Source organism: Hydrogenophaga taeniospiralis (assembly GCF_020510445.1).
In the GTDB taxonomy this organism is placed as follows: domain Bacteria; phylum Pseudomonadota; class Gammaproteobacteria; order Burkholderiales; family Burkholderiaceae_C; genus Hydrogenophaga.
Map to the genome: position 1 here is coordinate 1,611,472 of NZ_JAHBAG010000001.1, position 113,461 is coordinate 1,724,932.

103 protein-coding genes and 1 other RNA gene (2 of these 104 running past the window's edge) are annotated in these 113,461 nt (G+C 67.3%); 67 read left to right on the top strand and 37 right to left on the bottom strand.

Annotated features, from left to right (window positions below):
- The 4 genes from KIH07_RS07810 to KIH07_RS07825 all read left to right on the top strand — a co-directional run.
- A protein-coding gene (locus KIH07_RS07810; protein WP_226491430.1) for an RBBP9/YdeN family alpha/beta hydrolase crosses the window boundary here: on the top strand, positions 1-299 show its 3' portion. Its footprint begins 265 nt before the window's first position; 299 of the gene's 564 nt are visible here — the last part of the coding sequence; its start codon lies off the left edge, out of view; the stop codon is at positions 297-299.
- Between the two features lie 139 nt (positions 300-438).
- Positions 439-1,323: a sulfate ABC transporter permease subunit CysT gene (cysT, locus tag KIH07_RS07815; protein ID WP_226491431.1), complete on the top strand. Its 885-nt coding sequence runs from the start codon at positions 439-441 to the stop codon at positions 1,321-1,323.
- On the top strand, positions 1,320-2,333 hold the full coding sequence (gene cysW / locus KIH07_RS07820; RefSeq protein ID WP_226491432.1) for a sulfate ABC transporter permease subunit CysW: 1,014 nt from the start codon (positions 1,320-1,322) through the stop codon (positions 2,331-2,333). The genes cysT and cysW overlap by 4 nt, the downstream gene beginning before the upstream one ends.
- Positions 2,330-3,421, top strand: a complete 1,092-nt coding sequence (locus KIH07_RS07825) for a sulfate/molybdate ABC transporter ATP-binding protein (protein ID WP_226491433.1) — start codon at positions 2,330-2,332, stop codon at positions 3,419-3,421. The genes cysW and KIH07_RS07825 overlap by 4 nt, the downstream gene beginning before the upstream one ends.
- 16 nt (positions 3,422-3,437) lie before the next feature.
- Here the strand turns inward: KIH07_RS07825 and KIH07_RS07830 are convergent, their stop codons facing one another.
- The 4 genes from KIH07_RS07830 to KIH07_RS07845 form a co-directional block, all read right to left on the bottom strand.
- Positions 3,438-3,923, bottom strand: coding sequence for a GNAT family N-acetyltransferase (locus KIH07_RS07830; protein WP_226491434.1), 486 nt, complete (start codon positions 3,921-3,923; stop codon positions 3,438-3,440).
- A gap of 412 nt (positions 3,924-4,335) precedes the next feature.
- Positions 4,336-7,068, bottom strand: coding sequence for a restriction endonuclease (locus KIH07_RS07835; protein ID WP_226491435.1), 2,733 nt, complete (start codon positions 7,066-7,068; stop codon positions 4,336-4,338).
- 519 nt (positions 7,069-7,587) lie between these two features.
- Positions 7,588-9,648, bottom strand: coding sequence for an elongation factor G (gene fusA / locus KIH07_RS07840; RefSeq protein ID WP_226491436.1), 2,061 nt, complete (start codon positions 9,646-9,648; stop codon positions 7,588-7,590).
- 434 nt (positions 9,649-10,082) lie between these two features.
- Entirely contained in the window at positions 10,083-10,991 is a 909-nt protein-coding gene (locus tag KIH07_RS07845) for a LysR family transcriptional regulator (RefSeq protein WP_226491437.1), read from the bottom strand.
- A 127-nt stretch (positions 10,992-11,118) separates the two neighbouring features.
- Between KIH07_RS07845 and KIH07_RS07850 the strand changes: the two genes are divergently transcribed.
- Entirely contained in the window at positions 11,119-11,871 is a 753-nt protein-coding gene (locus tag KIH07_RS07850) for an SDR family oxidoreductase (RefSeq protein ID WP_226491438.1), read from the top strand.
- Positions 11,872-11,904: 33 nt separating this feature from the next.
- Here the strand turns inward: KIH07_RS07850 and KIH07_RS07855 are convergent, their stop codons facing one another.
- Positions 11,905-12,789 carry a LysR substrate-binding domain-containing protein gene (locus tag KIH07_RS07855; RefSeq protein WP_226491439.1) on the bottom strand — a complete coding sequence of 295 codons (885 nt, stop codon included), beginning with the start codon at positions 12,787-12,789 and terminating at the stop codon, positions 11,905-11,907.
- 135 nt (positions 12,790-12,924) lie between these two features.
- On the opposite strand from KIH07_RS07855, the gene KIH07_RS07860 reads away from it, so the two are divergent.
- Genes KIH07_RS07860 through KIH07_RS07885 form a run of 6 tightly spaced genes read left to right on the top strand, consistent with a single transcriptional unit; the run spans position 12,925 to position 19,299 of the window.
- On the top strand, positions 12,925-14,199 hold the full coding sequence (locus KIH07_RS07860; protein ID WP_226491440.1) for a ribulose-bisphosphate carboxylase large subunit family protein: 1,275 nt from the start codon (positions 12,925-12,927) through the stop codon (positions 14,197-14,199).
- Positions 14,200-14,202: 3 nt separating this feature from the next.
- Positions 14,203-15,612: a four-carbon acid sugar kinase family protein gene (locus KIH07_RS07865; protein ID WP_226491441.1), complete on the top strand. Its 1,410-nt coding sequence runs from the start codon at positions 14,203-14,205 to the stop codon at positions 15,610-15,612.
- 42 nt (positions 15,613-15,654) lie between these two features.
- Entirely contained in the window at positions 15,655-16,428 is a 774-nt protein-coding gene (locus KIH07_RS07870; protein WP_226491442.1) for an SDR family NAD(P)-dependent oxidoreductase, read from the top strand.
- A 31-nt stretch (positions 16,429-16,459) separates the two neighbouring features.
- Complete coding sequence (locus KIH07_RS07875) at positions 16,460-17,470, top strand: TRAP transporter substrate-binding protein (protein WP_226491443.1); 1,011 nt, start codon at positions 16,460-16,462, stop codon at positions 17,468-17,470.
- Between the two features lie 15 nt (positions 17,471-17,485).
- On the top strand, positions 17,486-18,007 hold the full coding sequence (locus KIH07_RS07880; protein ID WP_226491444.1) for a TRAP transporter small permease: 522 nt from the start codon (positions 17,486-17,488) through the stop codon (positions 18,005-18,007).
- Positions 18,004-19,299 carry a TRAP transporter large permease gene (locus tag KIH07_RS07885; RefSeq protein ID WP_226491445.1) on the top strand — a complete coding sequence of 432 codons (1,296 nt, stop codon included), beginning with the start codon at positions 18,004-18,006 and terminating at the stop codon, positions 19,297-19,299. Before KIH07_RS07880 ends, KIH07_RS07885 begins: the two co-directional genes overlap by 4 nt.
- Before the next feature lie 59 nt (positions 19,300-19,358).
- Here KIH07_RS07885 and KIH07_RS07890 read toward each other — a convergent pair whose 3' ends face one another.
- The gene (locus tag KIH07_RS07890; RefSeq protein WP_226491446.1) at positions 19,359-20,147 is read right to left on the bottom strand and encodes an NIPSNAP family protein; all 789 of its coding nucleotides are present in this window, start codon (positions 20,145-20,147) and stop codon (positions 19,359-19,361) included.
- Positions 20,148-20,307: 160 nt separating this feature from the next.
- On the opposite strand from KIH07_RS07890, the gene KIH07_RS07895 reads away from it, so the two are divergent.
- The 5 genes from KIH07_RS07895 to KIH07_RS07915 all read left to right on the top strand — a co-directional run bounded on the left by KIH07_RS07895 (position 20,308) and on the right by KIH07_RS07915 (position 23,519).
- Positions 20,308-20,673, top strand: a complete 366-nt coding sequence (locus KIH07_RS07895) for a YciI family protein (RefSeq protein ID WP_068167416.1) — start codon at positions 20,308-20,310, stop codon at positions 20,671-20,673.
- Between the two features lie 152 nt (positions 20,674-20,825).
- Entirely contained in the window at positions 20,826-21,269 is a 444-nt protein-coding gene (locus KIH07_RS07900; RefSeq protein ID WP_226491447.1) for an SRPBCC family protein, read from the top strand.
- Positions 21,270-21,288: 19 nt separating this feature from the next.
- On the top strand, positions 21,289-21,711 hold the full coding sequence (locus tag KIH07_RS07905) for a YciI family protein (protein ID WP_226491448.1): 423 nt from the start codon (positions 21,289-21,291) through the stop codon (positions 21,709-21,711).
- Positions 21,712-21,765: 54 nt separating this feature from the next.
- Positions 21,766-22,176 (top strand): VOC family protein, encoded by a 411-nt coding sequence (locus tag KIH07_RS07910; protein WP_226491449.1) that lies wholly within the window; start codon positions 21,766-21,768, stop codon positions 22,174-22,176.
- A gap of 80 nt (positions 22,177-22,256) precedes the next feature.
- Entirely contained in the window at positions 22,257-23,519 is a 1,263-nt protein-coding gene (locus KIH07_RS07915; RefSeq protein ID WP_226491450.1) for an RNA polymerase sigma factor, read from the top strand.
- Positions 23,520-23,525: 6 nt separating this feature from the next.
- Here the strand turns inward: KIH07_RS07915 and KIH07_RS07920 are convergent, their stop codons facing one another.
- From KIH07_RS07920 to KIH07_RS07935, 4 genes are all read right to left on the bottom strand, one after another.
- Positions 23,526-25,577, bottom strand: a complete 2,052-nt coding sequence (locus tag KIH07_RS07920) for an ATP-binding protein (RefSeq protein ID WP_226491451.1) — start codon at positions 25,575-25,577, stop codon at positions 23,526-23,528.
- 41 nt (positions 25,578-25,618) lie between these two features.
- Positions 25,619-26,935, bottom strand: coding sequence for an ABC transporter substrate-binding protein (locus tag KIH07_RS07925; RefSeq protein WP_226491452.1), 1,317 nt, complete (start codon positions 26,933-26,935; stop codon positions 25,619-25,621).
- A complete protein-coding gene (locus KIH07_RS07930) occupies positions 26,936-28,873 on the bottom strand; it encodes a sensor histidine kinase (RefSeq protein ID WP_226491453.1) in 1,938 nt (645 codons plus the stop codon).
- A gap of 251 nt (positions 28,874-29,124) precedes the next feature.
- Positions 29,125-30,036, bottom strand: coding sequence for a Tim44 domain-containing protein (locus KIH07_RS07935; RefSeq protein ID WP_226491454.1), 912 nt, complete (start codon positions 30,034-30,036; stop codon positions 29,125-29,127).
- Positions 30,037-30,214: 178 nt separating this feature from the next.
- On the opposite strand from KIH07_RS07935, the gene KIH07_RS07940 reads away from it, so the two are divergent.
- The 3 genes from KIH07_RS07940 (at position 30,215) to KIH07_RS07950 (ending at position 32,243) form a co-directional block, all read left to right on the top strand.
- Entirely contained in the window at positions 30,215-30,652 is a 438-nt protein-coding gene (locus KIH07_RS07940) for a VOC family protein (RefSeq protein ID WP_226491455.1), read from the top strand.
- A 64-nt stretch (positions 30,653-30,716) separates the two neighbouring features.
- On the top strand, positions 30,717-31,007 hold the full coding sequence (locus KIH07_RS07945; RefSeq protein ID WP_226491456.1) for a hypothetical protein: 291 nt from the start codon (positions 30,717-30,719) through the stop codon (positions 31,005-31,007).
- Between the two features lie 189 nt (positions 31,008-31,196).
- Entirely contained in the window at positions 31,197-32,243 is a 1,047-nt protein-coding gene (locus tag KIH07_RS07950; protein ID WP_226491457.1) for an AI-2E family transporter, read from the top strand.
- Positions 32,244-32,334: 91 nt separating this feature from the next.
- Here KIH07_RS07950 and KIH07_RS07955 read toward each other — a convergent pair whose 3' ends face one another.
- Entirely contained in the window at positions 32,335-33,162 is an 828-nt protein-coding gene (locus KIH07_RS07955; protein ID WP_226491458.1) for an alpha/beta fold hydrolase, read from the bottom strand.
- A gap of 289 nt (positions 33,163-33,451) precedes the next feature.
- On the opposite strand from KIH07_RS07955, the gene KIH07_RS07960 reads away from it, so the two are divergent.
- Positions 33,452-34,759: a PQQ-dependent sugar dehydrogenase gene (locus KIH07_RS07960; RefSeq protein ID WP_413465718.1), complete on the top strand. Its 1,308-nt coding sequence runs from the start codon at positions 33,452-33,454 to the stop codon at positions 34,757-34,759.
- 22 nt (positions 34,760-34,781) lie between these two features.
- Here the strand turns inward: KIH07_RS07960 and KIH07_RS07965 are convergent, their stop codons facing one another.
- The gene (locus KIH07_RS07965) at positions 34,782-35,387 is read right to left on the bottom strand and encodes a hypothetical protein (protein ID WP_226491459.1); all 606 of its coding nucleotides are present in this window, start codon (positions 35,385-35,387) and stop codon (positions 34,782-34,784) included.
- 113 nt (positions 35,388-35,500) lie between these two features.
- Between KIH07_RS07965 and KIH07_RS07970 the strand changes: the two genes are divergently transcribed.
- The 7 genes from KIH07_RS07970 to KIH07_RS08000 all read left to right on the top strand — a co-directional run bounded on the left by KIH07_RS07970 (position 35,501) and on the right by KIH07_RS08000 (position 44,633).
- Positions 35,501-36,214 carry a TetR/AcrR family transcriptional regulator gene (locus KIH07_RS07970; protein ID WP_226491460.1) on the top strand — a complete coding sequence of 238 codons (714 nt, stop codon included), beginning with the start codon at positions 35,501-35,503 and terminating at the stop codon, positions 36,212-36,214.
- Positions 36,211-37,176 carry an SDR family oxidoreductase gene (locus tag KIH07_RS07975; protein ID WP_226491461.1) on the top strand — a complete coding sequence of 322 codons (966 nt, stop codon included), beginning with the start codon at positions 36,211-36,213 and terminating at the stop codon, positions 37,174-37,176. The genes KIH07_RS07970 and KIH07_RS07975 overlap by 4 nt, the downstream gene beginning before the upstream one ends.
- Before the next feature lie 118 nt (positions 37,177-37,294).
- The gene (locus KIH07_RS07980; protein WP_226491462.1) at positions 37,295-38,998 is read left to right on the top strand and encodes an acyl-CoA carboxylase subunit beta; all 1,704 of its coding nucleotides are present in this window, start codon (positions 37,295-37,297) and stop codon (positions 38,996-38,998) included.
- Positions 38,999-39,070: 72 nt separating this feature from the next.
- Complete coding sequence (locus KIH07_RS07985) at positions 39,071-40,243, top strand: acyl-CoA dehydrogenase family protein (protein WP_226491463.1); 1,173 nt, start codon at positions 39,071-39,073, stop codon at positions 40,241-40,243.
- A gap of 190 nt (positions 40,244-40,433) precedes the next feature.
- Complete coding sequence (locus tag KIH07_RS07990; RefSeq protein ID WP_226491464.1) at positions 40,434-41,318, top strand: enoyl-CoA hydratase/isomerase family protein; 885 nt, start codon at positions 40,434-40,436, stop codon at positions 41,316-41,318.
- A complete protein-coding gene (locus tag KIH07_RS07995; RefSeq protein ID WP_226491465.1) occupies positions 41,315-43,333 on the top strand; it encodes an acetyl/propionyl/methylcrotonyl-CoA carboxylase subunit alpha in 2,019 nt (672 codons plus the stop codon). The genes KIH07_RS07990 and KIH07_RS07995 overlap by 4 nt, the downstream gene beginning before the upstream one ends.
- Before the next feature lie 133 nt (positions 43,334-43,466).
- The gene (locus KIH07_RS08000) at positions 43,467-44,633 is read left to right on the top strand and encodes an acyl-CoA dehydrogenase family protein (RefSeq protein ID WP_226491466.1); all 1,167 of its coding nucleotides are present in this window, start codon (positions 43,467-43,469) and stop codon (positions 44,631-44,633) included.
- Between the two features lie 72 nt (positions 44,634-44,705).
- Here the strand turns inward: KIH07_RS08000 and KIH07_RS08005 are convergent, their stop codons facing one another.
- On the bottom strand, positions 44,706-45,074 hold the full coding sequence (locus KIH07_RS08005) for a DUF4148 domain-containing protein (protein WP_226491467.1): 369 nt from the start codon (positions 45,072-45,074) through the stop codon (positions 44,706-44,708).
- Positions 45,075-45,283: 209 nt separating this feature from the next.
- Between KIH07_RS08005 and KIH07_RS08010 the strand changes: the two genes are divergently transcribed.
- The 7 genes from KIH07_RS08010 (at position 45,284) to KIH07_RS08040 (ending at position 51,483) form a co-directional block, all read left to right on the top strand.
- Positions 45,284-45,970 carry a heavy metal response regulator transcription factor gene (locus KIH07_RS08010; RefSeq protein ID WP_226491468.1) on the top strand — a complete coding sequence of 229 codons (687 nt, stop codon included), beginning with the start codon at positions 45,284-45,286 and terminating at the stop codon, positions 45,968-45,970.
- The gene (locus KIH07_RS08015; RefSeq protein ID WP_226491469.1) at positions 45,967-47,376 is read left to right on the top strand and encodes a heavy metal sensor histidine kinase; all 1,410 of its coding nucleotides are present in this window, start codon (positions 45,967-45,969) and stop codon (positions 47,374-47,376) included. The genes KIH07_RS08010 and KIH07_RS08015 overlap by 4 nt, the downstream gene beginning before the upstream one ends.
- Positions 47,377-47,579: 203 nt before the next feature.
- Positions 47,580-48,062: a thioesterase family protein gene (locus tag KIH07_RS08020; RefSeq protein ID WP_226491470.1), complete on the top strand. Its 483-nt coding sequence runs from the start codon at positions 47,580-47,582 to the stop codon at positions 48,060-48,062.
- Positions 48,063-48,088: 26 nt separating this feature from the next.
- Positions 48,089-48,514, top strand: coding sequence for a signal peptide prediction (locus KIH07_RS08025; RefSeq protein WP_226491471.1), 426 nt, complete (start codon positions 48,089-48,091; stop codon positions 48,512-48,514).
- Between the two features lie 356 nt (positions 48,515-48,870).
- Entirely contained in the window at positions 48,871-49,944 is a 1,074-nt protein-coding gene (locus KIH07_RS08030; protein ID WP_226491472.1) for a hypothetical protein, read from the top strand.
- Positions 49,945-50,692: 748 nt separating this feature from the next.
- Positions 50,693-51,217 carry a hypothetical protein gene (locus KIH07_RS08035; protein ID WP_226491473.1) on the top strand — a complete coding sequence of 175 codons (525 nt, stop codon included), beginning with the start codon at positions 50,693-50,695 and terminating at the stop codon, positions 51,215-51,217.
- The gene (locus KIH07_RS08040; RefSeq protein ID WP_226491474.1) at positions 51,214-51,483 is read left to right on the top strand and encodes a hypothetical protein; all 270 of its coding nucleotides are present in this window, start codon (positions 51,214-51,216) and stop codon (positions 51,481-51,483) included. The genes KIH07_RS08035 and KIH07_RS08040 overlap by 4 nt, the downstream gene beginning before the upstream one ends.
- A gap of 23 nt (positions 51,484-51,506) precedes the next feature.
- On the opposite strand, the gene KIH07_RS08045 is transcribed toward KIH07_RS08040, so the two are convergent.
- Entirely contained in the window at positions 51,507-52,391 is an 885-nt protein-coding gene (locus KIH07_RS08045; protein WP_226491475.1) for a LysR family transcriptional regulator, read from the bottom strand.
- Positions 52,392-52,468: 77 nt separating this feature from the next.
- Here KIH07_RS08045 and KIH07_RS08050 point away from each other — a divergent pair, with 77 nt between their 5' ends.
- Positions 52,469-53,191 carry a glutathione S-transferase family protein gene (locus KIH07_RS08050; RefSeq protein ID WP_226491476.1) on the top strand — a complete coding sequence of 241 codons (723 nt, stop codon included), beginning with the start codon at positions 52,469-52,471 and terminating at the stop codon, positions 53,189-53,191.
- A 1-nt stretch (position 53,192) separates the two neighbouring features.
- Here the strand turns inward: KIH07_RS08050 and KIH07_RS08055 are convergent, their stop codons facing one another.
- The 7 genes from KIH07_RS08055 to KIH07_RS08085 form a co-directional block, all read right to left on the bottom strand.
- Entirely contained in the window at positions 53,193-53,594 is a 402-nt protein-coding gene (locus tag KIH07_RS08055; RefSeq protein ID WP_226491477.1) for a DUF2784 domain-containing protein, read from the bottom strand.
- A gap of 103 nt (positions 53,595-53,697) precedes the next feature.
- On the bottom strand, positions 53,698-54,870 hold the full coding sequence (locus KIH07_RS08060; protein WP_226491478.1) for an ABC transporter substrate-binding protein: 1,173 nt from the start codon (positions 54,868-54,870) through the stop codon (positions 53,698-53,700).
- Positions 54,871-54,941: 71 nt separating this feature from the next.
- Positions 54,942-56,798 carry an AMP-dependent synthetase/ligase gene (locus tag KIH07_RS08065; RefSeq protein WP_226491479.1) on the bottom strand — a complete coding sequence of 619 codons (1,857 nt, stop codon included), beginning with the start codon at positions 56,796-56,798 and terminating at the stop codon, positions 54,942-54,944.
- A gap of 2 nt (positions 56,799-56,800) precedes the next feature.
- Positions 56,801-57,589: an ABC transporter ATP-binding protein gene (locus tag KIH07_RS08070; RefSeq protein ID WP_226491480.1), complete on the bottom strand. Its 789-nt coding sequence runs from the start codon at positions 57,587-57,589 to the stop codon at positions 56,801-56,803.
- Between the two features lie 79 nt (positions 57,590-57,668).
- Positions 57,669-58,499: an ABC transporter ATP-binding protein gene (locus KIH07_RS08075; protein WP_226491481.1), complete on the bottom strand. Its 831-nt coding sequence runs from the start codon at positions 58,497-58,499 to the stop codon at positions 57,669-57,671.
- Positions 58,496-59,572, bottom strand: a complete 1,077-nt coding sequence (locus KIH07_RS08080) for a branched-chain amino acid ABC transporter permease (protein WP_226491482.1) — start codon at positions 59,570-59,572, stop codon at positions 58,496-58,498. The genes KIH07_RS08075 and KIH07_RS08080 overlap by 4 nt, the downstream gene beginning before the upstream one ends.
- A gap of 58 nt (positions 59,573-59,630) precedes the next feature.
- A complete protein-coding gene (locus KIH07_RS08085) occupies positions 59,631-60,506 on the bottom strand; it encodes a branched-chain amino acid ABC transporter permease (protein ID WP_226491483.1) in 876 nt (291 codons plus the stop codon).
- A gap of 238 nt (positions 60,507-60,744) precedes the next feature.
- Between KIH07_RS08085 and KIH07_RS08090 the strand changes: the two genes are divergently transcribed.
- The 3 genes from KIH07_RS08090 to KIH07_RS08100 are packed head-to-tail and all read left to right on the top strand — an operon-like array spanning position 60,745 to position 63,396.
- Positions 60,745-62,148 carry an acyclic terpene utilization AtuA family protein gene (locus KIH07_RS08090; RefSeq protein ID WP_226491484.1) on the top strand — a complete coding sequence of 468 codons (1,404 nt, stop codon included), beginning with the start codon at positions 60,745-60,747 and terminating at the stop codon, positions 62,146-62,148.
- On the top strand, positions 62,145-62,558 hold the full coding sequence (locus KIH07_RS08095; RefSeq protein WP_226491485.1) for a hypothetical protein: 414 nt from the start codon (positions 62,145-62,147) through the stop codon (positions 62,556-62,558). Before KIH07_RS08090 ends, KIH07_RS08095 begins: the two co-directional genes overlap by 4 nt.
- Positions 62,559-62,595: 37 nt before the next feature.
- Positions 62,596-63,396 carry a crotonase/enoyl-CoA hydratase family protein gene (locus tag KIH07_RS08100; RefSeq protein WP_226491486.1) on the top strand — a complete coding sequence of 267 codons (801 nt, stop codon included), beginning with the start codon at positions 62,596-62,598 and terminating at the stop codon, positions 63,394-63,396.
- A gap of 38 nt (positions 63,397-63,434) precedes the next feature.
- On the opposite strand, the gene KIH07_RS08105 is transcribed toward KIH07_RS08100, so the two are convergent.
- Both KIH07_RS08105 and KIH07_RS08110 read right to left on the bottom strand, forming a co-directional pair.
- A complete protein-coding gene (locus tag KIH07_RS08105) occupies positions 63,435-64,232 on the bottom strand; it encodes a MipA/OmpV family protein (protein WP_226491487.1) in 798 nt (265 codons plus the stop codon).
- Positions 64,233-64,276: 44 nt separating this feature from the next.
- A complete protein-coding gene (locus KIH07_RS08110) occupies positions 64,277-64,960 on the bottom strand; it encodes a TetR/AcrR family transcriptional regulator (RefSeq protein WP_226491488.1) in 684 nt (227 codons plus the stop codon).
- A gap of 88 nt (positions 64,961-65,048) precedes the next feature.
- Between KIH07_RS08110 and KIH07_RS08115 the strand changes: the two genes are divergently transcribed.
- The 4 genes from KIH07_RS08115 (at position 65,049) to KIH07_RS08130 (ending at position 71,630) form a co-directional block, all read left to right on the top strand.
- Entirely contained in the window at positions 65,049-66,599 is a 1,551-nt protein-coding gene (locus KIH07_RS08115) for an efflux transporter outer membrane subunit (protein ID WP_226491489.1), read from the top strand.
- Positions 66,600-66,639: 40 nt separating this feature from the next.
- Positions 66,640-67,713, top strand: a complete 1,074-nt coding sequence (locus tag KIH07_RS08120; RefSeq protein ID WP_226491490.1) for an efflux RND transporter periplasmic adaptor subunit — start codon at positions 66,640-66,642, stop codon at positions 67,711-67,713.
- The gene (locus KIH07_RS08125; protein WP_226491491.1) at positions 67,710-70,787 is read left to right on the top strand and encodes an efflux RND transporter permease subunit; all 3,078 of its coding nucleotides are present in this window, start codon (positions 67,710-67,712) and stop codon (positions 70,785-70,787) included. Before KIH07_RS08120 ends, KIH07_RS08125 begins: the two co-directional genes overlap by 4 nt.
- A gap of 105 nt (positions 70,788-70,892) precedes the next feature.
- A complete protein-coding gene (locus KIH07_RS08130) occupies positions 70,893-71,630 on the top strand; it encodes a type 1 glutamine amidotransferase (RefSeq protein WP_226491492.1) in 738 nt (245 codons plus the stop codon).
- A gap of 28 nt (positions 71,631-71,658) precedes the next feature.
- Here the strand turns inward: KIH07_RS08130 and KIH07_RS08135 are convergent, their stop codons facing one another.
- Complete coding sequence (locus KIH07_RS08135) at positions 71,659-73,113, bottom strand: ATP-binding protein (protein ID WP_226491493.1); 1,455 nt, start codon at positions 73,111-73,113, stop codon at positions 71,659-71,661.
- 118 nt (positions 73,114-73,231) lie between these two features.
- Positions 73,232-73,672, bottom strand: coding sequence for an acyl-CoA thioesterase (locus KIH07_RS08140; RefSeq protein ID WP_226491494.1), 441 nt, complete (start codon positions 73,670-73,672; stop codon positions 73,232-73,234).
- Between the two features lie 36 nt (positions 73,673-73,708).
- On the opposite strand from KIH07_RS08140, the gene KIH07_RS08145 reads away from it, so the two are divergent.
- Positions 73,709-75,571 carry an ABCB family ABC transporter ATP-binding protein/permease gene (locus KIH07_RS08145; RefSeq protein WP_226491495.1) on the top strand — a complete coding sequence of 621 codons (1,863 nt, stop codon included), beginning with the start codon at positions 73,709-73,711 and terminating at the stop codon, positions 75,569-75,571.
- A 111-nt stretch (positions 75,572-75,682) separates the two neighbouring features.
- Here KIH07_RS08145 and KIH07_RS08150 read toward each other — a convergent pair whose 3' ends face one another.
- On the bottom strand, positions 75,683-77,233 hold the full coding sequence (locus tag KIH07_RS08150) for an acetyl-CoA hydrolase/transferase family protein (RefSeq protein ID WP_226491496.1): 1,551 nt from the start codon (positions 77,231-77,233) through the stop codon (positions 75,683-75,685).
- Positions 77,234-77,338: 105 nt separating this feature from the next.
- Here KIH07_RS08150 and KIH07_RS08155 point away from each other — a divergent pair, with 105 nt between their 5' ends.
- From KIH07_RS08155 to htpX, 6 genes are all read left to right on the top strand, one after another.
- Positions 77,339-78,265 (top strand): LysR substrate-binding domain-containing protein, encoded by a 927-nt coding sequence (locus KIH07_RS08155; protein ID WP_226491497.1) that lies wholly within the window; start codon positions 77,339-77,341, stop codon positions 78,263-78,265.
- Positions 78,266-78,277: 12 nt separating this feature from the next.
- Positions 78,278-79,324: a dihydroorotase gene (pyrC, locus tag KIH07_RS08160; RefSeq protein WP_226491498.1), complete on the top strand. Its 1,047-nt coding sequence runs from the start codon at positions 78,278-78,280 to the stop codon at positions 79,322-79,324.
- The gene (locus KIH07_RS08165) at positions 79,321-80,091 is read left to right on the top strand and encodes an NYN domain-containing protein (RefSeq protein WP_413465719.1); all 771 of its coding nucleotides are present in this window, start codon (positions 79,321-79,323) and stop codon (positions 80,089-80,091) included. Before pyrC ends, KIH07_RS08165 begins: the two co-directional genes overlap by 4 nt.
- Positions 80,088-80,843 carry a DUF3025 domain-containing protein gene (locus tag KIH07_RS08170; RefSeq protein ID WP_226491499.1) on the top strand — a complete coding sequence of 252 codons (756 nt, stop codon included), beginning with the start codon at positions 80,088-80,090 and terminating at the stop codon, positions 80,841-80,843. Before KIH07_RS08165 ends, KIH07_RS08170 begins: the two co-directional genes overlap by 4 nt.
- A 72-nt stretch (positions 80,844-80,915) precedes the next feature.
- Positions 80,916-82,301, top strand: coding sequence for a glutamine synthetase family protein (locus KIH07_RS08175; protein WP_226491500.1), 1,386 nt, complete (start codon positions 80,916-80,918; stop codon positions 82,299-82,301).
- Positions 82,302-82,359: 58 nt separating this feature from the next.
- On the top strand, positions 82,360-83,229 hold the full coding sequence (gene htpX, locus KIH07_RS08180; protein WP_226491501.1) for a protease HtpX: 870 nt from the start codon (positions 82,360-82,362) through the stop codon (positions 83,227-83,229).
- Positions 83,230-83,301: 72 nt separating this feature from the next.
- Here htpX and KIH07_RS08185 read toward each other — a convergent pair whose 3' ends face one another.
- Together KIH07_RS08185 and KIH07_RS08190 are read right to left on the bottom strand one after the other, a co-directional pair.
- Positions 83,302-83,976: a glycine zipper 2TM domain-containing protein gene (locus KIH07_RS08185; protein WP_226491502.1), complete on the bottom strand. Its 675-nt coding sequence runs from the start codon at positions 83,974-83,976 to the stop codon at positions 83,302-83,304.
- 116 nt (positions 83,977-84,092) lie between these two features.
- Positions 84,093-85,925 (bottom strand): NAD(P)/FAD-dependent oxidoreductase, encoded by a 1,833-nt coding sequence (locus tag KIH07_RS08190; RefSeq protein WP_226491503.1) that lies wholly within the window; start codon positions 85,923-85,925, stop codon positions 84,093-84,095.
- A 114-nt stretch (positions 85,926-86,039) separates the two neighbouring features.
- On the opposite strand from KIH07_RS08190, the gene KIH07_RS08195 reads away from it, so the two are divergent.
- A complete protein-coding gene (locus tag KIH07_RS08195) occupies positions 86,040-87,425 on the top strand; it encodes an MATE family efflux transporter (RefSeq protein WP_226491504.1) in 1,386 nt (461 codons plus the stop codon).
- Between the two features lie 28 nt (positions 87,426-87,453).
- Positions 87,454-87,854: RNase P RNA component class A (gene rnpB / locus KIH07_RS08200), an RNA gene on the top strand.
- A gap of 13 nt (positions 87,855-87,867) precedes the next feature.
- Here the strand turns inward: rnpB and KIH07_RS08205 are convergent.
- From KIH07_RS08205 to KIH07_RS08240, 8 genes are all read right to left on the bottom strand, one after another.
- Positions 87,868-88,665 (bottom strand): metallophosphoesterase family protein, encoded by a 798-nt coding sequence (locus KIH07_RS08205; RefSeq protein ID WP_226491505.1) that lies wholly within the window; start codon positions 88,663-88,665, stop codon positions 87,868-87,870.
- Positions 88,666-88,683: 18 nt separating this feature from the next.
- Complete coding sequence (locus KIH07_RS08210) at positions 88,684-90,384, bottom strand: MBL fold metallo-hydrolase (RefSeq protein ID WP_226491506.1); 1,701 nt, start codon at positions 90,382-90,384, stop codon at positions 88,684-88,686.
- Positions 90,385-90,518: 134 nt separating this feature from the next.
- Positions 90,519-91,256, bottom strand: coding sequence for an aspartate/glutamate racemase family protein (locus KIH07_RS08215; protein WP_226491507.1), 738 nt, complete (start codon positions 91,254-91,256; stop codon positions 90,519-90,521).
- A 2-nt stretch (positions 91,257-91,258) separates the two neighbouring features.
- Complete coding sequence (locus tag KIH07_RS08220) at positions 91,259-91,978, bottom strand: GntR family transcriptional regulator (RefSeq protein WP_226491508.1); 720 nt, start codon at positions 91,976-91,978, stop codon at positions 91,259-91,261.
- 112 nt (positions 91,979-92,090) lie between these two features.
- Positions 92,091-92,963, bottom strand: coding sequence for an ABC transporter permease (locus KIH07_RS08225; protein ID WP_226491509.1), 873 nt, complete (start codon positions 92,961-92,963; stop codon positions 92,091-92,093).
- A 2-nt stretch (positions 92,964-92,965) separates the two neighbouring features.
- The gene (locus KIH07_RS08230) at positions 92,966-93,889 is read right to left on the bottom strand and encodes an ABC transporter permease (protein WP_226491510.1); all 924 of its coding nucleotides are present in this window, start codon (positions 93,887-93,889) and stop codon (positions 92,966-92,968) included.
- Between the two features lie 160 nt (positions 93,890-94,049).
- Complete coding sequence (locus KIH07_RS08235; protein WP_226491511.1) at positions 94,050-95,342, bottom strand: ABC transporter substrate-binding protein; 1,293 nt, start codon at positions 95,340-95,342, stop codon at positions 94,050-94,052.
- 54 nt (positions 95,343-95,396) lie between these two features.
- Entirely contained in the window at positions 95,397-96,407 is a 1,011-nt protein-coding gene (locus tag KIH07_RS08240) for an ABC transporter ATP-binding protein (protein WP_226491512.1), read from the bottom strand.
- Between the two features lie 204 nt (positions 96,408-96,611).
- Between KIH07_RS08240 and dapF the strand changes: the two genes are divergently transcribed.
- The 6 genes from dapF (at position 96,612) to KIH07_RS08270 (ending at position 102,394) form a co-directional block, all read left to right on the top strand.
- A complete protein-coding gene (dapF, locus tag KIH07_RS08245) occupies positions 96,612-97,487 on the top strand; it encodes a diaminopimelate epimerase (protein WP_226491513.1) in 876 nt (291 codons plus the stop codon).
- Positions 97,488-97,530: 43 nt separating this feature from the next.
- The gene (locus tag KIH07_RS08250; protein ID WP_226491514.1) at positions 97,531-98,217 is read left to right on the top strand and encodes a DUF484 family protein; all 687 of its coding nucleotides are present in this window, start codon (positions 97,531-97,533) and stop codon (positions 98,215-98,217) included.
- Positions 98,218-98,236: 19 nt separating this feature from the next.
- On the top strand, positions 98,237-99,277 hold the full coding sequence (locus tag KIH07_RS08255; RefSeq protein ID WP_226491515.1) for a tyrosine recombinase XerC: 1,041 nt from the start codon (positions 98,237-98,239) through the stop codon (positions 99,275-99,277).
- A gap of 123 nt (positions 99,278-99,400) precedes the next feature.
- Entirely contained in the window at positions 99,401-99,838 is a 438-nt protein-coding gene (locus KIH07_RS08260; protein WP_413465720.1) for a DsrE family protein, read from the top strand.
- Positions 99,839-100,071: 233 nt separating this feature from the next.
- Positions 100,072-101,256, top strand: coding sequence for a class I SAM-dependent rRNA methyltransferase (locus KIH07_RS08265; protein ID WP_226491516.1), 1,185 nt, complete (start codon positions 100,072-100,074; stop codon positions 101,254-101,256).
- A gap of 70 nt (positions 101,257-101,326) precedes the next feature.
- Positions 101,327-102,394: a CobW family GTP-binding protein gene (locus tag KIH07_RS08270; RefSeq protein WP_226491517.1), complete on the top strand. Its 1,068-nt coding sequence runs from the start codon at positions 101,327-101,329 to the stop codon at positions 102,392-102,394.
- Positions 102,395-102,580: 186 nt separating this feature from the next.
- On the opposite strand, the gene KIH07_RS25470 is transcribed toward KIH07_RS08270, so the two are convergent.
- Entirely contained in the window at positions 102,581-103,246 is a 666-nt protein-coding gene (locus tag KIH07_RS25470) for a hypothetical protein (protein ID WP_319004781.1), read from the bottom strand.
- Between KIH07_RS25470 and dksA the strand changes: the two genes are divergently transcribed.
- The 10 genes from dksA to KIH07_RS08320 form a co-directional block, all read left to right on the top strand.
- A complete protein-coding gene (dksA, locus tag KIH07_RS08275) occupies positions 103,239-103,877 on the top strand; it encodes an RNA polymerase-binding protein DksA (protein WP_319004782.1) in 639 nt (212 codons plus the stop codon). The genes KIH07_RS25470 and dksA overlap by 8 nt on opposite strands.
- Positions 103,878-103,928: 51 nt before the next feature.
- On the top strand, positions 103,929-105,812 hold the full coding sequence (locus KIH07_RS08280; protein ID WP_226491518.1) for an STAS domain-containing protein: 1,884 nt from the start codon (positions 103,929-103,931) through the stop codon (positions 105,810-105,812).
- 141 nt (positions 105,813-105,953) lie between these two features.
- The gene (gene hslV / locus KIH07_RS08285) at positions 105,954-106,502 is read left to right on the top strand and encodes an ATP-dependent protease subunit HslV (RefSeq protein WP_226491519.1); all 549 of its coding nucleotides are present in this window, start codon (positions 105,954-105,956) and stop codon (positions 106,500-106,502) included.
- Between the two features lie 8 nt (positions 106,503-106,510).
- Positions 106,511-107,845, top strand: coding sequence for an ATP-dependent protease ATPase subunit HslU (gene hslU, locus KIH07_RS08290; RefSeq protein WP_226491520.1), 1,335 nt, complete (start codon positions 106,511-106,513; stop codon positions 107,843-107,845).
- 333 nt (positions 107,846-108,178) lie between these two features.
- Positions 108,179-108,604 carry a division/cell wall cluster transcriptional repressor MraZ gene (mraZ, locus tag KIH07_RS08295; RefSeq protein ID WP_226494651.1) on the top strand — a complete coding sequence of 142 codons (426 nt, stop codon included), beginning with the start codon at positions 108,179-108,181 and terminating at the stop codon, positions 108,602-108,604.
- A gap of 8 nt (positions 108,605-108,612) precedes the next feature.
- Entirely contained in the window at positions 108,613-109,536 is a 924-nt protein-coding gene (rsmH, locus tag KIH07_RS08300; RefSeq protein ID WP_226491521.1) for a 16S rRNA (cytosine(1402)-N(4))-methyltransferase RsmH, read from the top strand.
- Positions 109,533-109,841 (top strand): cell division protein FtsL, encoded by a 309-nt coding sequence (ftsL, locus tag KIH07_RS08305; RefSeq protein ID WP_226491522.1) that lies wholly within the window; start codon positions 109,533-109,535, stop codon positions 109,839-109,841. The genes rsmH and ftsL overlap by 4 nt, the downstream gene beginning before the upstream one ends.
- Entirely contained in the window at positions 109,838-111,583 is a 1,746-nt protein-coding gene (locus KIH07_RS08310; protein WP_226491523.1) for a peptidoglycan D,D-transpeptidase FtsI family protein, read from the top strand. Before ftsL ends, KIH07_RS08310 begins: the two co-directional genes overlap by 4 nt.
- Positions 111,584-111,737: 154 nt before the next feature.
- A complete protein-coding gene (locus KIH07_RS08315; protein WP_226491524.1) occupies positions 111,738-113,273 on the top strand; it encodes a UDP-N-acetylmuramoyl-L-alanyl-D-glutamate--2,6-diaminopimelate ligase in 1,536 nt (511 codons plus the stop codon).
- Positions 113,270-113,461 carry the start of a UDP-N-acetylmuramoyl-tripeptide--D-alanyl-D-alanine ligase gene (locus KIH07_RS08320; RefSeq protein WP_226491525.1) on the top strand. It continues 1,248 nt past the right edge of the window, so only the first 192 of its 1,440 coding nucleotides appear in the window; its start codon is at positions 113,270-113,272; its stop codon lies beyond the right edge, outside the window. Before KIH07_RS08315 ends, KIH07_RS08320 begins: the two co-directional genes overlap by 4 nt.

Genomic DNA, 113,461 nt, shown 5'->3' on the forward strand with positions numbered 1-113,461 from the left:
CGCTGCTGGTGGCGCCGGCCGACCCCGAGCGGCGGGCCCAACTGACCGACTTTGCACCGGTGCCGTACCAGCGTCTGCCTTACCGCAGCATCCTGGTGGCCAGCAGCAACGACCCGTATTGCCCGGTGCGGCTGGCCGGCGCTTATGCCCGGGCCTGGGGCAGCGAGTTCGTGCGGCTGGAGAACGCGGGCCACATCAACGTCGCGTCCGGCTTCGGTGAATGGCCGCAGGGCCTGCAACTGCTGGCGCAGCTGGGCGTGGACGTGGACCCGGCCGAATGGTTGCGGCGCGCGGCATGACATGACACCCCACCCCCCGCGCCGCTTCGCGTCACCCCCCTCAAGGGGGGCGGCACTGGCGGCCCGGCAAAGCCGGTTCCGCGGTGCCCTTGGCTTGGGGCACGTCGCGCCGGGTTGGTTTCGCTTTATTGGATCTCCCATGACTTCTGCTGTGCTGCCCCCAGGGGCAGCTTCTTCTTCCGCTTCGCCGCGCCGCACGCCGGTGCGCGTGCTGCCCGGCTTCAACCTCACGCTGGGCTTCACGGTGTTTTACCTGTGCCTGATCGTGCTGATCCCGCTCTCGGCGCTGATCTTCAAGACCTTCACGCTGACCGGGCCGCAGTTCTGGGAGGCGGTCACCGGGCCGCGCGTGCTGGCCTCGTACCGGCTCACGTTCGGCGCGTCGTTCATCGCGGCGCTGGTCAACGTGGTGTTCGGCCTGCTGGTGGCCTGGGTGCTGGTGCGCTACAGCTTCCCCGGCAAGAAGATCGTGGACGCGCTGGTGGACCTGCCGTTCGCGCTGCCCACCGCCGTGGCCGGCATTTCGCTCACCGCGCTGCTGGCCGGCAACGGCTGGATCGGCTCGCTGCTGGAGCCGCACGGCATCCAGCTCGCCTTCAACCCCAACGGCATCGTGATCGCGCTGATCTTCATCGGCCTGCCGTTTGTGGTGCGCACCGTGCAGCCGGTGCTGGAAGACGCCGAGAAGGAGCTGGAAGAGGCCGCCACCTGCCTGGGCGCCACGCGCTGGCAGACCTTCAGCCGCGTGATCTTCCCGAGCATCGCGCCCGCGTTGCTGACCGGTTTTGCCATGGCCTTCGCCCGCGCCGTGGGTGAATACGGCTCGGTCATCTTCATCGCCGGCAACATGCCCATGGTGTCCGAGATCACGCCGCTGATCATCATCAGCAAGCTGGAGCAGTACGACTACGCCGGCGCCACCGCGGTGGCCACGGTGATGCTGGTGATCTCGTTTGTGCTCCTGCTCGTGATCAATGGATTACAGGGCTGGCAGCGCAAGCGCTCTGCGGGGAATTCGCAATGAACTCGCAGAACAACATCCGCACCTGCAAACGCGGCACCACCGAAGCGCCCTGGGTGCGCTACACGCTCACCGGCGTCGCGCTGGTCTTCATGTTCCTGTTTCTTGTGCTGCCGCTGGCGGCCGTGGCCACCGAGGCCCTGCGCAAGGGCTGGGGCGCCTACGCCGAAGCGCTCCGGGAGCCCGACGCCTGGTCCGCCATCCGCCTGACCTTCATCACCGCCCTGGTGGCCGTGCCGCTGAACCTGGTGTTCGGCGTGGCGGCGGCCTGGTGCATCGCGAAGTACGAGTTCAAGGGCAAGTCCTTCCTGACCACGCTGATCGACCTGCCGTTCTCGGTGTCGCCCGTGGTGGCCGGTTTGATCTACGTGCTGGTGTTCGGCGCGCAGGGCTGGTTCGGTCCCTGGCTGGCCGAGCACGACATCAAGATCGTGTTCGCCGTGCCCGGCATCATCCTGGCCACCATCTTCGTCACCTTCCCCTTCATCGCGCGCGAGCTGATCCCGCTGATGCAGGCGCAGGGCAACGACGAGGAGCAGGCGGCCCAGGTGCTCGGCGCCACCGGCTGGCAGACCTTCTGGTACGTGACTCTGCCCAACATCCGGTGGGGCCTGATCTACGGCGTGATCCTGTGCAACGCGCGGGCCATGGGCGAGTTCGGCGCGGTCTCGGTGGTGTCGGGCCACATCCGCGGCCAGACCAACACCATGCCGCTGCACGTGGAGATCCTCTACAACGAATACCAGTCGGTGGCCGCGTTCGCCGTGGCCTCTCTGCTGGCCTTGCTGGCGCTGGTCACGCTGGCCATCAAGTCGGTGGCCGAGTGGCGCATGGAGCGCTCCCTCTTGCTCCCTATCCCGCTGGGAGAGGGCTGGGGTGAGGGCTCTCCCCCTGGCCATTTCCCTTCACGCGAGCCCCTCACCCCCACCCTCTCCCCAGAGGGGCGAGGGGGTAAGAAGGCTCCATCCCTCTCCCCAAAGGGGCGAGGGAGTCAAACCCCGGCCATCTCATGAGCATTGAAATCCGCAACGTCAACAAGCACTTCGGCAGCTTCCAAGCCCTGCGCGACGTCAACCTCGACATCGCCTCGGGCGAGCTGCTCGCGCTGCTCGGCCCCTCGGGCTGCGGCAAGACCACGCTGCTGCGCATCATCGCCGGGTTGGAAACGCCCGACACCGGCAGCATCCTGTTTGCAGGCGAAGACACCACCGACGTGCACGTGCGCGAGCGCAACGTGGGCTTCGTGTTCCAGCACTACGCGTTGTTCCGCCACATGAGCGTGTTCGAGAACGTGGCCTTCGGCCTGCGCGTGAAGCCGCGCGGCGAGCGCCCGAGCGAGGCTCAGATCAAGGCGAAGGTGACCGACCTGCTCAAGCTGGTGCAGCTCGACTGGCTGGCCGACCGCTACCCCTCGCAGCTCTCGGGCGGCCAGCGCCAGCGCATCGCGCTCGCGCGCGCCCTCGCGGTCGAACCCCAGGTGCTGCTGCTCGACGAGCCCTTCGGCGCGCTCGATGCCAAGGTGCGCAAGGAACTGCGCCGCTGGTTGCGCCGCCTGCACGACGAACTGCACGTCACCAGCATCTTCGTCACCCACGACCAGGAAGAGGCGCTGGAGGTGGCCGACCGCGTGGTGCTGATGAACCGGGGCGTGGTGGAGCAGAGCGGTTCGCCGCAGGACGTGTGGGACCACCCGGCCAGCCCGTTCGTCTACGGCTTCCTGGGCGACGTGAATCTGTTCCATGGCCGTGCGCACGAGGGCCTGTTGCACCTGGACGGTGTGGCGATCGACACGCCCGAACACGCCGGGGCACAGAACGCGCAGGCCTTCGCCTACGTGCGCCCGCACGACCTGGACGTGCAGCGCCACACGCCGGGCGCCAGCGGCATCGTGGCCACGCTCAGCCGCGCCGTCGTGGTCGGCCCCATCGCGCGGCTGGAGCTGTTGCCGGTGGAGAGCAACCAGCCCGCCGGCCACGACCCGCTGATCGAGGCGCAGATTCCCGCGCAGCAGTTTCGCGAACTGGGCCTGCAGGAAGGCGAGACGCTGGTCGTGTCACCGCGCAAGGCGCGCGTGTTTTTGCAACCGCAGGTCGATCTTTGACGGGCCGTGCCCGGTTTTACAGGCGCTGAAACATCACCAGCGCGTCGGTGTAGCCGTGCACGGGGTGCAGAAACGCGCCGGGCAGGCGGCCCACGGTCTCGAAGCCCATGCCGGTCCACAGCTTCACGGCCCGGTGGTTGCTCGCGATCACGAAGTTGAACTGCATCGCCCGAAAACCCTGCGCCCGCGCCGTGTCCAGCGAGTGCGCGCACATGGCGCGCGCCACCCCTTGGCCCGTGGCATCGGACGCCGTCATGTAGCCGCAGTTCGCCACATGCGACCCGCCGCCCTGGCGGTTCGGGTGCAGCACATAGGTGCCCAGCACCCGCTGCCCGTCGGCGGCCACAAAACACTGGAAACCCGGCGCCAGCCAAGCGGCCAGCGCGGCGGCCCGGGTGGTGTCGCGCGGGAAGTCGTAGGTTTCCCCCGCGCGGATGATCGGCTCCATGATCTGCCAGAGGTTGTCGTCGTCGGCAGGGGTGGCTGGGCGGATCGTCAGCATGGGGAGCGGCTCCTGGTGGGGCGTTGAAGGAGGGGGCATTTTCTCTTGCAACCCTCACGCTTGCGCCGCCTCGGTTTTGGATTGAAACGATGGTTGGTGATATGGCCGCAGTTGTCAGTTGTGTCTGACAGATGGCGGCCTGTACAGGCCAACTTTCTGCGGCCTGAAAGGCAGATTCAGGCTGGCTGCTGCCGATCAGATCTTGGCGCCGAATGTCGGCTGCGCCCAAAGACCTGACGTTGAACGTCCCGCGGTACGGCTGTGCGCTAAGGGGCGTTGAAATTCTTAGTTAGGGGTCGATCACTTCATCGTGAAGTGATCATCAGCACTGAGGACGTGATCGACCGTCGCCGGGCCGATGTACTTGAACAAAATCCAGGCATGTCCTCCCCTTCGACTGCTGCCGGTGGTCCTACTCGTTGATCTTCTGAGGAACTCTGCTCGTAAAGACGCCTGCTTGTCGCGCCCACACGCGAAACAGGGTCCCTGCCTTCGCCGTCGTCGATGGCGCCCAAGGCAAGCCGTACGCGCCGCGCAGGGCTTCGCCGACTACTTCTGGCCGTACGTCGGATTGGGCCTCGATCAGCGAAAGAGCTGATTGGCCACCGGGTACTTGCCCTAGCAATCTCTTTAGGGTCGATGTATCCAGTGCGTCGGAGATCAAAAGGTCAATGCATGGCATCGCACTTGATAAGAGACTCCCATCTGCACCGATCAGGCCGAGGACATAGAGGTCGTTGTGGGCCTTCTGGGCAGCGGAACTATTCATAGGACGAGCCGCCCCGCGCACCTTTGCACGGAGGTACTCAATGGCCATTTCCGGGCCGCCTTGCGGGAAGGTCTTGCGCAGGCGCTCTCTCGTGCTTAGCAGTGTTGCCTTGCCAGTAGCTGCACTTGCCTCAAAGAGCATCTGACCACGCCAGTGAATCAACCCCGCATAGTCCAGCCATGAACTGAACGAGACGGCATATATACGCCACGTATGCGGAGTTGCCTCCACCGCAGGGAAAAGACTGGGCATCTCGGTTGCGAGCGTGTCGAGCGACACCCCATGCTCGTTGGCACTAGCAAGGAGATGCTGTAGTCGCGCGAAAACGGTGTGCCGTCGCAGCGATTTGGCTACTCGCTCACGAATCAGGTTCTCGCTGGGCGGCCCTGAGCGCAACTGTTCCGACAACAAGAGGCCACCTGACTTTGGAACCAGTACCCCAAGCTGACGGAGGTCACGTGCCGCGTTAAACACCACGTGCTGCGACGTAGCCAACTCCCGTGCCGCCTCAGCAGTGCCGACTTCGCCGCCCTTTTGCACCACAAACTGCAGCAGCTTTGACGTGGAGGCCGCGCGCTGGCGAAGAATGTAGGTGTCCTCGACAGCCACCTTGCCCGTCAACAAGAATTCACGAAAGGTATCCCAGTAAACGTCAATGCGCTCGCCAACGCGAACTACAAGGCGCTGGTCAACAAGTGATTGAATGACGGGGGGGTTAACGCGCTCGACGATCTCCGTCACCAGCACGGGAGCTTCGCGAGCAATGGCCCTAAGCGCTTCAACTTCAGGGGCATCAAGGACTGCCAGGTCCTGCTCGAAAAGGCCCTCAATATTGAGCGACTCGGCTAGCAATGTCTCCTCTGTCGTGCCAGCCTGCAACTGCTTGAGGATGTGGCTTGCGAGCTTCTTCAGCAGCCAGGGAAGGCCTTGAGAATACTCACGAAGCCGCTGCTTTAGATCGGCCGAAAGGCTAGCGCCGGCTGCTTTCGCGAGTCGTCCCAGAAGTGTTCCGACTTCTGCAGGACCGAACGGTTCAACATTGATCACGAGGGAGGCGCCGCGGATCTCATCCCTCAGGCGGTACGGGTAGTTCTCAGTCAAGCCGACGAGATCGGTTTTCCACGAGAACCCAAGCAGGATCGGTGCTGAAAGTTCCCGAACCGCGAGTGCTAGGTCGCGAAATTCCTGAGTTAGGCGAGGTTCGCGGAATACGTTTTCGAACTGGTCAAAGAAAATCAATAGCGGTGCGGCCGACGTCCACTTTGAAGACTGCAGTGTTTTCAGTGTGCTTTGAAGAGACGCGAAGGACGCGTCAGAAGGCAGCGTCAACTTGCCCTTTGCCTCAGCCTCAGTCATTGCCTTTCTGAGAGCAGCTGACACGTACTGCGGCACTACCGCCGTACGAGTGTCCATGACGGTGGCCGCGCCACCACCAGTTTCAACTTGATCTGCAATCCGTAACGCCAACGAGCTCTTGCCCCAGCCAGATTGGGCATTTAGGACGATCACACGCCCTTTGGCACCAGCCTCTTCAGAAATCTTCTTGACCATCGCAAGGAGATTCTCTCGACCTACAAAGAATGCGGGTGCTGCAGGGAACTGGTACTCGAAATCGGCAGCACTTCCGACGACTGATACCAGGGTAGGCACATCGGCCGAGGCTGCATGCCGGTCCAGAGCTAGGCCTGCGGCCATGTCCTGCACTGGGAGGCCGCTCGCGTACTCGTCAGCCGCTACAAGCGCAACTTCCGCCGCACTCATCCTGCCGGATGTTCGTTGAACTAGTACGCGTACAGGAAGGCGGGAGCCAGGATCCAGTTCTTTGGCTAGCGCAGCTATACCGTTGGCTGTGAGCAAGAGAGCATGGTCCGACAGCACCGCCCCGCTTGACGGTTCGATCTGCCGAATCCATCCCTTCTGTTTCACGAGGTCATAGATCTGCGTGGCGGTCACTAGCTTGAATCGCTTGTCCTTTGCTTCCAGCTTCCGCACGAACTCGTTTCCTTCGGCGGTAAGGCCGGGCACAGCAACGAACCATCCATGCATTGATGGTTCATCCAAACGTTCAGCGCCGAGCTTTCCATAGAAATTGCTAACGGCAGACAGCGGGAGAAATGAGCTGTATGCCTTGCACTCCGCGATGGCTGCTTCACGGGTAAGAGTAAGGCGTGCGGCAATGTCTACTTCATAGCCGCTCTGTCGGACGTTTACGGTACTCTTTGTCGGAGGCTCACATCCGAACGCTTCAAACACGCGGGCGATGAACCGCTCGAATAAGTGCCCACGGGCGTGGGCTTGGACACCAGCGTTGTCGCCCTCAGCGATGATGACTATTTGCGGCGCCGCGATGTCGAGCAATGGTTGAGCTTCGTTCATTTTGGGTAACTTGCCTCCTGCATTCACAGTATGGCTGATAGGAGGGGGATGGGAGCAAGCTGACCTCGACTTCAACGTGGCGCGGCCGTCGCCGCAGCGTGCCGATTTGGTCCCATGGTCTTCGCTACTGTCGTTCACGGTGGATGATCGATAAGGGTCGCTCTTCGGTGACGAGCCATACAGAGCGTACGACAGGTCAGGGCCTATGCAGCAGCACCGGAAAGTAGAAGCGCCGCAGGAAGGCGGTGGTAGCTGCGGCACGGGTGTCGTCTGCCCGCAGCGTCTAGTAGCAGTCATTCGCGCGATCTCTGATCTCGGAGGTCGAACGACCGGTACATGGCGGTACTCGTGAGTTGGCTGCACGACGGCCACCGACCGCACTCGCTGCGTATCGGACATTTGCCACAAGAATTTGGGTGATCGCAATCGCCGGGCGATGGAGCATTTTGATCTCACGGTTCGCCCCAGTCGATTGCTCGGCAACGCGCGTGCAAGCTGAGCATCGGCGCTGTGCTTTTCCTAGTCGTCTTCGCGCACCCGGTACCGCCCCATCAACGTCTGTTGGACGGCCGGCGGAACGGCCTCGTAGTGCGACAACGCGACGGTGTAGCGCCCCTGGCCGCTGGTCATCGCATTGAGCCGCGACTGGTAGTCGGCCAGCTCGGCCTCTGGCACCTGACCGCCGATGGCCACGGTGCCGGCCCCCAGGCCCGATGTGCCTGTGACCAGGCCGCGCCGCAACGACAGGTCGCTCGTGACGTCGCCCACGGAATGCTCGGGCACGGCGATCTCGATCTGGACAATCGGCTCGAGCACAACCGGCCGGGCCTCGCGAATCGCCGCCATGAAGGCCTTGCGGCCGGCGGTCGCGAAGGCGATGTCCTTGCTGTCCACGCTGTGGTGCTTGCCGTCGTACACGACGACGCGCACGTCGGCCACGGGGAAGCCGGCGATCGCGCCGTACGCCAAAACCTCGCGCACGCCTTTCTCGACCGCGGGGATGAACTGGCCCGGGATCGCACCGCCCCTGACTTCGTCGGCGAACTCGAAGCCCGCGCCTCGCGCGAGCGGCTCGATGCGCAGGAAGACTTCGGCGAACTGGCCGGCACCGCCGCTCTGCTTCTTGTGGCGGTAGTGGCCCTCGGCCGGCGCGGTCACGGTCTCGCGGTAGGCGATGCGCGGTGGCCGAGTCTGGACATCGAAGCGGTAAACCTCGCGCAGGCGTTCGAGCACGATGCGCAGGTGCAGCTCGCCGAGCCCGTAGAGGACCGTCTCGTTGGTCGCGGCCACATGCTCGATGCGCAGGCACGGGTCCTCGGCCGCGAGCTTGCCGAGGATTTCCCAGGCGCGCTGCTCGTCGCCATGCCGCTTGGGCTCCACGGCCAGGCCGTACACCGGCACCGGGAACGGCAGCGGAGCGAGGTGCACATGGCTGTCTTCGGCCGCATCGTGCAACACGGCATCGAAATGGATCTCGTCGACCTTGGCCACCGCCACGATGTCTCCGGGCAGCGCGTGCGACACCTCGACGTGGTCCTTGCCCTGGAGCATGAACAGGTGCCCGACCTTGAACGGCTTGCGGCCGTCGCCGATGTAGAGCTGGCTGTCGCGCGTGACCGTGCCCTGGTGCACACGAAAGATGCCCATCTTGCCGACATAGGGGTCGATCGTGACCTTGAACACATGCGCCAGCACGTGCAGCGTCGAGTCAGGCTTGGCCTCCATGGGCATGGCCTCAGCGCCTTCGCCAACGATGAAGCTCGGCGGGTTGGCTTCGGTCGGATCGGGCAGGAGTTTGACGATCACGTCAAGCAACTCGGCCACGCCGGCGCCGCTGCGCGACGAGGCGAAACACACCGGGATCAGGTGGCCTTCGCGCAGCGCCTGCTCCAGCGGCGCGTGCAGCTCCGACGGGTCGACGTCGCCTTTCTCGAGGTAGCGGTCGACGAAGGCCGCGTCGACCTCGACCACCTGCTCCACCAGCGCGCGGTGCGCCGCTTCGACGGGGCCGAAGTCGGAGCGTCCGAAGCGGTTGAAGAAGCAGTCGATCACCTGCCGGTTGACCCCGTCGGGCACGTTCAGCGGCAGGCATTCGCGGCCGAAGGTGGCCTGGATGTCGGCCAGCAGCCCCGACAGCGAGACACCCTGCGCGTCGATCTTGTTGACGATGATCATGCGGGCGAGGCGGCGCGAGGCTGCGTATTCCATCATGCGCACCGCCATCGGCTCGATGCCGGTGGCGGCATTGATGACCACCGCCACCGTCTCGACCGCCTCCAGCGCCGGCAGGCTCTGGCCGAGGAAGTCGGGTCCGCCGGGCGTGTCGATGAGGTAGATGCGCGTGCCGGCATGCGTGAGGTGCATCACCGAGGCGTTGAGCGAATGCAGCATGCGGCGCTCGAGCGGGTCGTGGTCGCTAACGGTGCTGCCGCGCTCGACGCTGCCCCACGCGCCGATGGCGCCCGCCTTGTACAGCAAGGCCTCGGCCAGCGAGGTCTTGCCGGCGACTGCGGCGCCTACGAGCGCCAATGTTCGCACGGCTCTTATTTCGGCCGTGAGGCCGTTCGATCGGCTTGGCATGGTTGGACTCCTTTGCACGTCCGGAAGGCCGGCCCGGCGGCCCGCATGGGCTCGGGCGTTGCGTGTGGACGTCGGGGCAGCGTACGGGATTGACCGCGCTAACGCAAATTGATTGCGCCGCCGATTTCCAATACCTGACCGGCATGCATGCCGCGTTGACCTCCCCCTTGTTGCCAGCGTGCTGAGACATGGGCTCACACATCAAGATGTCTTAACAACAACTCTCTGAGCCCGTCATGACCACTGTCACCGTCGACTCTGCATGCCGTTGCCGGCGACAGGTCATCGCGCTCGACATGTGTCGAGCGCTTTCAACGACTGCACTGCGGCCGTCACCGTGAATTGACGGAGCGCACATCACCGGCGGTAATCGCTGCAAAGCTGCACTAGGAACTTCGAAGGTCGCTTCTAAACGGGCAGCAGCCCACATGCCTCTACCGCCACGGCACCCCGCCTGCGCCTCCAAACGCAGGAATGTTTGAAAACACGTCGGTCATGAAGTCCATGAACACGATGGCCCGTTTGGATAGCAGCCTGTTGGCAACGTAGATGATCTGAATCGGCACAAGTGGGACAGCGTATTCCGACAGCACCAACTGCAAGCTGCCGTCTTCGAGCCCTTCGGCGAACAGCCATGCCGGTCCGTGTGCAACCCCCAGCCCTGCGCTGACAGATGCGCGGACGGCTTCGGGTGAGTTGACCCTCAGCCTGCCGGAAACCGGAACATCGACGTCTCGAAAACGCCATGTCGCACCGGAGGACAGCAGGGTGTAGACCAGGCAATCGTGCCCGCGCAGGTCATTGGGGACGAGGGGGACCCCTCGCTTGGCCAGATAGGTTTTGCTGGCGACGCACACCCGCTCGAACATACCGATGCGCCGGGCGCGCAGCGCACTGTCCTCCAGGTGTCCGATGCGGATCGCCAACTCGGTCCCTTCATCCACCAGGTTCACGTAGCGGTCGTTGATCTGGAGATCCAGCGTCAATCTGGGATAACGCTCCAGAAAAGTCGGCACCTGTGGCATCACGAAGGCATGGGCCAGCGCGGTCGGACAGGCCACGCGCAAGAGTCCCGATGGATCGACGTTGTCCCTGAATGAGGATTCGGATTCGTCCACGGCATCCAGAATTCGCCGCACGTCGGCGTAGTAGCGCTCGCCCTCTGGCGTCAAGGAAAGCTTGCGGGTGGATCGGTGCAGCAGCCGCGTTTGCAGGTGATCTTCCAGCGCAGCCACGTAGCGGCTGACGTTGGGCTGCCCGAGGCCCAAGTCGCGCCCCGCGGCAGAAAAACTCCCCATCTCTACGGCTCGGGCGAAGCATGTCATCCAGAGAAATCGGTCCATGCCTTCCTTTCTATTCATGCTTCCAATGCATGAAACATATTCAAAAATGGCATCTTATATGTTTGATTGCATGGGTGCACATTACTCCCAGTCGACCGCAGTTGGTCGTCAATCAAAGGAGCTTCCTATGTCCCGCCTGCAAGGCAAACGCACTCTCATCACCGGCGGCACCAGCGGCATCGGCCTGGAAACCGCCAAGCAGTTTCTGACCGAAGGTGCCCGCGTCATCGTGACGGGTGTGAATCCCGATTCGATCGCGAAGGCCCAGGCCGAACTCGGATCGGAGGTCCCGGTTCTGCGCGCGGACTCGTCCAGCGTCGCCGCACAGAAAGAACTGGCACAGACCGTCAAGGACCATTACGGCCAGTTGGACGTCGCCTTCCTCAACGCTGGTGTGTCCGTCTGGTTGCCCATCGAGGAATGGACGGAAGACATGTTCGACCGCTCGTTCGCCATCAACGTCAAGGGACCTTACTTCCTGCTCCAGGCCCTGTTGCCGGTGTTCGCGAATCCCGCTTCCGTGGTGCTCAACACGTCCGTCAGCGCCCATACCGGCGCGGACCGCTCGTCCGTCTATGCCGCCACCAAGGCGGCATTCCTGAACATGTCGAAGACGCTGTCGACCGAATTGCTCGGGCGCGGCATCCGGGTCAACGCGGTCAGCCCCGGCCCGGTCGAGACGCCGCTGTACGACAAGGCCGGCATCCCCGAGGCCTACCGCGAGCAGGTCAACAAGGCGATTGTGTCGACCATCCCGCTCGGCCGCTTCGGCACGCCCGAGGAGGTGGCCAAGGCCGTGCTGTACCTGGCCTCCGACGAGTCCCGCTGGACTGTGGGTTCGGAACTGGTGGTGGACGGCGGCCGCTTGCTGAACGGCTGACCGTGGCGGCCCCCGCGGAGCCCAGGCAAAGGTCTACGGCTCCGTGGCCCGCAGCTCGTCGTGCAGCCAATCCACCAGCTTCACCACATCGGCTCGGCGGCTGAGGTGCGGAGCGGTCCAGATCGACAGCCGGTTGGGGCCGCGCACAAAGCCCATGGGCGCCACCAGGGTGCCACTCATCAAATCATCCCGCACCAGCATGCGGGGCACATTGGCCATGCCCAGACCGCAGCGGGCGCCCTGGATCAGCAGGTAGAAGTGGTCGAATGACTGGTCGACCCGCAAATCCTGATCCGCTTGCCCACTGCAGCGGGCCCAGTCGGCCCAGGCCGTGGGTCGGGTGCGCGAGACCATCAGCCGTGCTCGAACGAGATCTTCGAACGACTCGATGCGTTGCTGCCGCAGGTACTCGGGCGAGCAAACCGGCCCAATCCACTCATGCGCCACATCCGCGCGCACGGCGTCTTTGGGCGGATCGATCGATGACAGACGAATGGCCACGCTGACGTTGTCATGGGCGAAGTCGATCGGCCCATGGCTCATGTTGAAGCGCAGTTCCACCTCGGGGTTGTCTTCCTTGAAGCGACCCAGCCGGGGAATGAGCCAGTACATCATGATCGACTCGGAACACGCCAGGGTGAGCGGGCCCGGCTTCAGTTGCTCAACGCTGGACTGGATCAACCCGAAGGCGGTCGAGAGGCCCTCTGCCAGGCGCAGCCCTTCGCTGGTCGGCGTCGCCCCCTGCGCCGTGCGCTGCAGCAGCGCCAGACCCAGCGTGTCTTCCAGCATCCGGATGTGACGACTGACCGCGCCATGCGTCACCGACAGTTCTTCAGCCGCAGCGCTGAAGCTGCGCAGACGTGCCGTGGCCTCAAAGGCTCGCAATGCGTTGAGCGAAAGTCTGTGGGACGTGGTCATGGGGGCACTCTCCGACCTAGGGTCAACCCGGATATGTTGTGAGTTTATGTCACAGGACGGAAAAATTATATCGTTTTACATAGAGTGAAACGTCATTTATCTTTCGCTCCAGTTCATAAATTAACTCACAGCCAGATGGCCAAACATCCTCCCCGCGCCGAGTTCACCGCGCGCTACTTCGTCGAAAGTTCGGTCGCCTCCGAGAAGATTGCTCAGGTCATCGCCGGTGAGCAATCCAGTGGCACATTCATCTCGCTGCCCGGCGAGACGGACGAACTGAAAGAGCGCTCACGTGCCCGTGTCACCCGCATTGAGCCGCTCGCACCGGCTCTGCAGGCCACGCTGCCCAGCGCCTACGTCGATCGCCACCCGCACGGGGGTGTGTTCCACCGGGCCGAGATCGACATCGCGTTCCCGGTGGCGAACGTCGGCGCCAGCCTGTCCAGCCTGCTGGCCACGGTGGCCGGCAACCTGTACGAGTTGGGCGAGGTCACCGGTCTGCGCCTGTTGGACCTGGACCTGTCGCCGGAGCACGCCGCCCAGTTCGCCGGCCCGGCCTTCGGGGTGCCCGGCACCCGGCAGCTGGCCGGTGTCCACGACCGGCCGCTGATCGGCACCATCATCAAGCCCAGCATCGGCCTCACGCCCGGCCAGACCGCCGAACTGGTCGACAAGCTGTGTGCGGCCGACATCGACTTCATCAAGGACGATGAGCTGATCGCCGATCCGCCGTATGCGCCGTTCGACGAGCGCCTGCGGGCCGTCATGCCGGTGCTGCAGCGCCACGCCGACCGCCTGGGCCGCATGCCGATGTACGCGATCAACATCTCCGGTTCGATCGACGAGATGCTGCGCCGCCACGACGCGGTGCTCGCCGCGGGCGGCACCTGCGTGATGGTCAGCGTCAACTGGGTGGGCTTCGCCGGTGTGGAGCATCTGCGCCGCCACGCGCAGCTGCCGATCCACGGCCACCGCAACGGCTGGGGAGCGCTCACGCGGCACCCGGGGTTGGGCTTCTCGTTCCAGGCCTACCAGAAGCTGTGGCGCCTGGCCGGCGTGGACCACCTGCACGTCAACGGCATCCGCAGCAAGTTCTGGGAGCCCGACGAGTCGGTGATCGCCTCGGCCCGCGCCTGCCTGGCGCCCTGGGCGGGGGTGCAGGCACTGATGCCGGTGTCCTCATCGGGCCAGTGGGCGGGTCAGGCGCCGGACCTGTACGCGGCCCTGGGCTCGGTGGACCTCATGCACCTGGCCGGCGGCGGCATCATCGGTCACCCCGACGGCATCGCCGCGGGCATGGCCAGCATGCGCGAAGGCTGGGAGGCCGCGGTGGCCGGCATTGGCCTGGACACCTATGCCAAAACGCACCCCGCACTCCAGCGGGCCATGGTGCACTTCTCCGGGCGGTGAGCGATGACCTCGACCCACACGCCTCGCGCCTTGAAGCTCGCCTTCTACGGCGACGACTTCACCGGTTCCACCGACGCCCTGGAGGTCCTGGCCTTTGGCGGGCTGCGCTGCGCGCTCTTCCTGTCGGTGCCCACGCCGGTGCAGATGGCCGCGCTGGGTGGCTTCGACGCCATCGGCGTGGCCGGCGCCAGCCGGGCGATGTCGCCGGAGGAGATGGATGCGGAGCTGCCCGACGTGCTGAGCGGGCTCGCCGCCCTGGCGCCACAGATCGTGCACTACAAGGTGTGCTCCACCTTCGACAGCGCGCCGACGGTGGGCAACATCGGCCGGGTCATCGAACTGTCGCGGCCGGCCTTCCCGCAGCCCGTGGTGCCCATCGTCGCCAGCACGCCGGCGCTGGGCCGCTACTGCCTGTTTGGTCACCTGTTCGCGCGTTCGGGCACCGACGGCGAGGTCTACCGCATCGACCGCCACCCGATCATGAGCGTGCACCCGGTCACGCCGATGCAGGAATCCGACATAGCTCGTCACCTGCAGAAGCAGGCGCCGCTGGCCATCGGCAACGTGCCGCTGACCCGGCTCGACGCCCAGTCGCCGGCCGAACTGGCGGAACACATCCGCGACATGGCGCCGTCCCGGCAAGCCGTGGTGATCGATGGCCTGAGCCCCGAACACCTGACCACGACGGGCGACTGCCTTCAGCACATGGCCTCTGCGCAGGGCGCGCCGCTCTTTGTCGTCGGATCGTCGGGGGTCGAGTACGCGTTGACGCAGTCCTGGCAAGGTGAAGGCGCCGCGGCGACGGCCGACCCCTATGGGAGCTTCAGCGCCGTCGACCAGGTGCTGGTCGTGTCGGGCAGCGCCTCGAAGCTCAGCGCGATGCAGATCGAGGCGGCGCTGGACGCCGGCTTCCGCGAGGTGGCGATCGATGTGGAGGCGCTGACTATCGGCCCGGAAACGGCCGCAGCGGAGAAGCGTCTCGTGAGTGAGGTCGTCAGCGCGCTGGCCAGTGGCGCCAGCGTGGTGATGCACACCGCCCGGGGCCCGTCCGACCTGCGGGTGGACCGCTTGATCCAGGGCCTGCAAGTCCGGGGCTGCAGCCTGGAGCAGGCCCGCCACCAGAGCGGGCGCTTGGTCAGTGAACGGCTGGGGATCGTGGTCGACGCCATCGTGCGCCGCCACCGGCTGCGCCGCCTCGTGCTGTCGGGGGGCGACACGTCCAGCCGCATCACGCAGGCCCTCGGCCCCGACGCACTGGAGATTCGCGCCCGCCTGGCGCCCGGCGCACCGCTGTGTGCCGCGCTGTCTTCGGCGCCCCACCTGAGCGGGCTTGAGCTGGCCCTGAAGGGCGGCCAGATGGGCGCTCCCGACTACTTCGTCCGTGCGCTGCGGGGCAGCGCAGCGGCTGCCTGACGCATGGACCCCTTCACACGGAACCAACTAGGAGACGTTCTCTTGCCATCCACGAACACACCACAGCGCGTCGCGGTCGTCACCGGCGGCGCCATGGGCATCGGCGCCGAAGTCTGCCGGCGCCTGGGCGCAGCGGGCTTCACCGTCGTCGTCGCCGACCGCGACCAGACCGCCGCCGAGACCACCGCGGCCCAGCTGCGCGCCGAGGGCGCGGTCGCCGAAGCGCAGGCCATCGACGTGGGCGATGCCGCATCGGTCGACAGCGCCTTTGCCGCCATCGAACAGCGACACGGCCGCTGCGACGTCCTGGTCAATTCGGCCGGCATCGCCAAGGTCTATCCCTTCCTGGAGTTTCCGGACGACAACTTCGCGGCCACGATGGCCGTCAACGTCACCGGCACCTTCCTGTGCAGCCAGCGCGCGGCGCGCCTGATGGTGCGCAACCAGTGGGGCCGCATCGTCAACATCGCCTCGGTGGCGGGCATGCGGGCCGTCGGCTCCGGACGCACGGCCTACGGCACGTCCAAAGGCGCGGTGATCGCGCTGACCCGCCAGATGGCGGTCGAGCTGGCCGAGCAGGGCGTGACCTCCAACGCGGTGGCGCCCGGTCCGGTGGACACACCGATGACGCGTGCGCTGCACACCGAGCAATTCCGTCGGGAGTACGAGAACGCGATCCCGATGAACCGTTACGGCACGGTGGGCGAGATCGCCGCGGCCGTGATGTACCTGGTGTCCGACGACGCCGGGTTCGTGACCGGCGTCACCCTGCCGGTCGATGGCGGCTTCCTGGCCTCTGGCGCCAGGGGCATCTGAACCTCTATTTATTCACCACAAGAGGAGACTCATGAACAAGCGCAACTTCATCGCGGGCGCCGCGCTCGCACTCGCCACCCTGGCCGCCGCACCGGCCATGGCACAGGAAGTCAAGGCCAGGATGGGACACGTCTTTGCCGCCAACAGCCCCATGGACCAGGCGGCGCAGGAGTTCGCCAAGCTGGTGGGTGAGCGCACCAAGGGCAAGATCGCCATCACGATTTTCCCGGCGAGCCAGCTGGGTGGCGAAATGGCCCAAGCCCGCGAGCTCTCGCGCGGTTCGCTCGAAATGGCGCTGCTGAACCCGGGCTCGCTGGCCGGTCTGAACCCGCTGCTCGACATCCACTACCTGCCCTACATCGCCACCGACTTCAAGGCGGTCGATGCGATCTTCTACAACCCCAAGGGCGTGCTGCAGACTACGCTGCGCGAGACGCTGAACAAGCAGGGCATCGAGACCCTCGGCTTCTTCGAACTGGAATTTCGCGCGGTGACCAACTCCAGCCGCCCGGTCGAAAAGCCGGCGGACCTGAAGGGCCTGAAGCTCCGTGTCCCGGGATCGGCCGCGATCAAGACCTTCTTTGAGGACGCCGGCACGCAGGTGGTTGTGATGCCGTTCCCGGAGCTGTTCACCGCGCTGCAGCAGAAGACCGTCGACGGGCAGGACAACGGCGCCAGCATCACCTACGAATCGCGCCTGTTCGAGACGCAGAAGTACATGACGCTGACCAACCACGTCTACGCGATGGGCACGGTGGCATCGAGCTCGAAGTTCTGGTCCAAGCTGTCGGACGCCGACAAGAAGGTCCTGACCGACACGGCCGCTGAGGTGACGAAGAAGCAGATCAAGAAGAACCGCCAGATGAACGCGGAGTTCCTGCAGAAGATCGAGAGCGGTGGCATCAAGCTGATCCGCCCGTCGGCCCAGGCCATGGCCGAGTTCGAGAAGGTGGGCCAGGGTGTGTGGGAGAAGCTGTCGACCACCTACGGTGCCGATCGCATCGCCGCGCTGCGCCAAGAGGCCGCGGCCGCACGCAAGTAAGTGTTGGAGTTGAACATGTCAGCCAGCGCACGCGCCAGCAGTTGGATCTTCTCGGTGGAACGCCAGGCGTTCCGCGCCGAGAAGTGGATCTGCATCGTCTCGCTCGTCGCCATGCTGGTGGGCATTGCCTTCAGCGTGGCCGTGCGGTACTTCAACCTCCACCTGCCAGACACCGGCGAGATCGCCATCTTCGCGATGGCGCCACTCACCTTCGTGGGCGCGGCGATGTGCACCTACACGGGTACGCACATTGCCGTGGACATCATCCAGCAGGTCGAGAGCCAGTGGGTCCGCCGGATCGGCCGGGTGATCACCGCACTGGCCATGACCGTCTTCGGCGCGGTGTACTTCTGGACTGCGCTGGAGTTCTTTCAGACCGCACTCAGTTCCGGCGAGCGGGGTCTGGACCTTGGAACGCCCATCGCGATTCCGACCTTCTTCTTTCCCCTCGGCATGGCGCTGGTGGTGCTGCACTCCGTCGCCGAACTGATCCGCGCCGCGACCCATGAACCGTCGGTTGGCGAGGAACACCCATGATCATCGGACCTGCTCTCATCCTCATTCTTTTGCTGGGCGTTCCCGTCGGCGTGGCTTTCACCTTGCTGGTGATGGTCAACGCCGAACGGTGGAACATCGACTGGTCGGTGCTGCCCTCCATCACCTACGACACAGTCACCGTCTTCCCGCTGCTGGCGATCCCGCTGTTCCTGCTGGGTGGGCAGTTGATGAGCCAAGGTGGTCTGATCCGCCAGCTCACCGCCGTGTGTGACGTGCTGATCGGGCGGCTGCATGCCCACCTGGGTCATGTCATGGTGCTGGCCAGCGCCCTGATGGGTGCCATCACCGGCTCCTCGGTGGCCACCGTGGCGGCCATGGGCAGCACCGTGGGCAAGGAGATGATCGAACGCGGTTACTCGCCCGGCTACACGGCGGCGCTCAATGCGTCCGCGGGGCTGCTCGGCGTTCTCATCCCACCGTCGATCCCGCTGATTCTGTACGGGTCGATCGTCGGCGTCTCGATCACGCAGCTCTTCATGGCATCGCTCGGTCCCGGCATCGTCATGATGCTGGCCTTCATGATCGTGCACGCCTCGCTCGCACGGCGCGTGCTGCCCGGCGGCCGCGAGAAAACTGTGGCTGTTGCAGGTGATGCAAGGCCGGCCCCGGACGTTGCGGCTGCGCCGCGCGCGAGCATCTTCGTCCGGGCGCTACCTGCGTTGATGCTGCCCGTGCTGGTTCTTGGCGGCATCTACTCGGGCGTCTTCACGCCGACCGAGGCGGCAGCGATTGCGGCGCTCTATGCGCTGCTGATCACGCTGGTCAGCCGTGCTGTCGGATTGCGTGACCTGGAGAAGATTTTCCTGAGCGCCGCTCTGTCCGCCGCGGCGATTCTGGTCATCATCGGCTTCACCAGCATCTTCAACCGAGCCATGGTGCTGGAACAGGTTCCACAGTCGATCGCCACGTGGGCGGTCACCGTGACCGACAGCCCGATCGTGTTCCTGCTGGTGGTCAACCTCATCCTGCTGGTTGTCGGCATGTTCATGGAGACCAACGCGGCAACACTGCTGATGGGCCCTCTGCTGGCGCCAACCGCTGCGAAGTTTGGCATCGATCCGATTCACTTTGCGATCATCCTGGTGACCAACATCGAGCTCGGGTTGCTCACGCCGCCGCTGGCAGCGAACCTCTATGTGGCGGCGCGGACCAACCGGGTGCCGATCATCGATCTGCTTCGCAACCTCGGGTGGTTCCTGCTGGCGAGCCTGGTCGTCATGGCCTTGATCACCTACGTGCCCCACTTGGCACTCTGGTACCGCATGTTCTGATCAACACGATCCTCATACTGATCGGCAAGAACACGATGTGTCTCTGCCCCGACGCCACCTCAGCCGTGGATCAATGACCGGGCGGTCGCCGCAAGGCGCAGGCTCTTTGGCGGTCCCATCAGCCATGGTTCGAGCGCTGGCTGCACGTTGCGTGCCCAAACGCCGCTGCGGGAAAACGCCTCGAATGCCGCGGGCGTGGCGAACATCGCGAAGCCCACGAGCACCTGTTCGCCTTGGCGCACAGGCAGGCGCGGGAAGTTGTTGGGCGCGTTCTCCGAGACATACCAGCCCAATACCTCGGCCCCGCCTTGGGTCAGTGTCTGCGTCATGGGCCCTTGGCAGTACCGCAGCAGCGCCGCGGACGCCGGCTCGTGCAGCTGAAAGACGCTCACGTCGAGCAGGCCGGGCAGGGGTGTGCCCAGCGGTCCTGTCGCCCGCTCACGCCCGCGCATGGCAATGCCTGCGCCAGGCCATGCGGGTCGCAGCAAGAGCACGTCGTCGGAGTCGATCATGGTGGCGTTGGCCGCGTCGCGGTGCTGCCGCCACACCGGGCCATCGTAGAAGGCGCTGAGGCCGCGTGCGCGGCTGTCCATGGTGGGAAAGCCGCGCAGCCAGACGAAACGGTCGGGGGCGTCCAGGTCGCGGAACTGGCCCATGACGGCCATGCCCACGGCTTCCTGCGTTTCCACGAACGCCCGGTCGAACAGATCGATCAGCACATCGCGCTGACCGGGGTGCAGGGTGTACTGGCGCAGCTCGACCACGTTGCAGTCGAGGTCAATCGCTGGCGGTGCGTCGACTTGCGCCGGACGGGCTGCGCTGGGCGCCAGGGTGGGTGAGGGCTTCATGATGGGGGATCCTTGATGGTCGTCGAGGCGTGCATCCTGGCATGCATAAAGTGACACCTGACGTCATGATTGGGCCCCCTGTCCGAAGAAAAGAGGCCGTCTGGCGAGACCCGGGCGGTCTGTGTAGCATCGCCTTTTTCGCTCACCGAAAGGCTCCGCCATGTCCTACATGCTCCTGATCCACGAACCGGTCGGCCAGCGCGCCACCCGCACCGAGGCCGAGGGCCGCGCCGCCTATGCCGCCATGCAGGCTTTTGGCGAGGGGCTTGCGGCCGTCGGCAAGCTCAAGGCGGTGGAGTCGCTGGCCGGCCTGTCCAGCGCGGTGCGGGTGAGCCAGGCCGGGGGGCGCCCGCAGGTGCTGGACGGCCCTTTTGCCGAAGCCAAGGAAATGATTGGCGGCTTCTTTCTGTTGCAAAACGTGGACCGCGAAGAGGCCATCGCCATCGCCCAGCGCTGCCCCGCCGCTCAGTGGGCCACCGTCGAAGTGCGCCCGCTCGCGCCCTGTTTCGACGAGAGTCAGGCATAAGCGGGTCCTAGGGTTTCTACCTAGTCGGGCGCTGTCGAAAACGCCCGGCCTGTTCCGTCGTACCCATAGAAGCCGCTGAACCGGCTTCATGCCATCGGCATTGCGGCTTTGCGGGCCGCTGACGACGCCCACTGAACCCAAGGAACCTCGCCATGAAAACCCAACATTTCGACATCCTCATCCGGGCCCCGCGCGAACACGTGTGGGCCACCATGCTGCAGTCGCCCACCTACGAGCGCTGGACGGCGACCTTCTGCGAAGGCTCGCGCTTCGAGGGCTCGTGGGACCAAGGCCAGAAGATCCGTTTCGTCGATCCCAAGGGCATGGGCATGGTGTCCGAGATCGCCGAGCACCGCCCGGCGGAGTTCGTGTCCATCCGGCACCTGGGCATGGTCGACAAGGGCATCGAAGACACCACCAGCGAAGCCGTGCGGGCCTGGGCGCCTTGCTTCGAGAACTACAGCTTCACCGACGAGGCCGGCGGCACCCGCGTGCGCGTCGATTGCGACGTGTTCGGCACCTACGAGGACTGGATGGCGCAGACCTGGCCCAAGGCGCTGCAGTCCCTCAAGACCCTTTGTGAAACCCCAGCCTGACGGCTTTCAGGAGAACACCATGCGATTCATGATCATCGTCAAGTCCTGCCCCGAGTTCGAAGCCGAACTCACACCCGAGGCGCCCGAAGAACTCATGGCCGAGATGGCGGCCTACCACGAGGAGCTGGCGCGCGCCGGCGTGCTGCTCGACGCCAGTGGCCTGCACCCCAGCCGCGCCGGCTGGCGCGTGCACTACGGCCCCGAGGGCAGACGCGTCGTGGACGGCCCGTTCGCCGAGGCCAAGGAGCTCATCGCCGGCTACACCCTGATCCAGGTGCGCAACCGCGAAGAAGCCCTGGAATGGAGCCGCCGTTTCCCCAACCCCGCCGGCAAAGGCAAGGAGGCCGTGATCGAGCTGCGCCAGCTCATCGAGCTCGACGAGTTCCCGCCCAGCGAGGCGCTGGACAGGTTCAAGCAGATGGAAGCCCGCCAGAAGGCCTGATCACCGCCCACCGATCGAACAAACCAGCCAACCATCCAACAAGGAGAACCCACCATGTTCCGCCAGATCTTCGTCAACCTGCCCATCAAGGACATGGCCCGTTCGCAGGCCTTCTTCAAGGCCCTGGGCCTCACCTTCAACAAGCGCTTCACCAACGAGCAGGGCGCCTGCCTGGAAATCGGTGAAAACTTCTTCGCCATGCTGCTGGTCGAGCCCTTCTTCCAGGGCTTCACCAAGAAGCCCCTGAGCGACGCGCACAAGAGCACCGAGGTGCTGATCGCCCTGTCGGTGGACAGCCGCGCCGAGGCCGAGGAGGTGGTGCGCAAGGCCGTGGCCGCCGGCGCCACCACCCCCAACCCGCCGCAGGACCACGGCTTCATGTACCAGCACGGCTTCGCCGACCTCGACGGCCACCAGTGGGAGGTGTTCTGGATGGACGAAGCCGCCGCACCCGCGCAGATGTGAGGGCCAATTCCCCTCTCCCGCGCGCGGGAGAGGGGCGGGGGTGAGGGGCGCCCGGCGTCCCAACCCGTAAGCTCCAGCCCGTGCACTCCGCCGTCCACCAAACCATCGCCACCGTCTGGCGCCTCGAATCCGCCCGCATCGTCGCCGCTGTGGCGCGGCGCGTGCGCGACCTCGGCGTGGCCGAGGAACTGGCGCAGGACGCGCTGGTGGCCGCGCTGGAGCACTGGCCGAAAGACGGCGTGCCGAACAACCCCGGCGCCTGGCTCATGACCACCGCGAAGAACCGCTCGCTGGACTGGCTGCGCCACCGCCAGATGGCCGACGCGCGGCACGAAGACATCGCGCGCGACCTCGAAGCGCTGGACGCGCTCACCGTGCCCGATTTCGTGGACGCGCTCGACGCCGCGCGGCAGGACGACATCGGAGACGACCTGCTGCGCCTCATCTTCACCGCCTGCCACCCGGTGCTCTCCACCGACGCGCGCGTGGCGCTTACGCTCAAGCTGCTCGGCGGCCTGAGCACCTTCGAGATCGCGCGCGCCTACCTGGTGCCCGAGGCCACCATCGCCCAGCGCATCGTGCGCGCCAAGCGCACGCTGGCCGACGCGAGCGTGCCTTTTGAAGTGCCGCGTGGCGGGCAACTGGCCGAGCGCCTGGGCTCGGTGCTCGAAGTGGTCTACCTGGTGTTCAACGAGGGCTACACCGCCAGCACCGGCGGCGACTGGATGCGCCCGGCGCTGTGCGACGAGGCCCTGCGCCTGGGGCGCATGTTGGCCGAGCTGGCGCCCGACCAGGCCGAGGCGCACGGCCTGGTGGCGTTGATGGAGATCCAGGCCTCGCGCACCGCCGCGCGCACCGATGCCCTGGGCAACCCGGTGCTGCTGACCGAGCAGGACCGCAGCCGCTGGGACCCGCTGTTGATCCGCCGTGGCCTGGCCGCGCTGGCGCGCGCCGAGGCGCTGGGCCAGCCCGTCGGCAGCTACCGGTTGCAGGCCAGCATCGCCGCCTGCCACGCCCGCGCGCCCACCGCCGAAGCCACCGACTGGGCGCGCATCGCCGCGCTCTACGGCGTGCTGATGCGCGTGGCGCCCTCGCCCGTGGTCGAGCTCAACCGCGCGGTGGCCGTGTCCATGCACGAAGGCCCGGCCGCGGGGCTGGCCATCGTCGAGACCCTGCTGCAGGACAAGGCCTTGCAGCGTTACCACTGGCTGCACGCCGTGCAGGGCGATCTGCTGCAGAAACTGGGGCGCCAGCAGGAGGCTCGGGCCGCGTTGCACCAGGCCGCGGCGCTGGCGGGAAACGAGAAGGAGCGGGCCCTGCTGGAGCGGCGCGCGCAGGGGTAGGGCGGGTCAGCCCTGGGCCTGCGGCAGCGCGAAATAGAAGGTCGCGCCGCCGTCGACCTGGCCTTGCGCCCAGGTCCGGCCGCCGTGTCGGGCAATGATCCGAAAGACATTGGCCAGCCCGATGCCGATGCCATCGAACTCGTCGACGCGGTGCAGGCGCTGGAAGACGCCGAAGAGCTTGTCCTGGAACCGCATGTCGAAGCCGGCGCCGTTGTCGCGCACGAAGACCACCGTCTCGCCCGGTTCGCCGGGCTGCGCGCCGATCTCGATCCGGGCTCGCGGGCGTTTGCTGCTGTACTTCAGGGCGTTCGAGATGAGATTGACCAGCACGACGCGCAGCATGGAGCGGTCGGCCGCCACCACCGGCAGGGGCGCGATGTGCCAGTCGATGTCCCGGCCCTCGGTTTCCGGCTCGAACCCGCGGATCACCTCGGCCACCAGGGCGCTCAGGTCCACCGGGGTCTTGTGCATCTCCTGGCGCCCCATGCGCGAGAAGGCCAGCAGGTCGTCGATCAGCACGCTCATGCGGCGGGCCGCGTGGGTGATGTTGCTCAGGTATTGCAGGTTCTCCGCATCGAGCGCCGGCCCGGCGCTTTCCTGGAGCAGTTCCAGGTAGCCGTCGATGTGGCGCAGCGGGGCGCGCAGATCGTGCGAGACGGAATACGAAAAAGCCTCCAGCTCCTTGTTCGCCGCCTCCAGTTGCGCGGTGCGTTCGGTCACGCGCTGCTCCAGCGTTTCGAAGGATTGGTGGAGCTGTTCGGTCATGAGCTTGAACGCGGTGGTCAGTTGCCCCACCTCGTCGCCCGCGCCGATGTTGATTTCGGCCAGCCGCTCAGGGGCCATGGGCTTGCCGGTGGATGGCATGCCCGCGCCCTCGGGGTGCAGGACGGTGCGGGCGACCGCCGTGGTCAGTGTCTTGATGGGCGCCGTGAGCCGCGCGATCAACACGTAGCCCAAGGCCCCGCCCACGAGGAGGATCAGCACCGACACCCCAACGATGCCGGCCACGGTCTGCTGGATGGTCCTGGTGGTGCTTTCCCGCGACAGCGCCAGGCTCAGCGTCAGCGGGGGGGCCCGTGCTTCCATCTTCCAGGGCATGAAGGCCTGGTAGTACGAGGCCGACCCGCTCGTCTCGGTCTGCAGCCGGATGGCGTTGCCGGTCGGCGGGAGTTGCGGCACGGTGGGGTTGCCCATGCCGACCAGTTGCACACGGTGTTGCCCGTCGGGGGAAAAGAAGGCCGGAATCACGCCGCTCCTGGAGGCCGTTTCCTCCAGGAAGGACTGGTCGAACACCCGGCTGAAGACGAACATGCCGATCACCTCCGGTGGTGCCTCGCCCGCCCCAGGGGGTGTCTCCGCCGGCGTGGCGATGCCCAGGTTTTCGACGATCGTCTCGCCAAACGATTCGCGGGGCGTGCCCTGGATCGGCACCCTCACCTGCATCACCATCGTGTGTTCGGCGGGGAAGTCCACGTGGCCCGCGACCTGATTCGCCAGCGGCAGGCTGCGCGCGATGTGGACCGGCAGCGGGGTTTGCTGCCAGCTCCACCAGTCGGTCAGTTGAACCCGGCCGTCTTCCTTGCGCCGGGTGCCGCGCAGCACGGGCTGGCCGCCGTGCCGCGTCACCATGCCGGCCCCGTCTGGCGTCACGTAGTGGGACAGGTCGCCGCCCAGGTAAACGGCCACACTGGAGAAGCGGGCCGACAGCAGGATCAGCTGCAAGCGGTTCAACGAGGTGATCTTGTTGTGGCCCAGGGTGAAGTCCAGGGTCTCGCCGGGCGCCCGGTCCAGCCTGAGCGTCTGGCTGTACAGGATCGCCATGTCGCTGAGGTTTTTTTCGTCGCGCGCGGCGTCCACCGCCACCGCCACCTGGGCCTCGCGCGAGGCCTGCAGATCACTCCTGAAGGACACCAACTGCTGCGAAAGCCGGGTGAAGGCGTCCGCTTCGCCCTGGCTGTTGATCAGGAACGAGGTCAGGCCAGCACTGAGCGCGGTCACCACCAGCAGAAACGCCGCAAACGCCAGAAGCAGCTTGTGTTCGATGCTGGTGAATTTCATCGTCAAGGGGGCGCATGGCCGTCGCTTCGTTGGGACAACCGCTACCGGGCGGGGTAACCATTGTGCGCTTGAATGTCCTGGTCAATCTTCGTGGCGGCCTGGCTCAGTTCGGTCTGCACGTCCGCGCCTTGGATGATGTGGTCCACCGCTTCGGCGAAGGCCTTCGTGATGGCGCCGTAGGCCGGTGTGGGCGGGCGGGGGACCGCCCAGCCCTTTTCGATCTGCTGCACATAGAGGTGCAAGGGGCCGGCGGGCCGGTAGAGCTTTGACTGGGCCAGGGCCGATTTTCGAGCCGGCACACCGCCATGGATGTCGGTCCAGCGCGCGACATTGTCCGGCTGCAGGAGGGATTCCAGAAAGGCCCAGCTGCCTCTGGGGTCCTGGCAGGAGCTGGGGATGCCGAAGTTCCAGGTGCCCAGCCCGGTCTTGGGGCCGTGGCCGAAGTCGGGCATGGGGATGACGACCAGGTCCTGGCCCAGCGCTTCGGCGTATTTGTTGTAGAGCCAGTGGCCAACCCAGGAGAGCGCGGCCTTGCCGGAGGGGAAGTCGGTATCGCCCGCCGGTTTGGGGTTGGCCCAGCCCTTTTGAAACCAGCTCTGGAAGCGCTTCATCGCCGCGACGGACTGAGGGCCGTCCAGCACCCCTTTGGCGGACCGGTAGCTCTGGCGATCGATCAGGTCGCCGCCAAAGGACTGCAGGATGGGCGAAAAACCGTAGGTGAAGAATTCGCCCCGCCCGTAGTTGATCTTCATGTCCAGCGGGTACGCCACGCCCGGCACGGCGGCCAGCTTCTCCAGCGCGGTCTCGAACTCGGCCAGGTTCCATGGCTGTGCCACCGTGGGGATGCGCACGCCCGCGGCCCGCAGGTATTTGCGGTTGGCGTACATCGCCAGGCCCGAGTCGTAAATGCCCAGCGTGTAGAGTTTTTCCTGGTAGGTTCCCTGCGCAATGACCGAGGACAAAAAGTCGGCCTTCAGCTGTTTCGACACGAAGCGGTCGATGGGTTGCAGGTAACCGAGCCAGGCCAGGTTGGCGACCAGCGGGCCGTCAAAGAACAGCAGGCAAGGCAGATCGCCCGTCTTCCCGGCGGCCAGGATCCGGTCGGTGTAGGTGCCCTCGGGCACCAACGTCATCTCGATCTGGTACCTGTCCTGGCTCTTCTGGAAATCCTGGATGTTGGCCTCCATGACCTTCATCAGGGTGTTGCCCACGCCGGCGTGGAACCACACCGTCACGGTCTGCTTCTTCGCGGCGGGCGGCTCCTGGGGCGTGGCGATGCCCGCCGCCCCACAGGTCGTCAGCAGGGCCAGCGCCCAGGCGCGCAGCGCTTTAAGTCCCACCACGGTGTGTCTGGGCATTCATGTCTCCTGACGGGGGGATGGGCGAAGCGAGAAATAGAAGGTCGCACCCTGGTCGATCTGGCCCTGTGCCCAGACCCTGCCGCCGTGGCGCGCGATGATCCGGGCGACATTGGCCAGCCCGATGCCGGTGCCCTCGAATTCGTCCACGCGGTGCAGCCGCTGGAAGACGCCGAAGAGCTTGTCCTTGAATCGCATGTCGAATCCGGCGCCGTTGTCCCGCACGAACACCACGGTCTCGCCTTCTTCACTGGGCAGCGTGCCGATCTCGATCCGGGCCTGCGGGCGCTTGCTGCTGTACTTCAGGGCGTTCGAGATCAGGTTGAACAGCACCACGCGCAGCATGGCGAGATCGCCGGTGACCACCGGCAGATCGGCGATGCGCCAGTCGATGTTCCGACCTGCGGCCTCCGGCGCCAGCCCCCGGATCACGTCGGCCACCAGGGCGTTCAGGTCCACCGAGGTCTTGCTCATCTCCTGGCGCCCCATGCGCGAGAAGGCCAGCAGGTCGTCGATCAGCGTGCTCATGCGCCGGGCCGCGTCGGCGATGGTGCTCATGTAGTGCAGGCTCTGGTCGTCGAGCGCCGGCTCGACGCTTTCCTTGAGCAGTGCCAGAAAACCGTCGATGTGGCGCAGCGGGGCGCGCAGATCGTGCGAGACGGAATAGGCAAAAGATTCCAGTTCCTTGTTCGCCTGTTCCAGCGCGCTGGTGCGCTCGGCCACGCGCTGTTCGAGCGCCTGGTTGAGCGCGCGCACCTGCTCCTCGGAGCGATGCCGCTGCACCACCGCGATGACCAGCGACACGCTCACGCCGAGCAGCAGCACGAACGACACCCCGGCGATCCAGGCCGTCTCTTGCGAGATGCTGAGCGTGCTCTGCGGCGAAAAACGGACCACGGCGCCTGAAGGCAACTGAGACGCCGGGATGTCGAAGCGCACCAACTGCCGGTGGTCAAAGAGCAGGGTCTTGCCCGCCCCGCGACGCACCGGGATGGCCTCCGGGCTCACGCCGTGCATCACCTGCACCGCGATCTCGGCTGCCAGGCGCCCCTGCTCGACGCCGCTGATGACGCTGCCCCCCACGGCACCGTGGCCGACCAGGAAGTCCCAGCTCGTGAACAGCGGAACGTTGGCCGTCGATGACATCAGTTCGGCGGCGCGCTGGCTGCTGATGCCCTGGCCGTCGTGCGTGCGCATGTTGCCGATGGTGAAGATGGCGGAGTCGGGTGGAAGGGTCTTGAGGTCCTGCAGGAGAGCGTCCACGTCGGGGTATTCGCGGAACTCGGCCTTGACCTGCGTGGGGAGTGTCGCCAGGTCCTTGGTGACGGTGGCCCGGATGCCACGGTAGGTGAGGTCGTCGGCCATTCCGGGGAACACGATGCGTCGGGTCCGTGGTGCGAGCTGCAGCATCACCTGCAGTGTGCCGAACATGTCGCCGTCTTCGGCCACCCCGGTGATGCCGCTCTCGCCCTGCAGCATCGCATCGTTGTAGCCGTTCAGGCCCATGAACACGATGGGCACCCCGGGGAACAGCTCGGCGCGGTGCGCGCGGGCGAAGTCGAACGCGGCGTTGTCCGAGGTCAGCACGACTTTGAATTTCTGCGCCGAGAGCTTGGCTCGGAGCAGGTCGAGCAGCAGCGGCCCCTTGAGCAGGCCCGGGTTGTGCACCGCGTCCAGGTACTCGATCCGCAGGTCGTACTCGGCGGCCAGAGGGCTGAAGACGGCATCGACGCCTTCCTGCTGCGAACGGGTCCAGACGAAGTCCGGGCCGTAGGAATGGAGCACGAGGACGTTGTCGTGGCCGTTGATGTGGGTGTCGGCATGGCCGGTGGTCGGCGTCAGCACCAACAGAACCGCCCACACCAGCAGCGTGACCCACACGGCGGTGGAGCGGCGCGGGAACGGACGGTGTGGGCTTTCCTGCTGCCTGAAAGTCATCGCGTGCCTCGGTCTTGGTGCCTGGACGGGAAAGATGGGGGAGTGCAACAAACTACTTACAAGTATCGGCGAGCCCCGCTGGCACGGTCAATCGCGGAACGGGCGTTGTGTGCCGGAACGCACGGAAAAGCCGTCCGGGCGGGTGCCCAAGGCAGCCGCCACCACCGCAAAAAAAAGCCCCGGTGCGGGTGCACCGGGGCCTGGGGTCTGCGAACCGGCGTTGCGCCGGTGGTGGGGGCGGGCTCAGCCGCTCAGTTCATCTGCTGAATGCCCGAGAGCACCCAGCCGCTGGCGCCCTGGCGTGGTTTGGTCAGGTGCCAGATTTCGTCAAACGCCTCGTTGGCGGGTTCGCCGCTGTCGCGGGTTTCGCCGGTGAAGCGCACGCTCACCAGGTAACGGTCGGCGTCTTCTTCCACCTCGATCACCTCGGCGTCGATCTGGACCACGTCGGTGTGCTGTTCGGCCGCGCCACGCTCGGACAGGTCCATCTTCAGCTCGGCGAACATCTCGGGCGTGGTGAAGGCGCGGATGTCGTCGAGGTTGCCGGCGTCGTTGGCGGCCTGCAGGCGGATGAAGTTGACCTTGGCGTTGCGCACGAAGCTGGCCACGTCAAAGTCGGCCGGGATGCGGCTTGGGGCCGGCTGCAGGTTGGCGCCGATGCCGGAGCCGATCATGGAGCCGCCCGCGCCCGCCTGGGACGGGGTGGCCGCCTTGTAGGCCTGCGTCTGCGGCGAGCCACCGGCGGCGCCCGCGCCTGCGTAGGCCATGCCGCCCGCTGATCCACCCTGTGCGGCGGCGCGCTTGCGCATGACGAAGCCGATGGCGGCGAGCGCGGCCATGACCAGCAGGCCGATCATGAGCATGTTGGCCAGGCCCTCGCCAAAGCCCAGGTGCGAGGCCAGCGCGGCCAGGCCCAGACCGGCGGCGAGGCCGGCGATCGGGCCCAGCCACTTGCTGCGGGTGGACGCGGCGGCGGGGGCGGCCGCGGCGCTGGCGGGCGTCTGGGTGGGCGTGGCGGTGGGGGCCTTGGCCGGCGGCGTGGCCTGGCGCTGCATGCCGATGGACTTGCCGCCACCCAGGCGGCGCGCGGCTTCGGCGTCCATGGCCACGGAAGACAGGCCGATAGCAAACACCATGGCCAGCAGGGAAAGAATCTTTTTCATGAGGTCTCCGCAAAAGGAATGGGGGAGCGCGCAGGGTAGGGCCTTCTTCATTCAAGAAAAAGCAGCGTTATCGGGATGTTTCGTTCGGTTAAAAGGGAGGGTTCGAGGTCGGTCCCACCCGCGGGCGCTTCCCTGCACACCGCCGTTGGCGCTATCGTGCGGTTTTTGGGGAGTGCCCATGATCCACCTCCGCGAAATCGACCACCTCGTGCTGCGCGTCGTCGATCTCGACGCCATGCTGCGCTTCTACTGCGATGTGCTGGGCTGCCACGTCGAGCGCCGGCAGGATGGCATCGGGCTGGTGCAGTTGCGCGCCGGGCGCTCGCTGCTCGACCTCGTGCCGGTGAGCGGGCCGCTCGGTCGCGCCGGTGGGGCGCCGCCGGGTGCGCAGGGGCGCAACCTCGACCATTTCTGCTTCCGGGTGGAGCCGTTCGACGAGGTGGCGATCCGCGCCCAGCTCCAGGCGCACGGCGTCGAGGCCGGCGCGCTGGCCTCGCGTTATGGCGCCGAGGGCGAGGGGCCCTCGATTTACGTCACCGACCCCGAGGGCAATGTGGTGGAGCTCAAGGGGCCACCGGATGGCGTGGCTGTGGGCCAGACGGGCGCGGTACAGTGAGGGCGCCCGCCATGCGGTCCGTGCCCGACGGCCGCGCGGGCTCGGCGTTTGGAGGCGCCTGGACATGAAACAACAGATCGCGCGTTTGTCCCCCCACCAGAACGGCAAGGTTTTCGCGGTGCTCATGGCCGTGAGCTCGCTGCTCTTCCTGATCCCGTTCTTGCTGTTCATGGCCACGGTCGTGCCCGCGGGCCAGCGCCCGCCCATGTTCATGATGGTGATCGTGATGCCGGTGATGTACCTCGTGATCGGCTACGTCGGCGTGGTTGTCGGTTGTTTCCTGTACAACTTCCTGTTCAGGTTCATCGGCGGCATCGAGTTCGAGTCCGAGTCCACGTCCGACCCGGCCTCTTGAGGCCCCGGCGCCCGTCTGTGCGCTAAAAGACAGACAGCGGCCTGTGTGGGGCGCACACTGGAACGATCCCGGGCCTGTGTTGCGCTCACTGGACCACCCTCCGTGCTGCGCACTGCGGGGCTGAGCGCCTTCGGAACGGCCGGGCGGCGCTCACGCGGTCGTGGCCAGGTTCCGGGCAAAGGACTTGCCATGACCCAGCTTCCCGTGTCGCCCCCCCTCCCCCCGCCACCGGCTTCTGCTCCCGTGCGGGGTTATCTGCGGCCCATGGTGTTGTTCGTCTTCCTGGGCGTGCTGCTGTCGCTGGCGTTTCGCCTGTCGGACCTGCTGCCGCTCTTGTTCGGGGCGGTGATCGTCGCGGTGGCGCTGCACGCCCTGGCCGCGCCCCTGGAACAGTTCCTGCGCCTGCCGCCCCGGCTGGCGGTGGGGGCGGCGGTGGCGCTCGTGCTGGTGGTGGTGGCGCTGGTGGTCTGGCTGATCGGCGACCGCCTGGTCACGCAGCTGGACGACCTGGGGCAGAAGCTGCCCGCCGCGCTGAACGCGCTGGTGCGCTGGGCGCGTGGCCACACACTGGGGGTCACGCTGCTCAAGGTGTGGGGCAGCGCGGACGCGGGCGATCTGCCGCTGGCCAGTGTGGCCATCGCCGCGACCCAGGCCCTGAGCGCCGTGGGCGGCATCGGCCTGATGCTGGTGGTGGGGGTGTACATCGCCGCCGACCCCGCGATGTACCGCGACGGGCTGGTCCGGCTGATCCCCCCAACCTACCGCGAGCGCGTGGGCGAGGCGATGCGCGCCAGCGGCCACGCGCTGTCGCGCTGGCTGATGGGGCAGGGCATCTCGATGCTGTTCGTGGGGCTGTCCACCACTGTGGGGCTGGCGCTGCTGGGCATGCCGCTGGCGCCCACGCTGGGCCTGCTCGCCGGCGCGCTGGCCTTCATTCCGTTCTTCGGCCCCATCGCCTCGGGCGTGCTGGCGGTGCTGATCGCCTTCATGGAAGGGCCCACGCTGGCGCTGTCGGTGGCCGGCCTGTGCGTGGCGATCCAGGTGATCGAAGGCAACCTGCTGATGCCCCTGGTGCAGCGCTGGGCGGTGGAGCTGCCGCCGGTGCTGGGCATCACGGCGGCCATCATCTTCGGTCTGCTGTTCGGCCTGCCGGGCGTGATCCTCGCGTCGCCACTGATGGTGGTGGCGATGGTGCTGGTGCGCAAGCTCTACGTGGAAGGCGTGCTGGAGACGTAGGTGGGTTCTGCCTTTCGTGGGACGTGCGTTGCTGCACAGACCCGGGCCCTGGAGGACCGGCTTTCCCAGGCGCCGGAGCACCCTCCTCGCTTCAGGCCGCGCGCGCCAGAAAGGCGAGCAGGTCACCGCTCAGACGAGCCTTGTCGGTGGCGAACAGGCCATGCGGTGCGCTGTCGTATTCGATCAGGGTGCTGTGTGCGATGCCCTGCGCGGCAACCCGGCTGGAGGCGGCGATCGGTACCGTCTTGTCGGCGGTGCCGTGGATGATCAGGGTGGGCACGGTGAAGGCTGCGAGGTCGCCCCGGAAGTCGGTCGACGAGAACGAACGCATGCATTCGATGGTGGCCTTCAGGCTGGCCTGCAGGGCGATGCCGCGTGCCCATTCCAGCAGCTCGGCGCTGACGGGGCGCTCCGCCGAATCGTCACCGAAGAAAGTCTTGAAGAAGCCGGTGAAAAACAGCGCCCGGTCGGCCTTCAGGCCCTCGGCCGTCTGGTCGAAGGCCGCCTGCTCGGTGCCGGCTGGGTTGTCGCCGGTCTTCAGGCGGTAGGGCAGGATGGACGACAGCAGCGCACATTTCGCCACCGATTTCCCGCCATATCGTGCCATGTAGCGCGCCACTTCGCCGCCGCCCATGGAGAAGCCGACCAGGGTCGCGTCCTGCGCGCCGGTCTGCTGGATCACGGCGGCCAGGTCGTCGGCCAGGGTGTCGTAGTCGTAGCCGCTCCAGGGCTGGGTGGAACGGCCAAAACCGCGCCGGTCGTAGGCGATCACGCGGTGGCCCGCCGCGGCAATGGCCATGGCCTGGTCGTCCCAGCTGTCGGCCGACAGCGGCCAGCCGTGGATCAGGATCACGGGTGGGCCTTCGCCCCAGTCCTTGACGTAGAGGCGGGTCTTGTCGGGGGTCTCGATGGTGTTCATGGCGTGACCTTTCACAGGGGTTCAGAGCGGCAGTGTTGCCAGCCGTGAGAGCGGTGTCTGTGTGCTGTCGAACATTTCGCATCGCCGCGTGTTCGATAGCGCACCGACGTGCCGTACCCCGGGTGGGAGATTGCTGGTTTGATGGCGCCGCCCCGCCGCCAGCCAACCAGAGGGCTCCCCCATGTCCCGGCCGTCATCCCCTGTTGTCCCCCAAACCACCCCAGTGAAGACGCTGGCCGCCAGGCCCACGGCGACCCGCCGCAGGACGTGCCGCTCTTCAGCGTGCCGCTTGGCCTGGGTCGCGGCCGGCACCGCCGTGCTGCTGGCGCTGGGCGCCTGCGCCGAGCCGGCCCGCTTTACCGTCGCCGAGGGCTCCGGCAACAACCCAGCCTTGCCCGCGCCCAGCCGGGCGCTGATCCCCACGGTGAACATTGCGCCGGCGCGGGGCTGGCCCGCTGGCGCCATGCCCACCCCGGCACCGGGCCTGCGGGTGCAGGCCTTTGCCCACGACCTGGACCACCCGCGCTGGCTGCAGGTGCTGCCCAACGGCGACGTGCTGGTGGCCGAAACCAACGCGCCGCCCAAGGCGGATCCACCCACGGGCATCAAGGCCTGGGTGATGGGGCGGGTGATGAAGCGCGCGGGCGCCGCTGTGCCGAGCGCCAACCGCATCACCCTGCTGCGCGACACCGATGGCGATGGCGTGGCCGACATGCGTTCGGTGTTGCTCAGCGGTTTGAACTCGCCCTTCGGCATGGCGCTGGTGGGCGAGCGCCTGTTCGTCGCCAACGCCGACGCGGTGCTGGTCTTTCCCTACCGCCGGGGTGACACCCGTCTCAGCGCAGCGGGCACGAAGCTGCTGGACCTGCCCGGCGGGCCGATCAACCACCACTGGACCAAGAGCCTGCTCGCCAGCCCGGATGGCCGGCGCCTGTACGTCGGGGTCGGGTCCAACAGCAACGTGGGCGAGAACGGCATGGTGGCCGAAGAAGGCCGGGCGGCGATCTGGGAGGTGGACATCGGCACCGGCGCGCACCGCGTCTTCGCCTCGGGCCTGCGCAACCCGGTCGGCCTGGCCTGGGACGCCAGCGGCCGCACGCTCTGGGCGGTGGTCAACGAACGCGATGAACTCGGCAGCGACCTGGTGCCCGACTACCTCACCTCGGTGCGCGACGGGGCCTTCTACGGCTGGCCCTACAGCTACTACGGCCAGCATGTGGATGCGCGCGTGAGCCCGCCGGACCCCGAGCGGGTGGCCAAGGCCGTGGTGCCGGATTTCGCGCTGGGCGCGCACGTCGCGCCGCTCGGCCTGGCATCCGCCGTCGGCAGCCGCCTGCCCGCGCCGTTCACGAACGGGATGTTCATCGGTCAGCACGGCTCGTGGAACCGGCGTCCGCACAGCGGCTACAAGGTGGTCTTCGTGCCCTTTAACGGCGGGCAGCCATCCGGTCCGGCCCGGGACGTGCTGAGCGGCTTCCTGACCGCCGGCGGCGAAGCCCAGGGGCGGCCGGTGGGTGTGGCGATGGACGCGCGGGGTGCGCTGCTGGTGGCCGACGACGTGGGCAACGCGGTCTGGCGCGTCAGCGCCTTGCCTTGACGCAGCGGCTGGGCCGTGGCGCTCAGGACCCGAGCAGCGCGCGCCAGGCCTGGCGCGTGGGGGACGACACCGAGTCCAGCACCTGTTCGTAGGGCGTCTTGTGCCGGGTCAGCAGCCGGGCCGAGGCCACCATCTTGGAGCGGCAGAACCAGTGGCAGGTGTGCTGGAACAGGAACAGCTCGGCCGACAGCATGTAGGCCTTGTCCTTGGGGCTGAGGTCTTGCGTGTTCTGCGCCACGAAGGCGATGCCCTTGGCGTGGATGGCCAGCGCCTCGCGCAGGTCGAAGGTGGCGCCCACGAACAGCCGGGTGGCCCAGGGCAGCGCCAGCGGCCAGGTGCTCACGCGGGTCTGCGCCTCGCCCAGGCGCGCCACGTCGGCGGCCAGGCGGTCGAACTGTCGGCACAGTGTCTGTTCAGTGGTGGCCAGCAGGTTCCAGATCTGTTGCCGCCGCTCGGGGTCGGCTTCGCCCAGGGCCCGCAGGTAGCCCTCGGTCAGCTGCTCCATGAGTTTTTCCAGCTGGTAGGGCTGCAGGCAGTGCGCCAGCAGCGCGATGCGCTGGCGTTGTTCACGGTTCTTCGCGGCGTACACGCCCAGGCCGATCAGGATCAGCGTCACATAAATATCCATGCCGCTATTGTCCGGCCCTTTTGTGGGCCCGCTGGAACTGGGGAGAGTGCGGTTGATATTTATACAGAGCAAATGCTTGCTATAAATAGGCCGGCCTGCTAAGGTTCCGTGCCATGAGCACCGCCAGCCCGCCTTTGCCCACCCCCGCCGCGCCGCGCCGCGCCCGGGGCCGCCCGCCCAAGACCGCCGACGAACGCGACGACGGCAACCGCCGACAGGCCCTGCTGCGCGCGGCGGCGCGCCTGTTTCGCCAGCAGGGCTTCGCCGCCACCAGCACGCGCGACATCGCCGCCGCGGCCGGCATGCGCTCGGGCTCGCCGTTCTACCACTTCGACAGCAAGGAGGCCCTGCTCGCGGCCGTGATGCAAGAGGGCATGCAGAGCGCGCTGCGCCGCCAGACCGAGGCCATGTCCGCCGCCGCGGGCGCGCAGCCGCTGAGCGCGCGCGACTGCCTGCGGGTGCTGGTGCGCAACCACTACGAAGTGCTGCTCGGGCCCGACAGCGACTTCATCCCGGTGATGCTGTACGAATGGCGTTCGTTGTCCGAGGCGCAGCGCAGCGAGGTCAACCACCAGAAGGCCGACTACGAAGCGGCCTGGGTGCCGGTGCTGCAGGCCCTGCACGCCAGCGGCGAGCTGCGCGGCGACCCGGGGCTGGCGCGGCTGATGCTGTTTGGCGCGCTGAACTGGTCCGTGCAGTGGTACGACCCGGCGCGGCAGGCCTCGCTGGACGACCTGACCCAGACCACGCTGCAGCTGTTTCTGAAGGACCCGGAGGTGCCGAAGGGGGCTCGCACCGCAGCGCGCCGCACGGAGGTGCCCGAATGAGCGCGCTGACGCAAAAACCGCCGGGCTACCGGTCGGTGTTCGCGCCGGGCCTGCTGGCCCGGCGGGTGGTGGTGGTCACGGGCGGGGGCTCGGGCATCGGGCGCTGCACCGCGCACGAGCTCGCCAGCCTGGGCGCGCAGGTGGTGCTGATCGGGCGCGATTCGGCCAAGCTGCAGGACACGGCGGGCGAGATCCTGCTGGACTGCGCCGGGGCCGGTGGGCACGCCAGCTTCCACGCCTGCGACATCCGCCAGGAAGCGGCGGTGCGCAGCGTGGTCACGGCCATCGTCGCCGCGCACGGCCGCATCGACGCCCTGGTGAACAACGCGGGCGGCCAGTACATCTCGCCGCTGGAAAACATCAGCGCCAAGGGCTGGCAGGCGGTGCTCGACACCAACCTCACCGGCGGCTTCCTGATGGCGCGCGAGTGTTATGTGCAGAGCATGCAGGCACACGGCGGCGCCATCGTCAACATCGTGGCCGACATCTGGGGCTCCATGCCCGGCATGGGCCACAGCGGCGCGGCGCGCGCGGGCATGGTGAGCTTCACCGAAACCGCGGCAGTCGAATGGGCGCGCAGCGGCGTGCGCGTGAACGCCGTGGCGCCGGGCTACATCGCCTCCAGCGGCATGGACCATTACCCGCTCGAGGCCGGCCCCATGCTGCGCGAGATGCGCGACACCGTGCCGGCGGGCCGCTTCGGCAACGAGGCCGAAACGTCCGCCGCCATCGTGTTCCTGCTCTCGCCCGCGGCCAGCTTCATCAGCGGCACGGTGCTGCGCGTGGACGGCGCACGGCCGCAGGTGCGCATGGGCTGGGGCCAGGTGGCCGCGCCGGTGGCGGCGCAGGGGCGTGATGCGGTGAAGCCGTTTGAGGGGTTTCACCGGTATGTGACGCCGCGTGTTTTTGCGGGGGATGGCCCCCACCCCAACCCTCTCCCGCACGCGGGAGAGGGGGCATGACACGGCGCTCGGGAGGGGGCATGTCATGGCGCTCCGGAGCGTGCAGGACTCAGTGGGGCGGAGGGGAAGTCCACTCCCTCTCCCGCGTGCGGGAGAGGGTTGGTGTGAGGGCCGCCGTATGAACTACCAGATCAGTTTTAACCCCCACAGCGAGCAAGCCCGACAACGCCGCGAAGCCATGCTCGCGCGCATCGCGCAACTGCGTGCCCTCGAAGACCGCGCGGCCCAGGCCTCGGCGAAATCGAAACCGGTGTTCGACAAACGCGGCCAGTTGTTGCCACGCGAACGCATCGGCCTGCTGCTGGACCCGGGCGCGCCGTTCCTGCCGCTGTGTTCGCTCGCCGGGTTTCTGCAGGACAGTAAAGACCCGGAAAAGTCCGTGCCCGGCGGTGGCGTCGTGGCCGGCATCGGCTTCATCAGCGGTGTGCGCTGCATGGTGGTGGCCAGCGATTCGGGCATCGAGGCCGGCGCGATCCAGCCGCGTGGGCTGGAGAAAATTTTGCGCGTGCAGGCGATCGCGCTGGAACAGAAGCTGCCCTTCGTGCACCTGGTGGAAAGCGCGGGCGCCAACCTCACCAAATACCAGGTCGAAGGTTTCGTGCTCGGTGGCGGCCTGTTCCGCAACCTCGCGCGCCTCTCGGCTGCAGGCCTGCCGGTCATCACCGTGCAGCACGGCTCGGGCACGGCGGGTGGCGCCTACATGCCGGGCCTCTCCGACGTGGTGATCATGGTGCGCGGGCGTTCTCGCGCTTTTCTCGCAGGCCCGCCGCTGCTCATGGCCGCGACCGGCGAGGTGGCGACCGAAGAAGAGCTGGGTGGGGCGGAGATGCACACGGCGGTGTCCGGGCTGGGGGAGTACCTGGCGGAGGACGATCGGGAGGCTTTGGGGATGGCTCGTTGGGTGGTGGGGCAGTTGGGTTGGGATGCGAAGGCCCTCACCCCAATCCTCTCCCGCAGGCGGGAGAGGGGGCAAGACACGCACGCCGGAGAAGCTGCTTTACTCCCTCTCCCGCCTGCGGGAGAGGGCCGGGGTGAGGGTGCCCCCGATCCCATCTTCCCCGCCGAAGACCTGCTCGCCCTCATGCCCCCCCACCACCGCGAACCGGTGGACATGCGCGAGGTGATGCTGCGCATCACCGACGCCTCCGACATCCTCGAATTCAAACCCCTCTACGGCGCCGCCACCGTCTGCGCCCAGGCCCGCATCGGCGGCCACGCGGTGGGCCTCATCAGCAACAACGGCCCCATCGACGTGGCCGGTGCCAACAAGGCCACGCACTTCATCCAGTGGATGTGCCAGCTCGGCCACCCGCTCATCTACCTGCAGAACACCACCGGCTACATGGTCGGCAAGGAGAGCGAACAGGGCGGCATGATCAAACACGGCAGCAAGATGATCCAGGCCGTGACCAACGCCACCGTGCCGCAGATCACCATCCAGTGCGGCGCCTCGTTTGGCGCCGGCAACTACGGCATGTGCGGCCGGGGTTACGCGCCGCGTTTCCTGTTCAGCTGGCCCAACGCGCGCACCGCGGTGATGGGCGGCGAGCAGGCCGCGCGCACCATGCAGATCGTGGCCGAGGCCAGCATGGCGCGCAAAGGCATCACGCCCGACCCGGCACAGATGCAGGCCCAGTTTGACCAGATCGTGAACGTGTTCGAAAGCCAGGCCGATGCGTTTTACACCAGTGGCCTGGTGCTCGACGATGGCGTGATCGACCCGCGCTACACGCGCGCCGTGCTCGCCTTCTGCCTCGACACCTGCGCCGAAGCGGCGGCGCGCGAGCCCCGGCCCATGCAGTTCGGCGTGGCGCGTATGTAAGACCTTGTGGGACAGACCCAGGGACGCGCGCAGCGCCCCCTGACTCTGTCCCCAACCGAATAGGAGATCCAAATGCAGTTCACCCACGAACACCGCGAAATCCAGGCCACGCTCAAGCGCTACATCGACGAACACATCAACCCGCACGTGGACGAGTGGGAGGCGGCCGAAATCTTTCCGGCGCACGAGGTGTTCAAGGGCCTGGGCCGGCTGGGCCTGCTGGGCCTGACCAAGCCCGAGGCCTACGGCGGCGCGGGGCTGGACTATTCGTACAGCCTGGCCATGGCCGAGACCCTGGGCCACATCCATTGCGGCGGCGTGCCCATGGCCATCGGCGTGCAGACCGATATGGCCACGCCCGCGCTGGCGCGCTTCGGCAGCGACGAGCTGCGTGCCCAGTTCCTCGCGCCGGCCATCGCGGGCGACGCGGTGGGCTGCATCGGCGTGAGCGAACCCGGCGCGGGCAGCGACGTGGCCGCCATCAAGACCACGGCGCGCAAGGACGGCGACGATTACGTCATCACCGGCCAGAAGATGTGGATCACCAACAGCCTGCAAGCCGACTGGATGTGCATGCTGGTCAACACCAGCGATGGCCCGGCGCACAAGAACAAGAGCCTGGTGATGGTGCCCTTGCGCGAGGACGGCAAGCTCGTCCAAGGCATCGAGGTGGCGCAGAAGATCAAGAAGATCGGCATGAACAGCAGCGACACCGGCCTGATCTATTTCGACGAGGTGCGTGTGCCGCAGCGCTACCGCATCGGCGCCGAGGGCGCGGGCTTCGTCTACCAGATGCAGCAGTTCCAGGAAGAGCGCCTGTGGTGCGCCGCGAGCACGCTGCAGAGCCTGTCCAACTGCATCGAATGGACCATCGAGTGGGCGCAGGAACGCAAGCTCTTCGGCGCCACGCTGGCCGACCAGCAGTGGGTGCAGTTCAAGCTGGCCGAGCTCAAGACCGAGGTGGAAAGCCTGCGCGCGCTCACCTATTTGTCTTGCGAACACTATGTGGCCGGTGAAGACGTGACCGAGTGGGCCACCATGGCCAAGCTGAAAGCCGGCCGGCTCAACAGGCTGGTGCCCGACACCTGTTTGCAGTTCTGGGGCGGCATGGGCTTCACTTGGGAGAACAAGGTTTCGCGCATGTTCCGCGACGGGCGGCTGGCGTCGATCGGTGGTGGGGCCGATGAGGTGATGTTGGGGATCTTGGCCAAGACCATGGGGATTGCGAAGAGGGCGGTGAAATGAAGCTGCTTTTCGCGGGCCCCCACCCCAACCCTCCCCCAGAGGGGGAGGGCGCAAAGTCCAGAGTCCCCTTCTTTTCCCCTCCCATGCAGAGCGAGGGAGTCAGAGCAGAACTATCCCTCTTTCTCCCTCCCCCTCTGGGGGAGGGCAGGGGTGGGGGCTCCCCCGCCAACACCTCACAGGACAGCCAACCATGACCCCCTTCCACACCACCCGCCACCAAGACGTCGAACACTGGACGCTCAACGACCCGAGCACCCGCAATGCCCTCAGCGACGCCATGGTGCTCGGCCTGTTCGAAGCCTGCCTGCGCGCCAAGCAAGACACCACCTTGCGCGGCATCGTGCTCACCGGCGCCAGCGGGGCCTTCAGCGCCGGCGGCAGCCTGGGCGGTCTCGCCAGCGCCATCGGCCAAGCCTTGCAGCCCGGTGAAGACGACCCGTTGATCGCCATGAACCGTGGCTTTGGCGACGTGCTGCACGCGCTCACCGAACTGCCGCAGTGGCTGGTGATCGCGGTGGACGGCCCGGCCATGGGCGGGGGCTTCGGCCTGGTGTGCTGCGCCGATCTCGTGATTGCCACCGAGCGCTCGGTGTTCGCCACACCCGAGGTCACGCTGGGCCTGCCGCCGGCGCAGATCGCGCCCTTCGTCTGGCAGCGCCTGGGCGACGCGGTGGCGCGTCAGTGCCTGCTGAGTGGTGCGCGCTGGAGCGCCGCCCAGGCGCAGACGGCCGGCCTGGTGAACACCGTGGTGGCCGACGACGCGCTCGACGCCGCCGTGGCCGACGCCGTGCGGGCCTTGCGCACCGCGGCCCCGGGCGCGGTGGCCGCCACCAAACAGCTCCTGCACCGCCTGCGCGCCAAGGCGCCCGACCTGCGCACCGAAGCCGCGATCGCCTTCGCCGCCGCGCTGCGCGGTCCCGAAGCCGCGGCCGGCCTGAGCGCCTTCGCGAAGAAGCAGCCCGCGCCGTGGTTGGATGTACCCCCACGCTCCACCGCTGCGCGGGTCGCTGCCCCCCAAGGGGGCGGATCCGGCTTGGGGCGGCCCGGCGCCGGATCGAAGGACGGCGCTGCATGAAAAAACTGCTGATCGGGAACCGGGGAGAGATCGCCCGCCGCATCATCCGCAGCGCGCACGCCATGGGCATCGCCACGGTGGCCGTGTATTCCGACGCCGACCGCGACGCTCTGCACGTGCGCGAAGCGGGTAGTTCGTTCGCGCTCGGCGGCCTGGCCTCGGCCGACTCCTACCTGCGCGTGGACAAGCTGCTCGAAGCCGCGCGCGCCACCGGCGCCGACGCCGTGCACCCGGGCTACGGCTTCCTAAGCGAAAACGCCGACTTCGCCCAGGCCGTGATCGACGCCGGTTTCACCTGGGTCGGCCCGCCGCCGGCGGCCATCCGCGCGCTGGGCAGCAAGTCGGCGGCCAAGGCGCTGGCCCACGCGCACGGCGTGCCCTGCCTGCTGGGCTACAGCGGTGACGACCAGCGCGACGAGACCTTCATCGCCGAAGCGCAGTGCATCGGCTTCCCGCTCATGGTCAAGGCCGTGGCGGGCGGCGGCGGGCGCGGCATGCGGCTGGTGCACGGGGCGGCGCAGCTGCTGCCGGCCTTGCACAGCGCGCGCTCGGAAGCCTTGTCCGGCTTCGGCAACGCCGAGCTGCTGATCGAGCGCGCCCTGCTGGCGCCGCGCCACGTGGAGGTGCAGGTGTTTGCCGATGCGCACGGCCACTGCATCCACCTGGGCGAGCGCGACTGTTCGGTGCAGCGCCGCCACCAGAAGATCATCGAAGAAGCGCCCAGCCCGGCGGTGTCGCCCGCGCTGCGCGCCGAGCTCGGCCGCTGTGCCGTGGCGCTGGCGCAGGCGGCGGGGTATGTGGGGGCGGGCACGGTGGAGTTTCTGCTGGACGACGGGTGGGGGGAGAGCCCTCACCCCAACCCTCTCCCGCAGGCGGGAGAGGGGGCCATGCCCTTTTTCCTGATGGAGATGAACACCCGCCTGCAGGTCGAACACCCGGTCACCGAGATGATCACCGGGCTCGATCTGGTCGAGTGGCAGATCCGCGTCGCGCGCGGCGAACCGCTGCCGCTGACCCAGGAGCAGGTGCGGTTCAGCGGACACGCCATCGAGGTGCGCCTGTGCGCCGAAGACGAGCACCACACGCCGCACACCGGCCGTGTGCGCCACTTCGCCGAACCGCCGATGGCGCCCGGCCTGCGCTTCGACCACGCGCTGGAAACCGGTGCCGAAGTCACGCCGCACTACGACGCCATGCTCGGCAAGCTCATCGCCCACGCGCCCACGCGCGCCGAGGCCGTGCACCGGCTCGCCCACGCGCTGGACCACACCCGCGTGCTCGGCTTGCCCACCAACCGCGCTTTCCTCGCCGCCTGTCTGCGCCACCCGGTGTTCGGCGCGGGCGGGGCGCGCATCCCGTTCCTGGCCGAACACGGCGACGCGCTGCGCGAAGGCCTGCGGCCCGCGGCCGATGCACAGCGGGTGGCGGCGCTGGCGCTGCTGTACGCGCAGCGGCCACCGGCCAGCGCCCTGGCCTGTCCGTTCCCGCGCGGCCTGCGGCTGGGCCTGGGCGCCGAGCTGCTGGAACTGGCCGTGCAGGAAACCGCGGGCGGCCAACTGGTGGTGACGCAGGGCGATCGGACCTGGCGCGCCAGGCTGCGGCCCGACGCGGGCGGCCTGCGCATCACACTCGACGGTGTGGGCTGGGTGGCGCACGCCGTGCCCGTGGTCGGTGCCGGCGGCGCTGCGCCGCGCTGGCAGGTGCAGCTCAGCGGCGGTGGGGCGGGCGATGCCACCCGCGCCGAACTCTGGCTCGACGACCTGAGCCACACGCCGCGCGAGCGCGCCGGCGGCGCGGGCGCCACGCGCGAGTTGCGCGCCCCTTTCAACGGCAAGCTCGTCGCCCTGCACGCGCAGGAAGGCCAGGCGGTGCTGCGCGGTGCGCCGCTGCTGGTGATCGAGTCCATGAAGCTGGAGCACACCCTGGCCGCACCGCGCGACGCGGTGATCGAAAGCCTGAACGTGGCGCCCGGCCAGCAGGTGTCTCCCGGCCAGTTGCTCGCAACATTCGAATGAAGCACCCCCGCAGCGCTTCGCGCTACCCCCTCAAGGGGGCGGCACTGGCCGTCCGGCAAAGCCGGCCCGGCGGTGCCCTGGGATGGGCCTCTTCATTCGTCGCGGTTCGCGCTCGGCGTAAGGGAGCCACTAGATGAACAGTCCTCAGCCTGACAGCCTCACCCCCAAAGACCGCCGCGCGCTGCTCGACACCGTGCAACGTTTCGCCACCCAGGCCATCGCGCCGCACGTGAGCGCCTGGGACGAGGCGGGCGAGTTCCCGCGCGCGCTTTACACGCAGGCGGCCGATCTGGGCCTGCTTGGCCTGGGCTACCCCGAGCACCTGGGCGGCACGCCCGCGCCCTGGGCCGTGCGCAACGCCGTGTCGCAGGCGCTGGCGCGCCATGGCGGCAGCGGCGGCGTGATGGCCGGCCTGTTTTCACACAACATCGGTCTGCCTCCGGTGCTGGCGCACGGCACGGCGGCGCAGCAGGCACAGATCGTTCCGCCGGTGCTGCGCGGCGAGCGGATCGCGGCGCTGGGCATCACCGAGCCCGGTGGCGGCTCCGACGTGGCGAGCCTGCGCACCACCGCGCGGCTCGACGGCGGCGACTACGTGATCGATGGCGAAAAAGTGTTCATCACCTCGGGCATGCGCTGCGACTGGATCACGCTCGCCGTCCGGACAGACGCCAGGAGCAAGGGCGCCAGTGGCCTTTCCATGATCGTCGTGCCGTGCGACGCGAAAGGCCTCTCGCGCACACCGCTGCAGAAGATGGGCTGGCTCTGCTCCGACACCGCGCACCTGCGCTTCGACGGCCTGCGGGTGCCGGCGCGCTACCGCCTGGGCGAAGAGGGCGCGGGCTTTCGCATGGTCATGGGCAACTTCAACGGCGAGCGCCTGGCGCTGGCCGCGATGGCGCTCGGTTTTGCCGAGGCCTGCTACGACGAGGCCCTGGCCTGGGCGCGCCAGCGCCAGACCTTTGGCGCGCCGCTGATCGAGCGCCAGGTGATCCGCCACAGGCTCATGGACATGCGGATGCGCATCGCGTCCACCCTGGCCTGGGTCGATGCGGTGGGCGCCTGGGCCGACGCGGGCGACACCGGGCCGGAATGGGTGGCCCAGGTGTGTCTGCTGAAAAACCACGCCACCCAGGCGATGCAGTTCTGCGCCGACGCCGCCGTGCAGATCCTCGGCGGCATGGGTTTCATGCGCGGCACCGTGAGCGAACGCCTTTATCGCGAAGTCAAGGTCCTGATGATCGGCGGCGGCGCCGAAGAGATCATGAAAGAGCTGGCCGCGCGGCAACTCGGCCTTTGAAAACAACAAAGCCCCGCTCAGTAGGAGCGGGGCCGTGGATCGGGAGCCTGCGCACAGCGCAGGGGCTCGGGTTCAGCGCGTGGCGGTGAAGCTGCCGCCCATGGTGGGGGCGGGGTAGCGGCTGGGGTACAGCTCCTTCAGCTTCTTGCCCGACTCGCCGTCGGCCACCACGTCGCCGGTGCGAATGGCTTCGGCCAGTTCGGCTTTCACCTGTTCACGGGTCTTGCCGGCCGACTGCTCTTTGGCGGGGTACAGGTCGGGGCGGGCCTGGTTGAGCATGAGGCCGCTTTCGTTGTTGGCGATCATGTTGCCGGTGCGGATGGCTTCGGCCAGCTCGGCCTTCACTTGTTCGCGGGTCAAGGGGCCGTCGGCGGCGAACACCTGGCTGGCGGACAGGGTGAGGAGGGCGACGGCGATGGCGGAGAGGTGCTTGCGGTTCATGGTGAAACTCCTTGGAGGGCTGTGAAACGGTGGGTCGAATCCTGTTGGAGGGCTTCGATGGGAAAGCCGTTGTGCCTTCCCTGGGGATGAATTCTTGACAACCAAAACCACGTTTTCCGAACCGCCAGATTACAAATATGTCATCACGCGCTGGCACGGCATATGCGACCATTCCAGCCTGATCGGTCAACCCCTTTGTGAGCCCAGCGATGCGTGTCCTTGTCGTCGAAGACGAACCCAAACTGGCGCAGTACCTGCACCAGGGCCTCAGTGAAAACGGCTACGTCGTGGACGTGGCGCGCGACGGCATCGAAGGCCGCCGCCTGGCCACCGGCGGCAGCTACGACCTGATGCTGCTCGACGTGATGCTGCCCGGCGTGGACGGCTACGGCGTGCTCGCCGCCCTGCGCGCCGAAGACAGCAAGACGCCCGTGCTCATGCTGACCGCGCGCGACAAGATCGAAGACCGCGTCAAGGGGCTGGAGGGCGGGGCCGACGACTACCTCGTCAAACCCTTCGCCTTCTCCGAACTGCTCGCGCGCATGGGCGCGCTGCTGCGCCGCGGCGCCTTCGCCAGCCCGCAGGCCGCCACCGTGCTGCGACTGGCCGACCTGGAGGTGGACCTCGTCTCGCGCCGCTGCTCCCGTGGCGCACAGCGGCTGGACCTCACCGCCAAAGAATTCAACCTGCTCGCGCTGCTCACGCGCCGGCGCGGCCAGATCCTGTCGCGCACCACGCTGGCCGAGCAGGTGTGGGACATGCATTTCGACTCCGACACCAACGTGGTGGAGGTGGCGGTGCGCCGCCTGCGCGCCAAGCTCGACGACCCCTTCCCCACCCGGTTGCTGCACACCGTGCGCGGCATGGGTTATGTGCTGGAGGAGCGCGCCGAATGAACCCCGCCACCGGGCTCGCCCAGCCCACTCCCCAGCCAGCCACAGAGCCCACCGGGCTGTGCCTGCCCCTGCCTTGTGGGCCGTCCATCGCACGGCGCCTCTCGCGCGCCATGGCCCTGCTCATGTTCGTGGCCCTGGGTGTGCTCAGCGTGGCCAAGTATTCGGCCATCGCCATGCGCATGGAGGTGGACCAGCAGACAACGCTGGACGACAAACGCGAGTACCTGTCTCATGCGATCGGGGTTGCCTGCGAAAGCGGCGAGGCCGGCCTGCTCCAGCGCATGACCCTGTTCGACCCCGTGCGCTCGTCCACCCGCATGCAGCTGTGGCGCGGCGACGGCACCGAACTCTTCCGCGACGAGGTGGCTCCGTTCGCGTCCAGCCGCAGTCTGGAATTCGACGTGCCGGCCGAACGCCTGCCCGGCGGCAAGGTGCGCGTCCGGCTGGAAATGGACACCACGCACGACCACCGCATCCAGCGCGAGGCCGCCATCACCCTGTTCATGACCACGCTGTTCGGCTCGGCCGCGGCCGGCTTTGCGATCCAGTGGCTGGTGCGCCGCGAGCTGCGTCCGCTGCTCTCGCTGGCCCGGCAGATGAACGGCATCTCGCCGCGGCGGCTCGACCAGCGCCTGGTGGTGGAACGCTCGTCCGAAGAGCTCGACCCCTGGGTGGCCCAGTTCAACGCCCTCATGGAGCGGCTGCAGAAAGCCTACGAACAGCTCGAAGCCTTCAACGCCGACGTGGCGCACGAACTGCGCACGCCCCTGACCGCCCTGATCGGCCAGACCGAGGTGACCCTCTCGCGCGAGCGCAACGTCGAGTCGCTGCGCGACACGCTGGCGTCCAACCTGGAAGAAATGCAGCGCCTCTCGGCCATCGTCAACGACATGCTCTTCCTCTCGCAGGCCGACCGCGGCGCCACCGCCCGGCGCAGCGAGCCGGTGAGCCTGGCCGAGCTTGCTCACCAGGTGGCCGAGTTCCACGAAGGCGTGCTCGACGAAGCCGGCCTGCACTTCACGGTGGAGGGCGACGCCCGCGTCGCGGTGGACGCGGCCCTCGTCAAGCGCGCCATGTCCAACCTCATGGGCAACGCCTCGCGCTTCGCCGAGCCCGGCTCCACCGTGCGGGTGAAGATCGAGCCGCGCACCGACGGGGCCGCCAGCAGCGAGGTGCAGGTCGTGGTGGAAAACCAGGGCCCCGCCATCGAACCGCAGCACCTGCCCCACCTGTTCGACCGCTTCTTCCGCGCCGACGCTGCGCGCTGTTGCCCCAATGAAACCCACCACGGCCTGGGCCTGGCCATCGTCGCGGCCATCGCCCGCATGCACGCCGGCAACACCTTCGCCCGATCGCAAGACCGCGTGACGCAGATCGGCTTCACGCTCGGCCCGCAGACCGCTTAGGACGAAACACCCCCGCCGCGCTTCGCGCGACCCCCTCAAGGGGGCGGCACTGGCCGTCCGGCAAAGCCGGCCCGGCGGTGCCCTGGGCTGGACCGCTTCCTGCGTTGCGGGGGGCGCTCCGGCTGACCTGTGCGCGACACCCGGGCCCGCTCGCCGCGCGGCCGGAGTGTGTGGCCGCGAGCCGCATCGGCCACAATGGCCCGATGCGCACCCCACCCCCGACACCTACCGAATTCGAGCCCGAATTCGTGGCCGGCCTGCGAGCCATCTTTGAAGAAAAAATCGTCTTCAACCAGGTGCTCGGCCTGAAGATCACCAGCCTCAAACCCGAACGCGTCGCCGCGCGCATCGACATGCGGCATGAGCTCGTGGGCCACTACAGCTACAACCGCATCCACGGCGGCGTGATCAGCGCCGGGCTCGACGCCATGGGCGGCCTGGCCTGTATGGCCGCCATCGGCGCGCGCCACATGGACGAAGCGCCCGAGCAGCGCCTGCACCGCTTCGCCAAACTCGGCACCATCGACCTGCGCATCGACTACCTGCGCCCCGGCATCGGCGAGTTCTTTGAACTGCGCGCCGAAGTCATGCGCCTGGGCTCGCGCGTGGCGAGCACGCGCATGGAGTTTCTGGGGGCCGACGGGAAGCTGCTGTCTTGTGGCTCGGGCGCGTACATCGTGTCGTGAGGCCGGACGCGCATTCAACTGCCGCCATGCCGTTCGGGCTGAGCCTGTCGAAGCCGCAGCGAAGCCGTCGTCTGTTGCACTGGGCCCGCGTGCTCTGGGCCTCGCCCAACACCTTCATCGGCCTCGTGCTCGGCCTGCTGCTGCTCCCGCTGGGCGCGCGCTTTCGGCGGGTGGACGGTGTGCTCGAAATCGCCGCCCTGCGCAGACAGCCCAGGCACCGCTGGCCCTTCGCCGCCATCACCTTCGGCCACGTGATCCTGGGCACCCACGTGCAGGAACTGGAACACCTGCGCGCCCACGAGCGGGTGCACGTGCGGCAGTGCGAGCGCTGGGGGCCGCTGTTCCTGCCGGCGTATTTGCTGGCTGGGGCTTGGCAGTGGGTGCGCGGGCGGCGCGCCTATTGGGACAACCCGTTTGAGGTGGAGGCTCGGCGGGCTGGGGCGGTTGAGTAGGAGATTTCGACCCTGAAGGGTCATCCACAGTCCTGATCTCGTCCCCGCGAAGCTGACGATCGGCCCCCGCACGCATGCGCCCGTTGGTGCCCCCTCAGCAGCGGGCACACATTGGCGGACAGCACTCATGGCGATTCGTTGCTGTCACCGACGCGCCGACGTTTCCCCGGCACGGGCGTGGCTGAATGGCACGCGGGCGGCAGCCTCCGTGTTGCTAAACTCGGCCTGGAGCGGACGCTGCAATCGGTAAGTCTCACCCTCGCCCGCGTGGCCCTGGCCGGTACTCTGGCCACGCGCCGCCGCCGCACCCCTGGCGGCTGATCCAGAATCGAGGCCCCCCGGCCTCGCCCTGACGCATGAACAACGACCTCAGTCTCTGGGACAGCGCACTGCTGCTGCCCGCCAGCTTCGATCAGGCCTGCCTGGGCCTTGAGCGGTTGGAGGCCCAGCGGCCGGGGCCCAACCCCAAGTTCCTCGCCTTGGCGCAGGCGCTGCAGGCCCAGCCTCGCGTGGAGTCCGGCTGGTCGGCCCCGCTGGCCGAACGGGTGCGGCGTGCGCCGGAAGCGGTCTGGAACCTCAGCCTGCCTGCCGACGATCTGGTCTCCGCACTGCAGGCCGTCGTCAACCAGGCCACGGCGCTGGGCCTGGTCGTCTTCTCCGAGCCGCTGGCCATGGTGTTCCTGCCGGGCGGTGGCGTGCTGCCGCCCGAGATGCAGCCGCAATGGGCGGAGCTGACGGCCCAGTTGCAGGACTCGCCGCCGCTCACCAAGACCGAGGTGGCGCAACTCACCGCAACGCTGCTGCGCGAGCGGCTGGCGCCCCATGGTTTCGTGCCTCGCATGATCGGCACGGGCTGGGATGCCGGGTTCGTGCGGCCCACGCTCGACGGCTATCAGAGCGTGCAGATGCGCGTGACGGGCAGTGGCCCCGATTTCAAGTGCATGCTGCGGTGCGGCCATCGCAGCGACGAGGTCGAAACGATCTTCGAGCAGATCTTCGGCAATGAGGTCCGGATACCGGAGACCTTCTGGTTCCATCCGACCGCGTTTGTCGGCGCCAAGTCCGGGTCGGTGCCCATCGAGAACTCTGGCGAAATCCGCGCACTGCTCGACCTCTTCGACCGCCACGCCCTGCCGGTGCTCGAACTGGCGCGTCAGCCTGGAGGCCTGGACCAGGTCATGAACGAGCCGCAGCGGTTCCCGTTCGACTACCCAGGCCTGCATCCGCTCGCGTCGCAGAACCTGGCCGATGAATATGTCTCCTATGGCCGCAACCTGAGCCTGAAGCCACTGATCGTCGCCTGGCTGGCCAGGAACCCGGCGTTCAAGAACCGTGTCGCTGATCTGCGCAAGTTCGTCGAGCAGCGTGTCGACGTCTCGCAAAAGGATCTCGCCCGCGTGGTCGACCATCTGCGCGCCATGCCGGCCTGACGCTTGTGTGCCTGCGGCAGCGTCGACCGGCGCGCGGCGCCCGCTCCAACCGCTGAACGGCTTCGCCAGGCCATGGCGGACCGCGAGGCCGCCTCGGTCGCGCTGGCCAGCGCCGAGCTGCAGGGCGCCTAAGGCCAGATGACGCTCGCGGAGACCAAGCTGGCGCGCGCGCCTGGTCGCGCCGATGGACGGCCTGGTCGTCACCGCCGACGGGGTGCAGCAGCTGGGCAGCCCGTGGAACTGGGCAAGGAGATGTTCAAGGTCGCCTCCGAAGGCTACCGCGTCGTCAGAAGGTTGGAGCGGCCGACGAATCGCGACCCGGCCCAACTACTTTGTCGACCTGCCGACTGCGGGTCACTGCGAAGGTCTTCCACAGGGAGGGGCAAGTTCACGAGGCTGGTGGTTGATTTCGGTGGGGAGGCTGTTGGCCTGACCGAAAGCTTCCGGCCCCGACTGGCGACTCCTGGCCGACTGCAGGCATCCGCCCAGCGCTCCCTCACAGCGGTCGCGAGCGCCCGTGTTCGATGAATTTCTAGCCAGTAGTGCCTTGTCTGGCCAGGGGCCGCAGGTCCCGTCCTGGCCATAATGACTGCGCCGAAAAGTGGGGGAGGCCATCCACTCCCAGCGTTTTGCCAACCCAATCCGATCACACCACCGCCACCTAGGCGGTTCAGCTCAACATGGTTCATCTTCCGCGCACTCGCCTTGCCTCGCTTCGGTGGCGTCTTGTCGCGGTGGACAAATGCTGATGGTTATGTCTCACAAGATGCGCTTCATCGTGGCTGTTTTCGTTGCCGTCGGCATCGCCGTGGCCGGCTTCTTCGCTGGCAGGGCCTATGAGGCCCGACAAATACCACCAGACGGCCGGATCGAAGACTACGCGCTGCAAAACGTCCTCGCCGACCTTGCGTACGCCGGCTACGCAGAGAAGGGCAACTTGACGGCGATACGCAGCTTTTCTGACATGAACCTCAATCTGAATCTCACCCTCGTTCGGCAGCATGCCGGAAGCATCCAAGACGCTGGATTTACCGAGGCGAAAATCCGCACGCTGAATGCCGTGGCGCTGCGTTGGCAGGCCGAAGCGCCATTCACGGGGGCGGACTACCAGCCGACACCCACGAACGCTTTCTGGTTGCCCGAATGGACCCAGAACCATGAGAAGAACCTGCAGATGCTGGCGTGGGCGCAGAGCCAGTGCGCGTCCAGTCCCTCGCTTCAATGTAAAAAGAGCCTGCGTTCAAACGACGGTGACACCTCGTCCAAGCCATGAAAACCGCACCAGCGAAAGCCAAGGCCCTGTTCTCGAATCGCCGGTTCTATCTGGCTTGGGCCTTGGTGTCGGCCGCCGGGCTCACCGTGGCGCGGTACGTCGACCCGTATGTGTTCGGCTTCTCCGCTTTCGGTGCGGCCTTTCTGTCGGGTTTTCTCATCCTGGGCGCCGTTGTTCTGAGCTGGCGTCTTTGGCCTTGGGCCGTTTTGAGCGCCATTCCCACGGTGTTGGCGTTCATGCTGCTGTCCACCTACAAGTGGGCGTAGCCTGGCGCGGGCGGCTGGCCGCCTCAATCCAGCGCCAAGCTGGCCGCCAGATGCCCATACACCGCTGCCACGCGCCGCAGGTGCCGTGATTCCGGGTGCGTCAGCAGCCAGAGCTCGGTCTGGGCGTCGTCGAGCGGCTCGGTGAGTCGCACGAGGTCCGTCCGCGTCTCGGCCAGAAACAGGGGCAGGATGCCCACGCCCAGCCCGAGCGCCACCAGCTCCGCCACGGTCAGGATGCTGTTGACCCGGTAGGCCGGCACGGCCTTGGGGTAGTGGCGCTTGCGCCAGACCACGGAAGGGTGGTCGGGCAGGGCCTCGTCTGGTGCGATCCAGGCTGCATGGCCGGCCTCCACGTCGGCGAGCCGCTTGATGCCGCCCCTCTTCGCCGTGTACAGCGCCACCCGGATGGGGCCAATGCGCTTGCCCACCAGATGCTGTGGCGGCCGCTTCGTCGCCCGCACCGCAATGTCGGCGTCGCGCCGGGTCAGGCTGGCGAGTTCGTTGCCCGTCTGGAGCTCGTAGTCCAGCCGCGGGTGCGCGGTTTTCAGGGCCTTGAGGGCCGGGGCGACCAGGCCGTGCAGCACGGTGTCGGTGGTGGTGATGCGCACCCGGCCGGACACTTGTTCTGGCCGCTGCTGTGCGGCCGTGCGGGCCGCTTCGATCGAGGCCTCCATCTGCTCGGCATGTTCCACCAGCGTCTGGGCAAGCTCCGAGGGCAGGTAGCCGGAGCGTGTGCGCTCAAAGACGCGTTGCCCCAGGCCGCGTTCGAGCCGCTGCAGCGTGCGGAAGACCGTGGACGAATCCACCCCGAGCCGCTCGCCAGCGTCGGCCAGCGTGCCGGCCCGGGCCAGCGCGAGCACGGTCTGCAGGTCGGCGGCGCTCAGGTTGTATTGCATTTGTGCATGCATGGTTTGTCCGTTTGCCATTGCTGATGCGATGCCGCAATCCTACAGTGCAGCCTTCCTGGCTTCACCTCCTTCATCACATGCACACCACGACCCCCCACGAGCCCGGCGCCCACCGTGTCACCACACAGCCCACCGGCCTCGTGCTGGTGTCCCACGCGCTCTGCCCGTATGTGCAGCGCGTTGCCATCGTCCTGGCGGAGAAGGGCATTCCCGTCGAGCGCCGCGACATCGATCTCGCCAACAAGCCGGCCTGGTTTCTGGACATCTCTCCGCTGGGCAAGACGCCGGTGCTGCTGGTGGATGGCGAGCCGGTGTTCGAGTCCGCCGTGATCTGCGAATACCTCGACGACACGCTTCCGCCCAGGCTGCACCCCGAAGACCCGTTGCAGCGGGCGCGCGACAGGGCCTGGATGGAGTTCGGCTCCGCCGTGTTGAACAGCATCGCCGGCTTCTACAACGCCGCCGACGAAGCCGCGCTCCAGGGCCGGGCCCGCGAGATCCGTGGGCGGTTCGAGCAACTGGAGCATGCGCTGGGGGCCGGGCCGTTCTTCCGCGGCGAGGCGTTCTCTGTGGTGGACGCCGTTTTCGGCCCGGTGTTTCGCTACTTCGATACCTTCGACACCATCGCCGAATTCGGCTTCATGGAAGGGCTCCCGCGCGTGATGCGCTGGCGCGGCGCGCTGGCGGCCCGGGCGTCCGTCCGCGATGCCGTGCACCCGGACTACCCCGAGCGGCTGATGGCGTTTCTCCGGCGGCGCCCGTCGGCGCTGGCCGCGCGGGCGGCGGCCTGCGCCCTCTGAATCAGCGCCGAGGCCGCACCCACCACCAGGCCACCGCCACCAGCACCGCAAACGACGTGTAGGCCACCTCGAACACCCACCAAGGCGCATCCCAGTACAGCAGGCGCGAGAGCCAGTGTTCGATGAAGCCTTCCCGGTAGCCGCCTTGTCCGGCCAGGCGCCGCAGGTCCTGTTCCCACACGGTCAGCGGGCAGAGCTGGCCGAGCCAGGTCTGCGCGGCGATGTACAGGATCAGCCCCAGGTGCGTGAACCGCAGGCCGCGGTGGTGCACCCAGCGCCAGCCCAGCGCGCCGCCGATGAGCACCAGCGGCAGCAGGCCGACCACAAACACCACCACGCCCACGTGCAGTGTGAGCAGGGCGTCGGCCAGCAGGGCGGCCCACCTGGGGCTGATGGGGTTCATGCGGCCATGGTACGAGGACGCAAAAAAACCGCCAGCACACAAGGCACTGGCGGCTGCTGCGCATGGCCTACCGAGGCAGGCGGCGCGACATCAAAACCGGGCTTTATTTGGCGTCGATCTGCATGTATTCCGAGACCACTTTCCAGCGGTTCTCCTGCAGTTGCGACAGGCGCGTGGCGTTGCTGCCCAGGCGCTTGGTGGGGCTGAAGGTCATCTCGGCGCTGCCGAAGATGTCGGGCGGGATCTTCATGGTGTCCATGGCCTTGATGAAGCTCTCGGTGCTGAGGTTGGGGCCGGCCTTGCCAGCGGCTTTCAGGAAGGTGTCGACCAGGCTGTAGCCATAGACGGAGAACACGGTCGGGTCTTCGTTGAACTTGGTCTTGTACTTGTTGGCCCAGAAGCGGATCGGCTGCGAAGCTTCGTCGGTGTAGGGGTTCTGCACCGTCATGGTGGCGTACAGGCCGTTCATGGCCGGGCCGCCGAGCTTGTGGATCAGGTCGGTGTAGGCCGCGCTGGAGCCGACGAAGGTGGGGTTGAAGCCCAGGCGCTTGGCGGTGGCGATGCCGCCGATGGTCTCTCGGATGATGGTGCCCAGCACGACCATGTCGCACTGGCTGGCCTGCAGCTTCTGCATCTGCGAGGCGAAGTCGGTGGCGCCGCGTTTGTAGCTGGTTTCTTCGGCCAGGGTCATGCCGATGGACTTCAGGCCTTCTTCGGCGCCGCGTTTCACTTCCAGGCCGAACTCGTCGTCCTGGTACATGGTGCAGACCTTCTTGGCGCCCTTGTCTTTCACCAGCTTGGGCACGGCGATCTTCATCTGGTCGAAGTAGGGGGCGGCGAAGCTGTACTTGAGCTTGTGGAAGGGCTCGTACATCTCGCGCGCGGCGGTCACGGGGAAGAAGTTGACCACGTTCTTCTGGAACTGCACCGGCATGGCGGCCATGTTCTGCGCGGTGCCGATGTGGCCCACCATGGCGAAGATCTTGTCCTGGTTCACCAGCTTCTGCGCGGCCAGCACGGCGCGGCGCGGGTCGTAGGCGGAGTCTTCCACCAGCAGCTTGATCTTGCGGCCGTTGACGCCGCCCTGCTCGTTGACCTCGTCCACGCGCAGCATCATGCCCAGGCGCACCTGCTTGCCAAAGCCGGCGATGGGGCCGGACAAGTCCTGGATCGAGCCCAGCACGATTTCGTCTTTGCTCACGCCCTGCGACTGGGCCAACGCGGTGCCGCCGGTCAGCGCCAGCGCGGCGCCGATCAAAGAGAGTCTGGCTTTCATGGGGGTGGTCTCCTGGGGTTGTTTCGGGCGGTTGTTGTGGGGTGACAGGCTGGGTCGGTCTGCAGGGCGCTCTAGCGGTACATGGCGTCGATCTGCGGGGCGTATTTCTGTTGCACGAGTTTGCGCTTGAGTTTCATGGTGGGGGTGAGTTCTTCGTCTTCGGCGCTGAGCTGGGTGTCGAGCAGGAAGAACTTCTTGATCTGTTCCACGCGGGCAAATTTCTTGTTCACGCGGTCGATCTCGGTCTGGATCAAGGCCTGCACCTCGGGCGCGCGGGTGAGGCTGGCGTAGTTCGAGAACGGCACGTCGTGGTCCTGCGCATACTTTTCCACGTTCTCCTGGTCGATCATGATGATCACGGTGAGGTAGGCCCGCTGGTCGCCGATCACCACCGCGTCGGTCACGTAGGGCGAGAACTTCAGTTCGTTTTCGAGCTCGCTCGGGGTGATGTTCTTGCCGCCTGCGGTGATGATGATGTCTTTCATGCGGTCGGTGATGCGGAAAAACCCTTCCTCGTCGACCGTGCCCACGTCGCCGGTGCGCAGCCAGCCGTCTTTGTCGAAGGTCTCGGTGGTCTTTTCCGGCTGGTTCAGGTAGCCCATGAACACGTTGGGGCCGCGCACCAGGATCTCGCTGGTGAGCGCGTCCAGCCGCACCTCGTTGTACGACGCGGCCGGCCCGATGGAGCCGGGCTTGATGCGGCTGGCGGGGATCCCGGTGGCGGCGCCGCAGGTCTCCGTCATGCCCCACACCTCCAGCATGGGCACGCCCAGCGCCAGGTACCAGCGCACCAGCTCGGGCGAGATAGGCGCGGCGCCCGTGACGAGAAAGCGTGCGCGGTGGATGCCGATGATCTTGCGCACGTTGTCCAGCACCAGCAGGCGCGCCAGCCGGAACTGCAGGCGCAAGCCACCGGGCACTTCCTGCCCCGCCATCACGTGTTCGGCCACGCGCTGGCCCACGCCGATGGCCCAGGCGTAGGCGGCCTGCTGCAGCGCGCTGGCCTCCTTGAGCGCGATCATCACGCCCGAATAGAACTTTTCCCACACGCGGGGCACGGCGGTGAACACCGTGGGCGCGATCTCGCGCACGTTCTCGGGCACGGTCTCGGGGTTCTCCACGAAGTTGAGCTTCGCGCCGGTGTAGAGCGAAAAATACTCGCCACCCAGGCGCTCGGCGATGTGGCACAGCGGCAGGAAACACATGCACTCGTCGCGCTCGTCGCGCGCGATCAGCGTGTTGTAGCCGCGCACGGTGTAGACCAGGCCCTGGTGGCTGTGCATGGCGCCTTTCGGCTTGCCCGTGGTGCCCGAGGTGTAGACCAGGACCGCGAGGTCGGCGGGGTGGCAGCCGGCCACGCGCTCTTGCAGCAGGCCGGGGTGGGCTTGGGCATGTTCGCGGCCCAGGGCGCGCAGGGCTTCGAGGCTGATCACCTGCGGGTCGTTCAGTTCGCGCAGGCCCTCCATGTCGAACACCACGATCTTCTTCAGGCGGGGCAGCCGCTCGCGCACTTCCAGCGCCTTGTCGAGCTGTTCGTCGTCTTCCACGAACAGCACGGTGGTGCCCGAGTCTTCGCAAAGGAACTGCACCTGCTCGGCTGCGTCGGTGGGGTAGACGCCGTTGGACACTCCGCCCGCGCTCAGCACGGCCAGATCGGCCAGCACCCATTCCACGGTGGTGTTGGAGAGCACGGAGGCCGTCTCGTGCGGCGCAAAGCCCAGCGCCATCAGCCCGTGGGCGATCTCGCGCACGGCTTCGCCGGTCTGGTCCCAGGTCCAGCTGCGCCAGATGCCGAACTCTTTCTGCCGCATCCACACATGGGGGCCGCGCCGCTGCACCGCGTTCCAGAACAGCGTGGGAATGGTGTCGCCGGGCAGCACGACCTCGGTCTGCGGGCGGATGTGGGAGAGGTCCCAGAGGTAGCTCATCGTCATCTCCAGTTCTTCTTCTTTTTCCAGCGCCGGTCGGCGCGCACGCCCGCTTCCTTCATCCCCAGGTAGAACTCCTTGATGTCGTCCTTCTCGCGCAGGCGCGCACAGGTGTCTTCCATCACGATGCGGCCGTTTTCCAGTACGTAGCCGTAGTCGGACGCGTTGAGCGCCATGTTGGCGTTCTGCTCGACCAGCAGGATGGTGGTGCCGCGCTCGCGGTTGATGCGCACCACGATCTCGAAGATCTCCTTGGTGAGCTTCGGGCTCAGGCCCAGGCTGGGTTCGTCCAGCAGGATCAGGTCGGGGTTGGCCATCAGCGCGCGGCTGATCGCCAGCATCTGCTGCTGCCCGCCCGAGAGCAGGCCGGCGTCCTGCACGGCGCGCTCGCGCAGGATGGGGAAGTAGGTGAATACCGCCTCCATGTCGCGCGCCACGCCATCGCGGTCTTTGCGGGTGTAGGCGCCCATGAGCAGGTTGTCGCGCACCGAGAGCAGCGGGAACACCTCGCGCCCCTCGGGCACGTGGCTCAGGCCCAGCTGCACGATGGCGGCCGGGTCCTGCGCGGTGATGTTCTCGCCCTTGAACTCGATGCTGCCCTTGCGCGGGTCGATGATGCCGCTGATGGTCTTGAGGATGGTGGTCTTGCCCGCGCCGTTGGAGCCCAGCACGGTGGCGATCTCGCCACGGCGCACCTGCAGGCTCACACCGCGGATCGCCTTGATGGGGCCGTAGGCGCTCTCGACGTTGAGCAGCTTGAGCACCGCGTTGTCGGTCACGGGCGCGGTCATAGGGCCCCCACGCTTGTCGCTGCGCGTACTGCGCTGCCCCCCAGGGGGGCGTTCGAACCTTGGGGCGGCCCGGCGGTTCTCATGCTGTCGTCCTCACGTGGTTCTCCCGGCGCAGGCTGGACACGTCGTCCACCGTGCCCAGGTAGGCCTCGATCACGCCGGGGTCGTTCTGCACCTCGGCCGGCGTGCCGGTGGCCAGCTCTTCGCCCATGCTCATGGCCAGCACGCGGTCGGACACCTTGGACACCAGCGTCATGTCGTGTTCGACCATCAGCACCGTGATGCCGAGCTCGTTCTTGATGTCGGTGATCCAGAACGCCATGTCTTCGGTCTCCTCCACGTTCAGGCCCGAAGACGGCTCGTCCAGCAGCAGCAGCTTCGGCTCGGTGCACAGCGCCCGCGCCAGCTCCACCACCTTGCGCACGCCGTAGGGCAGGCCGGCGATCATCGACTCGCGGTGGTGCTGCAGGTTCAGGAAGTCGATCACCTGCTCGACCTTGGCGCGCGCCTCGATCTCGGCGGCGCGCGTCTTGCCGGTGAAGAAGATTTCGCTCCACAGGCCGGTGCGGCGGTGCGTGTGGCGGCCGATCAGCAGGTTCTGCAGAACCGTTGCATGCTCGAACAGCTCGATGTTCTGGAACGTGCGCGCGATGCCCAGGCCGGCGATCTTGTGCGGTGGCTGCTCGGTGAGCCGCAACGTACCGTTCGGGCCCGCGAAATCGATGTGGCCGGTGGTGGGCGTGTAGATGCGGCTGATGAGGTTGAACACCGTCGTCTTGCCCGCGCCGTTGGGCCCGATCAGGGTGAACACCTCGCCCTTCTTCACGTCGAAGCTCACGTTGTTCACCGCGAGCACGCCACCGAAGCGCACGCTGAGGTTTTTCGCTGAAAGAAGGATGTCGTCGTTCATTTCAACCGGTCCGATTTCTGGAACGTCTTCTGGCGTTTGAACAGGCCACGCCGGTAGAACGGAAACAGCTGGAACCAGGTGCGCACCTTGAGCCAACGGCCGTACAGGCCCATGGGCTCGAACAGCACGAAGGCGATCAGCACCAGGCCATACACGGTGCCCTGCAGGCCGGCGGCCTGACCGATGGCGTCGGGCAGGTGGTCCTTGCCCAGGGCGATCAGCTGCGGCATCACGATGAGGAAGATGGCGCCGAGGAAGGCGCCGTGGATCGAGCCCAGTCCGCCGATCACCACCATGAGCAGCAGGTCGATCGACTGGATGATGCTGAACTGCTCGGGCGAGAGGAACTGGATCTTGTGCGCGTAGAGCGCGCCGCCGATGCCCGCGAGCGCGGCCGAGAGCGCGAACGACAGCGTCTTGTAGCGCGCGAGGTGGATGCCCATGCTCTGCGCCGAAATCTCCGAATCGCGGATCGCCACGAAGGCGCGCCCGGTGCTGGAGCGCATGAGGTTGACGATGGCCAGCGTGGCGCCCACCGTGACCACGAGGCAGAGGAAATAGAACTCGTTGGTGCTCTCCAGCTCCCAGCCGAACAGCGCGGGCGGGTTCACCGACAGGCCCGAGTTGCCGCCGGTCACGCTTTCCCAGCGCGCCAGCGCCTCCTCCACGATGAAGCCGAACGCCAGCGTGGCCATGCCGAGGTAGATGCCCTTGACGCGCAGCGCCGGCAGCCCCACCACCATGCCCACGGCCGCGGACAACAGGCCAGCGCAGGCCAGCGCCAGCGGAAACGGCAGCCCGGCGTTGACCATCACGGCCTGGGTGTACGCGCCCACGCCGAGGAACGCCGCATGGCCCAGCGAAAACAGGCCGGTGAAGCCGGCCAGCAGCATCAGCCCCAGGCCCACCACGGCGTAGATCAGCACAAAGGTGAGCTGCGCCAGCCAGTACTCCTCGATCAGCCAGGGCGCGGCCAGCAGGAACAGGCCCAGCAGGCTGTACCAGAACACGTGCCCGCCGTGTTTGGCGAGCTGGATGTCCTGGTTGTAGTCCGTTTTAAAAATGAAGCGCATGTTCTTGATCGGTTGGGGGCAGAGCACATCGCTTCGCGAGTGGTCTGACCCGCAAGGTCTAGACCTTTTTCCTGAGTTTCTCGCCAAAGAGGCCGTTGGGCTTGAGCACCAGCATGATCAGCACCACGATGTAGGGCGCGATGTCCTTGAAGCCTTCGGGCAGATAGAAGCCCGAGAACGCTTCGACGATGCCGATCACCAGCCCGCCCACGATGGCGCCGGGCAGGCTGCTGAAGCCGCCCACCACGGCAGCGGGGAAGGCCTTGAGGCCGATGAAGCCCATGTTGGCGTGCACGAAGGTGATGGGCGCGAGCAGCAGGCCGGCGATGGCCGCCACGCCCGCGGCCAGGCCCCACACCAGGCCGTTGAGCCGCTTGACCGGAATGCCCATGTAGTAGGCCGCGAGCTGGTTTTGCGACGAGGCCTGCATGGCCAGACCGAGCCGGGAGTAGCGGAACATGGCGAACAGCCCGGCGCACAACACGCCGGTGACCCCGATCACCACGATCTGCTCGGCCGAGACCACCAGCGTGCCCAGGCGCAGCACCTCACCCGCGTAGGGAACGGCCAGGGTGTGGGTGTCGGTGCCGATGTTGGGAATCATGGTGATCGCGCCGCGCAGCACGTAGCCCACACCGATGGTGAGCATGACGATGGAGAAGGCGGGCTGGCCGAGGATGGGGCGGATCACCAGGCGCTCCAGCGCGACACCGAACGCGCCCATGCCGACGATGGCGGCCGGCACCGACAGCCAGAACGGAAAGCCCAGCACGGTCATGGCGGCCAGACCACCGAACGCGCCCACCATCATCAGGTCGCCCTGGGCGAAGCTCACCGTTTCGGTGGCCTTGTAGATCAGCACGAACCCCAGGGCGATCAGGCCGTAGATGCAGCCCTGGGCCACACCGCTGATGAGCAGTTGCAGCAGTTGCACGCTTGTCTCCTGTGGAGCCCGGACACGCTGGCCGCTGCTGCTGGCAGGGTGGCGGGACGTCCTGTTGTTGTGGGCTGTTTATAGCTGGCCGACCCCACTCTGGCGCTAGGGGTTGACCCCCATCCGCAGTCGCCCAGGTTCCAGCGCCGGGCGGGTTGGCTCATATTTATGAAAAGCAAATGCTTGGCAAAAATAGGCCGGGGCCGTATCCTGTCGCTTCCACTTTGTTTGGCATGCCATGAAGTCCATCCGCATCGGTGCCGGCCTCGGTTTTTACGGCGACAACTGGGAGCCCGTGGCCGCGAGCATCGAGCGCGGCGGCGTGCGGTTCATCGCCAGCGACCACCTGGCCGAACTCACCCTCGCCATCCTGCAGAAAGACCGCCAGCGCGACCCGGCGCTGGGCTACGCGCGCGACGTGGTGCCCATGCTGCTGCGCCTGTGGCCGCTGATGCGCGAGCGCGGTGTGCGCTTCGTCTGCAACGCGGGTGGCCTGAACCCGATGGGCGCGGCGCAGGCGGTGCTGGCCGCGTTCGCCGCCAAGGGCTGGCAGGCGCGCATCGCGGTGGTGAGCGGCGACGACGTGTTGCCGCGTTTGCTGGACGCTTCGACCCCGTCGGACGAACTGACCCATCTGTTCACCGGCGAGTCGGTTTCGCAGGTGCGCGAGCGGCTGGTGTTCGGCAACGCCTACCTGGGCGCGGCGCCCATCGTGCAGGCGCTGGACGCCGGGGCCGACATCGTGATCACCGGCCGCGTGGCCGACGCGGCGCTCTTTCTCGGGCCACTGGTGCACGGCCTGGGCTGGACGCTCGGCGGCGCCACCGAGCCGCAAGACCTGAACCGCCTCGCGCAGGGTCTCACCGTGGGGCACCTGCTCGAATGTTCGGGCCAGGGCAGCGGCGGCAACTTCGGCAGCCAGGGCGCGTGGCAGGCCATCCCCGATCTGGCGCACATCGGCTATCCCATCGCCGAGGTCTGGGAAGACGGCACGGCGCTGATCACCAAGGCGCCCGGCACCGGCGGGCGGGTGAACTTCGACACCGTGCGCCAGCAACTGCTCTACGAGGTGCACAACCCGCACGCCTACCACTCGCCCGACGTGGTGCTGGACATGGGCGGCATCGTGCTGCACGACGAGGGCCACGACCGCGTGCGCCTGACCGGCGCGCGCGGCCAGGCGCCGGGGCCGATGCTCAAGGTGGTGGCGGGTTACCGCGATGGCTACAAGGCCGAGGTGACCTGGGGCTTCTCGTGGCCCGACGCCTGGGACAAGGCGCAGGCCGCCACCGCCACCATCCGCCAGTTGCTGCAGGACAAGTGCATCCCGCACGACGAGTTGTTCGTGGAGTACCCGGGCCTGAATTCGGCCCACGGCGCGCTGGCGCCGCTGCCCGACGCGGCCGCGCTCAACGCCATGAACGAGGTCTGGACGCGGCTGGTGCTGCGCACGCCGGCGAAGTCCGCCGCCGACGGCTTTGGCCGCCTGTTTCCCTGGCTGGCCTTGAGCGGCCCCGCCTACACCTGCGGCTTCAACGGTCTGCACAACACCAGCGAGCTGCTGGGCATCTGGCCCACGCTGATTGCGCGCGCGCTGGTGGAGCCGAACATCCAGGTAGACCTGTTGGGAGGTGCCCCATGAGCAAGACCTTGCGCATTCCCCTGGCCCGCATCGCCCACGCACGCAGCGGCGACAAGGCCGACTGGGTGGACTTCGGCCTGTTCGCCTGGAACCTGGCGGGCTACCGGCTGCTGGAGCGCGAGGTCACGGCCGCTCGCGTGCGCGCGCACTTCGCGCCCTGGCTGCCGGGCGAGGTGGACGCCTGGGCGCTGCCGAACATCCTGGCGCTGAAATTCGTGCTGCGCGGCGCGCTGCAGGGCGGCGGCGCGCGCAACCTGCGGCTGGACAACCTCGGCAAGGCCATGGCGGGTGCGCTGCTGCGGCTGGAGATCGAGGTGACGGAGGCCGAGTTGGCCGAGGCACTGGACACGCCGCGCGTGGGCTGGTGGGGCGATGTTCCTCCCTCTCCCTCTGGGAGAGGGTTGGGGTGAGGGCCCGTCCGCCCGCCCGTCCGTTCGAAAGACTGAAATGAAGTCCTCCGCCGTCACCACCGAAAAACAGGGCGACATCTGGGTCGTCACCCTGAACCGCCCCGAAGCGCGCAACGCCGTCGACAGCCCGACCGCGTTGGCCCTGCACGCCGCCTTCCTGGCCTTCGAAGACGACCCCGACGCGAAAGTCGCGGTGTTCCACGGTGCCAATGGCCACTTCTGCGCCGGCTGGGACTTGCAATACGGCGCCCGGCTGGCCGCATCGGGCGGGTCCGGCGGGCTGGACCAGCTGGACTTCGATGCGGAAGACCCGCGCGCCCTAGGCCCCATGGGCCCGTCGCGCCTGCGCCTGTCCAAACCGGTGATCGCCGCGGTGAGCGGCGCGGCCGTGGCCGGCGGCATGGAACTCGCGCTCTGGTGCGACCTGCGCGTGATGGAAGAAGACGCCTACTTTGGCGTCTATTGCCGGCGCTTCGGCGTGCCGCTGATCGACGGTGGCACGGTGCGCCTGCCGCGCCTGATCGGCATGGGCCACGCCATGGACCTGATCCTCACCGGTCGCCAGATCGAAGCGGACGAAGCGCTGCGGATCGGCCTGGCCAACCGCGTGGTGCCCACCGGCACGGCGCGCGCAGCGGCGATCGCACTCGCGCAACAGCTGGCGGCCTTCCCACAGGCCACGATGCGCGCCGACCGCGAGAGCGCTTTCGCCCAGTGGGACCTGCCGCTGGGCGAGGCCCTGCAGCAGGAGTGGCAACGCGGCAAGGCCCGCATCCCCGATGCGCTGGAAGGGGCCACGCGCTTCGCGCAAGGGCAGGGCCGCCACGGCCGGTTCTGAACCGGTCGGGAGCCCCAGGCTCTGCGCTATGAGGCCGATCAGAACCGATAGATGTATCCGACGCTGACCCTCGACTGGCTGGACTTCTCAACCAGCGGGCTGTCCTTGATGGCGTCGCCATATCCCGTGACGCCGAGGTCGAGGAACACGGTGTGTTGGCGCGCAGGGCTGTAGTCGACGCGAAGTCCTGCCTCCACGCCGGTGCTGGAGTCGCCCTGGTAGGCGCTGCGCGTCGCGGTCGCCTCCGAAGCCTTCACGCCGTAGTAGTACTCGACATACTTGCGGTCGTAGAACTCCGCGCCCAGGCGGGGGGTGATCCCGAACGATCCCATCCCAAAGCGGTGATCCACCTGGAGCTTGAAGCGCGAACCCTTGCTGTTGCCCGAAGCGTCGCCCAGCAGTTCGGCGGAGACGTTCGCGATGTCGTTTTTCCAGATCGCCGCGCCACCGGCCCAGACGCTGCCCTTGCGTTCATCCATGCCAGCGAGATAAGGGGAGTCTTCGCTCTCGTATCCGTCGCCCGCGTAGCGCGCCCTCAGCCGGAAGGACAGGGCGGGGGAGGTGTACAGCTTGACATCCACCCGGGGGACACCAACGCTGACCCACTTGTTTTCAAAGTTGAGAATGGGCAGGGGAGTGTTGTCCCTGTCGATGTCGCGATAGGCCTTCTGCACGCTGGCGGCACCCAGGCCCAGCGACCACTGCGACTCGGAGCCGCTTGCGCTTGGGGTGCTCTGGGCCATGGCCACGGACGACCCGCACAGGATGACGCCCAGCGTTGTCGCCGCTGCGCGCGTGGTGCGCACGGTCGCCGTGGTGTGGAAGAAGCGATTCATGATGTGCCTTTTCATTCAAGAGTGGTGGTAAAAGCAGCCGCCGTTCAGGCGGCCGAAGGGGATCGATAGGCCCGAAGAAAGACGTCCACCGCGCGGTCGACGACCTCTGCGATGTGTGCTTCTTCCAATGTGGTTCTGACGTTGAACAGGCCGGCTTCATGCACCTCGGACTGCAGCAGTCCACGGAAATGGCGCGCGACCACGACGGGGTCTGCCTGGCGGAGCTGACCGGAGGCGATGAGGCTGCCGAAGTAGCCCTCCGTGAGCTTCATGGCCCGCACCGGTCCTTGTTCGTAGAACATCCGGCCGATGTCGGGCTTGGCCGCCGCTGCGATCACCATGCGGGCAGCCGCGAAGCGCTGGGGGGTGTGGAAGTGCGTCAGGGCATGCCGCCCGAATGCCTTGAGGGTCTGCTCGATGTCGCGGGTGGGGTCGAGCAGCGAGATGACGTCCATGGCCTCTTTGGGCAGCTCCGCTCCCGCGCTCGCGCCGATGCTCTTGTACAGAAAAGACATCGCGTCGCCACCAAACTCATTGGCCATCCGGCTGATGAGTTCCTGGAACAAGGCTTCCTTGGTGTCGAAGTAGCGATACAGCGTCGCCTTTGAACTCCCGACGCGCGCAGCGATTTCGTCCATCGACGCGCGGTCAAAGCTGACTTCCTGGAAGACTTCCTTCGCCGCGGCCAGGATGGCCTCGCGGCGGGCTTCTGTTTTCACTCTGACCATTTCAATGCTCCTGCTGCTGTGTGGGTCCGCACTGCAAAAGGCTCTTTGCAATGCGGCTTGATTCAATACGATACTTTGAGGTATCGTTATGTTTTTCGAAACTATACCGTTTCGTTTTGTCATGGTCAAGATTCTTTTCCTTCATCCCGAGATGTCTGAGAATCACCGATCCCGTTGCGGGCCCCCGCCTTTGGCGCTGTTCCTGGCCACCGCAGTCCTCGCATCCAGTGGCTGCGCGCTTCAGGGGGCGTACAAGTCACCGAACCGGCACGGCGTGGCGCCCGCGGCGTGGTCTGTTGGAGCGGGGACCGTGGATGTCCCCGGACGCTCGCCGACCGAACGGTGGTGGTCCGAATTGCACGACCCCGCGATCGACCGTCTCGTGGAGGTGGCGCTTGCCGATGGTCCGACGCTGGCAGAGGCCGTCGCCCGCGTTGACGAAGCACAAGCCCTGTTGCGTGCGAATGCGGCGCAATCCACGCCGACGGTTGGCGCGAGTGCAGACGTCATCCGTGCCCGGCAACAGAACACCTCCAGCGCGGCGACGGAACCGACGCTGCTGGTCACGGCGGTCTCGCCGGGCCTGAGCTTCAGCTGGGAGGTCGATCTCTTCGGGCGAATACGCCAGTCGGTCGAGGCCGCCCGCAGCCGGATCGACGCCCGCACGCTCGACGCGGCGGCGATTCGCCTGAGTCTTGCGGCCGACGTCGCCAGTGGAGTGCTCGCCTTGCGCGCCTGTCAAAGCGCTCAGTCCGTGTTGACCGCGGACATCGCATCCCGAGAGCGCAGCCTGGCGCTGACGCGACGCCGATGGGCCGCAGGGTTCGCCACGGCGGCTGACGAGACGCGCGAGCGCATCGGGTTGGCGTCGGCACGCACCACCTGGTTCAGCCGGCAGGAGCAGTGCGCGCTCCAAACGAATGCCCTGGTCGCGCTGGCGGGCCAGGACAGCAGCACCATCCGGGCCCTCACCGCACCCAGCGACGAAAAGACGCTGACCGACCCGACGCTGGGATTCGTGCCCACGGTGCCGGGCGCTGCGGCCGAGCTTCCCGCTGAAGTCCTCAGCCGGCATCCGGCGATCCTCTCTGCCCAGCGGGAGGCGCAGGCCGCCTGGGCGGACATCGGTGTGGCCCGGGCCGAACGCCTGCCCCGTCTGGATGTCGCGGCACTGCTGACCGGCCAGTGGTTGCGTGTGGGCGGTGTCGGCCAGCATCTGACCACCTGGTCGGTCGGACCCACGCTGTCCGGCACTTTGTTCGACGGTGGCGCCGGCGCGGCCAACGTGAGCGCCGCCGAGGCCCGTTACCGCCGTGCGCACGCAGTGCTCCAGCGCACCTTGCGCACCACCGTGCAGGAAGTGGAGAACGCGCTGGCCGAGCAAGTCTCGGCCGAGGCACGCGCCAGTTCGGCCGGCGAAGGCGTTGCGGGCGCGCAAGCCCTCCTGGCCACCTCGCAGGCGCGGTGGCGCGCCGGTGCCATCAGCCAGCTCGAACTCGAAGACAACCGACGGCAACTGACTTCTATGCAGGACGCCCTCATCACCGCACGGCGCGACCAGGCGCACTCATGGGTGGCATTGGTCAAGGCCACCGGCGGAGCCGTCACCCTATCTGTCCAGGAACCACCCCATGAATGAACCCCGATCCGAAACGTCGAGCAGCACCCGGCGAAGCCGCATGATCGCAGCCATTCTGGCCACCGCGGTTGTCGCTGGCGGTCTCACCTTCTTCTCTGCTCATACCGCAACCAAACCCGAAGCAACCCAGGCGCCACCGCCTGCAACCGCGATGGTGGCCAACGTGGCCCCGGCCGCGGAAGTCCGCTGGCCGGTTGCGTTGCAGGCGATGGGACCCATCGCTCCCTGGCAGGAGGCGTCGATCGGCGCCCAGGTCGCAGGCCTGCGACTGGCCGAGATCAAGGCCGATATCGGCGACCGTGTCCGGCGTGGCCAACTCCTGGCACGCTTTGACCGCGCAGCGCTGGAAATCGAACAGGCTCGGCTACAGGCCCAGTGGCGACAGGCCGAGGCCAACCGCGGGCGCGCCCTTCAACTCGAAGGAACCGGTGGCATCAGCGAGCAGGAGCTCCTGCAGCATGTGACGCAAGCGGACGTTGCCAAGGCGCAGCTGCAATCCGTTCAGCTGCAGATTCGCCAGGCCGACGTGGTCGCGCCGGACAACGGCGTCGTCAGCGCGCGCAGCGCCACCCTCGGTTCTGTGGCCACGTCCGGGCAGGAACTCTTTCGCCTCATCAGGAAAGACCGCCTGGAGTGGCGAGGCGAGCTGACCGCGGAGCAGCTGGGGCACGTCCGGCAGGGTCAGCGGGTCCGGCTCGCCTTGCCGGGCAGCGGTTCCGCCACGGCCACCGTTCGCCAGGTGGCGCCGACGCTGCAAGCGCAAAACCGTTTGGGGATCGTGCTGGCCGACATCGATGCCGGTAGCCACGCGCGCGCCGGCATGTATGCCCAAGGCGTCGTGGAATTGGCGGAGAGTCGCGCGGTCATCGTCCCGGCCAACAGCATCGTGCTTCGCGACGGTCGCAGCTACGTGATGACCCTGACCGATGACAGCCGGGTGCAGGAGCGCCGTGTCGAGGTCGGGCGCCGTCGTGGTGTCATGGCTGAGATCCTGTCCGGTCTGGAGGCTGGTGAACGGGTGATCACGCAAGGGGCCGGCTTCTTCAATGAGGGGGACACCGTCCGTGCCGTTCCGGCGGCGGGCGAATCGGCCAAGGGGAAGGGCCGGTCATGAACTTCGCCACGTGGTCCATTCGAAACCCGGCACCCGCCATTCTGTTGTTCATCTTCCTGACACTGGTCGGGCTCCACAGCTTTCAGCAACTCCCGGTCGCCAATCTGCCGGACATGGACGTGCCGACCGTCACGGTCAGTCTGAGTCAGCCCGGCGCGGCACCCGTCCAACTCGAAACGGAGGTCGCACGCAAGGTCGAAAACTCCCTGGCGACGCTCTCCGGCCTCAAGCACATCAAGACCTCGATCACCGACGGTCAGGTCCAGATCCGGGTTGAATTCGTTCTTGACAAAGGCGTCTCGGACGCCCTGATCGAGACCAAGGACGCGGTCGACCGCGTGCGCTCCGATCTGCCGAGTGATCTGTTGCAGCCCACGGTCAGTGCCGTGCGCGCGGGGAGCGATCCTCTGTTGATCTATGCCGTGTCGTCCCCCCGAATGGATGAGGAGGCGCTGTCGTGGTTCGTCGACGACGTTGTCAGCAAGGCCGTGATGAGTGTGCCCGGCATCGGGCGGTTCGAGAGAACGGGCGGGGTGCAGCGACAGGTGCGCGTGGAAGTGGATCCGGTCCGGCTCACGTCCCTGGGGACCACGGCCGTCGATGTGTCGAAGGCCCTGCGCGCGGTCCAGCAGGAGGCCTCGGGAGGGCGCGCCCAGCTGGGCAAAGGTGAACAGGCGCTGCGCACGACCGCCACAGTCGCACAGGCCGACGCGCTGCGCAGCCTGCCCATCGTGACCAGCGATGGGCGGCGTGTCGGCCTGGACCAAGTCGGGGAGGTGGTGGACACCCATGCCGAACGCATGCAGATCGCCCTGCTCGACGGGAAACCGGTCGTCGGGTTCAGGATCTACCGTGCGGCCGGATTCGATGAGGTGCAAGTCGCCGAGAGCGTGGAGGCCGCAGTGAGTCGACTCCATGCCACCCATGGCTCGCTGGCATTCACCAAGGTCGCCGGCTCGATCGAGGGCACACGTGAGCAGTTCGATGGTTCCATGCGCATGTTGTACGAAGGCGCGCTGCTGGCGATGCTGGTCGTCTGGTGGTTTCTGAGGGACTGGCGTGCCACGGTGATCTCGGCATCGGCGCTGCCTTTGTCGATCCTTCCGACGTTCGCCGCCATGCACTTTCTGGGCTACTCGCTCAACACGCTCACGCTGCTGGCGCTGGCCGTGATCGTCGGCATCCTGGTCGATGATGCGATCGTCGAGATCGAGAACATCGAGCGGCATCGGCGCATGAGCAAGCCCATCATGCAGGCGGTGCGCGATGCGGTGACCGAGATCGCCACGGCCGTCATCGCCACCACCATGACGCTGGTCGTGGTCTTTCTTCCCACCGCCATGATGGGCGGCATCACAGGCAGGTTCTTCCAGCAATTCGGTTGGACATCTGTGGTGGCCGTGCTGTCTTCCTTGCTGGTCGCGCGGCTTCTGACGCCCATGATGGCGGCATACCTGCTCAAGGATGGCCAACCAGGCCACGAGGAAGCGGCGCCCGCGCGCGACTCGCGACTGATGCGCACCTACCTGTCGTGGGCCAGATGGTGCCTGGCCCACCGTCGCACCACGCTCGTGGCCTGCATGGCGATCTTTGCGGCGTCGCTCGCGCTGATTCCGCTGATGGACAAGGGTCTGATTCCTCCGCCCAACAGTGGGTACAGCAATGTCAGCATCGAGTTGCCTCCTGGCAGCGGCATCGACGGCACTGTTGCGGTGGCGGAAACGGCACGCGTGGCCTTGCTGGACATCCCGGGCATCAAGCGGGTGATGACCAGCGTGGGCGGAGGGGCGGAACAAGCCGCGAACGTGCGTCGCGCCACCCTGACGCTGGTCCTGGGACCACGTGGCGAGCGACCCGATCAGACGGTCATCGAGACCCGCGTGCGCGAGGCGCTGGCCGATGTTCCCGGTGCCCGCTTTTCGCTCGGTGCCGGGGGACCTGGCAAGAAGATGTCCTTGATCCTGGCCAGCGACGCTCCTGAGGCGCTGAAAACCACCGCCAGAGCGTTGGAGCGCCAATTGAGAACCATCCACGGGCTGGGCAACGTGACGTCCACGGCGACGCTGGAGCGACCGGAGATTGTGGTTCGTCCGGACGTTCAGCAAGCGGCGATGCACGGTGTGACCACATCAGCCATCGCAGAAACGGCGCGCATCGCCACCACCGGTGATTTCGATGCCCGACTGGCGAAGCTCGATCTGGATCGCCGCCAACTGGGCATCCTCGTGCGCGTTGCGGACGCCGATCGCCAGGACCTGGACGCCATCAACGCTTTGCGCGTGCCTGGACGAGACGGCCTCGTGCCGCTGGCCAGCGTCGCGCAGCTGTCCGTGGAAAGCGGTCCGTCCGAGATCGAGCGCTACGACCGGCGGCGTTACGCCACGGTCACCGCCGATCTCGGCGGCATGTCGCTGGGCGCGGCGCTCGAAGCGGCCAAGGCCTTGCCCGCCGTGGCCTTGATGCCCGCCAGTGTCGAGTTGGTCGAGACGGGGGATGCGGAGATCATGGCGGAGCTGATGGGCGGGTTCGGCCTGGCGATTGTCGTGGGCTTGTTCTGCGTCTATGGAGTGCTCGTGCTGCTGTTCCACGATTTCTTTCAACCGCTGACCATCCTCTCGGCAGTGCCGCTGTCGCTCGGTGGCGCGTTCGTCGCGCTGCTGGCGACCGGCAGCATGTTGAGTCTTCCCTCACTCATCGGTCTGGTCATGCTGATGGGCATCGTCACGAAGAACTCCATCCTGCTGGTGGAGTACGCCGTTCTTGGCATTCGAGAACGTGGACTGTCCGTGCAGGATGCGCTGCTGGACGCTTGCCACAAACGCGCCAGGCCGATCGTGATGACCACCATCGCCATGGTGGCCGGCATGGCCCCGATCGCGATAGGGCTGGGGGCCGATGCGAGCTTTCGCCAGCCGATGGCGGTGGCGGTCATCGGCGGGCTCGTCACATCGATGGCGCTGAGTCTGCTGGTGGTGCCTGTTGCATTCACCTATGTGGCCGGCGTGGAACGCCGTGTGCGGGGCTGGTTCGGGCGCAAAGGGAATCGGCAAACCTTCGTCCCTCGCAGCCCATGAACGGGCTTGGTCGGGAGCGGCACAACGATCCATCCGTCGGCGGCCCCCGCCATTCACACCCAATTGGTCCCCCACACAAGCCCTTGCCAGCCCATCATCGGCACCATGAACGCTCCCCCGAACGACGGCACCGAGGTGCTGGTGCTGCAGCACCTGGACGAAGACGGCCCAGGTTATCTTGGCCAGTGGCTCGACGGGCAGGGCGTGCGCTGGCAGGTGCGCTGTGCCGAAGCCGGCGAGGCCTATCCGGCGTCGGTGCGGGGGTTGAAGGGGCTGGCGGTGCTGGGCGGCGCCTGGAGCGCCAACGATGAACGCCCCTCGCTGCGCCAGGCCGAAGCCCTGATCCGCGAGGCCGATGCGCTGGGCATTCCGGTGATCGGCCATTGCCTGGGTGGCCAGCTCATGGCGCGGGCGTTCGGTGGCCGCGTCGAGCCGCTGAAGCAGCCCGAGATCGGCTGGCTGCCGATCCGGCACAACGGCAGTGCGACCGCGCGTGAATGGTTCGGCGACACACCCGAGGCCACGGTCTACCAGTGGCACCACGACGGCTTCGTCGAGCTGCCGCCCGGGGCCGAACTGATCGCCGGTTCACCCGCCTGCGCCCACCAGGCTTTTGCCCTGCGGCAACACCTGGCGATGCAGTTCCACATCGAGATCACGCCGGCCAAGATCGCCGACTGGCTGGAACGCCCGGGCCAGGCCTATCCGGTCCAGGTGCTGCTGCACCGCGACAGCGTGCAGGACCCTGCCGGCATGCACGCCGCCACCGACCGGCACCAGGCGGGCAGCGAGGCGCTGGCCCGGCGCATCTATGAAACCTGGCGTGCGCGCTGGCGGGGCTGATTTGGAAATGGCTGCTGGCGGCGGATCTTCACTCGTGCGCCAGCGATTGCAGCAGCTCGCTCGCGCCCATCCAGTAGCAGAGCAAGGGGGCGGGGATGCGCATGATCTGGGTGACGGCCTGTTCATTCGATGGCCCTGACTTCATGACACCAAAGTCGTCCAGCGATTTGGTGACCACGTAGCCGCGGGCGATGTTCTTTTGCTCGCACAGTTCGAACAAACCCTTGAGTTCGCGCGCGCCGGTGTGCTGGGCGCGGTACTTCACTTCAAAGGGAATGATCTGACCGTCCACCTCGGCCACGAGGTCGACCTCGCGGTCCCGTCTGCCACGCCAGTAGGTGAAGCGCACGTTCTGAGCGTAGTAGCGCGCAAACAGGTGTTTGAACACGGCGGTCTCAGTGGCCACGCCGAGTGCGGCCGGGTCTTCCAGAATGGCCTTGCCTTTGAGCATGACGGCGGGCGCGATGGCGGCGTCGGCCAGGTACACCTTGAAGCGGGCGCGCAGCACGTCTTTGCCATAGCCATAGGGCGGCAACCTGTAGATCAGGTGCGTGGCTTCCAGCAATTCGATGAAGTGTTGTGCCGTGGGGCGTTTCACTTCCAGGTTGGCGCACAGGTCACCCATGTCGAGCAGACCCCCGTCGTGCATGCACAGGTAGAGGAAGGTGTGCTCCAGGTCGAGCACGCGGCGCACGCCGAAGAGCGCGGTCATGTCGCGCTTCAGGACCTTGTCGATGATGTCTTCGCGCAGCAGGCGCTGGGCCTGGGTGATGCTCTCGACCTGCGCGGTCTGCGGGAAACCACCCCGCACCAGGTATTCGTGGAAGTGCCCCACGTAGGGCGCGGCGGCTTCGCCGGTGCGGTAGAAGTCGGCCGCGTTCCAGTCGAACAGATCGCGCAGCGACTTGAGCGGCGGCAGCGCCGGCAGTTGCAGGTTCTTGATCTGCAGGTATTCGTAAAACGAGAGCGTGGTCAGACGAATCGTGTGCCAGCGGCCCACGCCAGACTCCTGGCCCGCTTCCACCAGCGGCATGGCCGAGCCCGTGAACGCAATGCGGCGGTCTTTGCGAAAGTCCACCTGGTGCTTGACCCAGGTGCCCCAGTCGCGAATGAACTGGGCTTCGTCCAGGAACAGGTATTCCAGGCCATCGGCTTTGGGTTCGCGTTCGCGCCATGCGTCCAGCACGGCGTCGATACCCGCCAGTTTCAGGAGTGGGTGGTCAAAGGTCGCATACAGGATGTTCGAGGCGGGTACACCGGATTTCAGCAGGGCATCCGCGGCCTGCAGCATCAAGGTGGTCTTGCCGATCTGGCGTGCGCCGGAGAGCAGCACCGCGCGTGGCGCGGGTGGGTTGTTCATCCAGACACTGAGTTCCCGGTAGGCGGCGCGGCGCCAGCCCGGCAGGTCGGCAATGCTTTCATCGCGCCACCAGGGGTTGAACTGGGACAGGACCGCAATGAGCTCTTCTTTAGATACCTTCATGCACTGAATGCTAACAAAAATAGGCTATCAGTGTATGTATAGTTTATTTAAATGGTAGTTTTAAAGAAGAAATGACGGTTTTCGGTGGGGCTTGCAGATCGCGCCGACCGGGGTGTGGTCAGCCCACCAGCCCCGGGATGTTCAGCCCATCCCTGGGAATCGGCCGCGGCCGGCCGTCGTTGTCGATCGCCACATAGGTCAGGCTGGCCTCGGTCACTTTCACGTACTGGCCCTGGGCCGAGAAACGTTCGGCGAACACCTCCACCTGCACCGTGATGGACGTGTTGCCCACGCGCGTGACGTGCGAGAAGAAGCTCAGGATGTCGCCCACGCGCACCGGCTGCTTGAAGATGAACTGGTTCACCGCGACGGTCGCCATGCGGCCACGCACGTAGCGCGCCGGCAGCACGGCGCCGGCCAGGTCGACCTGGGCCATGACCCAGCCGCCGAAGATGTCGCCGTTGCCATTGGTGTCGGCCGGCATGGGAATCACCTTGAGCACCAGTTCGCGGTCTTGGGGCAGGGGGGTTTGTGGGCGGGGGCTTGATTCGCTGGACATGGGCACAATCTCCGGATAGTTGTCCGATTGTCCCGCATGCGCCACGCCCATTCCTCCCAAGCCACCATTCCCCTGCCGGCCAGCGCGCCCCCTGCGGGCGCGCCCGCAGCGCGCCGTTCCGATTGGGCCACGCTGGCGCGCCTGCTGCCCTATCTGTGGCAGTACAAATGGCGCGTCGTGCTGGCGCTGGGCTTCATGGTGGGCGCCAAGGTGGCCAACGTGAGCGTGCCGCTGCTGCTCAAGGAGCTGGTGGACGCGATGACCATCCGGCCGGGCAGCGTGGAGTCGATGCTGGTGGTGCCGCTGGGCCTGCTGTTGGCCTACGGCGGGCTGCGCCTGTCCACCACGCTGTTCACCGAACTGCGCGAGCTGGTGTTCGCCAAGGCCACCGAAGGCGCCACGCGCAGCATCGCGCTGCAGGTGTTCGGCCACCTGCATGCGCTGTCCCTGCGCTTTCACCTGGAGCGCCAGACCGGCGGCATGACGCGCGACATCGAGCGCGGCACGCGCGGCGTGCAGTCGCTCATTTCGTACTCGCTCTACAGCATCTTTCCCACGCTGATCGAGGTGGTGATGGTGCTCGCGCTGCTGGGCACCAAGTTCGACATGGGTTATGTCTGGATCACCCTGGTGGCGCTGGTGCTGTATGTCACCTTCACCGTGACCGTGACCGAGTGGCGCACGAAGTTCCGGCGCCAGATGAACGAGCTGGAGTCGGTGAGCCAGACGCGCGCCATCGACTCGCTGCTGAACTACGAGACCGTCAAATACTTCAACAACGAGGCTTTCGAGGCGAGCCGCTACGACGAGGCGCTGGAGAAGCTGCGCCGCGCCCGCATCAAGAGCCAGACCACGCTGTCGCTGCTCAACGCTGGGCAGCAGTTGGTGATCGCCATCGCGCTGGTGCTCATGCTCTGGCGCGCCACCCAGGGCGTGGCCGAAGGGCACATGACGCTGGGCGATCTGGTCATGGTCAACGCTTTCATGATCCAGCTCTACATCCCGCTGGGTTTCCTGGGCGTGCTCTACCGCGAGATCAAGCAGAGCCTGACCGACCTGGACAAGATGTTCGTGCTGCTGGAGAAAGAGCGCGAGATCGCCGACGAGCCGGACGCCCAGGCGTTGCAGCTCGCCGGTGCGCCGTCGGTGAAGTTCGAGAACGTGCGCTTCTCGTACGAGCCGGCGCGCGAGATCCTGCACGGCATCAGCTTCGAGATCCCGGCCGGCAAGACGGTGGCCGTGGTCGGGCCGTCGGGCTCGGGCAAGAGCACGCTGGCGCGGCTGTTGTACCGCTTCTACGACGTGACGAACCACGAGGCGGGGGGGCCGCACGGCGGTGGCCGCATCACCATCGACGGTCAGGACATCCGGCAGGTGACGCAGTCCAGCGTGCGCCAGGCCATCGGCATCGTGCCGCAGGACACGGTGCTGTTCAACGACACCATCGAATACAACATCCTCTACGGCCGGCCCGACGCGGGCCACGACGCGGCGGTGGCGGCCGCCCAGGCCGCGCACATCCACAGCTTCATCCAGCGCCTGCCGCTGGGTTACGCCACCATGGTCGGCGAGCGTGGCCTGAAGCTCTCGGGCGGCGAAAAGCAGCGCGTGGCGATTGCGCGCACGCTGCTGAAGAACCCGCCCATCGTGATTTTCGACGAGGCCACCTCGGCACTGGACTCGGCCAACGAGCGTGCGATCCAGGCCGAACTGAAGAGCGCCGCGCGCAACAAGACCACGCTGGTGATCGCGCACCGGCTGTCCACGGTGGTGGACGCGCACGAGATCCTGGTGCTGGTGAACGGCGAGATCGTGGAGCGCGGCACGCACGCCCGGCTCATCGCCCTCGGCGGGGTCTATGCGGGGATGTGGGCGTTGCAGCAGTCCGGGACGGACTGATCCCGCGTCGCCATTGGTTTGTGGGCTTTCGTGACGCGCCGGGTCCGGCGCGGCAGCCGTGCTTTCACTCCCTCTCCCGCTGGCGGGAGAGGATTGGGGTGAGGGGGGCTCTCAGACCGCCAGCATCTTCCCCGTCCGCTCATACCGGCTGTGCCAGGACAGCGCCTCGTCCAGCAGATGCGGCGTGTGCAGGCCGCCGTGCCCGGCGCGGGCGTTGGCCTCGCTGCGTTCCACGTAGTCCAGCAACGCGGGCCTGAAGTCCGGGTGGGCGCAGCGCTCGATGATCAGGCGTGAGCGCTGGCGCGGCGAAAGGCCGCGCAGGTCGGCCAGGCCTTGTTCGGTCACGATGATCTGCACGTCGTGTTCGGTGTGGTCCACGTGGCTGACCATGGGCACGATGCAGCTGATGCTGCCGCCCTTGGCGGTGGACGGCGTCATGAACACCGAGAGGTAGGCGTTGCGCGCGAAGTCGCCCGAGCCGCCAATGCCGTTCATGATGCGCGTGCCCATCACGTGGGTGGAGTTCACGTTGCCGTAGAGGTCGGCCTCGATCATGCCGTTCATGGCGATCAGCCCCAGGCGGCGGATCACCTCGGGGTGGTTGCTGATCTCCTGTGGCCGCAGCACGATGCGCTCGCGGTAAAAGTCCAGGTTCTCCACGAATTCCTGCATCACCGGCGCCGAGAGCGAGATGGCGGTGGACGAGGCCATGCGCATCTTGCCGGACTTGAGCAGGGCCAGCATGCCGTCCTGCAGCACCTCGGTGTAGCCCTGCAGGTCGTTGAACGGGCCCTCGTTCAGGCTCTCCATCACCGCATTGGCGATGTTGCCCACGCCCGACTGCAGCGGCAGCAGCTCGGGCGGCAGCCGGCCTTGCTTCACTTCGTCCTGCAGGAAGGCCATCAGGTGGCCGGCGATGCGCTTCGAAGCCTCGTCGGGCGCCGAGAAGCGGGTGTCGCGGTCGGGCAGATGCGTCTCGACGATGGCGACGATCTTGCCCGGGTCGCAGCGCAGGTAGGGCTCGCCGATGCGCTCGCCCGCGTGCGTCATCGGGATCGGCTTGCGGTGCGGCGGGCGCTCGGTGCCGTAGTAGATGTCGTGCATGCCTTCCAGGCCGAGCGAGTGGCCGTGGTTGACTTCCAGAATCACCTTGTCGGCCTGGTCCAGCCAGGTCTTGTTGTTGCCCACCGAGGTGGCCGGGATCAGGCGGCCGTCTTCCAGGATGCCCGCGACCTCGATCACCGCCACGTTGAGCTGGCCGAGAAAACCGAACCACACGTACTGCGCCACGTGCGAGAGGTGAATGTCGATGTAGGCCATCTCACCGTCGTTGATGCGCGCGCGGCAGGTCGGGTCGGACTGGTAGGGCAGGCGCATGTCCATGCCGCCGACCTTGGCGAGCGCGCCGTCCAGCTCGGGCGCGGTGGAGGCGCCGGTCCAGACGCCGATGCGGAAGGCTTTGCCGGCGTCGTGGTGCGCCTGGATGTGGCGGGCCAGCGCCAGCGGAATCGCTTTCGGGTAGCCGGCGCCGGTGAAACCGCTCATGCCGACGTGGTCGCCGTGCTGGATGAGGGCGGCGGCCGCCTCGGCCGACATGATCTTCTGGCGCAGGCCGGCGTGGGCGATGCGGGACGGGCTGATGGGGGGCGGATTCTGGGTCATGGGGTGGTGTTAGGGTTAACCCTAGGTTTTGCTATCGTAACGGATGCCCGTGTCGGCAAAGCGCCAAAAAGCACCGTTTTTGACGGGCGCGCATAATCCGCCGCCATGGAAACCAAGTGGCTGGAAGACTTTGTGAGCCTGGCTGAAACCCGCAGCTTCAGCCGTTCGGCGCAGCTGCGCCACGTCACCCAGCCCGCGTTCTCGCGCCGTATCCAGTCGCTCGAGGCCTGGGCCGGCACCGATCTGGTGGACCGCTCCTCGTACCCCACGCGCCTCACGCCCGCGGGCAAGACCCTGTACGAGCAGTCGCTGGAGATGTTGCAGGCGCTGCAGAGCACGCGCGCCATGCTGCGCGCCCACACCGCGGCGGCGCAGGACGTGATCGAGTTCGCCGTGCCGCACACCCTGGCCTTCACCTTCTTCCCCTCCTGGCTGTCGGGCCTGCGCGAAACCTGCGGGCCGATCAAGAGCCGCCTGATCGCGCTCAACGTGCACGACGCGGTGATGCGCCTGGTGGAGGGCAGCTGCGACCTGCTGATCGCCTACGACCACCTGGCGCAGCCGCTCCAGCTCGACGCCGAGCGCTACGAAATGCTGCCCCTGGGGCGCGAACTGCTCGCGCCCTACGTGCGGCCCAACGAACAGGGCGGGCCGCTCTATGCCCTGCCGGGCACCGTGGGGCAGCCCCAGCCCTACCTGGCCTACGCGCCGGGCGCCTACCTCGGCCGGGCGGTGGACCAGATGCTCAAGCAGAGCAAGACCCCGGTGCACCTGGACCGGGTCTATGAAACCGACATGGCCGAGGGCCTCAAGGCGATGGCGCTGGAAGGCCACGGCATCGCCTTTCTACCCTCCAGCGCGGTGCGCAAGGAAGTGCGGGCGAAAAAACTGGTGTCCGCCGGCGGCGGGCTGGAGACCGAGCTGGACATCCGCCTCTACCGCGCCCGCACGCTCGACCCGCAGAAGGGCAAACGGGCGGTGCAGCAGTTCTGGAACCGCCTGAGCGAAACCCTGGTCCGCCCCTCGGTTTGAGACAATCGGGGCATGAACGCCACAGCCCCCACCGCCACCCTGACCCTCACCCGCCCGGACGACTGGCACCTGCACGTGCGCGACGGTGAGGCGCTGCGCACCGTGGTGCCGCACACGGCGGCCCAGTTCGGCCGCGCGATCATCATGCCCAACCTCAAGCCGCCGGTGACCACCGCGGCGCAGGCCCTGGCCTATGCCGAGCGCATCCGCGCCGCTGTGCCCGAGGGCATGGCCTTCGAGCCACTGATGACGCTGTACCTCACCGACAAGCTGCCGCCCGACGAAATCGCCCGCGCCAAAGACGCCGGCGTGGTCGCCGTCAAGCTCTACCCGGCCGGCGCCACCACCAACAGCGACGCCGGCGTGACCGACATCCGCAAGACCTACCCCACGCTGGAAGCCATGCAGCGCGCCGGCATGCCGCTGCTGGTGCACGGCGAAGTCACCAGCCCCGAGATCGATCTGTTCGACCGCGAAGCCGTGTTCATCGACCAGCAACTGATCCCGCTGCGCCGCGACTTCCCCGAACTCAAGATCGTGATGGAACACATCACCACGAAGGAAGCCGCGCAGTACGTGGCCGAAGCCGGCCGCTTCACCGCCGCCACGCTCACCGCGCACCACCTGCTGTTCAACCGCAACGCCATCTTCACCGGCGGCATCCGCCCGCACTACTACTGCCTGCCGGTCCTGAAGCGCGAAACCCACCGCCTGGCCCTGCTGGCCGCGGCCACCAGCGGCAGCGACCGCTTCTTCCTGGGCACCGACAGCGCCCCCCACCCGGCCCACCTGAAAGAACACGCCACCGGCTGCGCCGGCTGTTACACCGCGCACGCCGCCATCGAGATGTACGCCGAAGCCTTCGACAACGCCGGTGCGCTCCACCAGCTCGAAGCCTTCGCCAGCTTCCACGGCCCGGCGTTCTACGGCCTGCCGCGCAACACAGGCACCATCACCCTGAAGCGCGAGAACTGGACGCCGCCCGAGAGCTTCGCCTTCGGCGAAGCCGAGCTCAAGCCGCTGCGCTCGGGCGAGGCCCTGCCCTGGAGGCTGGTGTGAGCGCGCGCGAGGCGCTGCGCGCCGAACCGCACATCGCCTTGCTGATCGATGCCGACAACTCGCCCGCGGCCAAGATCGACGTGATCCTGACCGAGCTCTCCACCTTCGGCGTGACCAATGTGCGGCGCGCCTACGGCAACTGGAAGAAGAGCGAACTCAAAGGCTGGGAAGAGAAGCTGCACGAACACGCGATCCGGCCCATGCAGCAGTTCGACTACTCCAAGGGCAAGAACGCCAGCGACATGGCGATGGTGATCGACGCGCTGGAACTGCTCTACACCGACCGCCCCGACGCCTTTGGCATCGTGTCCTCGGACGCCGACTTCACCCCGCTGGTGATGCACTTGCGTGCCAAAGGCGCCGCGGTGTACGGGTTCGGTGCGCAAAAGACGCCCGAGCCCTTCGTGAACGCCTGCTCGCGTTTCCTCTACCTCGACAAACTCGGCACCGACGTGGCCGCCGAGACGGACGAGGCGGTGCCGGTGGCGCCGCTGCGGGTGCCCACGGCCCAGCTCAAGCAGGACGCCCGGCTGGTCGGGCTGCTGCGCAACGCGGTGCAGGCGGCGGCCGACGAAACCGGCTGGGCGCGCGTGGGCGCGGTGGGGCAGCAGATCGGCAACCAGGCCTCGTTCGACTCCCGCAACTACGGCTACTCCACGTTGACCAAACTGCTGGCGGCTTCGCAGCTGTTCGAGCTGGCCCACGAAGGCACCTCCCAGGTCGCGGTGCGCGACAAGCGGCAAGGCAAGGCGGCCCGCGCCGGATGAACCCCGGGCTGGCCCACATCGACTGGCGGGCGCCCTGGCTGGCGCCGTGCCGGGCGCTGGGCGAACCCCTGGCGCAGCAGGTGGTCACCGGGCACTGTGGCCGCGCGGCGCTCAACGTGGCCGGTACGGCTCCGGTGCGTTTCGTGCCCCAGGCCGATCTGCCCCCCGGCATGGCCTACGAGCAGTTCATCCACGACACCGGCTGCGTGCCCACGCGCGACGGCCTGCACGACTTCTTCAACGGCCTGTGCTGGATGCGTTTCCCGCGCACCAAGCGCCTGCTCAACCGCCTGCAGGCGGCCGAAATTCAGGCCGCTGGCGTAGGCCCGGTGCGCGGGCCGGTGCGCGACGCTCTCACCCTGTTCGACGAAAACGCCGCGCTGCTGCAGGCACCCGATGCGCTCTGGGACGCGCTGCTGGCGCGCGACTGGCAGCGCCTGTTCGTCGACCTGCGGCCGCTCTGGGCGCAGGCGCGGCTGGACCTGTTCGGCCACGCCCTGCTGGAGAAACTGGTGGCGCCCTACAAGTCCATCACCGCCCACGTCTACCGTGCGCCCGTGCCCACCGGGCTGGGCGGCGACACGGCCGGCTGGGACGCCTGGCTGGAGGGCCGCCTGAGCGCCGCCGAACTGGGCACCAAGCCCTTCACGCCGCTGCCGGTGCTGGGCGTGCCCGGCTGGTGGCCCGCGAACGAAGACCCCGCGTTCTACACCGATGCCGCCGTGTTCCGGCCCGCGCGCGTGAGCGCCTGACCTGACCCCCTTCGCTGACACCCCTTCACCGTCCGGCGACGGTCTCGCAACACCATCCCTTGCAGCAACCCCATGACCTTGCCCGCTTCGCCCTCGTGGTCCCATCTGAACCTGGCGCAGGACGCCGATCGCGCCCAGCTCGCCGCGCATTTCAAGGCCGCCGGTGTGCGCGACGTGGAGTGCCTGTTCGCCGACGTCACGGGCTACCCGCGCGGCAAGCTCATGCCCGCGGCCAGCTTCGCGGCGGGTGGCGAGCTGCGCATCTGCCAGGCCATTCCCATGCAGTGCGTGACGGGCGAATACAGCTACGACCCGATCTTCCCGGACAGCGACCCGGACGTGCGCCTGGTCCCCGATCTGGCCACGCTCAAGCCCGCGCCCTGGGCCAGCGTGCCGCGTTATCTGGCGGTGCACGACTGTTATGAGCTCGACGGCAGCCTGTGCGAGTTCGCGCCGCGCTCGGTGCTCCAGCAGGTGGTGGCGCGGTACCAGGCGCGTGGCCTCAGGCCGGTGATCGCACCCGAGATCGAGTTCTACCTGACCGCCGCGATGACCGACCCGGCCCAGCCCCTGACCTACCCGGTGGGCCGGGGCGGCCGGCCCGAAGTGGGGCAGTCGGCCTTCAGCTTGAACCAGCTCAACGAGCTGGCGCCGTTCTGGGACGCCTTGCACGCCGCCATCGACGGCCTGGGCATCCGCGCCGACACCTGGCTGCACGAGGTGGGCCAGAGCCAGTACGAGATCAACCTGCTGCACGGCGACCCGGTGGCCGTGGCCGACCAGGCCTTTCTGTTCAAGACGGCGGCGCGCGAGATCGCGCTGCAGCACGGTCTGAACGCCGTCTTCATGGCCAAGCCCATCAGCGGCCAGGCCGGCAGCTCCATGCACCTGCACCAGAGCGTGGTGGACGCACAGGGCCGCAACATCTTCAGCCAGGCCGACGGTTCGGCCAGCGAGGCCTTTTTCCACTACCTCGGCGGCCTGCAGGCCTACACGCCCGACCTGGCGCTGATCTACGCGCCGTCGGTCAATGCCTACCGCCGCTACGTGGCGGGCAGCCAGGCGCCGATCAACGTGGCCTGGGGCCACGACAACCGCACCACCGGCCTGCGGGTGCCCGACAGCCCGCCCGCGGCCCGCCGGGTGGAAAACCGCCTGGCCGGTGCCGACGCCAACCCCTACCTGGCGATGGCCGCCACGCTGGCCGCCGGGCTGGCGGGGATCGACGAGCGCCTGCCGCCCAGCGAGCCGGTGCAGGGCAACGGCTACGACCTCGCGCGCGGCCTGCCGCGAACTTTTTCCACCGCCCACGACCAAATGGCGCACAGTGAGCACGCGCCGCGCCTGCTGGGCGAGCGCTTCGTCCGGGGCTATCTGGCGGTGAAAGCGCTGGAGCACGACCACTACCTGAACGAAGTGAGTGCCTGGGAACGGCGTTACCTGCTGCCACAGGCTTGAAATACACCCCGTTCACCCTCACCATGATCTGGCCGTTTTTCCTACCTTCGGAGACTTCATGAAACGCATCCTGCTGTTCGTCCTGACCAACTTTGCCGTCATGGCGGTGCTGTTGATCACCACCCGCATCCTGGGCGTGGACCGTTTCCTCACGGCCAACGGGCTGAACATGACGGCGCTGGCCGGGTTCTCGCTGGTGATCGGTTTTGGCGGCGCCATCATTTCGCTGCTCATCAGCAAGCCCATGGCCAAGTTCAGCACCGGCGCGCGGGTCATCAACCAGCCCCAGACCGCCGACGAGGCCTGGATCGTGCAGACGGTGCAGAACTTTGCCAGCAAGGCCGGCATCGGCATGCCCGAGGTGGCCATCTACGAGGGCGCGCCCAACGCCTTCGCCACCGGCGCCTTCAAGAACTCGGCCCTGGTGGCCGTGTCCACCGGCCTGCTGCAGAACATGACCAAGGAGGAAGTCGAGGCCGTGATCGGCCACGAGGTGGCCCACGTGGCCAACGGCGACATGGTCACCATGACGCTGATCCAGGGTGTGATGAACACCTTCGTGGTGTTCCTGAGCCGTGTGATCGGCTATGCGGTGGACGCCTTCCTGCGCCGCGGCAGCGACAGCCACTCCGGCCCCGGCATCGGCTACATGGTCACCACCATCGTGATGGACATCGTGCTGGGTTTCCTGGCCGCCATCATCGTGGCCTGGTTCAGCCGCCAGCGCGAGTTCCGCGCCGACGCCGGTGCCGCCAACCTGATGGGCCGCAAGCAGCCCATGATCAACGCCCTGGCCCGCCTGGGTGGCCTCACCCCCGGTGAGCTGCCCAAGACCATGCAGGCCATGGGCATCACCGGTGGCCTGGGCAAACTGTTCTCGACCCACCCGCCGATGGAAGAGCGCATCGACGCGCTGCAAAAACTCTGAAACCGAACCGTTGAAAGCATGCAAAAAGGGCGACCCGAGGGTCGCCCTTTTTGTGGCCCGATGCCCGGGCGCTCAGCGCCACTCACGGTCCCAGTGGTCGTCCGCCGAGCGGCGGGGGTAGTCTTCTTCATAGGCGATCTGCGCCTCGACCGGTTCGGCCTGGTAGGCGCGGGAGCCGCTCACCACACGCGTCATTACGGGCTGCAGGTCTTGCCGCTGCTGATAGCGGCCGTATCCGTCGTGGCGCGGATACGGGCTGGCCATGGCCGGCGTCACGTTCACCCGCACGAAGCGACCCGGCTCTTCCGGCATCTGCACCTTGTATGTGACGCCGGCGTATCGGTAGACCACGTCGTAGCCCACGGTGCGGCTCTGGTAGTGGGTCTGGGTCTGGCACTGGCGCACCACCTGCGTGCTGGGTTGTCCATGGCCTTCGATGCGGTTGCCCACCACGGCACCGCCCACCAGGCCGATCACGGTGGCCAGGGCGCGGCCGTTGCCGTCACCGATCGCGTTGCCCATGGCGCCGCCAGCGATGCCGCCGATCACCGCGCCAGCGCCCGTCTTGCGCCCGGGCACCACGACGGTCTCGTCGCGGCAGACTTCGCGCGGCACGGCAATGCGCTCGACCACGGGTGTGCTGCTGAGCACACGGGCCTTTTCCATCCGGGCTTGTGCCAGGCCGCTGGCGCTCACGCCGATCAGGCCGGCAAGGACGGGAATCAGGACGGGCTTGTTCAGAGTCATGGAGAGCTCCTGTGTTGAGGTGCCTCCATGGTGCGCAGCCTGTGTCAAGCCCACTTGGGGCCTGTGTAAAGCTGCCCGGCCAGTTGTAACGGCCGGTGTCTGCCCCGGCCCTGGTCTCAGGCGGCTGGTTGCAGGCCGAGCAGGTCGTGTGCCAGTGCCTCGGCCACCTTGAGGCCGTCCACCCCGGCCGAGAGGATGCCACCGGCGTAGCCCGCGCCTTCGCCCGCGGGGTACAGGCCGCGCGTGTTCAGGCTCTGGAGGTCGGGGCCGCGTGTGATGCGCAGCGGCGAACTGGTGCGCGTCTCCACACCGGTGAGCACGGCGTCGGCCATGTCGTAGCCCTTGATCTTGCGGCCGAACACGGGAATGGCTTCGCGCATGGCCTCGATGGCGTAGGCGGGCAGGGCGGGGACGAGGTTGCCCAGTTTCACACCCGGCTTGTACGAGGGCACCACGCCGCCCAGCGCCGTGGACGGCCGCTGCGTCACGAAGTCGCCCACCAGCTGGCCGGGCGCCTCGTAGGTGGCGCCACCCAGCTCGTAGGCCCGGGCTTCGAGCTGGCGCTGCAGCACGATGCCGGCCAGCGGATGCGTCTGGCCCTGCGCCGCCAGCGCCTGGGCCTGCTGGGCGTAGCGCGCGCCGTCGGCATCGCCGAAGGCGGCGGTCCACAGCGGGGTGTCTTGCGGAAACTGTTGCGGGAAGTCGGCCGGCTCGATGCCCACCACCAGGCCCGCGTTGGCGTTGCGCTCGTTGCGCGAATACTGGCTCATGCCGTTGGTGACCACACGGCCCGGTTCGCTGGTGGCGGCCACCACGGTGCCGCCCGGGCACATGCAGAAGCTGTAGACCGCGCGGCCGTTCTTCGCGTGGTGCACCAGCTTGTAGTCGGCCGCGCCCAGCAGCGGGTGGCCGGCGTGGCGGCCCCAGCGCGCGCGGTCGATCACGCTTTGCGGGTGCTCGATGCGAAAGCCGACCGAGAACGGCTTGGCTTCGAGGAACACGCCCGCGTCCAACAGCAGCGCGAAGGTGTCGCGCGAGCTGTGGCCCAGGGCCAGCACCACGCGCCGCACCGGCATCTCCAGCGTGTCACCGCTGTCGAGCCGGCGCACCCGCAGCGCCGCGATGCGCTGGCCGTCGCCGTCGGGCGCCAGCGTGAGGCCGCAGACCTGGTGCTGGAAACGGATCTCGCCCCCGAGCGCGACGATCTTGTCGCGCATGGCCTCGACCACCTTCACCAGCTTGAAGGTGCCGATGTGCGGGTGGGCCTGGTAGAGGATCTCGGGCGGCGCGCCGGCCTCCACGAACTCCTGCATCACCTTGCGGCCGAGGAAACGCGGGTCCTTGATCTGGCTGTAGAGCTTGCCGTCGGAGAACAGGCCGGCGCCGCCCTCGCCGTACTGCACGTTGCTCTCGGGGTTGAGCTGGCGCTTGCGCCACAGGCCCCAGGTGTCCTTGGTGCGCTCGCGCACCGGTTTGCCACGCTCCAGCACGATCGGCCTCAGGCCCATCTGCGCCAGCGCCAGCGCCGTGAACAGGCCGCAAGGCCCCAGGCCCACCACCACCGGCCGGTCGGACTCGTCCGCGGGCCAGCCGGCGGGCGCGTGGCCGGGCGGCTGCCAGGCCATGTCGGGCGTGGGCTGGATGTGCGGGTTGGCGGCGTGTTGCGCGAGCAGGGCCGCTTCCTGCGCCGGGTCCGCCAGCGTCAGGTCCACGATGTAGACGGCGAGCAGGTCGGCCTTGCGGGCGTCGAAGCTGCGCTTGAAGATCTGCAGGTGGGCGATGGCGGCGGTGTCCACACCCAGGGCCTGCGCGGCCAGCCGCGTCAGGGCTTCGGTCGGGTGGGGCGGCGGCTCGCGGTCGGCGTCGGTTTCGGTGGGCGCGTCGGCGGCGCGGCGGTGTTCGGCCGGCACCTCGGCCAGGGGCAGTTTGAGTTCGGCAATGCGGATCATGGCGGTGGCTTGTGTTTATCAAGCAGCGGGGGCGTTATTGTCGCCGTTCCACCGGCGCGCTTGCGCTGGACAATATATCCGGGTAAAATGATTTCATCCGGGTAAAATAAAACCATGCCGCCTTCTCAATCCTCTTCGCTGTCCGCCGTGCCACCACGGGTCCCCGCGCTGTGGCGCGTCTACCTGGTGTTCCTGGCGCCCATGGTGCTGTCCAACATCTTGCAGGGCCTCTCGGGCACGCTCAACGGCATCTTCATCGGGCAGATGCTCGGCACCCACGCGCTGGCGGCGGTCTCGGGCATGTTTCCCATCGTGTTCTTCTTCATCTCGCTGGTGATCGGGCTGGGCGCGGGCGCCTCGGTGCTGATCGGCCAGGCCTGGGGCGCGCGCGAACCGCACAAGGCGAAAGCCATCGCGGGCACCGCCATCACGCTGGGCGCGCTCATCGGGCTCGTGGCCGCGGTGCTGGGCACCGCCTTCGCCCGCGAAGCCATGCTGGCGCTGGGCACCCCGGCCGACGTGCTGGCCGACGCCGTGGCCTACGCGCGGATGATGATGCTCTTCATGCCGCTGCTGCTGGTGTTCATCCTGCTCACCCAGCTGCTGCGCGGTGTGAGCGATACCGTCTCGCCCCTGCTGGCGCTGCTGCTGTCCACCACCGTGGGGCTGGTGTTGACGCCGGCGCTCATCCAGGGCTGGCTGGGCCTGCCCCGGCTGGGCATCCAGAGCGCGGCGGTGGCCGGCTTCGTCTCCACCGCCGCCGCACTGGTGTTTCTGGCGCTGCGCCTGCGCCGCCTGGGCCATGTGCTGGCGCCCGACCGCGAGCTGCTCAAGGTCCTGCGGCTGGACCGCGCCATCCTGGGCAAGGTGCTGCGCATTGGCCTGCCCACGGGTCTGCAGATGGTGGTGATCTCGCTGTCGGAGCTGGTGATCCTGGCGCTGGTCAACGGCCACGGTTCGCAGGCCACCGCGGCCTATGGCGCGGTCACGCAGATCGTCAACTACGTGCAGTTTCCCGCGCTCTCGATCGCGATCACGGCCTCGATCCTGGCGGCGCAGACCATCGGCGCGGGCCGGGTCGAGCGGCTGGGTGCGATCCTGGGCACGGGCCTGTGGCTCAACGCCGTGCTCATCGGCGGCCTGGTGCTGCTGGGCTACGCCCTCTCGCACACGGTGTTGGGCCTGTTCCTCACGCAGGCGCCGGTGCTGGAGCAGGCCGAGCACCTGCTGCACCTGATGCTCTGGAGCATCCTGGTGTTCGGCTTCCAGGCCGTGATCGGTGGCGTCATGCGCGCCAGCGGAGACGTCCTGGTGCCCATGGCCATTTCGGTGTTCTGCATCCTGGGCGTGCAGCTGCCGGTGGCCTACGCGCTGAACGCCCGCCTGGGGCTGGAAGGCATCTGGATCGCGTTCCCGGTGGCCTATGTGGCCATGCTGGGCCTGCAGACGGCGTACTACCGGGGCGTCTGGCGCCACCGCAAGATCCGCCGCCTGGTCTGAGTGGCTGAGTGCGGGATAATCCGCCGGTGAAGCGCGCCAGGCCGTCGCTGGCACAGCCCGCAAGGGAACCCGAAAGGGAGTGCTGGAGGAACGTCCGGACTGCACAGGACAGCGTAGGAGGTAACACCTCTCCACCGACAAGCCAGAAGGGTTCGCCCGGATGACCCTAAGGTGAGGATCAGAGCAACAGAGACGAGTCACCTGGGGTGCCGCAGCGTAGGCGAAAGCCGAAGCTACGAGCAACCAAGGTGGGTGAAACGGGCAATCTCTACGCGCAGCAATACCAAATAGGCCAGCGTTGACGTGGTTCCGCGGAGCTGGCGGGTAGGTAGCACCGAGCCGATTGGGCGACCATCGGCCCAGATGAATGGCGGTCACACCGGGGGAAACCCCGGTGCACAGAATCCGGCGTAACGGCGCGCTTCACACTATTTTTCTTCGATCAACCGCGTGGCATGTGGCCCGTGCGCAGGGCGTATGCCCAGTCGGGGCGGTCCCGTTGATCGGCCAACAAGGCCATGGACTCGTGGTCGTACGGCACGCTGATCAGGTCGCAGATCCAGCGCCCGTTGTGTTTCTCGACCACCGCATACCGTGCGTGCGGGCTGCCGGTTTCGATGCGGTGGTAACGCGACAGCGGGTACGGGTGGTCGTCGTCGTAGGCGGGCAGGCCCACGCTGCCGGGGTTGACGATCAACAAGCCGGCGAGCTCCACGGACCGGGGCACATGGGTGTGCCCGCAGGCGAGCAGACCGATGTGCGGCGGAATGCGCCCATCGAGCCGTTCCTCTATTTCGGCCGGCGTGGCCAAGCGGGCCTCTTCCCCCACCGGCGTTTCCAGCAGGTACTCGATGTCGCTGCGCGGGCTGCCGTGGCACAGGGCCACATCGCTGCCCAGCCGGTCGGGCCACATCGTCGCTTGATGCAGTCGGGGGTCGCAGGGGTCCGCGTGGCTGGCCAGCCAGGCCTTGTCAGTCTCGGCCAGTTGGCCGCTGGTGTAGGCGTCCGACGGGTTCTGGCGCGGCAAGGGCAGGTGCAGGACCTGCCGCTCGTGGTTGCCCGCGACATGCAGCCAGGGCAGCGTGCTCAGGCGCTGGGCGGTCTCCATGGGCAGCAAAGGGCCGCTGAGGGTGTCGCCCAGGTTGACGACCTGATGCACCTGGCGGCGTTCGATGTCTTGCATGACGGCCTCCAGGGCGGCCAGATTGCCGTGGATGTCGGATACCAGTGCCAGGCGCATACGTCCTCCTGTTTGTGTTCAGAGATTGAAACCACCCAGGCTCTGGAGGCGCTCCACGTGGGCCAGCAGCGAGCGCTTGGCCACCGGCCACAGGCGTTCGGGCACGTCGTCGTAGGCCAGCTTCACCCAGTCGTCCATGGTGCCTTCGGGTTGGTGTTGCATGGCGCGCACCACCTTGGCTTCGCGCGCCAGGCGGTGGGCTTTCAGGTGGGCGATCGCCGCGCGGGCGCCGCCGTGTTCCGGTGCGCTCGGACTGTCCGCGGTTCGCCTCAGGTCGCCCAGCACGTAGCCGTGCGCGGGCAGGATGAATTCGACCCCGTGTTGCGCGCACAGCCGGTCCAGCTTGTCCAGCGAATCGAGGTAGTCGCCCATGTGGCCGTCGGGCGGGTCGATCACGGTGGTGCTGCCGTTGAGGATGTGGTCGCCGCTGAACAGCAGGCCGTCTTCTTCGAGCAGCAGGCAGAGGTGGTTGGCCGCGTGGCCGGGGGTGTGCACCACCTGCAGCGTGTGGGTGGCGCCGTCCTGGCCCTGCAAGACGAGGCGTTCGCCGTCGGCCAGCGCGCGTTCGGGCGTGAAGCGGCTGTTCTCGCGCGAGGTGGGCGCGCTGGGCAGACCGAGGATGGGCGGCTTCTCGGCACACAGGGCCTGCAGCCGCGCGGCGCCGGGCGAATGGTCGGGGTGGGAGTGGGTGCAGACGATGGCGCGGATGTCGCCACCCGCGGCGCGCCACAGGCGTTCGATGTGTTCTGGAATGTCCGGTCCGGGGTCGATGGCGATGTGGCCGCTCATCGGGTCGCCCACCAGGTAGCTGTTGGTGCCCGGGCCGGTCATGAAGCCGGGGTTGGGCGCGGTGAGCCGTTGCACGTTTTTCAGCAGCGGCACCGGGCGCTGTGTCTGCCAGGCCAGCTCGTGCACGATCTGCCCGTGGGGGCTGACGAGCGCCAGTTCGCCAAACGGGGCCTCGTGTTCCATATGGCGCGATTCGTGGCCGTTCAGCAGGCCGGCACGCGGGCAACTGGTGAACAGCGGCTCATCGCTGACCGCACAAGCGTTCAACAGCTCATCGACCGAGGCAAAGGCCTGCAACCGCTCCAACGTGCGGGCGGTCGGGAAGATGATGAAGAAGTCGCCCGCCGCGTGGCGCGCCAGGGCGTCGGCCGGGCGCACCCAGACCGGTTCGAACTGCTCGGTCTCATCGGCCACCGGCTCCTGACCCTCGGGCATGCGCGCGACGAGGAAGGGCACGTCGAAGCGGCGTGGCAGGTCGCGGTCGGTGATCCAGTGGGCGAGCACGAAGACCTCGGCGCCGGACAGCGTGAGGCCCTGCGTCGCGCATTGGGCGGCGAACGGCGCCTGGCGATCCAGCGCCGCGATCTGCGCCGTGCCCAGGTGCGAGCCGTCGGCGCGGCGCGCGAGCAGGATGCCGAGCTCCTCGAAGCTCTCGCGGATGGCGGCGATGGCCTGCGTCAGGTGCAGGTCGCTTTGTGTCGCGCGGCGGGTGGACTGGCCATGCGATTGCGCATCGGCGGCGTCGATGCCGCCGCCCGGAAACACGTAGGCGCCGGGCGCGAAACTCGCCGTCATGGAGCGGCGTGTCATCAGCACTTCGATGCCCGGGTTGGCGGGCTCGGCGCTGTCGCGCAGCAGCAGCACGGTGGCGGCGGGGCGCACGGCGGCGGGCGTGCGGACGGGGTGCAGGCGTTGGGATGAGCGGACCATGCCGCATTGTGCTGCGCCCTGCCCATGGGCGCTGTCGCCCCGGTGGATGCACTTTCGCCAGCGTCAGAATCCGTTCACCTGTCGAAGCCTCGCGTGGTGCGAGCACTTCGACACGGATGGCGCGCAAAGCGCTGTCAGGCGGTCCCGAGCGCCGCCATCTCGGGCGACAGGCCCTGCCAGGCGATGTCGAAACCTGGGGTGTGGCGAGCGGGGGGCAGCGGCGGCGTGCGCAGCGCCCAGTGGGTGCCGGCGGTGACGCTGTCGATCACCGGCACAGGCACATCGCTCTGGATGGCCGCAGCCATGCCGGCCAGGCCCGCGCCGCCGAGGATGACGGCCTGCACGCCGAGCTGGTGCGCCGCATCGCGGCAGGCCTGGGCCAGCAGGCGGTGGGCGCCGGCCGGGTCGGCGGCAAGCTGCGCGCCCGTGGGTACCACGGTGTGGATGCCCGCGAGCTGCTGCGCCTGACCGAGCGCCTGCGCGAGGCGCTGCAGCATCGGTCCCCAGCGCTCGCCGCCGGTGACGATGGCGTAACGGCCGTGGCGCGCGGCTTCGATGAAGGCGGCCTCGGCCAGACCGGTGACCGGCGCGGGGCTGGACTCGCGCAAGGCCATCAGGCCCGGGTCGCCGAAGCAGCCGATCAACACCGCGTCGGGTGGGGCTTCTGCGCTCGCCAGCGCAGAAGCCCAGGCGTCGAGCGCGGCGTGGGCGGCCACGGCGTAGCTGGCTTCGTCGGCGATGTAAGGCGCGCCGAAGCGCGCGGTCACGGTGCGGACCTGCACGTGCAGACCGGCGGCGGCCTGTACATGGGTCTGCAGCAGCGCGCTCACGCGCTCCGAGGTGTTGGGGTTGATGACCAGCAGCTGTTTCATGTTCAACCGAACAGTTGCATCAGGTCCGGCGCGCCGTCGCGTGTGGGCTGAAAGCTCAGTTGCGACTCCAGCCGCTCCAGGTGCTCGCGCATCAAGCGCGAGGCCTCGCGTGCATCGCGCAGCTTGATCGCCGAAAGCAGGGCGCGGTGCTCCTGGCAGCCGCAGGCGGTGGCGTCTTCGCGCGCCTGGTTGTGCGGCGCGCTGTAGGTCATGAGGATCAGCGAGGTGCGCGAGACCAGCTCGCGCAGGATGCGGCCGAGCGTGTCGTGTCCGGCGTGGTCGGCGATGTGCAGGTGGAAGTCGCCCGAGAGCCGGATCGCGCGCCGCATGTCGCCCGCGGCGCGCGCCGCCTCTTCGTCGCGGATGCAGCGGGTGAGGGTCTGGATGTCGGCCGTGGTGGCCGAGGCAATGAAGCGCTCCACCAGCGTGGGCTCGATCATGCGCCGCACCTCGAACACCTCGCGCGCCTCCTGTTCGCTGGGCTGGGCGATGGACGCGCCGCGGTTGGGCGTGAGCGTCACCACCTGTTCGTTGGCGAGGCGCACCAGCACCGGGCGGATGCGCGTGCGGGAAACGCCGAAGGCCTCGGCCAGCCGGTCCTCCACCAGCTTGGTGCCGGGCGGCAGCCGGTGGTCGAGGATGGCCGAGACCATGCGCTCGTAGATATCCTGATCGGACAGCGGCGTCATGGTCGTGGCGGGTGGAGCCTTCGGCTTCGTCATAGGGGGCATTCTCCGGCGCCACGGTCCAGCACACACCGTGGAACGGGCTTTGCCCGGCCACGGGTGTGGTCCCCCCTCCTGAGGGGGGAAGATGCGAAGCGGCGCAGGGGGGTCATCGCTTTTTCAGGAGCATGGCCACACCCACGGTGACGCCGATCACCACGAACGACACCACGGTGGTCACGGTGCCCAGCGCGTAGATGGCTGGCGTGGTGACGGTGGAGGTGAGGCCCTGCAGCTCCAGCGGCAGGGTGTTGACGTCGCCGATGGCCTGTGAGGTGCGGGCAATCTCGTCCCAGCTGAGCGTGAAGCCGAACATGCCGATGCCGACCACCGAGGGGCCGATCAGGGGCAGTACCACGTGGCGGAAGGTCTGCCAGGGCGTGGCGCCCAGGTCGCGCGCCGCTTCTTCATAGGCCGGGTTGAAGCGGTTGAACACCGCGAACATGATCAGCAGGCCAAACGGCAGGGTCCAGGTGAGGTGGGCACCGAGCGCCGAGGTGAACAGGCCGAGTGCGGTGCCGTATGCCTCCAGCGTGCCGGTCGCGCCCACCGCTTCGAGCAGCCACTTGAGGCCACCGTCGAGCAGGCGGAACTGCAGGCCGATGCCCAGCGACACGATGATGGACGGCATGATCAGGCTGGCCACCGTCACATAGAACAGCGCGTTGCCACCGCTGAGCTTCTTGCGGAACGCCAGCCCCGCCAGCACCGAGAACAGCACGGTCAGCAGCATCACCACGCCACCCAGCATGAGCGAGCGCAGGAAGGCCGCGCCGATGTCCACCGTGCCCAGGCCCTCGGCGAGCTGGCGGAACCAGTGCAGCGACAGACCCCGCAGCGGGAAGGTCAGGCCGCCCTCCGGCCCTTGGAACGAGAGCACGAAGATGACGAACATCGGGCCGTACATGAACAGCACGAAGAGCGCGAAGACCAAAGCCAGTGGCCAGAAGCCGGGGGCGCGGGATTCGGTGGTGTGGGACATGGTCAGAGTTCCTTCCTGATATCAACCAGGCGGGTCAGGCACCAGATGATCATCAGCACCACCGCGAGCAGGATCACGGCGTTGGCGGCGGCCAGCGGGAATTGCAGGTAGCTGGTCTGTACCTGGATGATCTTGCCGACCGAGGCAATCTGTTGTCCGCCCATGACGCCGATGGTCACGAAGTCGCCCATGACGATGGTGATGACGAAGATCGAGCCGATGATGATGCCGGTCTTGCACAGCGGCACGACCACGTTCCACAGCGTCTGCCAGGCGCTGGCACCGGCGTCGCTGGCGGCCTCGAGCAGGCTGCGGTCGATGCGCATCATGCTGTTGAAGATGGGCACGATCATGAACATGGTGTAGAGGTGCACGAAGGCCAGCACCACCGAGAAGTCGGAGAACAGCAGCCACTCGATGGGGGTCTCGATCAACCCCATGCCCTGCAGGCCCTGGTTCACCAGGCCGTTGCGCCCGAGCAGCGGCACCCACGAGATCATGCGGATCACGTTCGAGGTCCAGAACGGCACGGTGCACAGAATGAACAGCGCCGTCTGCATGCCGGAAGAGCGCACATGAAACGCCAGGAAATACGCCACCGCAAAACCCAGCACCAGCGTGATGCCCCAGACCAGCAGGCTGAACTTCAGCGTGGACAGATACGTGGATAGCGAGACGCAGAAATCGCCGTGTTCGGTGAGTGTCGAGCAGCCTTCAAAAATAGCGAAGTAGTTGCGCAGCGTGAATGCCGGCAACAGCTCGTACTCGTTGAAATCCCAGAAACTGACCATCACGATCAGCCCCAGCGGAATCAGGAAGAACAGCACAAACACCAGCGTGAACGGCGCCGCCTGCCACCAGGCGTGCAGCGTGCGGTTCGGGCTGTCGGCGACAGGCGCCGCGATCGAAGTGGATGTGCTGCTCATGGAGAGAACCAATCAAGGGAAGAAAGCGAGCGTGGAGCGAGACTTCGCGGCGAGCGCAGCGAAGCCCCCTCCAGGCCACCGCGGAACCGGCTTTGCCGGGCCACCAGTGGCGCCCCCCTCCGGGGGGTGACGCCGCAGGCGGCGCGGGGGGCAGAGTTCGTCACGCAGCGACGAACTCGTTCCACTTCCTCACCATGTACTCGTTCTCATCCATCACCGCGTTCCAGCAGGCGATGCCGCCCATGCGCGCTTCGTAGCTGCCGCCGTCGCGCACCGCGCCGGCCTTGGCCAGCACGTCGCCATTCGGGCTCTTGATGTCCTGCGCGGCGGGTTTGCCTTCCATCCAGTAGGCCCACTCGTAGGCTTCCATCTTGGCCTTGGCAGTCTCCAGCACGGCGCTGTAGTAGCCCTGGCGGTTGAGGTAGGCGCCGGCCCAGCCGTCGAGGAACCAGTTGATGAACTCGTAGGCGCCGTCGAGCTTGCGGCCGCTCAGCGTGGCGGGCAGGCCGAAACCGGCGGCCCAGGCGCGATAGCCTTCCTTGAGTGGCTGGAAGTTGCAGGCGATGCCCTTGGTGCGCACGGCGGTCACGGCCGGGCTCCACATGGACTGGATCACCACCTCGCCCGAGGCCATCAGGTTCACCGACTCGTTGAAGTCTTTCCACAGCGCGCGGAACTGACCGGCCTTCTTGGCTTCGATCAGGGTCTTGATCGTCAGGTCGATCTCGGCCTTGGTCATGTTGCCCTTGTCCGGGTACTTGTGGATGCCCATGGCCTCCACCACCATCGCCGCGTCCATGATGCCGATGCTGGGGATGTTCAGGATGGCGGCCTTGCCCTTGAACTCTGGGTTCAGCAGCTCTGCCCAGGAGCTGATGGGGCGCTTGATCAGGTCGGGGCGGATGCCCAGCGTGTCGGCGTTGTAGACCGTGGGAATCAGGCTCATGAACTGGGTCGGGCTCTTGGCGAAGACCTTGCTCTTTTCGCCTTCGAGGTAGATCACCTTCTTGGGCGCCGTGCCCTGGTCGCCCACGGCCTTGCCGGCCACGGTGCCGGTGGTGAACAGCGGGGTGATCTTGTCGGCGTTCTTGATCTTCTTGACGTCGATGCCCTTCAAGTTGCCGGTGGGCACGATCTTCTTGAGCGAGAAGTACTCGGTGTCGATCAGGTCGAAGCTGTTGGGTGCGGTCACGGCGCGTTTGGTCACGTCGTCGGTGGTCACGGCCACGTACTGGATCTTGATGCCGGTGTCCTTCTCGAACTTCTCGGCAATCGTCTTGTCCTGGTTCACCGCGGTGCCCAGGTACCGCAGGGTGATCTTGTCCTGGGCGTGCACGGCCGGGGCCAGGCCGCTGGCCAGGATGCCGGCCATGCCGGCGGTGCCCTGCAGCAGGCTGCGGCGCGAGAGGCCCGTGGCGGGCGTGGCGGAAATGGGGTCGATCGGATCGGACATGGTGAAGCTCCTGTGGCTGGGGTTGGAACGGGGAAGGGAAGCGGAAAAGAAGGATCAGGCGCTGCCGAAGCTGTGGGCCTGTTCGGGTGCCCAGGTCAGGCCGACGCGGTCGCCCGGGTGGTAGGGGGCCTGCACGAAAGCGGCCTCGGACAACATCACCGACACCTTGTCGCTGGCCTCGGCCTGATCCAGTTGCAGGCCCAGCAGCACGTAGCTGCCCTGATACTCGACATCGCTCACGGTGGCGGGCCAGCCCGCGCCCTCGGCCGGTGCGAGGCGGATGTGGTCGTTGCGCACGGCAACCTTGCCCACGGTGGTGTTCAGCACGTTGTGGCCGCCCATGAAGCGCGCCACGAACTCGCTGGCCGGGCGGTTGTAGACCTCGTGCGGCGAGCCGACCTGTTCGATGCGGCCGTGGTTCATCACCACCATGGTGTCGGCCAGGGCCATGGCCTCTTCCTGTGAGTGGGTGACGTGGATGAAGGTCAGGCCCAGTTCCTTTTGCCAGTGGCGCAGCTCGGCGCGCATCTGGATGCGCAGGAAGGGGTCGAGCGCGGACAGCGGCTCGTCGAGCAGCAACACGCGCGGCTGGGTGATGAGCGCGCGCGCCAGCGCCACGCGCTGCTGCTGGCCGCCCGAGAGTTCGCCCGGTTTGCGCTGCGCCAGGTGGCCCATGGCCACACGTTCCAGCAGGTCCTGCGCCTGGCGCTGGCGGGTGGCCTTGTCCACGCCTTTCATCTTGAGGCTGAAGGCCACGTTGTCCAGCGCCGAGAGGTGCGGGAACAGCGCGAAGCTCTGGAACATCATGGCCGTGCCGCGCGCGGCCGCGGGCAGGCCGGTGATGTTGCGGTTCTCCAGCAGGATGTCGCCGCTGGTGGTGCTTTCGTGCCCGGCGATCATGCGCAGCGTGGTGCTCTTGCCGCAGCCCGAGGGCCCGAGCAGGCAGCAGTAGCTGTTGGCGGCGATGCGCAGGTCGATCGCGTCCACCGCCACGCTGCCCTGGGCGTAGCGTTTGGTCAGGGCGATGAGTTCGATGGCGTTGGGCGTGGGGGTGGAGGCGTCCATGCCAGCCGTTGATGCACAAGGCGTGCCAGGCGTTTTGTACGCAATGCGCACAGGATTGTGTACAAAATGGCACTCTTGTTGTGCGCAAAACGGTGGCGCGAGGCGACTCATGGACCGCGCCGGTGCATGCGCACCGCTGTGAGGCGCGCCCCGGCGTGCGACCCACGCACCGCCGGGCGGCGTGATGGGCGGATAATTCCGCCCATGCACATCCGCTTCACCAAAATGCAGGGCGCGGGCAACGATTTCGTCGTGCTCGACGAGACGCGCGGCCTCCTGGGGCTCAGCCATGCGCAGTACCGCTGGCTGGCCGACCGCCACTTCGGCGTCGGCGCCGACCAGATCCTCAGCGTGCGGCCCTCGCCCGGACCGGGGCTGGACTTTGAATACGTGATCCACAACGCCGATGGCGGCGAGGTCGAACACTGCGGCAACGGCGCGCGCTGCTTCGTGAGCTATGTGCGCGACAAAGGCATGACCGACGCCAACCCGGTGCGCGTGAAAGTGAAGCACGGCGAGATCAGCCTGGCGCTGAACCCCGACGGCCGGGTCACCGTGGACATGGGCGCGCCCGTGTTCGCGCTGGAGCGCGTGCCGTTTGATGCGAGCGACCTGCAGGCCCAGGCCATGGGCAACTTCGAGCGCTGGCCGCTGGCCTTGCCGGGTGGCGGCGAGGCGCTGGTGTCGGTGCTGTCCATGGGCAACCCGCACGCGGTGCAACTGGTGGACAACGTGGACAGCGCGCCCGTGTTGGCCCAAGGGCCGCTGATCGAGCTCCACGCCCGATTTCCCGCCCGCGTCAACGCCGGCTTTTTGCAGATCGTCAACCGCGGCCAGGTGCGCCTGCGGGTGTACGAGCGCGGCGCCGGCGAGACGCTGGCCTGCGGCACCGGTGCCTGCGCCGCCGTGGTGGCCGGCATTCGCCTGGGTCTGCTGGATGCGAAGGTCGACGTGCAGACGCACGGCGGCGTGCTCACCATCGAATGGGCCGACACACCGGCCCACGACGCCCCGGTTTTCATGACCGGCCCGGCCACCACCGTGTTCGAGGGCGAGATCAATGTGCCCGACCTCGCTTGATCGCGCGCCGTTCGCGCTCGGCTGAACCCTTTACCGCCCGACCATGACCCCCAACACCATCCCCCCGATCACCGAAGACGACATCGCCAACTACCTGGCCAACACCCCCGACTTCTTCGTGCGCCACGCCGGCCTGCTGGGCACGGTGCAACTGACCAGCCCGCATGGCAGCCGCGCGGTGAGCCTGCAGGAGCGCCAGGCCGAGCTGCTGCGCGACAAGATCAAGGGCCTGGAGCAGAAGGCGGTCGAGATGATCCGCCACGGCAGTGAAAACTCGGCCATTGCCGACAAGCTGCAGCGCTGGACCAGCGAGTTGCTGCTCACGCGCGACCCGCGTGAGCTGCCCTGGGTCGTGGTGCGCGAGATCGCCGCGCAGTTCCAGGTGCCGCAGGTGGCCGTCAAGGTCTGGGGGGTGTCGCCCGAGTTCGCCGCAGAGCCGTACGCGCAGGGCGCCAGCGAGGACGTGATGGCGTTTGCCGCGTCGCTCACGCTGCCCTACTGCGGGGGCAACCCCGGGCTGGAGGCCGCGCAGTGGCTGGACGACCCCAAGGCCGTGGCCTCGCTGGCGCTGATTCCCCTGCGCAGCGTTGCCGTGCCCCAGGCCTTTGGCCTGCTGGTGCTGGCCTCGAACGACGCGCAGCGTTTCGCGGCCGACATGGGCACCAGTTTCCTGGAGCGCATCGGCGAGCTCACCAGCGCCGCGCTCTCGCGGCTGCGCCCCGAGGTCTGAACCCAGACCCGAGCACCGAATGACCGGCCCGCTGTCGCGCACGGATGTGGCCCTGGGGCAGGCCGACGATGCGGCCCTGGTGCAGGCCTATCTGGCACACGTGCGGGTCGAAAAGCGGCTCGCGGAGCGCACCGTGGTGCTCTACACCGGGGATCTTGAAAAACTGGCCCATCAGGCCGCTGCCGCGGGCGTTGCCCTGCGCCGCGTGCAGAACGCCCACATCCGCCGCTGGGTTGCGCAGATGCACAGCGGCGGACGCAGCGCGCGTGGCATCGCCCTGATCCTGTCGGGCTGGCGCGGTTTCTACGTGTGGCTGGGCCGTCAGGGCCTGGTGGAACACAACCCGGTGCAGGACGTGCGCGCGCCCAAGGCGGGCAAGCCGCTGCCCAAGGCGCTGGGCGTGGACGAATCGGTGCAGCTCGCTTCGCACGTGGAAGCGGCCGACGACCCGGCGCTGGAGGCGCGCGACGCCTGCATCACCGAGCTGCTCTACGGCTGCGGTCTGCGCATCGGCGAGCTGGTGGGGCTGGACGTGGTCGCCAGCGCCAGTGCGCGCGGCTGGATCGACGCGCAGGCCGGCGAAGCCCATGTGCTGGGCAAAGGGTCCAAGCGGCGCAGCGTGCCGGTGGGCCGCGCGGCGCTGGCGGCCTTGGCCCGGTGGCTGGAGCTGCGCACCGCCTGGGTGGGCCACAAGATCGACGCTTCCGCCGCCCTGTTCGTGGGGGCCGGTGGCCAGCGCCTCACGCCGCAGCACATCCGCGTGCGGCTCAGGCGCCGCTCGCTGCTGGCCGGCCTGGCCACGCCGGTGCACCCGCACATGCTGCGCCACTCGTTCGCCAGCCACGTGCTGCAGTCCAGCGGCGATCTGCGCGCGGTGCAGGAGCTGCTGGGTCACGCCAGCATCAGCACCACGCAGGTCTACACCCGGCTCGATTTCCAGCACCTGGCGCAGGTGTACGACGCGGCCCACCCGCGGGCGCAGGCGCGTGCCGGGGATGCGGGTGGCAATGGCCCGGCACGCCCGCCCGCGGCGGTGCCGGCGCGCAAGCCCGGGCGCTGACCGGCCCGGGACGCCGGGCCAGGATGCCTGGGCGATGGGGCCGGGTTATCCCTGTAGGATTTGCCGGCCCAGCCCCGACAATCGTTCCATAAGCAATCACTACTTAATCCCAGGAGACCCTCCATGCTCAAGTTCCTCATGGCCCTCAAGTCGCTGCTGCTCGCCGGGCTCATGGCCACCTCGCTGTCGGCGCAGGCGGCCGACGACGCGATCAAGGTCGTCTATCACATGAGCGAAGGCATCCCCCAGGCTTCGCGCGCCATCAACAACATCCGCAACCACCTGGCGGCCGACCCCAAGGCCAAGATCGTGGTGGTGACCCATGGCCTGGGCATCGACTTCCTGCTCGATGGCGCCACCAACCAGATGGAGCAGCCCTTCGCGGGCGCCATCGGTGAACTGGCGGCCAGGGGCGTGGAATTCCGCGTCTGCAACAACACCCTGGTCTCGCGCAAGATCGACCCGGCGAGGGTGGCAATGGAAGCCAAGATCGTGCCCTCGGGCGTGGCCGAGGTGGCCCGGCTGCAGGCGCGCGAGGGTTTTGTTTACCTACGCCCTTGACTTGGCCCACCCCCGCCGCGCTGCGCGCGACCCCCTGAAAGGGGCAACGCGAGCGGCCCGGCGGAGCCGGTTCCACCGCATCCTGGGTTTGTGCACTTCGCGCCGGAAGGGGCCACCTCCCCGCACCGAGGGGGAGCCCCCAAGGGCACCGCCGGGCCGGCTTCGCCGGACGGCCGGTGCCGCCCCCTGGGGGGTGACGCCGCAGGCGGCGCGGGGGGTGACAATCCCCCCCCATGAAAACCATTCGACTGAGAGCCGGCAAAGAGCGTTCGCTGCTGCGCCGCCACCCCTGGGTGTTTGACGGCGCCGTCGCCAAGGGCGGCGGGGACGCGGGCGAAACCGTGCGTGTCGAAAGCGACGAAGGCCAGTTCCTGGCCTGGGGTGCGTTCTCTCCGGCCTCGCGCATCCGCGTGCGCGCCTGGAGTTTTGACGAGGCCCAGCGCATCGACGCCGCCTTTTTCCGCGACACGCTGGCGCGCGCCATCGCCCTGCGCGAGCGCCTGGGCATCGAAAGCAACGGCATCCGCCTGGTGCACGGCGAGTCCGACGGCCTGCCGGGCCTGATCGTGGACCGCTACGGCGACACGCTGGTGGCCCAGTTCACCGCCTGTGGCGTGGAGCGCTGGAAGGCGGTGATCGCCGATGCGCTGATCGAACTCACCGGCTGCCCGCGCCTGTACGAGCGTTCCGACACCAGCAGCCGCAAGCTCGAAGGCCTGCCCGATGCCACTGGCTGGCTGCGTGGCAGTGGCGACACCTCTCTGGAACTGCTGGAGCACGGCTGGCGCCTGGGGCTGGACATCGCGCACGGCCACAAGACCGGTTATTACCTGGACCAGCGCGACAGCCGCCTGGCCCTGTACCAATACACGAAGCGCCTGGGTTTTGCCCAGGTGCTCAACTGCTTCAGCTACACCGGCGGCTTCAGCGTGGCCGCGCTGGCGGGCGGGGCAGGGCACGTGACCAGCATCGACTCGTCCGGCCCGGCGCTGGAGCAGGCGCGAGCCAACTTGTTGCTCAACAGGCTGAATCTGGACCAGGCCAGCTTCATGGACGCCGACGTGAACGCCTCGCTGCGCCAGTTTGTGGTTGAGGGGCGCACGTTCGACGCCATCGTGCTCGACCCGCCCAAATTCGCACCCACGGCGGCCCACGCCGAGCGCGCGGCCCGCGCCTACAAAGACCTCAACCGCCAGGCCTTCAAGCTGCTCACACCCGGCGGCGTGCTGTTCACCTTCTCCTGCTCGGGCGGCATCGGGGTGGAACTGTTCCACAAGATCGTGGCCTCGGCCGGACTGGACGCGGGTGTGGACGGCGCCATCCTGCAGCGCCTGGGCGGCGCCTGCGACCACCCGATGACCATCAACTTCCCCGAAGGCGAATACCTCAAAGGCCTGGTGGTGATGAAAAAGGCGTAGAACCCGTGGGTCGCATACACTCCCCCGCTGTTTCGTCCCCCGCCACCCCGTTGCCGGAGTTTTTCCCGCCATGTCCCTGATCCCTGCCACCATCCTCACCGGCTTCCTCGGTTCGGGCAAGACCACGCTGCTCAAGCGCGTGCTGACCGAGGCGCATGGGCAGAAGATCGCGGTGATCGAGAACGAGTTCGGCGAGGAGAACATTGACAACGAGATCCTGGTGGCCGACACGCAGGAAAACATCATCCAGATGAGCAACGGCTGCATCTGCTGCACCATCCGCGACGACCTGCGCGCCACGCTGCACGACCTGGCCGAGAAAAAGCGCAAGGGTGAACTCGACTTCGAACGCGTGGTGATCGAAACCACCGGCCTGGCCGACCCCGGCCCGGTGGCTCAGACCTTCTTCATGGACGACGAGGTCGCCGAGCAGTATTTGCTCGACTCCATCCTGACCCTGGTGGACGCCAAACACGCGGCCGACCAGCTCAACGACCGCCAGGAGGCGCGCCGCCAGGTGGGCTTTGCCGACCAGATCTTCATCAGCAAGGCCGACCTGGTGAGCCAGGAAGAGCTCGACGCGCTGATCCATCGCCTGAAACACATGAACCCGCGCGCGCCCATGCGCCCGGTGCATTTCGGCGAAGTGGCGCTCAGCGAGGTGTTCGACCTGCGCGGCTTCAACCTCAACGCCAAGCTCGACATCGACCCGGATTTCCTCAAGGTCGAAGACGAGCACGACCATGATCACGACCACCACGATCATGAGCACGGCGAGCACTGCAACCACGCCTCGCACCAGCACGGTCACGAAGGCCACGGTCATCACCACCATCACGACGACGATGTGAAGAGCTTCGTCTACCGCGCCACCCGGCCGTTCGACCCGGCCAAACTGGAAGATTTCCTGGGCGCCATCGTGCAGGTCTATGGCCCGCGCATGTTGCGTTACAAGGGCGTGCTCGACATGCAGGGCACCGACCGCAAAGTCATCTTCCAGGGCGTGCACCAGCTCATGGGCAGCGACCTCGGCCCTCCCTGGGCCGCGGGTGAAGCCCGCGAAAGCAAAATGGTGTTCATCGGCCTGGACCTGCCGCGTGACATCCTGGTCCAGGGCCTGGACCAGTCGCTGGTTTGACCAGCGCCACCAGCACGCGATGGCATGACGATCGAATGAACAGGATCTGATCGTGCTCTTTGTCTCGCTTCTCCAACGATTGGGATTTCGATCAAACCCGGCGGCGGTTGCCGCGGAGCCACCCTCGTTACAATCGCGGCCCAAGTCGGCCGCCCGACGACCCGCCGCGAAAGCGGATCGCGGCGCTCAGAAGCGGGGCCGTATTGGGGGTATAACAACGAATCCGCTGGCGCAGCCGGCGCAAGATGGCGCACCATTGGCCCCGGCCGGCGGCAGCGCTGCGCCCCTAGACCACGCATTGTCAGGTACTGAGAGGAGTCCCGTTGTGAAAGCCCCGGCCACCAGGACAGCGAAAAAAGGCAAGCCCGCCGCAACGGGTGTCAAGGCCAGCTCGTCCGCCACCGCCTCCAGGGTGTCCTCAACCAGCAAGTCCGCCGCCAAGGTGGCACCGAAGCCCTCCGCCAAGGCCGTGGCCAAACCTGCGGCCAAGACCGCGAAGACGTCCTCCGCCCCCAAATCCGTGGCGCCGGTGAAATCCGGCCCATCCAGCAAGCCCAGCAGGGCCGCGGCAAAAACCGCCGCGGTCAGCGCCACACGACCGGTCAAGCCGGTCAGCAAAACCATGGCAAAAACTGCTGTCAAACCCGCCGCAAAACCTGTCACCCCGGCACCGGCCAAACCGGTCGCGAAGTCCGCCACGGCCAAGCCGGCGGCCAAAGCAGCGGTAAAGTCCGCGTCAGTGCCTGTTTCAAAAGTCTCCCCCAAAACCGCACCGGCCGCCGCCTCAGCGTCTGCTTCCAAAACCTCCAGCGCCCGTTCGCCCGCCGCCCCGGCCAAGGCCGCGATGTCCATGCCCGTCGTCGAGCCCACGCCAAGGCCTCTGGGCAAGCGGGCCGCGAAGAAGGTCATGATGGAGCAGATGACCCAGGCGGCGGTGATTCCCACCCACGCACCCGATGCCGCCAAGGCGACTTTTTCCACCATGAACGAACGTGCCGTAATGACCCCTCCTGTGCCATCCTCCATCCAGAAGGACCCCAAGCGGGCCAACAACTGGAAAACCGTGCCGGTTGAGCAGCTGACCGACCAGGATATTCAGGCCATGCCGGACAGTGAGTACATGAGTGAACTGCAGCTCAGCTACTTCCGCCGCAAGCTGTCCCAGCTCAAGGCCGACATGCTGGCCAACGCCGGCGAAACCACCGAGCATCTGCGCGAAGACACCGTGGTGGTGCCCGACCCGGCCGACCGCGCCACCATCGAGGAAGAACACGCCCTCGAGTTGCGTACCCGTGACCGCGAGCGCAAGTTGCTCAAGAAGATCGAACAGGCCATTGCCCGCATCGATTCGGGTGACTACGGTTATTGCGAGGAAACCGGCGAAGCCATTGGCGTCGGTCGCCTCATGGCTCGGCCGACCGCCAGCCTCTCGCTCGAAGCGCAACAGCGCCGCGAACTCAAGCAGAAAATGTTCGGGGATTGAGTCTTCGCCGTCCATCCCATCTGTAGCCCATCCCCCCGACAACGACCCGACATGTCCAAGGACGAATCCAACGGCGGTTTTCTGTCCAAAGTGGTGAAGTTCGTGCGCCATCCGACCACCAGCTGGTCGGATCTGGACACACGATCCGCCGATCGCGAAAGCGAGTACAGCAAGGCGGCGCTCAAGGAAATGATCGAGCGCAAGCGGCGCAACGACTTCGTGCGCAAGCGCGAGTTCGACATGCTGCGCAAGATCCGCAGTCGGGAAGCTTCCGGGGGCGAGGGGCAGGGGGTGCGGCCTTCGTTCTTCCAGAGCAGCCTGCCGTCGAAACCCGACGACCGGGCGATGACGCTGAAGAAGATCGATGAGATCGAAGCCCAGATGTCGATGCAGTGGTGGAAGACCAAGGGGCCCGACTCCCAGGCCACCGCGAGCTCCAGCCTGAGTTCGGGGGCCCATTCCACGGGGGGCACGCCTCTGGACCGCAAAGCCGAGGCCCACGACAAGTCGGTGGCCGGGGCCGAAGCCAAGCGGCGCACCGCCCAGTACACCGAAACCGAAGCCTCTCCCTTGCCCGAAAACACGGCGCCCGCGCCCAAACCCGCGCCAGCGGCATCCCCGGCGCCGGCCGTCGCCCCGGTTGCCGCTGCCGCGAGTCCGAAGGAGAAGGGGGGCAAGCTGTGGGGACCCTCTCGTGAGCAGGAACTGTCGCGCGACTCGCACCAGCCCTCGTCGTCTCCGGCCCGCACCGGCTTGATGGCGCCCTCTGGAAACAGTGTGCAGCCGAGTGCCGGTTCCGGGTTTTCGGCCTCGCACTTTTTTGCACTGGATGTGCAGGAAATCGCGCAGGATCCTGAGGTCGAGGAGGCTTCCATCCGGTTCGCCAACGGCGACGATGCCGGTGCCGAGCAGGGGCTGATGGAAGGCCTGACCGATGGAGGTGCGCGGGCCCAGCAGGTGGACGACTGGCTGGCCCTGTTCGATCTGTACCGCGCCACCGGTCAGCTCGCGCCCTTCGAGAGCCGGGCGGTCGATTTCGTCAACCGCTTCAACCGTTCGGCGCCGCAGTGGTACGACATGCCTGAGATCGTGTCCAGCATGAGCGGAAAGACCTTCACGCCCTCGTCCGGACCGAACCGGGCGGTCTGGGTCTGTGAACCCGATCTGGACGCGCACGCGGTGGGCACGCTGCAGAACGTGTTGCTGCGCGCCAGCAAGCCCTGGGTGCTGGACTGGTCGCCGGTCGAGAGCATCGATGTGAAGGCCGCGCGTGCGCTGCTGGGGGTCTTCACCCTCTGGGGCGATCAGGATGTGGAGCTGCGCTTTTATGGTTCTTCGAACCTGCGAGAGCTGCTCAAGACATTGACGCCGTCGGGTCGGCGCGATGTGGAGCAGCTCTGGTGGGAGTTGCGCATGGCCGTGCTGCGGGTCATGAACCTGGTGGATGAATTTGAACTGGCCGCGCTCGACTTCTGCGTGACCTACGAGGTGTCTCCTCCAGGCTGGGAGAAGCCCCGCTGCCACTTCCTTGGACTGTCGTTGGATGCCTCGGGCGAGGTCGGCCAGTCGGTGCTGGGCGAGGTGGTGCTGGAGCAGGTGCCCTCGACCTACCCGGGCGAGTCGGTGCTGGAAGGCCAGAGTTCCGAATTCAACCAGTTGGGCCTGGTGGAGCTGTCGGGCGAGATTCGCGGCGACCCGCAGGCCACGCTGGAGACGCTGGAACGCCGTCTTCAGGGGGCGGACGTGATGATCATTTCCTGCCGCAACCTGATCCGTGTCGATTTTTCGGCCGCGGGTACCCTGCTCAACTGGGTTTCGGGCCACCATGCGCAAGGCCGCCTGATCCAGTTCGTTGACGCCCACCGTCTGGTGTCGGCCTTCTTTCACGTCATCGGGATCACCGAATACGCCAAGGTGGTGGTGCGGAACGATTGAGGCTGGGTTCCTACCGCGCCGCCTGCAGTGTCACCCTCCCAGGGGGCGGCACTGGCGGCCCGGCAGAGCCGGTTTCGCGGTGCCCTCGGAATTGCGCCGACGGGCTTGTGAACCTTCTGCTCATCCCCATCTCTTCCCCTTATGGAAACTTTTCACGGAACCACCATCGTCTGCGTGCGTCGAGAGACGCCGCAAGGCGTGCAGGTCGCCATCGGCGGCGACGGCCAGGTAACCCTGGGCAACATCGTTGTGAAGGGCACGGCGCGCAAGGTGCGCAAGCTGCACCACGATCAGGTGCTGGCCGGTTTTGCCGGTGCCACCGCCGATGCCTTCACTTTGTTCGAGCGCTTTGAGGCCAAGCTGGAAAAACACCAGGGGCACCTGGTGCGCGCCGCGATCGAGCTCACCCGCGACTGGCGCACCGACCGCGTGCTGCGTCGGCTCGAAGCCATGCTGGCCGTGGCCGACCGCAGCGCCGCGCTGATCATCACAGGCAATGGCGACGTGCTGGAGCCCGAGCACGGTGTGGTGGCCATCGGCTCGGGAGGGGCCTATGCCCAGGCCGCCGCCCGCGCCCTGATCCAGCACACGGCCCTGAATGCCGAAGAGGTGGTGCGGCAGTCGCTCACGATCGCGGGCGAGATCTGCATCTACACCAACATGAACCACACGATCGAAACCCTGGAGTGAGCGAAACCATGTCTTCCATGACGCCCCAGGAGATCGTCTCCGAACTCGACCGCTTCATCATCGGCCAGAAAGGCGCCAAGCGCGCCGTGGCCATTGCCTTGCGCAACCGCTGGCGTCGCCAGCAGGTGGACGAAAAACTGCGGCCCGAGATCACGCCCAAGAACATTCTCATGATTGGCCCCACCGGCGTGGGCAAGACCGAGATCGCGCGCCGCCTGGCGCGGCTGGCCGACGCGCCCTTCATCAAGGTCGAGGCCACCAAGTTCACCGAGGTGGGCTATGTGGGCAAGGACGTCGACAGCATCATCCGCGATCTGGCCGACATCGCGATCAAGCAGACGCGCGAGATCGAGATGCGCAAGCAGCGCGCACGTGCCGAGGACGCGGCCGAGGAGCGCATCCTGGACATCCTGATTCCGCCGCCGCGCGGCTTGGGCGCCGAACCGGCCACCGTGCTGAGCACCGAAAGCACCGCACGCCAGGCGTTTCGCAAGAAGCTGCGCGAGGGCCAGCTCGATGACCGTGAGATCGAGATCGATCTGGCCGAGCCCCGCCCGACCATGGAGATCATGGGACCGGCCGGCATGGAGGACATGGCCGAACAGCTGCGAGGCATGTTCAGCCAGCTCGGACAGGACAAGCGCCGCACCCGCAAGCTCAAGATCGCCGAAGCCATGAAGCTGCTGATCGAAGAGGAGGCGGGCAAGCTGGTCAATGAAGAAGAGATCAAGATCCGTGCGCTGCAGAACGCCGAGCAGAACGGCATCGTGTTCATCGACGAGATCGACAAGGTGACCTCGCGCAGCGACTCGGGCGGCGCCGAGGTGTCGCGCCAGGGGGTGCAGCGCGACCTGCTGCCGCTGGTCGAAGGGACCAACGTGTCCACCAAGTACGGCGTGATCAAGACCGATCACATCCTGTTCATCGCCAGCGGCGCGTTCCATCTGGCCAAGCCCAGCGACCTGATCCCCGAGCTGCAGGGGCGTTTCCCCATCCGGGTGGAGCTGCAGTCGCTGTCGGTGGACGATTTCGAGGCCATCCTGACCCAGACCCACGCCTCGCTGGTGCGCCAGTACCAGGCGCTGCTGGCCACGGAGGGGGTGACGCTGGTGTTCACGCCCGAAGGCATCCGGCATCTGGCGCAGATCGCCTGCGATGTGAACGAACGCACGGAAAACATCGGCGCGCGCCGACTGGCCACGGTGATGGAGCACTTGCTTGACGAAGTCAGTTTTGCCGCCACCGGTCTACAGGGGCAGACCATTACGGTGGACGCAGCCTATGTGGACGGTCGGCTCACCGAGCTCAGCCGCAACGAGGATCTGTCGCGCTACATCCTCTGAACCCCGCCGGGGGCTGGTGAAGCCGCGTGCCGCCCTTGGGCGGACGCGGCTTTTCGCTTGACTGGGCCCGGGGGGTGTGGGCCATCCCTCGGGACCGTTCGATCCACAGACCAGGACATAAACGTAACAAAGCGCTCAAGCATCACTTTCAGAGGCTGTTGTAAGTGCTTGCTTTTGCTGAATTTTTAAGCGCCAAATTGTTTCAAAGTATGTTCTAAGTGCTTGATTTCATTGAAAAAATAAGTGGCCACGAGTTGCAGACTCTGATTTTCCTGATAAAGTGGGAAAATGTGCAATTAAGTGGTGAAAAGTGTTTTTCAAGGAATGACAGCGGTGTTTCAGGGTGCTTCTTCTCTCAGTCTCGATGCCAAGGGTCGGCTCTCCATGCCGACCCGGCACCGTGACGCCCTGATCGCCGCCGCCAGCCAGCTCACCATCACCAAGCACCCACACGGTTGTCTCATGGTCTTTCCGCGCAACGAGTGGGAGTTGTTCCGCGAGCGCATCGCGGCCTTGCCCATGCAGGCGCAGTGGTGGAAGCGCATTTTCCTGGGCAATGCCATGGACGTGGACATGGACGGGGCTGGCCGCGTGCTGATCTCGCCGGAGCTGCGCACGGCCGCCGGCATCACCAAGGACGCGGTCCTGCTGGGCATGGGGGGCTACTTCGAACTCTGGGATGCGCAGGTGTACGCCGCCAAGGAGGCCGAAGCCATGCAGGCCGAGATGCCCGATGTCTTCAAGGACTTTTCTTTCTAAGGGCGGCGGTGCAAAGCGCATGGAACCACCAAACCGTCCTGTTGAGCGAAGCCGTGGCAGCACTGGCGATCAACCCGGACGGACACTATGTCGACGCGACCTTCGGGCGCGGCGGGCATTCGCGCCTCATTCTGGAGAGGCTGTCTGCGAGCGGGCGCCTCACGGCGTTCGACAAGGACCCGCAGGCCGTGGCGGCCGCGCAGGAACTGGCGGCCAGCGATGGCCGCTTTTCCATCCGGCACCAGGGGTTCTGCCACCTGGGCGAACTGGGGGCGGCGAGCGCGGATGGGGTGCTGATGGACCTGGGTGTGAGTTCGCCCCAGATCGACGACCCCGAGAGGGGTTTTTCTTTTCGCCACGATGGGCCCCTGGACATGCGCATGGACACCACGCGCGGCCAGAGCGTGGCGCAGTGGCTGGAAACGGCCGAAGTCTCCACCCTCGCGGAGGTGATACGTGAATATGGCGAAGAACGGTTTGCTCAACCGGTTGCAAAGGCGATTGATCGTCGCCGACAGGAACGGGGCCCTATTCGAACCACCCGCGAGCTGGCCGAAGTCGTGGCTGGCGCGGTCAAAACCCGCGAGCCGGGCAAGGACCCTGCAACGCGCACATTTCAGGCTTTTCGGATTTTCATCAACGCCGAGCTTGAAGAGCTGCAACAAGCGCTAGAGGCCAGTCTGCATGTCTTGCGTCCCGGAGGGCAACTGGTGGTGATCAGCTTCCATTCGCTGGAAGACCGCATGGTCAAACAGTTCATGGCGCGCCATTCGCGCGCCGTGGTGGATCGCCGCGTGCCCTTCGCCGAGCCTGCGCCCATGCAACTGATCCACGTGCGCCGCGTCATGCCCTCGGATGCCGAAGTGCAGGGCAACCCGCGTTCGCGCAGCGCGGTGATGCGCGTGGCCGAGCGCACGGAGGCGCACGCATGATCCGCCTCAACCTGGTCCTGCTGATGGCGGTGCTGGCCAGTGCCTTCTATCTGGTGCACACGCAGTACGAGTCGCGGCGCCTGTACACCGCGCTGGACCGCGCGCAGGCGCAGTCGCGCAAGATCGAGGCGGAACACGAGCAGCTGCAGGTGCAGAAGCAGGCCCAGGCCACCTCGGCGCGTGTGCAACTGCTCGCCACCCGGCGGCTGCAGATGCGTCCGGTCAACCCCGCCATCACCGAATACGTGACGCTGTACGAGCCGCAGGTGCCCGGGCTGGCGCCCGACCAGGGAGGCCGACCATGAGCCGGCGGGCCAGTCGCAGTGTGAACTACAGCGCCAGCCCGCTGCTGGCGAGCAAGACGCCGGTCTGGCGCAGCAAATTCATCGTGGCGGCGCTGGCGCTGGCCTTTGCCGGGCTGGGCGCCCGCGCGGCCTATGTGCAGGTGGTTGGCAACGACTTCTTCCAGCGCCAGGGCGAGGTACGCTTCGCGCGCACGCTGGAGCTGCCCGCCAACCGCGGCCGGGTGCTGGACCGCAACGGCCTGATCCTCGCCTCCAGCGTGGTGGCGCAGAGCATCTGGGCGATTCCGGAGGACGTGGACAAGAGCGAGCCGAAGCTGCGCGACGTGGCCAAGCTGCTGGACATGCCCTTGTCCACGCTGAAGAAGCGCCTGGCCAACGAGGACAAGACCTTTGTCTGGGTCAAGCGCCAGGTGGACGAGCCGGTGGCCAACGAGATCGCCGCGCTCGGCATCAAGGGCATTTACCTGCGTCGCGAGTACAAGCGCAAGTACCCCGAGGGCGAGGCCGCGGCCCACGTGGTGGGCTTCACCAACGTGGAGGATCGCGGGCAGGAAGGTGTCGAACTGGCCTTCAACAAGGAGCTCTCGGGCCGCAGCGGCTCGCGCCGCGTGATCAAGGACCGGCTCGGCCGTGTGGTCGAAGACGTGCGCGACGTCGTGCCGCCGGTGGACGGCCCGGATCTGCAACTCTCCATCGACAGCAAGGTGCAGTACTTCGCCTACCAGAAGCTGCGCGAAGCGGTGCAGATGCACAAGGCGCGCGCGGGCAGCGTGGTGGTGCTCGACACCCGGACCGGCGAGGTGCTGGCGCTGGCCAACTACCCGAGCTACAACCCCAACCTGCGGCTGAACCTCAGTGGAGAACAGCTGCGCAACCGGGTGCTGACCGACAGTTTCGAGCCGGGCTCGACCATGAAGCCCTTCATCGCGGCGCTGGCGCTGGACAAGGGGCTGGTCACCCCGACCACGCAGATCCAGACCGCGCCGGGGCACATGTCCATTGGCGGCTCCACCATCAACGATGCGCATCCGAACGGCCTGCTCACGGTCAACGAGATCATCCAGAAGTCGAGCAACGTGGGCGCGGTCAAGATGGCCATGCAGATGTCGCCGCGCGAAATGTGGGAGACCTTCGCCCAGGCCGGGTTCGGCCAGAAGCCCCAGGTGCCGTTCCCGGGCGCGGTCAGCGGTCGCCTGCGGCCCTACAAGACCTGGCGCCCGATCGAACAGGCCACCATGAGCTACGGCTATGGACTGTCGGTCTCGCTGTTTCAGCTGGCCCAGGCTTACACCATCTTCGCGCGCGACGGCGAACTGATTCCGGTGAGCATGGTCAAAACCGATGGGCCCACGGACGGCGTTCGGGTGTTCAGCGAAAAGAACGCGCTGGCGGTGCGCAAGATGCTGGAGATGGCCACCGGCCCGGGGGGCACAGGCCAGCGCGCGCAGACCATGGGCTATTCGGTGGGCGGCAAGTCGGGCACCGCGCGCATGCAGGAAGGCAAGGGCTACGCCGAAAAAAAATACCGCGGCTTCTTCGTGGGGCTGGCGCCGGTGGAGCAGCCGCGCATCGTGGTGGCGGTGATGATCGATCAGCCGAACAACGGGGCCTATTACGGCGGGGTGGTGGCCGGCCCGGTGTTCAGCGAGACGGTGCAGCAGACCTTGCGCATCCTGGGGGTGCAGCCCGACATGAGCGTGAAGCCACAGATCATCAGCGAAGTGGTGGAGGAGCCGTTTTGAACTGCTTGACACCCACCCCCGCCGAGACCCGCTGCGCGGGCCCCGACCCCCTCAAGGGGGCAACACCAGCGGCCCGGCAGAGCCGGTTCCGCGGTGTTCCCGGACAAGGCCGCCTCCCCGCGCCTCGGCTGGGTTTGTTCGAGGTGGCGACCGCATGAAGACGCTTCTTCATCCTCACGCCGTGGCCGACTGGCTGCGCGAGCGTGTGCGCGGGCAACTGCATTGCGACAGCCGCCGCGTGCGCGAAGGCGATGGTTTCGTGGCCTGGCCGGGCGCCGCCACGGACGGGCGCCGCTATGTGGCCGGCGCGCTGCAGGCCGGTGCGGCCGCGGCGCTGGTGGAGCGCGACGGCGCCGAAGCCTTCGGTTTCAGCGACGACCGCGTGGCCGCCGTGCCGGGGCTCAAGGTGCAGGCCGGTCCGATCGCCAGCGCGTTCTACGCCGACCCCAGTGCGGCGCTGGACCTGATCGCCATCACTGGCACCAATGGCAAGACCTCCAGCGCCTGGTGGGTCGCTCAGCTGCTCTCGGCCGCAGACCGACCCTGCGCGGTGGTGGGCACGCTGGGCATCGGACAGCCGCCGCTGGCGGGCGACCAGGGCCATGCGTTGGTGCCGACCGGCCTGACGACGCCCGACCCGGTGCTGCTGCAGGCGCGCCTGCGCGGCATGGTGGACGCCGGCCTGAAGGCCTGCGCGATCGAGGCCTCGTCCATCGGCCTGATCGAAGGCCGGCTCAACGCCTGCCGCATCCGGGTGGCGGTGTTCACCAATTTCACCCAGGACCACCTGGACTTCCACGGCAGCATGGCCGACTACTGGGCGGCCAAGGCCGCGCTGTTCGACTGGCCCGGTCTGGCCAGCGCGGTGCTCAATCTGGACGATCCCCAGGGCGCGGCACTGGCGCAGACTCTGGACGGGCGCGGCCTCGACCTGTGGACCGTGGCATTGGAAGACGGCACGCCAGCGCGCCTGTGCGCGCGCGACATCGCGTTCACCCACAACGGCATGCGCCTGACCGTGGTGGAGCGCGAAGCCTCGGGCGCCGAGGCGCAGCACCACACCCTGAGCCTGCCCATGGTGGGGCGCTACAACGTGTCCAACCTGCTGTGCGTGCTGGCCACGGCGCGCGCGCTCGGTGTGCCGCTGGCCGACGCCGTGCGGGCCTGCCAGGCCCTCACCCCCGTGCCCGGCCGCATGGAACAGGTGCCCGCGGTGGCGGGCCAGCCGCTGGTGCTGGTGGATTACGCCCACACCCCCGACGCGCTGGAGAAGGCCTTGCAGGCCCTGCAGCCGCTGGCGCGGCAACGCGGCGGCGCGCTCTGGGCGGTGGTGGGCTGTGGCGGCGACCGCGACGCGAGCAAACGCCCCCTCATGGCCGCCGTGGCCGAGCGGGAGGCCCAGCACGCCGTGCTGACCAGCGACAACCCGCGCAGCGAAGACCCGCTGGCGATCCTGGCGCAGATGCGGGCCGGCCTGTCGATGCCCGCCCGCGCCGTGGTCGAGGCCGATCGGGCGCTGGCGATCGCGCAGGCGGTGCAGCGCGCTGGCGCCGACGACGTGGTGCTGATCGCCGGCAAGGGACACGAGGACTACCAGGAAGTGATGGGCGTGAAAAAACCGTTTTCCGATCTGGCGCAGGCCCAGGCCGCGCTGCAGCAGCGCGCCGCCGCGCAGGGAGTGCAGGCATGAAGACCATCGCCGAGTTGTTGACCCGGCTCAGTGGCGCACGGGCTGTGGGCACGATGGACGCCCCCATCGGCCGTGTGCACTCCGACACCCGCAGCCTGCAGCCGGGCGATCTGTTCGTGGCGCTCAAGGGCGAGCGCTTCGACGCACACGACTTTCTGCCGCAGGCGCGCGCGCAGGGCGCCGTGGCC

Coding starts and splice junctions, on each gene's coding strand:
- cysT (WP_226491431.1), top strand. CDS start 439: ATGACTTCTGCTGTGCTGCCCCCAGGGGCAGCTTCTTCTTCCGCTTCG.
- cysW (WP_226491432.1), top strand. CDS start 1,320: ATGAACTCGCAGAACAACATCCGCACCTGCAAACGCGGCACCACCGAA.
- KIH07_RS07825 (WP_226491433.1), top strand. CDS start 2,330: ATGAGCATTGAAATCCGCAACGTCAACAAGCACTTCGGCAGCTTCCAA.
- KIH07_RS07830 (WP_226491434.1), bottom strand. CDS start 3,923: ATGCTGACGATCCGCCCAGCCACCCCTGCCGACGACGACAACCTCTGG.
- KIH07_RS07835 (WP_226491435.1), bottom strand. CDS start 7,068: ATGAACGAAGCTCAACCATTGCTCGACATCGCGGCGCCGCAAATAGTC.
- fusA (WP_226491436.1), bottom strand. CDS start 9,648: ATGCCAAGCCGATCGAACGGCCTCACGGCCGAAATAAGAGCCGTGCGA.
- KIH07_RS07845 (WP_226491437.1), bottom strand. CDS start 10,991: ATGGACCGATTTCTCTGGATGACATGCTTCGCCCGAGCCGTAGAGATG.
- KIH07_RS07850 (WP_226491438.1), top strand. CDS start 11,119: ATGTCCCGCCTGCAAGGCAAACGCACTCTCATCACCGGCGGCACCAGC.
- KIH07_RS07855 (WP_226491439.1), bottom strand. CDS start 12,789: ATGACCACGTCCCACAGACTTTCGCTCAACGCATTGCGAGCCTTTGAG.
- KIH07_RS07860 (WP_226491440.1), top strand. CDS start 12,925: ATGGCCAAACATCCTCCCCGCGCCGAGTTCACCGCGCGCTACTTCGTC.
- KIH07_RS07865 (WP_226491441.1), top strand. CDS start 14,203: ATGACCTCGACCCACACGCCTCGCGCCTTGAAGCTCGCCTTCTACGGC.
- KIH07_RS07875 (WP_226491443.1), top strand. CDS start 16,460: ATGAACAAGCGCAACTTCATCGCGGGCGCCGCGCTCGCACTCGCCACC.
- KIH07_RS07880 (WP_226491444.1), top strand. CDS start 17,486: ATGTCAGCCAGCGCACGCGCCAGCAGTTGGATCTTCTCGGTGGAACGC.
- KIH07_RS07885 (WP_226491445.1), top strand. CDS start 18,004: ATGATCATCGGACCTGCTCTCATCCTCATTCTTTTGCTGGGCGTTCCC.
- KIH07_RS07890 (WP_226491446.1), bottom strand. CDS start 20,147: ATGAAGCCCTCACCCACCCTGGCGCCCAGCGCAGCCCGTCCGGCGCAA.
- KIH07_RS07895 (WP_068167416.1), top strand. CDS start 20,308: ATGTCCTACATGCTCCTGATCCACGAACCGGTCGGCCAGCGCGCCACC.
- KIH07_RS07900 (WP_226491447.1), top strand. CDS start 20,826: ATGAAAACCCAACATTTCGACATCCTCATCCGGGCCCCGCGCGAACAC.
- KIH07_RS07905 (WP_226491448.1), top strand. CDS start 21,289: ATGCGATTCATGATCATCGTCAAGTCCTGCCCCGAGTTCGAAGCCGAA.
- KIH07_RS07910 (WP_226491449.1), top strand. CDS start 21,766: ATGTTCCGCCAGATCTTCGTCAACCTGCCCATCAAGGACATGGCCCGT.
- KIH07_RS07920 (WP_226491451.1), bottom strand. CDS start 25,577: ATGAAATTCACCAGCATCGAACACAAGCTGCTTCTGGCGTTTGCGGCG.
- KIH07_RS07925 (WP_226491452.1), bottom strand. CDS start 26,935: ATGCCCAGACACACCGTGGTGGGACTTAAAGCGCTGCGCGCCTGGGCG.
- KIH07_RS07930 (WP_226491453.1), bottom strand. CDS start 28,873: ATGACTTTCAGGCAGCAGGAAAGCCCACACCGTCCGTTCCCGCGCCGC.
- KIH07_RS07935 (WP_226491454.1), bottom strand. CDS start 30,036: ATGAAAAAGATTCTTTCCCTGCTGGCCATGGTGTTTGCTATCGGCCTG.
- KIH07_RS07940 (WP_226491455.1), top strand. CDS start 30,215: ATGATCCACCTCCGCGAAATCGACCACCTCGTGCTGCGCGTCGTCGAT.
- KIH07_RS07945 (WP_226491456.1), top strand. CDS start 30,717: ATGAAACAACAGATCGCGCGTTTGTCCCCCCACCAGAACGGCAAGGTT.
- KIH07_RS07950 (WP_226491457.1), top strand. CDS start 31,197: ATGACCCAGCTTCCCGTGTCGCCCCCCCTCCCCCCGCCACCGGCTTCT.
- KIH07_RS07955 (WP_226491458.1), bottom strand. CDS start 33,162: ATGAACACCATCGAGACCCCCGACAAGACCCGCCTCTACGTCAAGGAC.
- KIH07_RS07965 (WP_226491459.1), bottom strand. CDS start 35,387: ATGGATATTTATGTGACGCTGATCCTGATCGGCCTGGGCGTGTACGCC.
- KIH07_RS07970 (WP_226491460.1), top strand. CDS start 35,501: ATGAGCACCGCCAGCCCGCCTTTGCCCACCCCCGCCGCGCCGCGCCGC.
- KIH07_RS07975 (WP_226491461.1), top strand. CDS start 36,211: ATGAGCGCGCTGACGCAAAAACCGCCGGGCTACCGGTCGGTGTTCGCG.
- KIH07_RS07980 (WP_226491462.1), top strand. CDS start 37,295: ATGAACTACCAGATCAGTTTTAACCCCCACAGCGAGCAAGCCCGACAA.
- KIH07_RS07985 (WP_226491463.1), top strand. CDS start 39,071: ATGCAGTTCACCCACGAACACCGCGAAATCCAGGCCACGCTCAAGCGC.
- KIH07_RS07990 (WP_226491464.1), top strand. CDS start 40,434: ATGACCCCCTTCCACACCACCCGCCACCAAGACGTCGAACACTGGACG.
- KIH07_RS07995 (WP_226491465.1), top strand. CDS start 41,315: ATGAAAAAACTGCTGATCGGGAACCGGGGAGAGATCGCCCGCCGCATC.
- KIH07_RS08000 (WP_226491466.1), top strand. CDS start 43,467: ATGAACAGTCCTCAGCCTGACAGCCTCACCCCCAAAGACCGCCGCGCG.
- KIH07_RS08005 (WP_226491467.1), bottom strand. CDS start 45,074: ATGAACCGCAAGCACCTCTCCGCCATCGCCGTCGCCCTCCTCACCCTG.
- KIH07_RS08010 (WP_226491468.1), top strand. CDS start 45,284: ATGCGTGTCCTTGTCGTCGAAGACGAACCCAAACTGGCGCAGTACCTG.
- KIH07_RS08015 (WP_226491469.1), top strand. CDS start 45,967: ATGAACCCCGCCACCGGGCTCGCCCAGCCCACTCCCCAGCCAGCCACA.
- KIH07_RS08020 (WP_226491470.1), top strand. CDS start 47,580: ATGCGCACCCCACCCCCGACACCTACCGAATTCGAGCCCGAATTCGTG.
- KIH07_RS08025 (WP_226491471.1), top strand. CDS start 48,089: ATGCCGTTCGGGCTGAGCCTGTCGAAGCCGCAGCGAAGCCGTCGTCTG.
- KIH07_RS08030 (WP_226491472.1), top strand. CDS start 48,871: ATGAACAACGACCTCAGTCTCTGGGACAGCGCACTGCTGCTGCCCGCC.
- KIH07_RS08035 (WP_226491473.1), top strand. CDS start 50,693: ATGGTTATGTCTCACAAGATGCGCTTCATCGTGGCTGTTTTCGTTGCC.
- KIH07_RS08040 (WP_226491474.1), top strand. CDS start 51,214: ATGAAAACCGCACCAGCGAAAGCCAAGGCCCTGTTCTCGAATCGCCGG.
- KIH07_RS08045 (WP_226491475.1), bottom strand. CDS start 52,391: ATGCATGCACAAATGCAATACAACCTGAGCGCCGCCGACCTGCAGACC.
- KIH07_RS08050 (WP_226491476.1), top strand. CDS start 52,469: ATGCACACCACGACCCCCCACGAGCCCGGCGCCCACCGTGTCACCACA.
- KIH07_RS08055 (WP_226491477.1), bottom strand. CDS start 53,594: ATGAACCCCATCAGCCCCAGGTGGGCCGCCCTGCTGGCCGACGCCCTG.
- KIH07_RS08060 (WP_226491478.1), bottom strand. CDS start 54,870: ATGAAAGCCAGACTCTCTTTGATCGGCGCCGCGCTGGCGCTGACCGGC.
- KIH07_RS08065 (WP_226491479.1), bottom strand. CDS start 56,798: ATGAGCTACCTCTGGGACCTCTCCCACATCCGCCCGCAGACCGAGGTC.
- KIH07_RS08070 (WP_226491480.1), bottom strand. CDS start 57,589: ATGACCGCGCCCGTGACCGACAACGCGGTGCTCAAGCTGCTCAACGTC.
- KIH07_RS08075 (WP_226491481.1), bottom strand. CDS start 58,499: ATGAACGACGACATCCTTCTTTCAGCGAAAAACCTCAGCGTGCGCTTC.
- KIH07_RS08080 (WP_226491482.1), bottom strand. CDS start 59,572: ATGCGCTTCATTTTTAAAACGGACTACAACCAGGACATCCAGCTCGCC.
- KIH07_RS08090 (WP_226491484.1), top strand. CDS start 60,745: ATGAAGTCCATCCGCATCGGTGCCGGCCTCGGTTTTTACGGCGACAAC.
- KIH07_RS08095 (WP_226491485.1), top strand. CDS start 62,145: ATGAGCAAGACCTTGCGCATTCCCCTGGCCCGCATCGCCCACGCACGC.
- KIH07_RS08100 (WP_226491486.1), top strand. CDS start 62,596: ATGAAGTCCTCCGCCGTCACCACCGAAAAACAGGGCGACATCTGGGTC.
- KIH07_RS08105 (WP_226491487.1), bottom strand. CDS start 64,232: ATGAATCGCTTCTTCCACACCACGGCGACCGTGCGCACCACGCGCGCA.
- KIH07_RS08110 (WP_226491488.1), bottom strand. CDS start 64,960: ATGGTCAGAGTGAAAACAGAAGCCCGCCGCGAGGCCATCCTGGCCGCG.
- KIH07_RS08115 (WP_226491489.1), top strand. CDS start 65,049: ATGTTTTTCGAAACTATACCGTTTCGTTTTGTCATGGTCAAGATTCTT.
- KIH07_RS08120 (WP_226491490.1), top strand. CDS start 66,640: ATGATCGCAGCCATTCTGGCCACCGCGGTTGTCGCTGGCGGTCTCACC.
- KIH07_RS08125 (WP_226491491.1), top strand. CDS start 67,710: ATGAACTTCGCCACGTGGTCCATTCGAAACCCGGCACCCGCCATTCTG.
- KIH07_RS08130 (WP_226491492.1), top strand. CDS start 70,893: ATGAACGCTCCCCCGAACGACGGCACCGAGGTGCTGGTGCTGCAGCAC.
- KIH07_RS08135 (WP_226491493.1), bottom strand. CDS start 73,113: ATGAAGGTATCTAAAGAAGAGCTCATTGCGGTCCTGTCCCAGTTCAAC.
- KIH07_RS08140 (WP_226491494.1), bottom strand. CDS start 73,672: ATGTCCAGCGAATCAAGCCCCCGCCCACAAACCCCCCTGCCCCAAGAC.
- KIH07_RS08145 (WP_226491495.1), top strand. CDS start 73,709: ATGCGCCACGCCCATTCCTCCCAAGCCACCATTCCCCTGCCGGCCAGC.
- KIH07_RS08150 (WP_226491496.1), bottom strand. CDS start 77,233: ATGACCCAGAATCCGCCCCCCATCAGCCCGTCCCGCATCGCCCACGCC.
- KIH07_RS08155 (WP_226491497.1), top strand. CDS start 77,339: ATGGAAACCAAGTGGCTGGAAGACTTTGTGAGCCTGGCTGAAACCCGC.
- pyrC (WP_226491498.1), top strand. CDS start 78,278: ATGAACGCCACAGCCCCCACCGCCACCCTGACCCTCACCCGCCCGGAC.
- KIH07_RS08170 (WP_226491499.1), top strand. CDS start 80,088: ATGAACCCCGGGCTGGCCCACATCGACTGGCGGGCGCCCTGGCTGGCG.
- KIH07_RS08175 (WP_226491500.1), top strand. CDS start 80,916: ATGACCTTGCCCGCTTCGCCCTCGTGGTCCCATCTGAACCTGGCGCAG.
- htpX (WP_226491501.1), top strand. CDS start 82,360: ATGAAACGCATCCTGCTGTTCGTCCTGACCAACTTTGCCGTCATGGCG.
- KIH07_RS08185 (WP_226491502.1), bottom strand. CDS start 83,976: ATGACTCTGAACAAGCCCGTCCTGATTCCCGTCCTTGCCGGCCTGATC.
- KIH07_RS08190 (WP_226491503.1), bottom strand. CDS start 85,925: ATGATCCGCATTGCCGAACTCAAACTGCCCCTGGCCGAGGTGCCGGCC.
- KIH07_RS08195 (WP_226491504.1), top strand. CDS start 86,040: ATGCCGCCTTCTCAATCCTCTTCGCTGTCCGCCGTGCCACCACGGGTC.
- KIH07_RS08205 (WP_226491505.1), bottom strand. CDS start 88,665: ATGCGCCTGGCACTGGTATCCGACATCCACGGCAATCTGGCCGCCCTG.
- KIH07_RS08210 (WP_226491506.1), bottom strand. CDS start 90,384: ATGGTCCGCTCATCCCAACGCCTGCACCCCGTCCGCACGCCCGCCGCC.
- KIH07_RS08215 (WP_226491507.1), bottom strand. CDS start 91,256: ATGAAACAGCTGCTGGTCATCAACCCCAACACCTCGGAGCGCGTGAGC.
- KIH07_RS08220 (WP_226491508.1), bottom strand. CDS start 91,978: ATGACGAAGCCGAAGGCTCCACCCGCCACGACCATGACGCCGCTGTCC.
- KIH07_RS08225 (WP_226491509.1), bottom strand. CDS start 92,963: ATGTCCCACACCACCGAATCCCGCGCCCCCGGCTTCTGGCCACTGGCT.
- KIH07_RS08230 (WP_226491510.1), bottom strand. CDS start 93,889: ATGAGCAGCACATCCACTTCGATCGCGGCGCCTGTCGCCGACAGCCCG.
- KIH07_RS08235 (WP_226491511.1), bottom strand. CDS start 95,342: ATGTCCGATCCGATCGACCCCATTTCCGCCACGCCCGCCACGGGCCTC.
- KIH07_RS08240 (WP_226491512.1), bottom strand. CDS start 96,407: ATGGACGCCTCCACCCCCACGCCCAACGCCATCGAACTCATCGCCCTG.
- dapF (WP_226491513.1), top strand. CDS start 96,612: ATGCACATCCGCTTCACCAAAATGCAGGGCGCGGGCAACGATTTCGTC.
- KIH07_RS08250 (WP_226491514.1), top strand. CDS start 97,531: ATGACCCCCAACACCATCCCCCCGATCACCGAAGACGACATCGCCAAC.
- KIH07_RS08255 (WP_226491515.1), top strand. CDS start 98,237: ATGACCGGCCCGCTGTCGCGCACGGATGTGGCCCTGGGGCAGGCCGAC.
- KIH07_RS08260 (WP_413465720.1), top strand. CDS start 99,401: ATGCTCAAGTTCCTCATGGCCCTCAAGTCGCTGCTGCTCGCCGGGCTC.
- KIH07_RS08265 (WP_226491516.1), top strand. CDS start 100,072: ATGAAAACCATTCGACTGAGAGCCGGCAAAGAGCGTTCGCTGCTGCGC.
- KIH07_RS08270 (WP_226491517.1), top strand. CDS start 101,327: ATGTCCCTGATCCCTGCCACCATCCTCACCGGCTTCCTCGGTTCGGGC.
- dksA (WP_319004782.1), top strand. CDS start 103,239: ATGTCCATGCCCGTCGTCGAGCCCACGCCAAGGCCTCTGGGCAAGCGG.
- KIH07_RS25470 (WP_319004781.1), bottom strand. CDS start 103,246: ATGGACATCGCGGCCTTGGCCGGGGCGGCGGGCGAACGGGCGCTGGAG.
- KIH07_RS08280 (WP_226491518.1), top strand. CDS start 103,929: ATGTCCAAGGACGAATCCAACGGCGGTTTTCTGTCCAAAGTGGTGAAG.
- hslV (WP_226491519.1), top strand. CDS start 105,954: ATGGAAACTTTTCACGGAACCACCATCGTCTGCGTGCGTCGAGAGACG.
- hslU (WP_226491520.1), top strand. CDS start 106,511: ATGTCTTCCATGACGCCCCAGGAGATCGTCTCCGAACTCGACCGCTTC.
- ftsL (WP_226491522.1), top strand. CDS start 109,533: ATGATCCGCCTCAACCTGGTCCTGCTGATGGCGGTGCTGGCCAGTGCC.
- KIH07_RS08310 (WP_226491523.1), top strand. CDS start 109,838: ATGAGCCGGCGGGCCAGTCGCAGTGTGAACTACAGCGCCAGCCCGCTG.
- KIH07_RS08315 (WP_226491524.1), top strand. CDS start 111,738: ATGAAGACGCTTCTTCATCCTCACGCCGTGGCCGACTGGCTGCGCGAG.